The sequence below is a fragment of the Alteromonas genovensis genome, from assembly GCF_010500895.1.
Lineage (GTDB): Bacteria > Pseudomonadota > Gammaproteobacteria > Enterobacterales > Alteromonadaceae > Alteromonas > Alteromonas genovensis.
The window spans coordinates 230,685-346,027 of record NZ_JAAAWO010000004.1 but is presented as its reverse complement, the minus strand read 5'-3'; the positions used below and the strand labels follow the sequence as shown (position 1 = coordinate 346,027).

At 44.5% G+C, this 115,343-nt stretch carries 100 protein-coding genes (1 of these 100 only partly in view); 47 read left to right on the top strand and 53 right to left on the bottom strand.

The genetic code is table 11. The annotated features are described in order from the left end of the window. Nucleotides 1-266: 266 nt before the first annotated feature. Together GTQ48_RS08095 and GTQ48_RS08090 are read right to left on the bottom strand one after the other, a co-directional pair. Nucleotides 267-428: a hypothetical protein gene (locus tag GTQ48_RS08095; protein WP_163106141.1), complete on the bottom strand. Its 162-nt coding sequence runs from the start codon at nucleotides 426-428 to the stop codon at nucleotides 267-269. 653 nt (nucleotides 429-1,081) lie between these two features. Continuing rightward, nucleotides 1,082-1,591: a hypothetical protein gene (locus GTQ48_RS08090; RefSeq protein WP_163106139.1), complete on the bottom strand. Its 510-nt coding sequence runs from the start codon at nucleotides 1,589-1,591 to the stop codon at nucleotides 1,082-1,084. 630 nt (nucleotides 1,592-2,221) lie between these two features. Here GTQ48_RS08090 and GTQ48_RS08085 point away from each other — a divergent pair. After that, a complete protein-coding gene (locus tag GTQ48_RS08085) occupies nucleotides 2,222-2,977 on the top strand; it encodes a hypothetical protein (RefSeq protein ID WP_163106137.1) in 756 nt (251 codons plus the stop codon). Between the two features lie 189 nt (nucleotides 2,978-3,166). Here the strand turns inward: GTQ48_RS08085 and GTQ48_RS08080 are convergent, their stop codons facing one another. The 3 genes from GTQ48_RS08080 to GTQ48_RS08070 form a co-directional block, all read right to left on the bottom strand. Further along, nucleotides 3,167-3,607, bottom strand: a complete 441-nt coding sequence (locus GTQ48_RS08080; protein WP_163106135.1) for a hypothetical protein — start codon at nucleotides 3,605-3,607, stop codon at nucleotides 3,167-3,169. Nucleotides 3,608-3,702: 95 nt separating this feature from the next. After that, the gene (locus GTQ48_RS08075) at nucleotides 3,703-4,542 is read right to left on the bottom strand and encodes a DUF4062 domain-containing protein (RefSeq protein ID WP_163106134.1); all 840 of its coding nucleotides are present in this window, start codon (nucleotides 4,540-4,542) and stop codon (nucleotides 3,703-3,705) included. A 140-nt stretch (nucleotides 4,543-4,682) separates the two neighbouring features. Further along, entirely contained in the window at nucleotides 4,683-5,090 is a 408-nt protein-coding gene (locus GTQ48_RS08070; protein WP_163106132.1) for a hypothetical protein, read from the bottom strand. A 577-nt stretch (nucleotides 5,091-5,667) separates the two neighbouring features. On the opposite strand from GTQ48_RS08070, the gene GTQ48_RS08065 reads away from it, so the two are divergent. The 3 genes from GTQ48_RS08065 (at nucleotide 5,668) to GTQ48_RS08055 (ending at nucleotide 7,767) form a co-directional block, all read left to right on the top strand. Then, nucleotides 5,668-6,168 (top strand): hypothetical protein, encoded by a 501-nt coding sequence (locus tag GTQ48_RS08065; RefSeq protein ID WP_163106130.1) that lies wholly within the window; start codon nucleotides 5,668-5,670, stop codon nucleotides 6,166-6,168. Nucleotides 6,169-6,181: 13 nt separating this feature from the next. Then, the gene (locus GTQ48_RS08060) at nucleotides 6,182-6,742 is read left to right on the top strand and encodes a YfbU family protein (protein ID WP_163106128.1); all 561 of its coding nucleotides are present in this window, start codon (nucleotides 6,182-6,184) and stop codon (nucleotides 6,740-6,742) included. 365 nt (nucleotides 6,743-7,107) lie between these two features. Continuing rightward, the gene (locus tag GTQ48_RS08055) at nucleotides 7,108-7,767 is read left to right on the top strand and encodes a lysozyme inhibitor LprI family protein (protein ID WP_163106127.1); all 660 of its coding nucleotides are present in this window, start codon (nucleotides 7,108-7,110) and stop codon (nucleotides 7,765-7,767) included. A 1,054-nt stretch (nucleotides 7,768-8,821) separates the two neighbouring features. Here GTQ48_RS08055 and GTQ48_RS08050 read toward each other — a convergent pair. From GTQ48_RS08050 to GTQ48_RS08035, 4 genes are read right to left on the bottom strand one after another with little or no spacing between them, the layout of a single operon-like run. Then, nucleotides 8,822-10,534 (bottom strand): TniQ family protein, encoded by a 1,713-nt coding sequence (locus GTQ48_RS08050; protein WP_163106125.1) that lies wholly within the window; start codon nucleotides 10,532-10,534, stop codon nucleotides 8,822-8,824. After that, nucleotides 10,527-11,504, bottom strand: coding sequence for a TniB family NTP-binding protein (locus GTQ48_RS08045; protein ID WP_163106124.1), 978 nt, complete (start codon nucleotides 11,502-11,504; stop codon nucleotides 10,527-10,529). The genes GTQ48_RS08050 and GTQ48_RS08045 overlap by 8 nt, the downstream gene beginning before the upstream one ends. A gap of 2 nt (nucleotides 11,505-11,506) precedes the next feature. Next, nucleotides 11,507-13,528 carry an integrase core domain-containing protein gene (locus tag GTQ48_RS08040; protein WP_163106123.1) on the bottom strand — a complete coding sequence of 674 codons (2,022 nt, stop codon included), beginning with the start codon at nucleotides 13,526-13,528 and terminating at the stop codon, nucleotides 11,507-11,509. Between the two features lie 6 nt (nucleotides 13,529-13,534). Then, a complete protein-coding gene (locus GTQ48_RS08035) occupies nucleotides 13,535-14,143 on the bottom strand; it encodes a TnsA endonuclease N-terminal domain-containing protein (RefSeq protein WP_163106122.1) in 609 nt (202 codons plus the stop codon). Nucleotides 14,144-14,788: 645 nt separating this feature from the next. Between GTQ48_RS08035 and GTQ48_RS08030 the strand changes: the two genes are divergently transcribed. Together GTQ48_RS08030 and GTQ48_RS08025 are read left to right on the top strand one after the other, a co-directional pair. Next, the gene (locus GTQ48_RS08030; RefSeq protein ID WP_163106121.1) at nucleotides 14,789-15,310 is read left to right on the top strand and encodes a hypothetical protein; all 522 of its coding nucleotides are present in this window, start codon (nucleotides 14,789-14,791) and stop codon (nucleotides 15,308-15,310) included. A gap of 408 nt (nucleotides 15,311-15,718) precedes the next feature. Further along, nucleotides 15,719-16,357, top strand: a complete 639-nt coding sequence (locus GTQ48_RS08025; protein WP_163106120.1) for a hypothetical protein — start codon at nucleotides 15,719-15,721, stop codon at nucleotides 16,355-16,357. 317 nt (nucleotides 16,358-16,674) lie between these two features. Here the strand turns inward: GTQ48_RS08025 and GTQ48_RS17920 are convergent, their stop codons facing one another. The 7 genes from GTQ48_RS17920 to GTQ48_RS07990 form a co-directional block, all read right to left on the bottom strand. Beyond that, nucleotides 16,675-16,905, bottom strand: a complete 231-nt coding sequence (locus GTQ48_RS17920) for a DUF4282 domain-containing protein (protein ID WP_420837599.1) — start codon at nucleotides 16,903-16,905, stop codon at nucleotides 16,675-16,677. 326 nt (nucleotides 16,906-17,231) lie between these two features. Further along, nucleotides 17,232-17,480 carry a hypothetical protein gene (locus GTQ48_RS08015; RefSeq protein ID WP_163106117.1) on the bottom strand — a complete coding sequence of 83 codons (249 nt, stop codon included), beginning with the start codon at nucleotides 17,478-17,480 and terminating at the stop codon, nucleotides 17,232-17,234. Between the two features lies 1 nt (nucleotide 17,481). Beyond that, nucleotides 17,482-18,426, bottom strand: a complete 945-nt coding sequence (locus GTQ48_RS08010; protein ID WP_163106115.1) for a hypothetical protein — start codon at nucleotides 18,424-18,426, stop codon at nucleotides 17,482-17,484. Further along, entirely contained in the window at nucleotides 18,423-19,790 is a 1,368-nt protein-coding gene (locus GTQ48_RS08005) for a hypothetical protein (RefSeq protein WP_163106114.1), read from the bottom strand. The genes GTQ48_RS08010 and GTQ48_RS08005 overlap by 4 nt, the downstream gene beginning before the upstream one ends. Next, nucleotides 19,790-20,578 carry a hypothetical protein gene (locus GTQ48_RS08000; protein WP_163106112.1) on the bottom strand — a complete coding sequence of 263 codons (789 nt, stop codon included), beginning with the start codon at nucleotides 20,576-20,578 and terminating at the stop codon, nucleotides 19,790-19,792. The genes GTQ48_RS08005 and GTQ48_RS08000 overlap by 1 nt, the downstream gene beginning before the upstream one ends. After that, entirely contained in the window at nucleotides 20,578-21,912 is a 1,335-nt protein-coding gene (locus GTQ48_RS07995; RefSeq protein ID WP_163106111.1) for a hypothetical protein, read from the bottom strand. The genes GTQ48_RS08000 and GTQ48_RS07995 overlap by 1 nt, the downstream gene beginning before the upstream one ends. Nucleotides 21,913-21,937: 25 nt before the next feature. Further along, nucleotides 21,938-22,954, bottom strand: a complete 1,017-nt coding sequence (locus GTQ48_RS07990; RefSeq protein ID WP_163106110.1) for a ComEC/Rec2 family competence protein — start codon at nucleotides 22,952-22,954, stop codon at nucleotides 21,938-21,940. Between the two features lie 566 nt (nucleotides 22,955-23,520). On the opposite strand from GTQ48_RS07990, the gene GTQ48_RS07985 reads away from it, so the two are divergent. Beyond that, a complete protein-coding gene (locus GTQ48_RS07985; protein WP_163106109.1) occupies nucleotides 23,521-24,462 on the top strand; it encodes an HrgA protein in 942 nt (313 codons plus the stop codon). Between the two features lie 305 nt (nucleotides 24,463-24,767). Here GTQ48_RS07985 and GTQ48_RS07980 read toward each other — a convergent pair whose 3' ends face one another. Then, nucleotides 24,768-25,466 (bottom strand): hypothetical protein, encoded by a 699-nt coding sequence (locus GTQ48_RS07980; protein ID WP_163106108.1) that lies wholly within the window; start codon nucleotides 25,464-25,466, stop codon nucleotides 24,768-24,770. A 100-nt stretch (nucleotides 25,467-25,566) separates the two neighbouring features. Here GTQ48_RS07980 and istA point away from each other — a divergent pair, with 100 nt between their 5' ends. Next, the gene (istA, locus tag GTQ48_RS07975; RefSeq protein WP_163106107.1) at nucleotides 25,567-27,060 is read left to right on the top strand and encodes an IS21 family transposase; all 1,494 of its coding nucleotides are present in this window, start codon (nucleotides 25,567-25,569) and stop codon (nucleotides 27,058-27,060) included. Then, complete coding sequence (gene istB / locus GTQ48_RS07970) at nucleotides 27,053-27,802, top strand: IS21-like element helper ATPase IstB (protein WP_008301732.1); 750 nt, start codon at nucleotides 27,053-27,055, stop codon at nucleotides 27,800-27,802. Before istA ends, istB begins: the two co-directional genes overlap by 8 nt. 115 nt (nucleotides 27,803-27,917) lie before the next feature. Here istB and GTQ48_RS17810 read toward each other — a convergent pair whose 3' ends face one another. The 3 genes from GTQ48_RS17810 to GTQ48_RS07960 all read right to left on the bottom strand — a co-directional run bounded on the left by GTQ48_RS17810 (nucleotide 27,918) and on the right by GTQ48_RS07960 (nucleotide 28,750). Continuing rightward, the gene (locus GTQ48_RS17810; protein WP_275405619.1) at nucleotides 27,918-28,052 is read right to left on the bottom strand and encodes a hypothetical protein; all 135 of its coding nucleotides are present in this window, start codon (nucleotides 28,050-28,052) and stop codon (nucleotides 27,918-27,920) included. Between the two features lie 11 nt (nucleotides 28,053-28,063). Beyond that, nucleotides 28,064-28,210: an alpha-amylase gene (locus GTQ48_RS07965; protein WP_163106106.1), complete on the bottom strand. Its 147-nt coding sequence runs from the start codon at nucleotides 28,208-28,210 to the stop codon at nucleotides 28,064-28,066. A 336-nt stretch (nucleotides 28,211-28,546) separates the two neighbouring features. After that, entirely contained in the window at nucleotides 28,547-28,750 is a 204-nt protein-coding gene (locus GTQ48_RS07960) for a hypothetical protein (protein ID WP_163106105.1), read from the bottom strand. Between the two features lie 210 nt (nucleotides 28,751-28,960). Between GTQ48_RS07960 and GTQ48_RS07955 the strand changes: the two genes are divergently transcribed. Continuing rightward, entirely contained in the window at nucleotides 28,961-29,776 is an 816-nt protein-coding gene (locus GTQ48_RS07955; protein WP_163106104.1) for a hypothetical protein, read from the top strand. 286 nt (nucleotides 29,777-30,062) lie between these two features. Continuing rightward, nucleotides 30,063-32,873: a TrlF family AAA-like ATPase gene (locus GTQ48_RS07950; protein ID WP_163106102.1), complete on the top strand. Its 2,811-nt coding sequence runs from the start codon at nucleotides 30,063-30,065 to the stop codon at nucleotides 32,871-32,873. Between the two features lie 199 nt (nucleotides 32,874-33,072). On the opposite strand, the gene GTQ48_RS07945 is transcribed toward GTQ48_RS07950, so the two are convergent. Beyond that, a complete protein-coding gene (locus tag GTQ48_RS07945; protein WP_163106100.1) occupies nucleotides 33,073-33,270 on the bottom strand; it encodes a hypothetical protein in 198 nt (65 codons plus the stop codon). A gap of 140 nt (nucleotides 33,271-33,410) precedes the next feature. Between GTQ48_RS07945 and GTQ48_RS17530 the strand changes: the two genes are divergently transcribed. Both GTQ48_RS17530 and GTQ48_RS07935 read left to right on the top strand, forming a co-directional pair. After that, nucleotides 33,411-33,719, top strand: a complete 309-nt coding sequence (locus GTQ48_RS17530; protein ID WP_203565132.1) for a hypothetical protein — start codon at nucleotides 33,411-33,413, stop codon at nucleotides 33,717-33,719. Between the two features lie 372 nt (nucleotides 33,720-34,091). Next, nucleotides 34,092-34,496 (top strand): MAPEG family protein, encoded by a 405-nt coding sequence (locus tag GTQ48_RS07935; protein WP_103685576.1) that lies wholly within the window; start codon nucleotides 34,092-34,094, stop codon nucleotides 34,494-34,496. A 218-nt stretch (nucleotides 34,497-34,714) separates the two neighbouring features. On the opposite strand, the gene GTQ48_RS07930 is transcribed toward GTQ48_RS07935, so the two are convergent. Continuing rightward, nucleotides 34,715-35,101: a hypothetical protein gene (locus tag GTQ48_RS07930; RefSeq protein WP_103685575.1), complete on the bottom strand. Its 387-nt coding sequence runs from the start codon at nucleotides 35,099-35,101 to the stop codon at nucleotides 34,715-34,717. Between the two features lie 349 nt (nucleotides 35,102-35,450). Between GTQ48_RS07930 and GTQ48_RS17665 the strand changes: the two genes are divergently transcribed. The 6 genes from GTQ48_RS17665 to GTQ48_RS07900 all read left to right on the top strand — a co-directional run bounded on the left by GTQ48_RS17665 (nucleotide 35,451) and on the right by GTQ48_RS07900 (nucleotide 41,833). Continuing rightward, entirely contained in the window at nucleotides 35,451-35,804 is a 354-nt protein-coding gene (locus GTQ48_RS17665; RefSeq protein WP_338023299.1) for an HNH endonuclease family protein, read from the top strand. A gap of 441 nt (nucleotides 35,805-36,245) precedes the next feature. Further along, a complete protein-coding gene (gene lexA / locus GTQ48_RS07920; protein WP_032095287.1) occupies nucleotides 36,246-36,872 on the top strand; it encodes a transcriptional repressor LexA in 627 nt (208 codons plus the stop codon). A 587-nt stretch (nucleotides 36,873-37,459) separates the two neighbouring features. Continuing rightward, complete coding sequence (gene coxB / locus GTQ48_RS07915) at nucleotides 37,460-38,623, top strand: cytochrome c oxidase subunit II (RefSeq protein ID WP_163106099.1); 1,164 nt, start codon at nucleotides 37,460-37,462, stop codon at nucleotides 38,621-38,623. Between the two features lie 9 nt (nucleotides 38,624-38,632). Then, a complete protein-coding gene (gene ctaD / locus GTQ48_RS07910; protein ID WP_032095289.1) occupies nucleotides 38,633-40,246 on the top strand; it encodes a cytochrome c oxidase subunit I in 1,614 nt (537 codons plus the stop codon). A gap of 96 nt (nucleotides 40,247-40,342) precedes the next feature. Further along, nucleotides 40,343-40,930 (top strand): cytochrome c oxidase assembly protein, encoded by a 588-nt coding sequence (locus tag GTQ48_RS07905; protein WP_163106097.1) that lies wholly within the window; start codon nucleotides 40,343-40,345, stop codon nucleotides 40,928-40,930. A gap of 21 nt (nucleotides 40,931-40,951) precedes the next feature. Then, the gene (locus GTQ48_RS07900; RefSeq protein WP_163106096.1) at nucleotides 40,952-41,833 is read left to right on the top strand and encodes a cytochrome c oxidase subunit 3; all 882 of its coding nucleotides are present in this window, start codon (nucleotides 40,952-40,954) and stop codon (nucleotides 41,831-41,833) included. An 82-nt stretch (nucleotides 41,834-41,915) separates the two neighbouring features. Here GTQ48_RS07900 and GTQ48_RS07895 read toward each other — a convergent pair whose 3' ends face one another. Continuing rightward, nucleotides 41,916-42,125 carry a DUF2909 domain-containing protein gene (locus GTQ48_RS07895; protein ID WP_163106094.1) on the bottom strand — a complete coding sequence of 70 codons (210 nt, stop codon included), beginning with the start codon at nucleotides 42,123-42,125 and terminating at the stop codon, nucleotides 41,916-41,918. A gap of 45 nt (nucleotides 42,126-42,170) precedes the next feature. On the opposite strand from GTQ48_RS07895, the gene GTQ48_RS07890 reads away from it, so the two are divergent. From GTQ48_RS07890 to GTQ48_RS07865, 6 genes are read left to right on the top strand one after another with little or no spacing between them, the layout of a single operon-like run. Further along, entirely contained in the window at nucleotides 42,171-42,875 is a 705-nt protein-coding gene (locus GTQ48_RS07890; RefSeq protein ID WP_163106092.1) for an SURF1 family protein, read from the top strand. Continuing rightward, nucleotides 42,868-43,407 (top strand): hypothetical protein, encoded by a 540-nt coding sequence (locus GTQ48_RS07885; protein WP_163106090.1) that lies wholly within the window; start codon nucleotides 42,868-42,870, stop codon nucleotides 43,405-43,407. Before GTQ48_RS07890 ends, GTQ48_RS07885 begins: the two co-directional genes overlap by 8 nt. 5 nt (nucleotides 43,408-43,412) lie before the next feature. Continuing rightward, complete coding sequence (locus tag GTQ48_RS07880; RefSeq protein WP_163106089.1) at nucleotides 43,413-44,573, top strand: COX15/CtaA family protein; 1,161 nt, start codon at nucleotides 43,413-43,415, stop codon at nucleotides 44,571-44,573. Further along, the gene (gene cyoE, locus GTQ48_RS07875; protein WP_163106087.1) at nucleotides 44,566-45,483 is read left to right on the top strand and encodes a heme o synthase; all 918 of its coding nucleotides are present in this window, start codon (nucleotides 44,566-44,568) and stop codon (nucleotides 45,481-45,483) included. The genes GTQ48_RS07880 and cyoE overlap by 8 nt, the downstream gene beginning before the upstream one ends. After that, the gene (locus tag GTQ48_RS07870) at nucleotides 45,480-46,127 is read left to right on the top strand and encodes an SCO family protein (protein ID WP_163106085.1); all 648 of its coding nucleotides are present in this window, start codon (nucleotides 45,480-45,482) and stop codon (nucleotides 46,125-46,127) included. The genes cyoE and GTQ48_RS07870 overlap by 4 nt, the downstream gene beginning before the upstream one ends. A 4-nt stretch (nucleotides 46,128-46,131) precedes the next feature. Beyond that, complete coding sequence (locus GTQ48_RS07865; protein WP_163106083.1) at nucleotides 46,132-46,719, top strand: GNAT family N-acetyltransferase; 588 nt, start codon at nucleotides 46,132-46,134, stop codon at nucleotides 46,717-46,719. Nucleotides 46,720-46,743: 24 nt separating this feature from the next. Here the strand turns inward: GTQ48_RS07865 and GTQ48_RS07860 are convergent, their stop codons facing one another. Beyond that, nucleotides 46,744-47,859 carry a polysaccharide deacetylase family protein gene (locus GTQ48_RS07860; protein ID WP_163106081.1) on the bottom strand — a complete coding sequence of 372 codons (1,116 nt, stop codon included), beginning with the start codon at nucleotides 47,857-47,859 and terminating at the stop codon, nucleotides 46,744-46,746. Nucleotides 47,860-47,910: 51 nt separating this feature from the next. On the opposite strand from GTQ48_RS07860, the gene GTQ48_RS07855 reads away from it, so the two are divergent. Then, the gene (locus GTQ48_RS07855) at nucleotides 47,911-49,260 is read left to right on the top strand and encodes an MATE family efflux transporter (RefSeq protein ID WP_163106080.1); all 1,350 of its coding nucleotides are present in this window, start codon (nucleotides 47,911-47,913) and stop codon (nucleotides 49,258-49,260) included. A 77-nt stretch (nucleotides 49,261-49,337) separates the two neighbouring features. On the opposite strand, the gene GTQ48_RS07850 is transcribed toward GTQ48_RS07855, so the two are convergent. From GTQ48_RS07850 to nfuA, 3 genes are all read right to left on the bottom strand, one after another. Continuing rightward, nucleotides 49,338-49,721: a VOC family protein gene (locus tag GTQ48_RS07850; RefSeq protein WP_163106079.1), complete on the bottom strand. Its 384-nt coding sequence runs from the start codon at nucleotides 49,719-49,721 to the stop codon at nucleotides 49,338-49,340. Nucleotides 49,722-49,782: 61 nt separating this feature from the next. Further along, nucleotides 49,783-50,478 carry an aspartate/glutamate racemase family protein gene (locus GTQ48_RS07845; protein WP_163106078.1) on the bottom strand — a complete coding sequence of 232 codons (696 nt, stop codon included), beginning with the start codon at nucleotides 50,476-50,478 and terminating at the stop codon, nucleotides 49,783-49,785. 445 nt (nucleotides 50,479-50,923) lie between these two features. Next, complete coding sequence (gene nfuA / locus GTQ48_RS07840; RefSeq protein ID WP_163106077.1) at nucleotides 50,924-51,502, bottom strand: Fe-S biogenesis protein NfuA; 579 nt, start codon at nucleotides 51,500-51,502, stop codon at nucleotides 50,924-50,926. Between the two features lie 242 nt (nucleotides 51,503-51,744). On the opposite strand from nfuA, the gene GTQ48_RS07835 reads away from it, so the two are divergent. Continuing rightward, nucleotides 51,745-54,303: a M14 family zinc carboxypeptidase gene (locus tag GTQ48_RS07835; RefSeq protein WP_476726925.1), complete on the top strand. Its 2,559-nt coding sequence runs from the start codon at nucleotides 51,745-51,747 to the stop codon at nucleotides 54,301-54,303. Between the two features lie 66 nt (nucleotides 54,304-54,369). On the opposite strand, the gene GTQ48_RS07830 is transcribed toward GTQ48_RS07835, so the two are convergent. Continuing rightward, nucleotides 54,370-54,879, bottom strand: a complete 510-nt coding sequence (locus tag GTQ48_RS07830; protein WP_239060042.1) for a ComF family protein — start codon at nucleotides 54,877-54,879, stop codon at nucleotides 54,370-54,372. Between the two features lie 340 nt (nucleotides 54,880-55,219). On the opposite strand from GTQ48_RS07830, the gene bioH reads away from it, so the two are divergent. The 3 genes from bioH to GTQ48_RS07815 all read left to right on the top strand — a co-directional run bounded on the left by bioH (nucleotide 55,220) and on the right by GTQ48_RS07815 (nucleotide 57,605). Beyond that, on the top strand, nucleotides 55,220-56,044 hold the full coding sequence (bioH, locus tag GTQ48_RS07825; protein WP_163106074.1) for a pimeloyl-ACP methyl ester esterase BioH: 825 nt from the start codon (nucleotides 55,220-55,222) through the stop codon (nucleotides 56,042-56,044). A 153-nt stretch (nucleotides 56,045-56,197) separates the two neighbouring features. After that, nucleotides 56,198-56,503: a hypothetical protein gene (locus GTQ48_RS07820; protein ID WP_163106073.1), complete on the top strand. Its 306-nt coding sequence runs from the start codon at nucleotides 56,198-56,200 to the stop codon at nucleotides 56,501-56,503. Nucleotides 56,504-56,513: 10 nt separating this feature from the next. Then, nucleotides 56,514-57,605 (top strand): putative metalloprotease CJM1_0395 family protein, encoded by a 1,092-nt coding sequence (locus GTQ48_RS07815; protein ID WP_163106071.1) that lies wholly within the window; start codon nucleotides 56,514-56,516, stop codon nucleotides 57,603-57,605. An 82-nt stretch (nucleotides 57,606-57,687) separates the two neighbouring features. Here GTQ48_RS07815 and GTQ48_RS07810 read toward each other — a convergent pair whose 3' ends face one another. Continuing rightward, nucleotides 57,688-60,054 carry a Tex family protein gene (locus GTQ48_RS07810; RefSeq protein WP_163106069.1) on the bottom strand — a complete coding sequence of 789 codons (2,367 nt, stop codon included), beginning with the start codon at nucleotides 60,052-60,054 and terminating at the stop codon, nucleotides 57,688-57,690. A 2-nt stretch (nucleotides 60,055-60,056) separates the two neighbouring features. On the opposite strand from GTQ48_RS07810, the gene GTQ48_RS07805 reads away from it, so the two are divergent. Continuing rightward, a complete protein-coding gene (locus tag GTQ48_RS07805; RefSeq protein WP_163106067.1) occupies nucleotides 60,057-60,200 on the top strand; it encodes a hypothetical protein in 144 nt (47 codons plus the stop codon). 25 nt (nucleotides 60,201-60,225) lie between these two features. Here GTQ48_RS07805 and greB read toward each other — a convergent pair whose 3' ends face one another. Beyond that, complete coding sequence (greB, locus tag GTQ48_RS07800) at nucleotides 60,226-60,711, bottom strand: transcription elongation factor GreB (RefSeq protein ID WP_032095307.1); 486 nt, start codon at nucleotides 60,709-60,711, stop codon at nucleotides 60,226-60,228. Between the two features lie 329 nt (nucleotides 60,712-61,040). Between greB and GTQ48_RS07795 the strand changes: the two genes are divergently transcribed. Then, complete coding sequence (locus GTQ48_RS07795) at nucleotides 61,041-61,310, top strand: hypothetical protein (protein ID WP_163106065.1); 270 nt, start codon at nucleotides 61,041-61,043, stop codon at nucleotides 61,308-61,310. A 411-nt stretch (nucleotides 61,311-61,721) separates the two neighbouring features. Here GTQ48_RS07795 and fkpA read toward each other — a convergent pair whose 3' ends face one another. Continuing rightward, a complete protein-coding gene (fkpA, locus tag GTQ48_RS07790) occupies nucleotides 61,722-62,507 on the bottom strand; it encodes an FKBP-type peptidyl-prolyl cis-trans isomerase (protein ID WP_163106063.1) in 786 nt (261 codons plus the stop codon). 152 nt (nucleotides 62,508-62,659) lie between these two features. Between fkpA and GTQ48_RS07785 the strand changes: the two genes are divergently transcribed. From GTQ48_RS07785 to GTQ48_RS17525, 3 genes are all read left to right on the top strand, one after another. Beyond that, a complete protein-coding gene (locus GTQ48_RS07785; RefSeq protein WP_163106062.1) occupies nucleotides 62,660-63,637 on the top strand; it encodes a WD40 repeat domain-containing protein in 978 nt (325 codons plus the stop codon). A 75-nt stretch (nucleotides 63,638-63,712) separates the two neighbouring features. After that, nucleotides 63,713-63,979, top strand: coding sequence for a SlyX family protein (locus tag GTQ48_RS07780; protein WP_420837597.1), 267 nt, complete (start codon nucleotides 63,713-63,715; stop codon nucleotides 63,977-63,979). Between the two features lie 52 nt (nucleotides 63,980-64,031). Continuing rightward, nucleotides 64,032-64,205, top strand: a complete 174-nt coding sequence (locus GTQ48_RS17525; RefSeq protein WP_200883155.1) for a hypothetical protein — start codon at nucleotides 64,032-64,034, stop codon at nucleotides 64,203-64,205. A gap of 91 nt (nucleotides 64,206-64,296) precedes the next feature. Here the strand turns inward: GTQ48_RS17525 and GTQ48_RS07775 are convergent, their stop codons facing one another. Next, on the bottom strand, nucleotides 64,297-64,503 hold the full coding sequence (locus GTQ48_RS07775) for a YheV family putative zinc ribbon protein (protein WP_032095312.1): 207 nt from the start codon (nucleotides 64,501-64,503) through the stop codon (nucleotides 64,297-64,299). 117 nt (nucleotides 64,504-64,620) lie between these two features. Between GTQ48_RS07775 and GTQ48_RS07770 the strand changes: the two genes are divergently transcribed. The 4 genes from GTQ48_RS07770 to GTQ48_RS07755 all read left to right on the top strand — a co-directional run bounded on the left by GTQ48_RS07770 (nucleotide 64,621) and on the right by GTQ48_RS07755 (nucleotide 68,536). Next, nucleotides 64,621-66,567 (top strand): ATP-binding cassette domain-containing protein, encoded by a 1,947-nt coding sequence (locus GTQ48_RS07770; RefSeq protein WP_163106060.1) that lies wholly within the window; start codon nucleotides 64,621-64,623, stop codon nucleotides 66,565-66,567. Next, nucleotides 66,548-67,114 carry a TIGR02444 family protein gene (locus GTQ48_RS07765; protein ID WP_203565131.1) on the top strand — a complete coding sequence of 189 codons (567 nt, stop codon included), beginning with the start codon at nucleotides 66,548-66,550 and terminating at the stop codon, nucleotides 67,112-67,114. Before GTQ48_RS07770 ends, GTQ48_RS07765 begins: the two co-directional genes overlap by 20 nt. A 99-nt stretch (nucleotides 67,115-67,213) precedes the next feature. Then, complete coding sequence (locus GTQ48_RS07760; protein WP_163106058.1) at nucleotides 67,214-68,254, top strand: hydrolase; 1,041 nt, start codon at nucleotides 67,214-67,216, stop codon at nucleotides 68,252-68,254. Nucleotides 68,255-68,299: 45 nt separating this feature from the next. Continuing rightward, entirely contained in the window at nucleotides 68,300-68,536 is a 237-nt protein-coding gene (locus tag GTQ48_RS07755; protein ID WP_163106056.1) for a YheU family protein, read from the top strand. A 61-nt stretch (nucleotides 68,537-68,597) separates the two neighbouring features. Here the strand turns inward: GTQ48_RS07755 and GTQ48_RS07750 are convergent, their stop codons facing one another. Then, nucleotides 68,598-69,167: a porin family protein gene (locus GTQ48_RS07750; RefSeq protein WP_163106054.1), complete on the bottom strand. Its 570-nt coding sequence runs from the start codon at nucleotides 69,165-69,167 to the stop codon at nucleotides 68,598-68,600. 710 nt (nucleotides 69,168-69,877) lie between these two features. Between GTQ48_RS07750 and GTQ48_RS07745 the strand changes: the two genes are divergently transcribed. Beyond that, nucleotides 69,878-71,524 carry an OpgD/OpgG family glucan biosynthesis protein gene (locus GTQ48_RS07745; protein ID WP_163106052.1) on the top strand — a complete coding sequence of 549 codons (1,647 nt, stop codon included), beginning with the start codon at nucleotides 69,878-69,880 and terminating at the stop codon, nucleotides 71,522-71,524. Then, nucleotides 71,505-73,502 carry a glucans biosynthesis glucosyltransferase MdoH gene (gene mdoH / locus GTQ48_RS07740; RefSeq protein ID WP_163106050.1) on the top strand — a complete coding sequence of 666 codons (1,998 nt, stop codon included), beginning with the start codon at nucleotides 71,505-71,507 and terminating at the stop codon, nucleotides 73,500-73,502. The genes GTQ48_RS07745 and mdoH overlap by 20 nt, the downstream gene beginning before the upstream one ends. Nucleotides 73,503-73,614: 112 nt before the next feature. Here the strand turns inward: mdoH and GTQ48_RS07735 are convergent, their stop codons facing one another. The 3 genes from GTQ48_RS07735 to nudE all read right to left on the bottom strand — a co-directional run bounded on the left by GTQ48_RS07735 (nucleotide 73,615) and on the right by nudE (nucleotide 75,763). Further along, on the bottom strand, nucleotides 73,615-74,196 hold the full coding sequence (locus GTQ48_RS07735; RefSeq protein ID WP_163106048.1) for a YceI family protein: 582 nt from the start codon (nucleotides 74,194-74,196) through the stop codon (nucleotides 73,615-73,617). 154 nt (nucleotides 74,197-74,350) lie between these two features. Next, nucleotides 74,351-75,196, bottom strand: coding sequence for a 3'(2'),5'-bisphosphate nucleotidase CysQ (gene cysQ / locus GTQ48_RS07730; protein ID WP_163106047.1), 846 nt, complete (start codon nucleotides 75,194-75,196; stop codon nucleotides 74,351-74,353). A gap of 3 nt (nucleotides 75,197-75,199) precedes the next feature. Beyond that, nucleotides 75,200-75,763, bottom strand: coding sequence for an ADP compounds hydrolase NudE (gene nudE, locus GTQ48_RS07725; RefSeq protein WP_163106046.1), 564 nt, complete (start codon nucleotides 75,761-75,763; stop codon nucleotides 75,200-75,202). Between the two features lie 76 nt (nucleotides 75,764-75,839). Here nudE and yrfG point away from each other — a divergent pair, with 76 nt between their 5' ends. The 5 genes from yrfG to GTQ48_RS07700 all read left to right on the top strand — a co-directional run bounded on the left by yrfG (nucleotide 75,840) and on the right by GTQ48_RS07700 (nucleotide 81,657). Beyond that, nucleotides 75,840-76,538 (top strand): GMP/IMP nucleotidase, encoded by a 699-nt coding sequence (yrfG, locus tag GTQ48_RS07720; RefSeq protein ID WP_032095322.1) that lies wholly within the window; start codon nucleotides 75,840-75,842, stop codon nucleotides 76,536-76,538. A 2-nt stretch (nucleotides 76,539-76,540) separates the two neighbouring features. Then, a complete protein-coding gene (gene yjjX / locus GTQ48_RS07715; protein WP_032095323.1) occupies nucleotides 76,541-77,086 on the top strand; it encodes an inosine/xanthosine triphosphatase in 546 nt (181 codons plus the stop codon). A gap of 346 nt (nucleotides 77,087-77,432) precedes the next feature. Beyond that, entirely contained in the window at nucleotides 77,433-78,812 is a 1,380-nt protein-coding gene (locus GTQ48_RS07710) for an NAD-dependent succinate-semialdehyde dehydrogenase (protein WP_163106045.1), read from the top strand. Between the two features lie 224 nt (nucleotides 78,813-79,036). Beyond that, on the top strand, nucleotides 79,037-79,717 hold the full coding sequence (locus GTQ48_RS07705; protein ID WP_239060040.1) for a transglutaminase-like cysteine peptidase: 681 nt from the start codon (nucleotides 79,037-79,039) through the stop codon (nucleotides 79,715-79,717). 5 nt (nucleotides 79,718-79,722) lie between these two features. Next, a complete protein-coding gene (locus tag GTQ48_RS07700; RefSeq protein WP_163106044.1) occupies nucleotides 79,723-81,657 on the top strand; it encodes a bifunctional diguanylate cyclase/phosphodiesterase in 1,935 nt (644 codons plus the stop codon). Here GTQ48_RS07700 and GTQ48_RS07695 read toward each other — a convergent pair. From GTQ48_RS07695 to GTQ48_RS07680, 4 genes are all read right to left on the bottom strand, one after another. Beyond that, a complete protein-coding gene (locus tag GTQ48_RS07695) occupies nucleotides 81,632-82,228 on the bottom strand; it encodes a helix-turn-helix transcriptional regulator (RefSeq protein ID WP_163106043.1) in 597 nt (198 codons plus the stop codon). The genes GTQ48_RS07700 and GTQ48_RS07695 overlap by 26 nt on opposite strands. Next, nucleotides 82,229-83,596: an HlyD family type I secretion periplasmic adaptor subunit gene (locus tag GTQ48_RS07690; RefSeq protein WP_163106042.1), complete on the bottom strand. Its 1,368-nt coding sequence runs from the start codon at nucleotides 83,594-83,596 to the stop codon at nucleotides 82,229-82,231. It lies immediately after the preceding gene. Next, nucleotides 83,593-85,692: a type I secretion system permease/ATPase gene (locus GTQ48_RS07685; protein WP_163106177.1), complete on the bottom strand. Its 2,100-nt coding sequence runs from the start codon at nucleotides 85,690-85,692 to the stop codon at nucleotides 83,593-83,595. Before GTQ48_RS07685 ends, GTQ48_RS07690 begins: the two co-directional genes overlap by 4 nt. Before the next feature lie 79 nt (nucleotides 85,693-85,771). Then, nucleotides 85,772-87,703 carry a TolC family outer membrane protein gene (locus GTQ48_RS07680; protein ID WP_163106041.1) on the bottom strand — a complete coding sequence of 644 codons (1,932 nt, stop codon included), beginning with the start codon at nucleotides 87,701-87,703 and terminating at the stop codon, nucleotides 85,772-85,774. A 260-nt stretch (nucleotides 87,704-87,963) separates the two neighbouring features. Between GTQ48_RS07680 and GTQ48_RS07675 the strand changes: the two genes are divergently transcribed. Next, nucleotides 87,964-103,626, top strand: coding sequence for a BapA/Bap/LapF family large adhesin (locus GTQ48_RS07675; RefSeq protein ID WP_163106039.1), 15,663 nt, complete (start codon nucleotides 87,964-87,966; stop codon nucleotides 103,624-103,626). 25 nt (nucleotides 103,627-103,651) lie between these two features. Here the strand turns inward: GTQ48_RS07675 and GTQ48_RS07670 are convergent, their stop codons facing one another. The 13 genes in view from GTQ48_RS07670 to gspD are tightly spaced (at most 54 nt apart) and all read right to left on the bottom strand, a layout consistent with a single transcriptional unit that may run on beyond the window. Then, entirely contained in the window at nucleotides 103,652-104,521 is an 870-nt protein-coding gene (locus GTQ48_RS07670) for an alpha/beta fold hydrolase (RefSeq protein WP_163106037.1), read from the bottom strand. Nucleotides 104,522-104,575: 54 nt separating this feature from the next. Next, the gene (locus GTQ48_RS07665; protein ID WP_163106035.1) at nucleotides 104,576-106,003 is read right to left on the bottom strand and encodes a YdgA family protein; all 1,428 of its coding nucleotides are present in this window, start codon (nucleotides 106,001-106,003) and stop codon (nucleotides 104,576-104,578) included. A gap of 51 nt (nucleotides 106,004-106,054) precedes the next feature. Then, nucleotides 106,055-106,810, bottom strand: coding sequence for a type II secretion system protein N (locus GTQ48_RS07660; protein WP_163106033.1), 756 nt, complete (start codon nucleotides 106,808-106,810; stop codon nucleotides 106,055-106,057). Further along, on the bottom strand, nucleotides 106,807-107,286 hold the full coding sequence (gene gspM / locus GTQ48_RS07655; protein ID WP_163106031.1) for a type II secretion system protein GspM: 480 nt from the start codon (nucleotides 107,284-107,286) through the stop codon (nucleotides 106,807-106,809). The genes GTQ48_RS07660 and gspM overlap by 4 nt, the downstream gene beginning before the upstream one ends. Next, nucleotides 107,283-108,482 carry a type II secretion system protein GspL gene (gene gspL / locus GTQ48_RS07650; protein ID WP_163106029.1) on the bottom strand — a complete coding sequence of 400 codons (1,200 nt, stop codon included), beginning with the start codon at nucleotides 108,480-108,482 and terminating at the stop codon, nucleotides 107,283-107,285. The genes gspM and gspL overlap by 4 nt, the downstream gene beginning before the upstream one ends. Next, nucleotides 108,482-109,585, bottom strand: coding sequence for a type II secretion system minor pseudopilin GspK (gene gspK / locus GTQ48_RS07645; RefSeq protein ID WP_163106027.1), 1,104 nt, complete (start codon nucleotides 109,583-109,585; stop codon nucleotides 108,482-108,484). The genes gspL and gspK overlap by 1 nt, the downstream gene beginning before the upstream one ends. After that, on the bottom strand, nucleotides 109,585-110,211 hold the full coding sequence (gene gspJ, locus GTQ48_RS07640) for a type II secretion system minor pseudopilin GspJ (protein ID WP_163106175.1): 627 nt from the start codon (nucleotides 110,209-110,211) through the stop codon (nucleotides 109,585-109,587). Before gspJ ends, gspK begins: the two co-directional genes overlap by 1 nt. Nucleotides 110,212-110,215: 4 nt before the next feature. After that, entirely contained in the window at nucleotides 110,216-110,620 is a 405-nt protein-coding gene (gspI, locus tag GTQ48_RS07635) for a type II secretion system minor pseudopilin GspI (protein WP_163106025.1), read from the bottom strand. Continuing rightward, complete coding sequence (gene gspH, locus GTQ48_RS07630; RefSeq protein ID WP_163106023.1) at nucleotides 110,617-111,243, bottom strand: type II secretion system minor pseudopilin GspH; 627 nt, start codon at nucleotides 111,241-111,243, stop codon at nucleotides 110,617-110,619. The genes gspI and gspH overlap by 4 nt, the downstream gene beginning before the upstream one ends. 18 nt (nucleotides 111,244-111,261) lie before the next feature. Continuing rightward, the gene (gene gspG / locus GTQ48_RS07625; protein ID WP_032095339.1) at nucleotides 111,262-111,699 is read right to left on the bottom strand and encodes a type II secretion system major pseudopilin GspG; all 438 of its coding nucleotides are present in this window, start codon (nucleotides 111,697-111,699) and stop codon (nucleotides 111,262-111,264) included. Further along, nucleotides 111,699-112,925, bottom strand: a complete 1,227-nt coding sequence (gspF, locus tag GTQ48_RS07620) for a type II secretion system inner membrane protein GspF (protein ID WP_163106022.1) — start codon at nucleotides 112,923-112,925, stop codon at nucleotides 111,699-111,701. Before gspF ends, gspG begins: the two co-directional genes overlap by 1 nt. A gap of 1 nt (nucleotide 112,926) precedes the next feature. Beyond that, complete coding sequence (gspE, locus tag GTQ48_RS07615) at nucleotides 112,927-114,489, bottom strand: type II secretion system ATPase GspE (protein ID WP_163106173.1); 1,563 nt, start codon at nucleotides 114,487-114,489, stop codon at nucleotides 112,927-112,929. A 1-nt stretch (nucleotide 114,490) separates the two neighbouring features. Further along, nucleotides 114,491-115,343: the 3' end of a type II secretion system secretin GspD gene (gene gspD, locus GTQ48_RS07610; RefSeq protein WP_163106021.1), read on the bottom strand. It continues 1,193 nt past the right edge of the window; the window shows 853 of its 2,046 coding nt (coding positions 1,194-2,046); the start codon falls outside the window, past its right edge; it ends in the stop codon at nucleotides 114,491-114,493.

Below are 115,343 nucleotides of genomic sequence, written 5' to 3'. Positions count from 1 at the left end.
TATGGTCATTAGTCAGATATTTATTCAGAGGCGTCATTTAATGCGTCGATGAGCATACTTTTAATTAAAAACGTTTATTCTTCGCAGTTATATTTTTCTTCACAATGCACTAATAGAGCCTTTTTTGTGCTTCTCGCTTCATAAATCAAAATTTAACAATGCTTAAGCATTGGTATTTGTAGTGCGCGACAGTTCATGAACTTTAAACTTTTTTAAATTAGCTCACCGCTTTTTGTTGAGCTTTCTAATACGTGACTGCCGACTTGCTAACTCTTCGTCAGAAAGTGGCGGTTTTCAATAGTTACCCCGTCAACCTCGGAGACGACTGTCGTGCCATATTTTCGTGCTTGTCGATGCACTTCAAACATAGCGTCGAAGCACGCGTCTTCTGCTGCTTTCTCTATTTTTTCAATATCTACCTTGTTCATACACATACTCAGTCCTCTGTCTGCAATTCATAAAAGCTCGGGGTTCTTAATGAGCCAGATGAAAGCTAAAATCAGGCCGGACATGCAACAGACAATGGGCGATATCATCAGCAGTGCACGCGCTGTATCGTTATTTACTAACATAATATCGAAAACGTTCGTCAGAACGTGCATTAAAAAAATGGGCACAAATCCAAACATCACGAATGCGAACGTAAACACGATAATGTGCTTGAGCTTCGTTTTGTCTATCATCACTCATCTCGCTGAAAGTGTGCAATTAAGTATAGCTTAATGAAAATGAGGCGTTTGAAAAGGTCTAATTGTGATTTGTCCAACAAGCTGTTGGACAATGCTGAATCGATATTTTGAGGCTGAATAATTATGCAGTAGTGTTTTAGCAGTTTCACTTTGTTTACACGGCAAATGTCTCAAAAATGCATGCAAACATGCAATATTGAGACAAAAAAGCGAGGGGGTAACTGAGTGCGCGTAACATCGTTAATGTTAAATACTTTCCTTCTTCGAATCTCAACAGCACTGAGTCCGCTAAGTACAAGCCTCTGACGCTGTGGGGCTGAAAAGACGATCAGCAGACATTAAACGCCGCAAATCAGCCGCACGCCTTTTGCGCGTCGGCTAAATTTGCCTTGTTAGCTTTGCTCTTTCATTTGTTTGAGAATATTTAAGTACGTACTTCTTAGAACTTTATACTCTCCGTCATTTACTTTTTGCTCAGACTGATATATTGGCTTACTTTCTCGAAGTGAGCGTCGCCACCTATGGTATTTATTATGCAGTAAATCTATTTCTCCACTTTTTATATTAAAGTTTACATGAATTAAAGGCTTGATTGCCTGATATCTCCCAAGTAAATCGCATGATTCATTGTAACTATCAATTATTAATCTTTTTAACTCTTGAGCCGTCATCATGCAGTAATGTGGCTCATTATCATCATGTTTATATAGATGCACATTCACTTTGAATCGAAGAGCTATAAATTGACCAAATATCTCTGAAAATTCATGAATGAGCCTTTGCTTTGCTTCTTTTTCTTTTTGAAGGCTTGAGTAGTATTTTGAGACATACCCGCCTGCCACCACAATTACAACGAATTGCATTAAAAACTTTACCAAATCATAAGGCAATGTATCGAACAATGCTGAGACTCCTTTGCAAAGCTAACATTTAAATGATGCGGATCCTTTGAACCGCATATTAATTTCTATCAAACCGAACCTCCTCTTATCATTCATTTCTGCGACAGCGCTGGCAACAAACTTAATATTTTGCGGATCTATTTATATGCGAACTATAGTTCGTATATAAATAAATCACTATTGGTATAGTAAAGCTTTACAGTGCCAAGCCATATACTTGGGCGTTCGCAAAACAGGAAAGTGAAATAAAAAGCGAATTCGTTGAACGATTGTAGCTCCGAACGTCGGCAATACGTACTTTTTTGCCCCATAGCCAGCTTTAGCGGACTCAAAAAGAAAAAGAGCGGACATTTAACGGTGCACTAAGGTATGAACAACGCGATCACAAAACCTAACCATACCACCGTAAACACTTAATTCAACGATGGAATAAAAATGCCATGCGTTGAGAATCACTTTTAAATGCTTTGTTATATTCAACAAACCTAAACTTTTGACTTTAAAGCTTTTCATTGTAGAATGCTTAGCATACACGGGGGTAAGTATAATACGGTTCAATACTACACATCCATGATGTGGTGATGCAGGTTCGAGTCCTGTCCCCCCCACCAAATCCGCGGGTGTGACTTTATGGCAAGAACTCCTCTCAAAACTCCAGAACAAATTTTTAACGTCTACGTTCTACAGAGTGAAAATGTTCGATACTTATCTCAAGTAAAAGCCAACCAGCTTCGCGAACTGAATAATTGTATTAGAGACAAGGATACATTTGCTTTAAAAGCTAAAACCACAATGTTTGCTCTCCTGTATTCTGCTTGGTCAGAATCACAATTTGTACAAATACAAAATACTCCTAATGCTTTCCATCCTCGTGAAATAGAGGATATCCAAGCAGAAACTAGAGCACATGGAATTGTTGCTGGTTGGAAACTCTTAGTTGATATTGCATTTAGCAAGGTTGGTGATATTAATAAGAACAGTGACTTACAAAAAAGACACGAATCTATTTTAAATAAAGTAAAAGAAATCATCGAAAAGGAGAGCATAATTCGTAATAAAATTGCGCATGGTCAGTGGATAAACGCTTTAAATCGTAAACAGTCGGATGAGAGTCCTGTTACAGAGAAAATGGAAGACCTTGACTATGTTCAAATAAACAGGTCATTCAACATACACAAACTACTCGCCGTAATCATTAGGGATTTGGTTCAATCACCTAAAAATGGTTTCCATCGAAACTACTGGAAAGATACTCAGAAACTAATCGACTACTCTGAACAAACTAAAGACTATAGCGTCGAGACTAAACTATCGTTGCTTGAGAATAGACCAAACAATTGGTTCAGCAAAAAAACACGAGAAGTATTCAAGCCCGATTTCGCTTAACGGATATGCTACTTGCATATAACAGCTTATTACTGATACTTCACAGTATCAGTTTTCTCCCATGATAAACCATATTCTGTATTTCATGGGAAAAGTAAAATATCTGCTACACGTACACAAGAGTCTGCCAGGCTTTGTTCCACTTTATCACCTAACAGTTTCAGAGCAGGTTGTAATCAATACACTGCCTTACTGCCAGCCGTTATTCTCTTCGCACCAATCATAAAGTATTATGATTTTTTCAAGTTCATAAATTGCTCGAAATAGATCACCATAAAGCTTACGTTCGCTGAAATTTGCCATTGATTGTGTTATTGCATTGTTAAGAAGAAACTCATGCGCCATATCATTGCGATAATTAACAACACTCTCTAGAAAGGTAATAAAATCTGGCCTTAAGCCTCTATCTCGTAGCTCGTTTTTAGTTTTTCCAAGCGTCCACTTTTTCATATTCTCAGATGGAACGCCGTACATCCTTGTGAGCAATCCCTTCAAACCAAACTCAAGAATTTGAGCTTTACCAATGAACATGGCAAATTGTTCAAGGATATTTAGATTTTTGTAAGCTTCCAACTTAGCATGAACTGATTCTTTTATCGCTTCGGAAGATAATGCCGCGAGTTTTGTCATTTTGAGATCCTTGTCTTTTCTTGCGCCAACGGCGCGCAATATCGGCGAAAGTACAGTGCAGAAGAATTGTTCCCATGTAACTGGTCTCGTTACAGTTAGAGTTCTATCATATCCGCGATTTGGTAGCCCAAATTACTTACTTCGAATACCTCGCCTTTATACCCTCGTTCAACCAACAAATCTTTCTGTGTAAGCTCTTTAAGAGCGGACTCCCATTTAGCGACTTCTCTTCTTTCGTTTGATGAAATCAAGTTCTTACCATTAGTTTGCATGTCTGTTCCACCCGAGTAACGAACATGCAAAATATGACCGTGAGGATCTAGGCTAGCTTCTTTAAGCAGAATACGTGCTTCATGACTCAACTCGGGTAATTGGGCCGAAGACTCGACTAATGGAGAAATACTCTCCGAATTAATGCCTTTAAATAAAAGGTTTTCGTTTATTTTAAGTTGTAAATGGCGATAAAACTTCTCTTTAAAGTCGGAATGGCTATCATAACCTTCGTATAGGCCACGACTTTGACAAGAGCTTTTAAACTTTTTAAGCTCTTCGACCTGGTTTAGGTCTACTGTATCCATTGCCACAGGTTGGCTAGAAAAATAAAGCATGGCTGGCTTATTAGAAGATATGTGTTTTTCGATTTCTTCGACTGTTCCACTTGTATAGTCAGACGTAGCGGTTCCAATACGAGTCCAAAAAACACCAACTAGGATGTCACACTTATCTAAAACTTGTTTATTTATTATCTCTTGGGGACTCGCCCCCATTTCTGGAGAGGAATGTGATTCCCATCCAATGGGCATTAAAACTATATTCCTGGATTCGGAATGCACAGCGTTCCATTCATAAATAACATCACGAATGATAGTTCGCTCTGAAGCCACATCACCTGGAGACGCAATCATTACATTAAAAACTTTGGAAATATAACTCATACTGAAAAACTATCCATATAAGATTGTCACACACATAACGTATAATATTACGTAAGCTAAAACTGGAGAAAGGCGACTAAGTCGATGTGATAGTGTTTTAGCAAGATTACGGGCGAGTCCATGCGATTGTTAGCATAGCGCTACTCGATTTTATAGATCTCTACACTACCTACTTTTTTACCTTCCGACTTTCCACCATGATGGTGGTATGGACGCCTAAAAAAGAACTCTACGTTTGTATTTTTTGTGATAACGGCATATTCGATTTTTGCGCGCTTAAAAGTAGAAATCGCAACCTTGATAGCAGCATCAGATGAATCAAAAACTTGATCATCTTTTTGTAAATTTCCGCTTTGCCGTACAATTCTGAGAAGGTATTTACCACCATTTTGGAGTGTAGATGTTGCAGTTAATTGCTCTAGGTAGACGACACTATCGTCATCAGGCTCATCAAGTTGCTGTTCGCGTTTGGAAATTGTTATCCACGTAACTATTATCATAATTACGCCAAATATTAATCCTACAATTGTATTGGTTTGTTCATCCATGTTTCACCTTTAGCTAATGTCCCACCGAAGGACGATAATATTTGGGCTAAAATTTGAAGCTAAGCGGCGCAGCCCATGTGTTTGCATCCCAATGCCAATAATATTATGTAAACTACTCAAAAAAAAGCCTCCCAGCAAGAGCATTTACATCGTTATGTATGACTAAAGGCCCGATGGCAAGTTCTGCAAAGAAATCTAAAGCGTCGCCTATAGAACGCATTCGGAATAAAGATGCAACTACAGTGAGAAATCCACCCGAAAACAGGTAGGCAAATTACAGCAACCAAAATTCCACTCACGGGTTTAACTAACAAAATGTTTCTGAAGCTTCATATTAACACCCGTTTCCCTAGAAAAATCTTACTCTGTGTTTGCATTGAAAGAAAATGAAATGCCTGTTTCACTTAACCAGTTTCCGATTAATTAAAAACTGACGAGTGGCCGCTATAGGTGAAGCGGACGTCTGACATTCTTTCCTATGAAAACACAGATTATGGTTTTTCAGGGCAAACGGGTGCTACTATGAAGTCTCAGTAATAAGCTGTTAGGCAATCCTAAAGAACAACCTGAGGAATAAATGGAAAGTATATTGTCAATATTAGGATCGGTTGCATCTATTGGGGCTGCGATATGGGCATTTATTGAGGCTGGTAAGGCTGCTGATTCCGCGTCTCAGGCAGTACAAGTTAGAGACGAGATGATCGATCGTAGGCGTTTAGTTGAGGTTTCAAAAGTTCATGCCCAAACAGATAGAATTTTATCCGTTGTATCGAAGATAGGGCCGTCATGTAATATCAAAAAGCTAAAAGGCGTCGATTTTCATGGTATTGCAAAGGAAGTGGAGGAGTATGCAAGGTTTCTGAATGAGCAAAGCTCAAACTTCTCTGAACTCTTTGTAAATAAAGCTAGCTCACTGTGTCGTGAGTTAAATGAGGATATTGAAGCATTATCAGATGCTTCTGACCCCGAATCCATTAAAGACGTTGGGAAGAGGATTTATTACAAGATTAATAGCTTCATGCCCTTTGTGAAAGATCTCGCTGACGAGCGTCAGGAACGTCCTGTCTCAGCTAAATAATTTGGAAGGTAATATGAAAATATCAGATGGTGAAAAGCTAATACTCCTTATGCTAAGTGAGCTGTATGACAATTTAGAAATAGAAGGTGAAATTGAGCCAAAATTCATACAGTCTGCAATCTTTAGTAATAACTTATGGGCAATACCTTGGAAATATTCTGGGATACCTTTTGAGGATCAAGATGATCCAGAAATTGTTAAAGAGGTCCTTGATATACTGGATATGTGGAGCTTTATTGAGCATAGTTATGAGCAGCTGTCAGCAGAAGAAAAAGCACATGTAGAAGAGGCGGCGAAACCGTTTGGAAAAGACCCTAAGTTTCCTGGGTTTGATGGAAACAATGAATCTTCCTATATGGGAATTGCATCTTTTATTGTTAATGATTTAGAGCGATTTGAAGAATTCAAAGGTAGAAATTTTAATTCTCATTGCCCATCTTTAGATGGGCATGGAAGAATGCTTTCAGTTTTTGAAGAAATTCGAAAAAACATGAACTTTGGCCCATTATCTGTAGATGATCTAACCCGCATTCTTAAAGAGCGAGTTCATCCAAGTAACAGAGAAAATGCCTAACAAGGCCAGCCAGAGGGATGCAAAAACCGCCTCTTCGCTCTGGTTTTTTCACCCTGCTGGCGGTGTTGAACGTCTACTGTTTGTCTGAAGCCGCAAGTCAGATGATGTCTAATCCTACAACTCATAAAGGCTTTTTACGTTACCGTAATAATGAATATTTACACTATTGCGGCAATATACTCCTGTTATAATGCAAATAAGCACTATTAGATTTCAGGCTTGGTCTGGAATTACGCATCAAAACACTGCGGCCACTAACTTATGAAAAGCTAGAAGAATTCAAACGAAAATCTGTCTAGTAAAGCCTGGTCGATTCAATGCTTAACAAAGCACGGCGTTACAAGTCAATAGTTTGGTAGGTTTCTATGAAATTTATAATTACATTTTCTTTACTTCTAGTTTCATCAAGTTCGCTTTTTGCCAATGAGTTTCCGAGTAGCATTGATTATTTTACGAGCAAAGGTATTAAAGGAAAGTTTATTGAGATCCATGATCCCGGCTACATTGTTATAAAACTTGATACTGGAGATGTAATCGACACAACTTACAGTGATATCGATTTTGACAAGCTCTATGAGTGGGAAAAAAATGATCAGAGAACTAATAGCTCTAGAGAAATGAGTGTTATATACAACAATACAGACGGGATCTTGGTAGAAGACTTAAAAACAGGGATTAAATTCAAATTGAACGGTGTGTTAACAACGCATCCAATAGATTTAGCAGCAGATGAATGCGAAGGCACATTTAGTGATACTGTTGGTATTAAACAGTGCAGGCAGCTTGTGCTGGAAGCTTGGGATGCAGAACTAAACCGAGCATATAAGAATTTAGGCGGTAGTAAAAACACAAAACTTAAATCATCCCAATTAGCCTGGATTAAGTTCAGGGATGCTCAATTGGAATATTTACGTTCTGAGTACGGGTCTCGCAGTGGTACTATCTGGGGAATAGTATATATGGGTCATGTAATAAACCTTACAAAAGAGCAAGCGAAACGTTTAAAATTAATCAAAGAGTGGTAGTAAGTAAACCTAACTAATCACTGCACTCGTACAATTTTTCCGCTACGCTACAAAATTGTCGGTGAGTATGGCGTTAATGTCCGCTTTAGAGTAAATGATTCAAACAAAACTAAATGTCGGATATGTTTGGTTATCGTTAATTGTCATCATAGAACCTAATGCTCCAACGGCGGCAATACGTACTTTTCAGCCCCACAGCGTCAAAGGCATGTACTTAGCAGACTCAGTGCTGTTGAGATTCGAAGAAGGAAAGTATTTAACATTAACGATGTTACGCGCACTCAGTTAGCCCCCTCGATTTTGTCACAAAATTGCATGTTTGCATGCGTTTTTGAGCCTTTTGCCATGTAAACGAAGTGAGCTTAGCAAAAGGCTACTGCATAATTATTCAGCCGCAGAATTTTGATTGAGCACTAGTGCAACAGCTTGTTGCACACTTTCAGCGAGATGAGTGAAGATAGACAAAACGAGACTCAAGCACATTGCCGCTGTCAGTCATGATTTTCGGCTCATGGTATATTGCGAAGAATCACGCAACGAAAAATAAGTGATGAATATCGAACTCGTGAGCTTTGTGCCGTACGTGATTGTTTTAGCTTTCGTGGCCTTTGTGCTGGGCGCTTTTTACTTTGTTTACAAATTTCCTGACGTTTTTTGATAATATCTGGCTGTAACTCTGGTACTTAAACTGGTCGAATTCGACCAGTTTGAATCGAGGACTTCTTGTCATGCAAAAAGAAGAAGCTGAAAGAATACAGAAAGCAGCATAAGATGCGTGCTTCGACGCGACGTGTGAAGTGCACAAACGAGCCTAAAGGCATGGCACATCCATCATATGTGAGTATGATGGCGTTCCGGTAGTAAAATGGCCCCTTAATGACGACGAGCTGAAAATTCTAATACGACAGGCTTATAAAGAAAGTCAGAGAGCCAATCTATAGATCTAAAACGTTTCTCTATAAAGTTCATAGCTAAGGAGTTTGAGATAGTTTTTCTACAGACCTAAATTTCTCATCAAATATGCTCGCTACATAGTTATTTTGACTCAAATATTTCATACTGTGCAGCGTCCTTGAAACTGCTGACTAGCAGAATCGGATAGCACAGTAGGCTTTTGAATTTGAAACTGTTGCTTCAATATTCGAGGAGGTTGTGCTTTGTGCCAGTGCGTTTCGAATTGAGCAATTGCATCTAAGAGTGCGTCCGATTTCCTATATATGAATAGCTTACATTTTTCTTCATAAGGATTTGCGAGAGGTTTGAAACCTTCGCTTAAAAGATATTTGTTAAGCGGAACTTTGCCATAGAGCTGAAAATCACACCACTTTTCCAATACTACAAAATCTTTTATAAAAGCTTTTATCGCATTTGGAGAGAATTGATAGCTAGTTCGATTGACTTGAACTTTCTCCCATCGCAGAAGCTCAGCCATTGTTCTGAGTTTTAATATGTTGACGTTGAAGTATATTGCTAGCTCCGAAGGCGAAAGTAGTCGTTCAAATTGTCTTTCTTCGCTCTCCTTGAGTAATTTCATCAATTCATACTTGTCGACTCGTATATCTTTGAAAAGAGCTGATTCTTTTTCTCTGTAGAGAGAAACGTTGTTATTCCAAATAAGCTCGAGTGCTTCACCGTAGTTAAACAAAAATTTATGAGACAAGCTGGAAAGTGAGGTAATTGGGATAGTGTCTTGTTTACCTTCGACGAAGACGGCTCTCGCCATAAGAGAGTTTGCAAATGCATCTAGATCTTTTAGCTGATAAACAGCAATTCTTGATACTTTACCGACAGATAATGAGAGATGCTTTGTTATTTCAGTTAGTTCCGTCCCTGAAATACCCAGCAGTGAGGCAGCTTGAGTAAGCGATAGAGCGCTGGTGTAACAGTTACTTCCATCTAAAAGTTTAAATTGAAAGTGGTCATCCCTAGCTAGGGATATTGGGAGCTTCGGTAGTGCCCTTAAATTATGTGGTAGTTTCTGTAGTGATGATTTGTCTGTGAAGCAGTAACTTTTATCCAAGTAGGATACAACGGAACGATGAAACTGAGTCAAATAAAAAGAATTTTGAATTAATCCGTACGCTTGAAAAAGTATTGAGCTGACTTCAACCGTATCCATCTTAAAGTATTTGGCCTGAAAAGGTATAAAGACGCATGGGTTGGCAATATACTCAACAGCTGCAAAGAGTGCTATCAAATATACTTTCAGAGCATCGTGCTCTAGAGTAGAGTGTATGGCCTGATACATCGGTATTTTCTGAACGAGCGCTGTATTTGGTAATTCCCATCTATAGCCGCACGAGGAGCAACCATTCAGTAAATCAGCATCCCATCGCAATTTATTACCGCAACCTCGACACGTGTCAATCAATGTCGTCAGATGCTGCTCACAATGTGTGAAGTGGACCATTTGCCAGCTAGCTTTTATGTATGGCTCTTGTTCTGATAAGCAACCCATACATATTTTGGGGCTTTTGGATGTGATGTCTATCACTATTCGGCTTGCATCTCGGAGATACTCCGTATTTTTCATAAGCGGGTTAAACAGCTCCTCGGACGAGCAACGTAACGTGGGTGCTAGCTGTTCGATGAATTCGTAAAACCGCTCATGAGTAACGTCTAATGATGAAGGATAATATTTTAATCCAAGCACTTTGAAGATATCCTTTATGGAAAAAAAGCCATTCTTCTTCGCAAGACGAATAAGAAAGCCATCAATGCTTTCGTCAGCTTTTGGCCGAGGTCGAACGGGGAAATGATTACGCATATAACCCCCAGATTTTAAGATGCTCAATCACTTTCGATTTAGGCAACTTGAAAGGGTTTACCCACCCGTGATTAATTGACTCGATATCATTTCGATATTTTTTTTCGTAAGTTTTTGCTAGAACACTTGCAGTGATTTTTTCATGAGAGCAAGTGTCGTCGATACAATCTGAGAGTAGCCTAGCAATGCGGCGCGCTCTTCCTTTGGTCGCGAGAAGGAATCGAAACAAATTTTCATAGTCGACATCATCTTTGTACTCAAAATCACTGCCGGTTTCGTTCATCGAGTCGAGCAGACATTGAAAAAACGGCACTTTACGTGGCAGTTTCACAAGTAATCCAATGATAAACTCCATCAGCTCTTCAGTGTTCTCATTGCCTCTACAGTCGAATGCTTTTAGTGTCAAAATTCGAGTGAAACGTTCACTCATTTGCTCATCAATATCTGCAATGCTCTTTACTTTCTCAGGCCCCAAAAGTATCCAGCTGGCGTTTGTCTTGTTAGTAAATTCTTTTAGCAGCTTGATATAACCTGAACTGGGCAACACGGCTCCAGGCAATCCTTCCTGCGCTTCATCAATAAACACAACTTTGACATCGAGGGCATTAATTAACTCAATAACACGTCGTTTTTTAGATGCGACACTTCCAAGCTTAGGATTTTTACAGTGCAGTTGTTCGAGCATGTCTTCGTATAGTGCTTCAAACCCACTCCCACAAATTTCGACATAGATACCAAAAACACCGTCTTTTTCTTTCGAATCTTTTTCACAGTTGTCTTGTAAGAAGCGCTTTGAGAGTGCCGTTTTACCGGTGCCTGACTCTCCAGCTACTATAATTCCGCAGTCTTCACCAAACCGATATCGAATATTGTCAGCTATGGCAGTCATAATGCTGTCGAATTTATCAACATAAGAGTAATGTTGTTTAAACTTGTAACCGTCGCTAAGACCGTTGTTGCAAATTTTCAATGTTAAACCTCGAATTTTTTGATGACGGCTTTTTTGCTTCGTTTGCGCGATGACTTTTGTATACTATTAGCTTCATCGTTTTTTTCTGTCATGGGAGGTGGTTCGTTAATTCCTGCATAATTCTGTTCGATGATATTATTCAACTGCTCAGATGATTTTTTATTCATATCCTTCGTATCTGTGCGAGCAGCAATAGCATTCTTACTTCTTCGAGCCTTTTTCTTCTGTACTTTTTGCTTCTCTTTAGATTGTTTATATTTTTGAACATCACCCAATATTGATGTCATCGACTCAGGCAACTTTTTTAAACGAGAGGCCTTACTGTTAAACAATGACTTCTGAGCCTTGTATTCAGAAATAGATGTTTTTGTTTTGATTGATGTGCATGGAACTGAAAACCTTGTTTTTGTGAACGGATCTACGACGTGGATTACAGATATATCTAGCCCTGAGCTGTAAAACTGAACTTCAGGGTTTCTTCCATTTTTTCTACCGCCCAACTTTTCCCACAGCCGATGAAGTTGACCTTGAGTGTCCATATAAAACAAGTTATCTCGCTGGATACCTTTGTGGGCTTGAATTTTTGCTTTTTGGAGAACCCCGCCGAATGAGTCGAGTTGTTGAATTACGGACAGAGCTGGTAGTTGTATATGCCCTTTTAGCTGCTCACAGGCTTGTTGAGGAGTTTTACCACCTAAGCCCTTGTGACTGTTTTGATGATAGAAGTCTAAAATGTACGCTTCGATAATTTGCTGTAATTGTTCTTTTGTCGAAAACGGCGTTGCTTTAATATTCACTGAGTCTTTTTTTTCATCATTGCGACGCCCAACGTAACCTGGAATTCTTTTGCAGCACTGTTCGCGGAAGGTGCGGTGAAAACGCTCAATTAATGCGTTAAACCACGAGCGCCCGGCAGGGTTCTGATATGTATGAATGCCGGCCTCTTGGAGAAATGCTTTGAAATGATGGCTTGCGAATATCCCAGAATCGTGCTGAATTTTTTCAGGTACTCCGAATAACGGCCACTCATTAGTTGTGTGTTTAGGTTTTTCCTTAGGGCAAATCACACTTTTAATCAGTTCAATCGCGCAAGACAGCTCTTCTCTGCGTTGTTCGGCAACGGATATGACGTATCCTAGTATTGCTCTTGTACATACATCGATAGCAAAATACACGACAACGAGACCGAGGTATTGACCAACGTCGTTACGTAGCGCAAGGTTTAAATGCACAGCATCAATCTGAACTAACTCAAGCGGACGTTCAGCGACAAAATGCTCAGTGGAGCTTCGGTAACGTTTTATTGCGTTTGCATAGCCATGCCGTGCTATATAGATGTCGACAGGGTTGTATTCTTCCAGCATTTCATAGCAAGTTGAATTGCAAATTCCTCTGACTTTTTGTTGCTCATTTTCACAGAGTTTTGCTAACTGGTCATGGAACGCCCGATCAAATTCGTCAAACGTTTCTTTTCGATTTAAGGCCCCATCTGTTTCCGGTTTTAAGTAATGTCTATCAACGATGTCGTGAAAAAGATCTTGTACCCATGGCGTGGCTCTCCTCCCTCTCTTTTTTCGATGTGGGTTCACCATTGCAGCAAAGTTACGATTCACTTTGGCACTTATAAATTTTTTATACCAGTTGTATAGCGTCGCGGGAGATGGCTTGTTCTTATCTTTGTCACCTCTTTTTGTCGCAACGCTCTCGATGACTCTTTGACGTGTCTCATGGCTGCATGGGCTGGTTTCACTGAGTAGCGGCATGATGTAGTCTTCGTATTTTTGTGCAAGATAGCGGTCTTGAGGCGTTGTAAGCTGGCAATGTTTAACGAGAATTTGTTGTGGCTCTGCTGCCCTTACTAGGCCGTCTTGCATATCCTTGTAGAACTCTTCGATACGTAGAGTTAGAGGAGAGTTGTTGTCTTCAATTTCAAGGACTACATACTTTGGCCCACATGACTCTAATGTCGCTTGCTTGTTGCGGTAAATAAATGATGAACCAGTTTCAATATTCGGTGAATACATGTGGGCTTACTTCTTCTTAAGTATTGATTCTGAGTTCAACGGGCTGAATACATCCCAACTGAGGCTACTGTGTGCAACTAGGCGCATAGCAGTTATAAACGAAGACCCTCTGAAATCTGATAGCTGCTTAAATGTCAGTATCGATGGAATTGATAAGAAAACTCTATTCTCATCCTTAGTCAGTGGGTGACGGCGGTATGGATAGAGCGCCTGATAATTATTGAATTGCTCCCCTATATAAATATCTCGATCGGAAAGTAACGTCAGCTCGTGACCGATCTCTTTAGGAAAAAGTGATTGGAGTATCTGAAACTTATGTTGATTCTTTTCGCTTTGGAGCTTATCGAACGGTTTCACTTCAACGCTTTTGTAAGCGCCGCTTCTCAGCTTTATCAAAATGTCGGGTGTGTAGCGCCTTTTGCGATTAAAAAGTGTGTAGTTAATGGTGAAAGGTTGTGTAGTGTATCGAAGAACAGTGTCATCAAACTCACACAGTAGAAGCGCATGCCCTTCCATCATACTTTCGCAATACATATGAGCGTGGTTTTTAACCGAGCTAAAACCGGAAAGGCGAAGAATTCTGCTCGTACGAGGCAGCTTTCGAAGTCGTTGCATGATCTGTTTCTCCGTGGATAGTCTTACTATTGTCACGCAAAAAAATATCATGCTGCTCTTACTTACGACTTTACTGCTACGTCCAAGATATTTTTTTGCACAAAAAATGCACTGTTTTCTTGAACTATAGACGTATTTTGCTAAGTTTAAAGGTTGGGTTGCATGAAAAAGCACCCTAGAAAATGTTGAAACATTCCCAAGTCTTATAAAGAACTCATTTATTGAAGTTTTCGGGTGTATTCTCATCAAAAAGCCTTAAAGTTGGTTGTTTTTTAGTCTCCCTGACGCATTGTTGTTAGTTTAAAAGTATTTATTCTTGATTATCAAACGTATAGTATTAAGGTCTTTTTTGATTGTTTTTTGTTCAGTAATTTTTTTTATAACATTGATTATTGTAATTTTTTATTTAACGTTTACCGTGGTCCGATGTGTTTTTTTTGAAGCGTTATAAGTGGTTATTTGCCATATTTGGAGGAAAGTGAAGAGAAGTGCATATATTTATATGTTAATAAAACTCTCATGGCGGCTTTTTGAGTGCTTTAATTGAAAGTGATGTAACTTTTTTTTATTTTTTTTAAATTTTAATTTTTTGTGAGAATTATCACAGATAGTATGTCTACACAGCGATTTTACATATCCACACCAGTGGTAAATGACTTTGGCAAAGTAGTAACAAGCTTGGGGCTTGTGAAGAAATTCTGGTATACAGCTTTTTTCTTTCACGAAATGGCGTATTTGGAATGGGCGTATGCGAAAAAAGCTCCATGGAGTTTTCCTCCGCCAAACTCAGATGTTGCGAGAGCTTTTCTTGAGCGAAAACAAATTGGAAAGATTTCTTCGTTTCCAAAAGTAGTAGAGACTATCTATTGCGATATGCCAACTAAAGATGTGGAGTCATATAAGAAATTTTGTAACTACTTTAATATAAGCCACAACGCACTGATGGAGTTTGCACTCAAAGAAGCAGTGAACAGGGTTACAAGTGTGAAGTTTAATAAAAGGGGCCTGCCAGACAGTCACAGTTTGTTTTTTCTGAGGCATGCTATTACTGATAAACCACGCTTTGACGATAAGTTGTTTCGCATCAAAGAGGCCTTATTCTGTGATGATGGAGTTATACCTAATTCTTTCAAAAGTGCATTTCGCAAAAAAAATGCTAACCGTTAATTCATGTTGTCATTCCTAACTCATCCAGAGAATCTTTGAATCGCCCAATTTTTGCTAGACAAATTCCTTTTACCTGACCTCGCACATACCCCTATACTTACAATCAGGCAAGTCAAACTTAAGACAAAAGACAGTGTACAATTTCAGTCTTAATTACAAATCGAGCCATTATTGAACTGCTACAAAGTTATATCTACGTAGCGTGCTGTTGAGTCATTACACCATCTACAATGCCAATTCTGTTGACCATATAAACATGGTCATAAAACTTCACGCCATGCATGTAGGCAAGGCTAAGTTTGGAATTGACGTTTGAATAAATGCGAACTTAAAAATGTTGTATATCAGTTCTAAAAATATGGAATTATAAGAAGTTAAAAACAAAGCTGTAAGAGAGAAAGGAGATTTATGGGGCCAGGAACGCAAGTAAAAAATATAGTAGGGGAATTTCACTTCAAACGCATAACTAATCCAGCATTTATAGGGATTTTTGATTGTCAAAGAAATAACTTTCCACCACGGCTCAATGCATCACGCAAAAAAGTCGAGATTCGGCGCTCTATATTGACTACTTCATTTCTTGGGGACTGCACCGGTTATCCTAAGAACGGCATTGCTGAAGCCATCATTGGTGAGCAGCACTTAGAGTTTCTCGAAAGTTACGTTAAAAGCATTCCACAAGACGTTCTATGGTTTGCCGCAGATTGTGGACTTTATTCTCACATAACTTTGAAGTTTCTTGCGATGCTCGCGAAGCAAAGCGGAAAGTCTGTAAACTCGATAGCAATACCGCCTTTGAAGTTATATGGCCCTCGGGTAAGCTCGAATTTCGAAGCTTCTTGGGGGGAAATTACTGAATATTGTGACTCTTCAGTATTGATAGAAGCTTCGCTAGACAAGGAGACAGCATCAATGGCAAAACAAGAAGGCTTTAATAATCTTTTAGAACAAGTAAAGTTTGTAGAGCAAAAAGCTTTTAATAGTCTGTTAGAAAAAGTGGAGTTTTTAGAGCAACTAGCTTCAAACTTTGTACATTACCCCACTTAAAACAGTCGCTATTTTTTATATCGCGCGTTACTTTATTAAAAGAAGGTACTAGGCAGATATCATTGACTGACTAACCGTCAATGAAGCCGCATCGGCGATTTACTGCTTTTTTGCTGATAACATATTCTCAATGCCTACCGAAGAAGTCTCATACACATCTTAAGCATTCATTTTTTGACGATAGTCTAATGCATGAGATGATTAAGAGGCTTTTTCAAGTTCGGCATAAGCCCATGGAACGTAGTGCAAGGCTCCAGTCTTTGCGGTGCGCCAAAACTAAGGTAGACATTCAAGGGAATAGACTTTTTTGCAAACGGCTAATTTTTATCAGCTATTTTTTGTAAATTATCATTGATATTGAATAATATTAAGATGATTTCACAAGTTATCCTGAGAACAATAAGTGCAGGCACAATAAATACTAACGCCCCGACTAGCTTCTCAAAACCCAAACGGCTGGGGTAATTGGATAAGATTATTACTCCATAAACTAGTATATAAACAGTCGATGCCCAGTATATAGGCGTGAGTAACCTTGGAGTAATCATCTGTCTTAAGTTAAGTAATTCCTTCATGCTTTTCCTTAGCTATTATCATTGTTTTGCTTTAGTTTGTTGTCTTTGACAGACTTCAACCAAAATTAATTGTTATATCAAGGCCATAAAAATTAACCGCCAATATATTTATTGATGCAAGATAACACTTCATTAGTATCTCAGGCCCATTATCAACAACAGTTGATTAGCCAACCAAATGTGAAATATATATCAGTCAATCTCAGCGTTATCGTCTTTGTTCGCATAAGGTGGCAAGATATCGAACGAATTCTCCTCGCTTATACAAATTACAAAGATAAGTGACCACTGATTTTTTTCTAAGCTCTCGCTCGCTTGAGCCAGAGAATAAAACGGTCAAATTTAGTCAGTTTATGATTCAAGCGACCATTAGGCTTATGATCATTCAGGCTCTTCCTGGTCTTAACTGCAAGTGTTGCCACTCTCATAGGGTCATGTTGACTCAGTTGTTTTTCAAAAAGTGCCTCAGGTATTGGACGGTCCAGAATACGATTAACTTGTCTAGCGAAAGCTAGATTTTGTTGCTCAATCGCTTGTTTTATGTCCATATTATTTTACCAAGTATTTATAAAAAATTGATTCCACGATTTGCAGTCCTTGCTTATATTCGCGCTTTGCTGCTGCGGACGTCTTATCTTCCACTTTTACAAAATAGCGGCATTCAGGTTTGCGGTTAACCGCGTCTTTATAAAATATACTGAATTGCTGATTGAAGCCTTTCAGAGAAAACTCCGTTTGAGAATAGTCGGTAGCCATTAATTTGAAATAGGCATCTTTTCTTTCTTCAGGGTATATAGAAGTTACGACCAGCGAGTTATCTCTTACTTCAACAAAGTACGTGTATTGTGCACGGCCATCAGAGTTTGCCCAACATGGTGGAAATTCAAGACCATTTGATAGATTCTCGACTTGACCAATTAAGTTGGAATTTTTCTCTTCAAGCTCTTTCTTTATTTCTTGTTGTTTAGCGATTTCTGCTCTTAATTCTTCATTCTCACGCTCTGAGTCTTGTACTTCATTCTTAATCTCAGCGAGCATAGTTTTCGCTTCCTCAAGTTCTTGAAGACACTTTTCGAGCGCTTCATTTGCTTGTTTTACGGCGGCAAGAAGTTCTGGTATGTCTATGTTTTCGCTATTTGCTTTTGTAAGTGTTGACCAGACGTCATCTAGCTTCATTTTTGCTAAAACTTGGGCTGCTTCATCTGACTTTACGGAGCTTTCTAAAGCCTTAACGAGTGCCTGCATTTGAGCTACTGCCTCTGTAAGTTCCATGGATGCAGGCTCTTCTGGTGAAGTCGATAGTCCGAGAGCGTTAGTTATTTCCTCTAAGGTTGATGTCATCTCTTGGTATTGCGCTTCTATTTTTTCACTATTATCGAGTTGCTCTTGCATCGTTACATTCAATAAAACCATCACAATCAGTAATGCAAACATAATGATGAGCAGTAATTCTGTGACTGAAATACTGAAAATGTCGTCTTTACTTTGACTCACCCGCTCACGACCTCGTTGCTTCTAGACAAAGAGTCCATTTCATGTGTAATGAATTTTGCTGTTTTAACGAGGTTTTCGCTGAAGTCTTTAGAGTGTTCCGACATCGCCTTAGCTTCAACACCCCATTGTTGGGATAGCTGCTCAATACTACTGATTCTTTTCTTAAGAGCCGAAAGCAAAGCTTCCTCTTCTTCTATAAGCTTACCTGCGGAAGAGGAGGATATTAGTTGTTTATAGGTATCAATGACCTCTTTATAGTCTTTGGCTACTCCCTTCATATGAGTTTCAATCTCAAATTCTGAGTTCAACATTGATTTTGTTCTAGTCGATACCTCATCCGACAACGTCCTGAGATTTTCAATGTAGGCTGCTTGACTTTCACCTAGTGCGCTGACATCTGGAGCAAGGTGTTTTATTGCTGCAATTTTTTCTGAAGTATCTTTTGCTGTGGAGCCTAACTTTCTTACGCTTGCACGTGCTTCTCCTACACTAGAGCCAAATTCTCTTGAAGAATCTCTTGCGACTTCAAATGTCTCAGCAAGCTCTTTGCGAAGGTTGGCGAATTGGGTTTGGAGCGAGTCCACAATATCTTTATTTATTCTAGAAAATTGACCCCTGCTTTCATCGATAAGTTTATCAGACGATTGACGGAGGTTTTCAGAAACCTGTTGACCCAAAGTATCTAATTTAGTTAAAGATTCTGACAATACTTTCTCGGTTGATTTAGCAAAATTGGTAAGTGATGATTCACCAAGAGATATTAATTTCTTTTGGGTTTCTTCGAACATTTCAATCGATTTATTATTGCGTTCTTCAGTGTCCTGAATATTCTTATTCATCGTGTTTGATAGCTTAGAAAGGGCATCGTTCGTTCTTCGCATTTGAACGTTAAATCCTTTAACCGTTTCATCAAGAGATTCTCTTGCTGATAGCTGGGCAGTTTCTACAGAAGTATCAAAGTTTTGTAGGTAAATTCGAGTTCCCATTCCCAACAAAGTGGTGATCATTGCCGCTCCGAATTGGGAAATTACTACGGATGCAGAGCTTGCACCTTCCTCTATGTTAAAAAAGAGCATTGAACAAACGAGAGAGATTAAAGTGAGAAGGAAACCTAAGTAATAAATGCTGTCCGAAAACATCCCAAGTAGGGCGATTGGCTTACCGCCCTTGTGGTATTGAAAGTAATAAGATCCCATTACAGCACTACTCAATATGACAGCGACCAAAATGGGAATATTGAATCCTGCAATCGCTAAACAAAGTATGAGGCCCACTAACGAGTGTATAATAAACGCCTTGCGAAGCGTGTCGGCGTCAATTTTATATTTTTCCGTCGATAGCGTGCCAGTTTGATTGTCTTCCATTATCGTACCTTCATTACTTTAAGATTTGATACCCCAGCTTCTTCGAGGATGCGTTCCCACCATGGGATGAGGTCTGCGCTTTGAATCTCGCCTTCTTTTCCTTTTCTTAGCAACCAGTACAACTGAATATCTGTTCCAAAAAGGTCAGGCACCATTGGCAATGCTTTGTCGAAATCTGCGTCTTTGAGGTAATTATTGTAAAAACTGATGCTATCTGAGTGTTGTAACAGGTCACTCAGCAATACAATTTTATTAAGCTTCACCTCACCATTTAGTGATGATAACGCGGCTAAATCTTGAAGACTCTCCAACAGTGGAGAGCTTGGTGCATTTTCAGCGGTAATAAGAGTGTCAGTCACTTCAGTAACTATTGACGAAAATTGTTTTTCAAATTTTTTCGTCATCAGCCTGTTGTTTTCGTAAAAAGAGTTCGCGTCGGAGCCATCACGAGGTTTGCATTTATCAAAAATTGGTGCAGATAGACCTTCCATCGTTTGGGCATCGATTTCGTATACTGCCAACCTGGCACCTGTTTTGAGGTCGGTTATCTCTTTATCGATCGCTTTCTTTATCAACCTTTTCTGATTTTCACTAAACCCTCCAGTCTTATCGAACAAGACCACAGTAAGAGGGCTTTTAGTATTTATTTCACACAATGTAACTTCATCGTAGCTTTTTGCTGTCAGCATAATCCATCCGACAGCCGCAATAACGGCTATCAGCGCTATTATCGCACCGGCTAACGTCCAATTGATCGGACTTTTGGTATCTTCGTCAAGTAAGCTCATTACGCGGTTTCCTTAAAAAGGTCGATATCATTAACTGCATTTTGATATTCCGTTCTAAGCGTCTCTAATTCGCTAAATTGAAACTCATTGATTGCTTCTCGTTTTATTTTAAAAAGGGCTGCATCTTCAGAAGATATAAGACTCTTTAATTCAGAAAACTCTAATGGAGGCATGGGCTTAGACAAGTCAGCTTTCTTATCAAGGATTTGGGTACATTCATGAGAAAAGCGTTGGCGACATATTTCACAAAAGGTTTCGAATTCGGACTTTTGTAACGATAAGTAGCTTTGGTAGTCTTGATAGAGTAAGTCTAGCGCCTCAGAATCTTCTTCGAGCGTCTTTGCTAAAATATTTAGTTCTTCATGTGCAGTTTCGAACTGTTGGTTTAGCTCCTGCTTAATTTGAGAAACCTTCTTCATTGCTTGAGATTTTTTCGATGTATATGCTTTTCTCGCTGCTTTTGTTTCTCTAGTGATTTTTCCATAGCCAGGATACAGCTCATCTTTGAAAATAAGCTTGATGACAAAGAAAACAAAAATACCAATCGTAACAGCCGTAAGCAGCCAGCTTTCAAAGGTCGCTATTCCAAATGGTTCGGCCATCAAACTGTTAACTGCCATACTGCTAGCTGAGTCAACATCTTCGTCCAGAGCTGCTCTATAATGACCAACCAGCAATGCTACACCGCACATAATAAGAAACGATACAATGAGTCCAACTGCTCCAGCTAAGCTAGTACCTGACTTAACATGACGAAAATATTGCAGGCCAATGACAAACCCTAATGCCATCGCTAAGTTAACAAAAGAGATTGCGAAAGCTAGCGCAAAGCCCCCAACTAGACCGAACTCACTTGCTTTCGACAGAAAAAAGGAGTTAATAATTCCTTCGAGGATCATTGCTAGAATAAGGTATCCCCACACCTTTCCTGGGTTCTCGCTATAAGAGGCTGAGTGAGTCAGTTTATTATCTTCTCTGAATTTACTGAGGCTTGCTTCTTTTTCATTTTTCGCTCGAAGTTCTTCTTTTACCTCTTTTGATATCGCATCAACATAATTTCTCCCTTCAGGTAGTGCTCTGTGTTTTACCTGTTTCACCTTTGAAATAGCAGATTCTATCTTTCCGCTTTTCAAAAGCTCCTTGTGTGATGCAGCTCGAGATAGGAGAACTCTTCTACTGTTTCCTTCATTATCTTGAACGGTGTTTCTTCCCTTACTTTCAATTACACCATCATAGATTTCACTATTCTGATTTTGCAATGTAGTGGTAATCACTCTATTTGCATCAGTGTTAGTCAAAATACTTTCAGACTTTAAAACGTCAAAAATTTTCATTATTAGACTCCGCGAAGTGATTCTTCTATAGCGTGCAACTATCTATTTCAGGAGTTAAATACTCCACGTTAGATATGCCTTGGTTTGTTATTGTTACAGCGATATCGTCGTCGCCAGGTGAGTCCTTGCAACCGGTATACCTTTCGTCTTCCCAGTCATGCGGATTATCTTCTGTATCTTTTAAGTCAGTTCGAAACAAGTTTTCTATTGCAACGCCATGCCGTAAATATCTATCCTTTACAGCGCGAGAAGGGTGTCCATATTTGTGACCTGATTGGAAAACGACATATTTAGGAGAAACCGCTGTTATGAAGCATTCGCTACTTGATGAGTCAGAGCCATGATGTGGAGCAATTAGAATATCTGCGTCAATTGACCTAGATGAGCTGCTTTCTACCATAGCTTTTTCAGTATATGCACAGCTACTAAAAGGCGAACCAATTTCTCTGCCAATGGCGTCCCCAGGAAATAGTATTGATTGACCTGCATATTCTAGTCTTACAACGATGCTAACAGCGTTTCGCGCTTTAGAAAGCGGAAGTGGTCTACCCTTCCAGCGATGTTGGCCGTAAATGACAGTAGCGGTGACATCGCCGTAGCTAAACTCCATGCCAGGCAGTACATCGCGTGACGCATCGTATACCTTCATCCCTTTATTCTCAGCAATAATTACAGCTTGATTAAAGCGTTGCCATGTCTTTGATGAGCGAGATACTCCCGTTCGTAGAAGGGTGTTTACTTTATAATTTGATAATATTGAAGCTGCGTCGCCTATATGGTCGGCATCACTGTGGGATAAGACCATCAATTGAACAGTCTTATTCTTGCCTATAGTTTTGAGAGCATTTAAGCAGCGAGAGCCTCGCCAATGGCCGGCGTCTAAAATTAATATTCCGTCGTCATTAGGCAGTTCCACGATTGAACAGCTGCCGGAGCCAACATCGACAACTCTGACTGATAGCGAGCTTTCAGATAATGCCTGACTAGAGACTACAGTTGCAGTTAAAAGTATAGATAAGACAATTACTTGGAGAGAAGACAACAATAAATCCTTTTATGGCGCATTTACCCACTCAATCATCCAAGATGAGTGTTAGGGTCGTATCATACAGCCATCAATGGGTAGTGTTCAAGAAGTCTTAAAAATGGTTATATGGGACTAATATTAAGACTAGGTACATAGGTTTTTTATAATATAAGGTAAGTTATCGACAGCCGATAACTTGTTTTGAAACCAAATCTTAAAGCTTTAACTGCGGATATTAGTTCAAATTGAAAATCTGCTATAGCAAACTAATCTAGAGTAGACTTAAGAGACGCCTTGAGTTGTAGGTAGTAACACCTCATTAAAATGAACGAACCAATACCCCTATTTAACATTATATACTAAGCCGTTCAGGCTATGACTTTCAAAACTCTACTCATTCAGACCTACTTAAAAAATGAAAATTGCGATTACTTTGTATCGATTTTGCGGACCGCTCAGAAATTAGATAATTAGGTCAAGTCATGCTAATTTCACACTAATTGTTGGTGTCATTTTTGCGCAATAAGCTATTACTTTTCATCAGTAATTCAAGCCAAGGTGATTATATAAGGAAATTGTAGGTGTCCAGACTGTCACAATCTCAGAAAATAGTTGAATTGTTGAAGGCAAATCCAAATCAAAAGTTCAATGCTCGACAAATAGCGCAGCAAATAGTTGACTGCTATCCAGAGGATTACAAAGATAAAAGACAAAACCCTAGATTTGTTGATGATAAGGCTTTTATATCCCAAGTTGTTGCAGAAATAGGTTCACAGAAAGATCAGATAGTAAAAAGTGATGCGCATGTATTTTGGCAGGACAAACCAAGGCCACGAGTCTATTGGTATAATCCCGCGAAAACGGTGGGGCAAATAGAGACTGAAAAAGACGAAATTGAAGAGGACAGCGATGAAGTTGCAACAATACCTGAGTCTACAACTTTCTCTGAGCACGACCTCTATCCAATACTTATAGATTACTTGAAGACAGAATTAAATTTGTACTGTCAAAGAATAGATGAAAAGCGTTCAAAAAACTCTCGTGGTAATGGAGGGAATCAATGGCTGCATCCAGATATTGTAGCTATGCAACCGGTCGATAAAGAATGGAATGAACTCATACGAAGTTGCGTGAAGCAGGGGGCTGGACAAAGTGTTCGCCTGTGGTCTTTTGAAGTAAAAAAAGAGCTTACTGGTTCTAATGTTAGGAAAAGCTTCTTTCAAGCAGTAAGCAACTCAAGCTGGGCCAATGAAGGCTATTTAGTAGCAACTTCCATTTCAGATGGCAGTGTTGAACAAGAATTAAGGATGCTTTCTGCGCTGCATGGAATTGGAGTTATTCTTCTAAATCATGAAAACCCAAGCGAGAGCGAAATGATGCTTCCTTCAAAATCAAGAGCAGATGTAGACTGGCAGTCAGTGAACCGGATATTAGTCGAAAATTCTGACTTTAAAGATTATATCGAACTAGTTTCTACGTATTACCAGACTGGAAGAGTACGAGCTAGAGATTGGAATAGATAGGTTACTTAAAAGATAAGATAGCAATGTAAGATTACGCGCCATTCGTGAAAAAATGCACCCGAACAATCATACACTATAGATGATGGTTCGGGTGCGCCCACCCCTAGCCCTTTTTACTTTGAACTGCTTCAGTTACTCGGCCTCGGCTGTTTCACCTAGTCTTTGACAAGTTACAAAGCGCCATAAAAATGAATCACGACCCCAAAAGGGGTGGTGTGGCAAATGCCTCACTTTTTTAATATGAGCTGACGAACAGCTCTAGTGATTGAGATTAGCTCTCAATTTGCTATTGGGTTTGGTTAAGTTTAAAAGGGAAATAGTTCACTGTGCAAGTTCAACTTCAACATACATTGATAAAACGAATACTCTAGTGCCTTTATATCTTGAAATGGAAAGCTATTAATCGAGCGTATAACTAAATACGGTTCGCCATTTTGAAGTTTTTCACAATATCTATTAACTGCCTGAATAAGCCCATCGAGACTTAAGTCAGCCTCTATATCTGCTGCTAGGACCCAATTAGCTTCTTCATTGTTAGAGCGAACCATTCCATCTAATTTAGAATGAAAATGAGCATTTGCTGGAGATTTCAATCCCGCTCTAATTTGTTCAACAAAAAAATATTGGCCGTTATGTGCAATAATGATTACTCGACAAATAGATAGCCTGCTTTTTTTATCTATTGGAATAGATAGTTGATGTTTGAAGATCACTTCGCCAATGAGCTTTCTATATGTAGGGCAAGCTTGAACAGATGAGTCCAAAGCATTTTCATAGGTATAAAATAAATGTTCAATTTTAGGTTTTAACAAATACTCGTAGTTATTGATGAAATAAGCCATCTGACGCTCTGTTGCATTAGCTTTGCCATTCCTCCATTTTGATACCAAAGCGACAGATTTTTCACTTAAACCCGCTTTTATGGCAATGTCCTTATTACGATATTTATTTTCTTCAATTGCTAATCTCAACAGCTTTTTTGTGTATTTGTATTCTTTTTCCAACTGAAAACTATAAAGCGACAATTAACTTGAACGGTTGAGCGACAACTATCTTGACCGGTTGTTCTGTTAAGGTTCGACACGATAATTCGAGGAGAATGGCGTGTCGGGAAATCACATCACAGAAAAACAAGTCAGGTTATATATGAAGTTCAGAAAGGATTTCACGCAGGAAGTGGCCGCCAGTAAAGCGGATATCTCTGTTAGCTCCGCCAGACGAATCGAGAATGGTCGTCACCAACCTAATCAAGCAAAACGCCAATGGCGTACCAGACCCGATCCTCTTGAAGCGGTGTGGGAGAGTGTCGTTGTTCCCATCTTACAACAAGATGAATTGATTACGCCGGTAGGCGTATTTGATCATCTATGTGAATCACATAGTGACGACTTCCCAACTACAGCACGACGTACGCTTGAGCGCAGAATTAAGAAGTGGCGACAATTACACGGTGGCGCTAAAGATGTGATGTTCTTGCAGCATCACGAATCAGGACTACTGGGAATATGTGACTTTACCCACGTCAAATCTCCTATCACCATAGGACGAGAGCCGTGTAAGCACATGCTGTTTAACTATCGCCTAGCGGCCAGCGGCTGGCAGTATTGCCAAGTAGTTTATGGCGGTGAGAGCTTTGCTGCATTCTCCGATAGCCTTCAGAAAGCGTTTAGAGAAAGTGGTGGCGTGCCCAAAGAAGTCCGCACTGACAGCTTAAGTGCGGCGTACCGAAACCATGACAATGCCGAGGCATTTACCGAACGCTATAAGTCGTTGATGGCGCATTACGGTTTTACGGCCACACGTAATAATACCGGTGTAGCGCATGAAAATGGTGTTATCGAGTCTAGCAATCGACATGTCAAAGCGCAGTTAGAACAAGCGCTGCGTATACGCGGCTCGTTCGATTTTAACTGTCGCGATGACTATGAAGGCTTTATTCAGCAGTTAGTTGGGCGGCGTAACAAGCGTATCAACACCGCCTTTATCAAAGAGCAGCGACAATTACAGCCATTGCCGCCTGTAGGTAGCGCCAATTACTCAATAGAATATGTGCGCGTCTCGCGCACCAGCACTATCAATGTTAAACGCGTGACCTACACAGTGCCTTCCCGCCTGATAGGCAGTCGCTTGCGGGTACAAGTGTATGATAACAGGTTAGCCTTATATCTCGGTCATGAACTGACTTACACCCTAGAGCGCGTTTATGCGCAAGGCAGTTCGCGTAAACGCAGCGTCAATTACAAACACGTCATAGATGCTCTGGTTAAAAAGCCACAAGCCTTCCGGTGTTCACAGTGGCGCGACGAGCTATTACCTAACGAGGATTACCGATGCATCTGGCAATATGTTAACGGCAATATGAAAGCAGATGATGCCTGTCGTTATATCGTCAGAGTGCTTCACCTTGCCAGCAAAAAAGATAACGAAATACGGCTGGGGCGCTTTATCATGCAGCAACTGAATACGGGGAGACTGCCCAGCCTGTTTGACTGCCAAGAGCGCTTCCAGCAACAAACACGTGATATACCCCAACTCCAAGTGGGGCAGCATTCGTTAAAACAGTATGGCCTACTGTTGCAAGGAGGTCGAAATGACTAATACAGCTTCACTACCATTGATGCTAAAAAGCTTGCGCTTAAGTGAGTTCAGAAACCACTGGGAGAGCCTTGCTGAAAAAGCACTGCACGAACAATGGCGACCCGAACACTACTTAAGTGAGTTGTGCCATATGGAGCTAGCAAGTCGGACAGACAAGCGACAATTACGTTACCTAAAAGAGTCAAACTTGCCCTCAGGCAAACACGTTGGCGGCTTCGACTTCAATGCCATAGAAGGCATTAGTAAAGCGCGCCTGCATGACCTGGCCGATAACCACGAATGGGTTAAACAAGCCACAAACCTACTACTGTTCGGTGCTAGCGGTGTAGGCAAAACCCACCTCGCCAGCGCATTAGGTTACAGCCTGATAGAAGCTGGAACCCGCGTAAAGTTCTATCCGGCCACCGCCTTGGTGCAACACCTACAAGACGCCAAACAGCAACTAAAACTCCAGGATGCGCTGAATAAACTGGATAAATACCAAGTGCTAATCGTGGACGACATCGGCTATATCAGAAAGACAGAACAAGAAACCAGTGTGCTGTTCGAACTCATTGCGCACCGTTATGAGAGGTTCAGCCTTATCATTACATCCAATCAATCGTTCGAAGACTGGGATGCATTGTTCACCGATACTACCATGACAGTTGCAGCTATAGACCGGCTCGTTCATCACTCACATATCATTCAATTACAGGGAGAAAGCTATCGAAGAAAAACAGCAATAAAACAGGAAGAATAACTCAGCGACAACCGGTCAAGATAATTGACGCCGGACCGGTCAAGACAGTTGACGTTCTATAGAAAACCTTTTACTCATAAAATAGAGGGGAAGTAACCTTCCCCTACTAATATACTCAATTACCAATGTAGCTATCATTATTTGGATTATGAGTATCTGCCCAGTCATCCATATCAGCATCATTATTCGGGTTATTTATGTCTGACCAAACGTCTAATTCTTCATTAGACATATCATCTGTGTCAATCATTACTGGTCTCCTTACTTCTTACTTTTGAAGCGCTGGTTGTTAGGGTTAAGTTGCTTTGAACGGTTATCCTGCGTTTTTTGATATTCGTTACTCGTGCCGCTACTGCCCTTATTGGCGTTAGCTTGGTTCGATTTATGATTTTGCTGTTTAGTATTCATTATTTCCTCCTGTTAAATGAACGGAAGTAAATATAAATGAAGGCGTTAGCTGGTAACGATGATTGAAAGGTGATTGTTTAATGATTATGGAAGAATGTTAGTGATTTTTTTCAACAACTTCAGTTTGCCGTTAGTTTTGTTTAACTCTTTTATCTAAATCAACTCAGTTCTAACGAACAATAGAAATAGGTTAGCAAGAGGATGGTTTACACGGACTATTTACAAATAGTGGTTTAGAGTTCTAATTAATTTACAGCCTATAGCAATCCGTTGCAGATGAGTTAACTGACGCCTACGCCAATCTGCTTGTTATCAGCATACAAAGTAATCACATTGTCATGAGTTTTGACAAAGCAATTTGATAGCGGCCTCTATACTTACGACAACATCATCATGCGGAATAATGAACCGATCTTCGTCGGAGTGCCTCAATGCCAACAAGTTGCTGAGTATAACCTCTGCCTGCTCCATTTGCTTATTCGCAATCAGAATGGCTCGCTGAGTATCAGTCTGTAAGAACGGTATTGAAAGACGATTCATTATTCACATTTGCCGTTTATGTTTCGATAATTATCTTACATCTGAAGAAAAGTTATAACTGTCTTGACGGCTAGTTTCGTTAAATAGAATGAGCAAAATCATAGGCGGGTGACCTCTGTCACACTTGAAACATGAATGATATTAGTAGAGATTTTCAAATCGAATTAAAGTAGATTCAAATATAACCTACTGAAATAGCTTTAGTGTGTAATGAAAAAACATAAATATATCTCGAATATTGAGCTGATTAATCTTTTAAATAAAGCTACAGGTTCTGAACTCAAATCATTAACCAATATTATAAAAGGTGAAGGCGCGCCGAATATGTCGCCAGAGGATATTTGCCGAGAACTTTTCGAAAAGGGCGGGTACTTGAGAGCTGTAAACCAGGTCAAAGAAAAGCTTAAGGTTAGTTATGCTTTAACTGGGAAGAGAACAATAGAAGAAATAGATGCATTTGAAAAACTGACGCTGGAAGAGCATGAAGCTGCAAGCATTGGGCGTCGATATATCAAAGAATGTGAAGAAAAGGTAATTGTTAAACTTCTTGAATTGACTTACAAAAATATGTCAGATGAAGATAGAGCATTATTTGACAAATCAGTACAAAAAGTGGCATCTCAATATGGAAAATCCTCAAAAGGCCTTATAGGGACAGCGGGGTTAATGGCCGTTGCTAATATGGGGGGGTTCGCAACGTATACGCTAATGTCTTCCGTACTAAGCGCCCTATCTTTTGGAACTCTTGGATTTGGCGCCTACACTACAGCTTCATCTCTGCTTAGTACGGTCATTGGCCCTGTAGGATGGGTCGGATTAGGAGCATATGCATTATACAAGCTGGGACAACCAAACTATAAAAAATTGATACCCGCAGTAGCGACGATTGGCTCAATTAGGCAAAGAGTAATATTTGAATCTCAAAATGATAATGGGTCTTTAGACAAGGAAGAAAAAAAACATACATTACCCTTTATCATAATTGGTCTAGTGATATTAGTTTTTGTGGTAATGGCGAGTTTTTAAATAGGCCTAAAACTGGAATAGTCATTATCTAGTCTGACATTTTTAATAACAGAATGCGACCAAAGCTGACAGTCTCAAGACGTTTAGCAGACGGTCGCTCTATGAACACATATTGTAACTTGTCATCAAATAGAAATTCCTCTGGTGGGGACGTGTAACAATCCTATAATTGCCACACCTAAAGTTAACCACGTTAGTTTTCAGCGTGTGGAAATGCTTTAGCCTTCATAAACATGATATCTTATCAGATAGAGATTCTTAAAATTATAAGCTTAGGTGGAATGGAATGCGCTTGTACGAACACGGTTCAGAATGGAGACGATGGGATCTTCACGTTCACACCCCTGATTCAGTATTAGAAACACAATTTAAAGGCGACTGGGACGGTTACATTTCAGCTATCGAACAGTCAGATTCTGGTGTTGCTGTAATTGGTTTCACTGATTACTACTCTATATCAGGTTATGAAAAGGTTCTTGCTTACCGACAAGATGGACGACTCGGAAACATCGAAACAGTCATCCCAAATATTGAGTTTAGGATTACTCCTAATACTGGAAAACACAAAGGGATTAACATCCATCTTCTAATAAATCCGGAAGACCCTAATCACGTTGATGAAATCAAGATCGCATTGAGCCGATTGAATATCAACTATCTTGGTCAGAACTATGCTTGCACTGAAGACCAGCTTAGAGCCTATGGTAGAGCATTAGCTCCACAAACAGAAAACTGTCGAGTGGCATCATTGAAGGAAGGTATTAATAACTTCAAGCCATCTTATGACACTTTCAAGAAGTGGTATAACGGCGAGAAGTGGTTGAGGGAAAACTCAATAGTTATTGCTGCGAATGGTTCTAATGATGGCGTATCTGGTATTAGAGACGGTGGTTTTACTGGCATAAAGAAAGATATCTATCAGTTTATCGACATGGTATTTTCTGCCACACCAAGCGACATCAACTACTTCACTGGTCAAGGCACTAAGAATAGAAAAGAAATTGTAGCTGAGCTTGGTCGTCTGGTACCTTGTGTACATGGTTCAGATGCACATGCAATCGACAAGCTGTTTGAACCAGACCAAAAGAGATACTGCTGGATTAAAGCTGACCCTACATTCAACGGACTAAAACAGGTTGTCTTTGAGCCTGACCGTGCATTCATTGGTGAACTTTCTCCTGAAATGAAAGCTGAATATCAGACCATCAAACAAGTGAGATACATTGATAATTCAGGTGCGAATAAGTTTTCTACGAAGTGGATACCGCTTAACAAAGACCTGAACACAATCATTGGTGGTAAGTCGTCCGGTAAATCAATGCTTCTATACCACATTGCGAAGACTATAAATCCTAACGAAGTATTAACCAGAGTAGAGCTATCCAAGTCATCAACCTACAGCGATATTCCTAATTTAGACTTCGAGGTTGAATGGTCGAACAATGAAGTGTCTAAGCTGTCAGATGCCGACGACCAAGCAAAGGCTATCACTTATATACCTCAGCTTTACATCAACCAACTGGCTGATAAAGATGGTCGAGAAGATTTAAACGAGTTGATATCTAAAACTCTTCTTCAAAATGAGCAATACAAAGACTTCGTTAATGCACTTGAGAGTAGAGTACGCACAGTCAACTCATCCATTAATGACAAGATTGATACTCGATTCTTACTGATTAGTGAATACCAAAAGCTGTTCAATGAGCTGAACGAAATTGGTAACGACAAGTCTGTTAAGAATGAGATTGCAGCACTTGAAGCTAGAGCAAAAGAGATTCGAGAAAATTCTAAATGGACAGACGAACAAGAGAAGCATTATGCCTACCTAGTTCATAGAAGACAGTGCGTTATCAGAGCAAAAAATAGGCTCACGTATATTCAGTCGGGCTTACAAAGATTCACTGAGAGTATTGATAACCGGCAAGACCAATGGATTGATACGATTCGAGGTCAACTACAGCAAGATTCAGGGCTAATTGCACAATCAAATGTCCTCAAAGGCTTACTAGATTCGATGCAAAAAGACTTGGTAGCAGGGTTTAGTACAACCAAGGATACGGCGAATAAAAAGCTAGAGTCGATCCCCGATAGATTAGCAGCTTTAAAAGAGAAGCTAGAGGGAATAGAGCGTGAGCTGAACCCCCTTGAAGAAGACGTGAAAGACAAAGCTGCACTTGAGCAACTGAACAAGCAACTCAAGGCTGAGCGAGAGAAGCTAGCAAGAATCAATGTCAAAATAAAAGAGCTTGAGGCTATCACTAAGAAAGGTGAAGAGTGTATCAAGGAGCTAAATGAGCAGTTTATTTCACTAATCAATCTATACAAGTCTCACTGCGCCATAGTCAGCGATCATCAAATGGATGACGACATAAAGATTGAGGCAAGGGTTGTTGTCGATGCTCCCAAGTTTGATTCGTTTGTTAGTTGCTACCACAAATCAGGGGCAATTCGCACGGTCGTTAACGATGTTCAGGACGATAACGGTGATTACCATTTTGACGTGGATACTCACGCAGCCTTTGTAGAGAAGACCGCCAATACAATTAGAGGCAGTCAATCGCCTACCTTGCGTAAGAATCACAGCCTGAAAGATGCATACAAACTACTTTACGCTGACTACTTTGGGATCGACTTCCTTGTTACCTACAAGAACGACAGCATTGTACATATGTCGCCGGGCAAGCGTGGCTTGGTCTTACTCAGTTTGATGCTTGAGCTTAGTAACTCAACGCACCCAATATTGATTGACCAGCCAGAAGATAACTTGGATAACAGAACGATCTACTCAGAGCTTAAAGATTTTGTTCGGAAGTGTAAGAGTAAGCGCCAGATTATCATGGTGACACACAACGCTAACTTAGTGGTGGCAGCCGATGCAGAGTGTGTTGTTGTGGCAGACCAGCGAGGGCAACCACGTACTGCTGGAGCACACCAATTTGAATATCTTAGCGGTAGCCTAGAGCATAGCTTGAAGTGTGATAACAACTACGACTACCAATCACTTGATGAGTTAGGCATTCGACAGCATGTTTGTCATATCCTTGAGGGTGGTATCAGTGCCTTCAAAGAGCGGGAGCAGAAATATAACCTTCTTTGATTCAAAGAATTTATCTTTACTAGAAGTGTAATCGGACGCTCTAAATCTCAACACCGACTGTCCGCTGTTTGTCTGAAGCCGCCTGTCAGGTTGTGTCTAAACCTACAAATGAAAGTGTAAGAAAAAGTATAACTACTACACCTAAACTTAAAAAAAAGAATATCAATAGGTGTTTTAGTACGTCGTCTACTTGAATTAGCTAGCATTTACTAAATAACTTTAATTCCACAATATCCATGTCTTGGGCGTTAAACCGAGCGCCATTTATAAACTCTATTGACGCTTCAATGTCTGTCGATATCATAATGATTTCAGTATCACCATATACCCAATACATTTGCTCAGGTAAAAGTGCATTCATCCTACACAAAGCAACCAGAAACTGTCTCGTAATCATTTAGTATCTCCTATGGTTTGTGGTTATCCTATACTTAAAAAATCAAAGAACTGACTTGTGGTATAGATTGCTGAGATATAGGCAAACAGTTGCTCGCTTTTAGCATGAGTGAAAATAATTAAATTGGAATGTAGATGATTATGAGAAATTTCCACAAAGCAGTATTTGCGGCGACATGTTTACTACTGACATCATGCTTTGATACCACTCCCACCACATCTGTCCCAGAAGCAACTGTTAAGCAGTCCTCATCTGGTATATGTCATGACCATACAAGTAGTTCGTACAAAAGGACGAAAAATTTCAAAGCATTTGACTCGCTTCAGGCCTGTTTAGATGATGGTGGGCGACTACCTAAGTCCAAAACAAAACAATACGACGCTGCTGAGCAAGAAGCGCTTCAAGAAGATAGAAATTTTGGCTATTTGCATTCTAAGGTTGGATATTGAAATTTCATCCAGATAGCGACATTTCCGATTTGTGCAAAACTTGGTAGAAACTGGTTTGATAGTCAAGGTCGCCTAAAGACAATCAGCAGACGTTCAACGCTGTGTTCAGGGGGCAACGCCCTGAGTGAGACGGGATTCGAACAGCGCAAACAACGATAACGCAAGTGTACCGCTGAAAAAAGCGAACGACCCAGTGAGTCACTTGCATTACGTTGTTGGGGGAGAGCACCACAAATTGGACTAACCCCGATTGTTCCGCTTCCAACACAAGCGCATTTTATGATAGATTGGCAGCTGTAGTCGCGATTCCCGCATCTGTTAGCGGGCTTAGTGTTCAAGGATTGTCTCAATCCAACCTATGGAGAATGCCCAATGACCGGTTTTATCGCTGTGCTGTTTTACGTAGTGTGGATGCAACTGCTGATGCTGGCTTACGCGTTTCCCCGCGTGCCGATGGCGCTGTTCGGGGATCGCAACTTCGCGGACTGGGAGCGCGCTGAAGTCAACCGCGACCCACCCTTTATGGTCCGCGTCAAAGGCGCACATCTCAACTGCGTGGAAAACTTTCCGCTCTTCGCTGCCGTCGTGGTGATCGCTGCGCTAATGGGTAAGAGTCCCGTTGTGGATGGCCTTGCGGCCTTTATCCTGGCCGCGCGTGTGGGGCAGAGCCTAGTACACCTCATCAGCACCGCGCCAGCGTTTGTGCTGTTACGTGCCACGTTTTTCCTCGCTCAGGTAGGCATGATTTTCTGGGTTTGCTACCAACTCATCGTCTGACCGAGCCAACGTGCCCCTGAAACCATGGGGTATCAAGCGCCAGTCAGATCCACAACGCTAATGAAAGAAGTCTGCGGGTATGTCGTCATGCTTATTGACAGCGGGAATCATATCAACACCCAAATATGGGGCGCGGACGCGCTGGCGAAAATGGCGAAGCCGCCTGCGTGTTAGCGTCCCAGCCCGCCTCGGCGGGCGCCATAATTTGTTTGTATGTTTCATTCACTCCGGCCGTATACAGTGAACTTGTCAGAAGTTGCGTCTTTGAAAAATGTAACGCTACTACTGCCCGTTGAGCGTAAAAGCTGAACATTTTCAGCTAGGTTCTCTACAGTAACGTTTTCTATGTAACTGTCAAAATAACAACCAGATACTTCTTTACTGAAAGAGGTATTGGAGTTGAGGTTAAGGTCTAGTGCTAAATATCCGGAAAGAAAGTTAGGGCCAATAACATTTGTCTCACTAGACGACGAGCGTAATTGTTTAATGCATTCCGCTTGTGACGAATTGGCTATGACTAAGTTCGCAGCTTTTGGGATGAACGTAAGCTGATATACATTAATTGCTAGTGATAGCGCCAGCGCGGCTACTAAGAATACCTTCACTCAACTTTCCTTGAAACATAATAGCTTATTGGATTGAATTCATAGTAACACCCGTTTCCCTTGAAGAAACATACTCCGTATTTTCATGGGAAAGGTAAAATGTCTGCTTTACGTACAATGCCGCCCCTCATATTTTAGATTCCAACCAGCAGCGCTTCCTCATTACTTTGGCAGAAAAACTGATTTCCAACCTTAGAATGCAAATAGGCGAAATTTTGTTGCTTTATATAACAGAAACGATTGGCCCCATTGGATAGATGGCGATGGTGATTGTCAGAACACGCGACATGAATTATTAATATCTACATCTAGAACAAGTGTATCTTTTAAAACGCAGAAGACTTGCAATGTGAAAGAGGGGGAGTGGTTAGACCCATACTCTGGAGAGGTTTTTCATGATTCTATTGCACTCGACCTAGACCATATCGTGCCATTGAAATTCGCACACGGCCATGGCGGTGATAAATGGTCGAGAGAAAAGCGACAAGCCTTTGCTAACGATAGAGAAAACTTACTATTAGTAAAAGCTTCTTTGAATCGACAGAAAGGGGCTAAGGGGCCTGATGAATGGCTACCGGCGAATCATCTTTTTCGATGTGATTACATCGCAAAGTTCATGTACGTTATGGATAAGTATGATTTAAAACTCGTATCGAGCGAGAAACGGCAGATTGATAAAATGCTATCGGCATGCAACGGCTAAAAGTGGTCAGCTGAATAGCATTGATACAGCTATAAACTAAGTTCGCAAGACCAGTAAAAGATTACTATGACACATGAAGCTGATAGTCAACGCCTAAATCAGGTGCGCAGTAGGCGTCTTCTGAATTTGCTTAATATTTGCAAATTATACGCAGATCTTGGCTATACGATTTTCACCAGTAGAGAGAGTTTCCGATTTAATGTGACCTTTTTTTCCATATCTTTGATTCATGATGTGTAAATGTGACTGAAAAAGCTTCCATGGTAGAGCCTATATAGAGTGGAAGGACAATGTACTTACTTCCTGAAAATTTAACTGCTCTGGAATTTTACTGAATTAAACTGGAACCCACATTTTTTTGTCTATGACAGCGTGTCTGCGCTTGTCATTTATGTTTAGGTGTATATACTTACAGGAACTGTATAGACAGACAGGTCTTTTATGCGCCCACTCACAGCTCGACAAACTGAAGTTTTAGAACTTATAAAATCAAACATGCAAGAAACGGGAATGCCGCCTACGCGTGCAGAAATAGCCCGTCACCTAGGTTTTAGGTCTGCTAACGCTGCTGAAGAACATCTAAAGGCACTTGCGCGTAAAGGCGTTATTGAAATTTTGCCAGGAACGTCTCGCGGTATCAAACTGACTGTTCCTATTGAAGAAGAAGTGGTTGAAGAGGAAGGATTACCGTTAATTGGTAGAGTCGCCGCTGGTGAGCCTATTCTTGCTCAAGAGCACGTAGAGTCGCACTATAAAGTGGATCCTGCCCTATTCCAGCCTCACGCAGACTTTTTGCTTCGCGTAAACGGCATGAGTATGAAAGACATTGGTATACTCGATGGCGACTTGCTAGCAGTACATCGCACGACCGACGTCCACAACGGCCAAGTAGTAGTAGCAAGAGTTGACGAAGACGTGACGGTGAAGCGACTAGAAAGACGTGGTAGAGAAGTATTACTTCATGCTGAAAACGATGAGTTTTCGCCTATTAAAGTCGACTTGGCAAACGAGCCGTTTGCTATTGAAGGTATTGCCGTTGGCGTTATTCGAAACGCCGACTGGATGTAGCCTTTTATGACGTTATTGTGAAAGCGGCTCTATAGCCGCTTTTTTTAGCACTTAAGTTTGTTTATATGCTTAATAAAACCACTCTTAGCTAAGACTTTCAGTGGTTATAAATGCCATTGATATATTTCTATATCTGATAAAAATTCTCACACGCTTTATATCTAATATTAGCAAGGCATTACATACTATATGGCCTTGGTCTTGTGTGAAATTTGTTCAATTTTTCGCGGTTAACGGTTGATTTTTAGAAACTAAATAGTGTTTTCCGTTACAAGAGAATCGGTGTAGTTTTCACTACAAATAAACTGACTACCCCCTGATTTACCTCGCTTCACACTGCATCATAAAACCCACTGCTCAAACAGCGTTAGATTAAATTTTAACCGTCTCATTAAATTTTTAACAGAAAAGACTAGACGGAACGCCATTATTGCGCAATTCTTATACAAGCTTTAACAAAATAATAACAATGACTTTGAATTCAATTTACAAATCGATGTATTGAGTTAATCGTTCACAAACCACTTGGTAGAGACTGCGCATAACAACATTTGGCGTTAATGGTTCTACCATTACGGAGGTGCTGAGTGAAATCACTAAAGACCGCGACTGCAAAATGGTGTGCAAGTGTACCATTTTTGTTTTTTTCTCAATTCCTTTCTGCGCAAGAGGCGGCTGAAGAATTGTCTTCGCTCAACCTTAGACGGGGCGCTACCGATATAAGTGGCCAGGTGTACGACCTGCACATGCTTATGTTCTTTATTTGTGTAGCCATCGCTGTAGTTGTGTTTGGCGTCATGTTTGCCTCCATGTACCTGCACAGAAAATCCCGTGGCGCAAAGCCTGCGAATTTCCACGAAAATGTGAAAGTGGAAATTGCATGGACAGTGGTTCCATTCCTCATCCTAATTTTTATGGCCGTACCCGCAGCTAATACGCTTATTGCCATGGAAGATACATCTGAAGCTGACATGACCGTGCTAGTCACGGGGTCGCAGTGGAAATGGCACTACAAGTATATGGACAGCGATGTTGAGTATTACTCCTTACTGGCTACTCAGCGCGAACAAATTCAAAACAAATTCACAAAAACCGACAATTATTTATTAGAAGTCGATCGTCCTTTGGTTATACCAACAGGGCAGAAGGTACGGTTTTTGATCACGTCAGATGATGTTATCCACTCGTGGTGGGTACCTGATTTTGCCGTTAAAAAAGATGCTAACCCTGGTTTCATCAACGAAGCATGGGCAAAGGTGAATGAGCCTGGTGTATATCGAGGCCAGTGTGCAGAGCTGTGTGGTAAAGATCACGGGTATATGCCGGTGGTGGTCATTGCGAAAGAACCTTCAGAGTTTAACGCATGGATGGGCGAGCAAGAAGAGCGCGTTCGCCAAACTAAAGAAGAAGAGCAACGCCTACTATCAATGAATATGTCTATGGATGAACTGATGACAGAGGGCGAGCGTGTATACAACGCAACATGCGCGGCGTGTCATATGCCAAATGGCGAAGGTTTACCGGGCGTTTTCCCTGCGCTTAAAGGCAGCAAGATGGCATTGGAAGATCAGCAAGGGCACATTGAAATAGTGCTTCACGGTAAGGCCGGAACGGCAATGCAGTCGTTCAGCAAAATGCTAAGCCTAAAAGAAATTGCAGCGGTTGTTACTTATGAGCGAAACGCATGGGGTAATAACACCGGCGACATGGTTCAGGCTAAAGATGTCAACGCCGCAGCGTCAGGAAACTAGGAGCGAGTTATGAGTAAAGCAACTGAAGTAATTTCGCCAGATACCTCTGTGCATCACGATGAGCATGAGCACCACGACCACATACCTAAGGGCATTACGCGGTGGCTGTTTACAACGAATCACAAAGATATAGGTACTCTGTACCTCTGGTTTGCCTTCATCATGTTTTTGGTGGGCGGCGCCATGGCAATGGTTATCCGTGCGGAGCTTTTCCAACCCGGGTTGCAAATTGTCGAACCAAACTTCTTTAACCAGATGACCACCGTTCACGGGCTAATTATGGTATTTGGCGCCGTAATGCCGGCGTTTACAGGTTTGGCAAACTGGCTAATTCCAATGATGATAGGCGCGCCAGACATGGCGCTTCCCAGAATGAACAACTGGAGCTTTTGGATTTTGCCAGGGGCGTTCTTAATTCTACTTAGCTCGTTATTTATGGAGGGTGGCGGTCCGGCATTTGGTTGGACTTTCTATGCTCCGCTATCAACAACGTACAGTGGTGATTCTACCGCGCTATTTGTGTTCTCTGTTCATATCATGGGTATCTCTTCAATAATGGGAGCGATAAACGTTATCGTCACCATATTTAATATGCGTGCCCCAGGTATGACGTGGATGAAAATGCCTTTGTTCGTATGGACATGGTTGATTACTGCGTTCTTGCTTATCGCCGTTATGCCTGTACTCGCCGGTGCGGTGACAATGGTTCTGACGGACAAGTTTTTTGGTACGAGCTTCTTCGATGCGGCCGGTGGCGGAGACCCGGTCATGTTCCAGCATATTTTCTGGTTTTTCGGTCATCCGGAAGTGTACATAATGATATTGCCCGCATTTGGTATTATTTCTCAAATTGTGCCAACGTTCTCACGAAAACCGCTGTTTGGTTACGCCTCTATGGTATACGCAACCGCTTCGATTGCACTGCTGTCCTTCGTAGTGTGGGCTCACCATATGTTTACCACGGGTATGCCGGTGTACATGGAAATGTTCTTTATGTTCGCCACCATGCTTATCTCTGTGCCGACGGGGGTGAAAGTATTCAACTGGGTAGCCACAATGTGGCGAGGCTCACTGACATTTGAAATGCCAATGATGTTCGCCATTGCGTTTATTGTGCTATTCACTATTGGCGGCTTATCAGGACTCATGCTGGCGATAACACCTGTTGATTTCCAATACCATGACACTTACTTCGTGGTTGCGCACTTCCATTATGTCTTGGTTACTGGCGCGGTCTTTTCCATTATGGCGGCGGTGTATTACTGGCTGCCTAAGTGGACGGGCAAGATGTACAACACCACGTTGGCAAAATGGCATTTCTGGTGCTCGTTAGTATCGGTAAATGTGCTGTTTTTCCCCATGCACTTTGTTGGATTGGCAGGTATGCCACGCCGAATCCCAGACTATGCACTTCAGTTTGCCGACTTTAATAAGTGGATAAGCCTAGGCGGTTTTGCCTTCGGTTTATCACAACTTATTTTCTTAGCACTATTGATTAAAGCGTGTAAGAAGCAAGGTGAACCAGTATCGGCTCAGGTGTGGGACGGTGCAGAAGGACTCGAGTGGGAAATACCTTCTCCAGCCCCTTACCACACTTTCGAAACGCCGCCACTAGTAAAGTAAGTGTGAAGTGAGTATTGGGCTTAGTGGTGCAAGGGGACGACAAGTTTTATTCTCTTGCCCACCAAGTGATTCAGGTCTCAACCGGAGGCGAAGTGTATGACGCAAGCAAGTGCAAACAATAAGATGGTTGTGAAATTAATCGCCATTGTTATTGGTATGTTTGGATTCGGCTTTGCTCTAGTACCACTTTACGATGTGTTTTGTGATATTGCAGGTATCAACGGGAAAACAGAGGGAATCGCAGCGGTTTATCAATCCGTAGAGATTGATGAAAGCAGAGAAGTGACCGTTGAGTTCATCACTCGCACGAACACCGGAATGCCGTGGGAGTTTCGAGCAGAAACCAAGCGAATCAAAGTACACCCAGGCGAATTGAACACAGTGTCCTTTTACGTTCGCAATCCAGCTTCAAGCAATATCATTGCTCAGGCAATACCGTCGGTATCCCCTGGCACTGCCGCTATTTACCTTAACAAAACAGAATGCTTTTGCTTTAACCAACAGCCTTTGCAGGCTGGAGCAGAAGCCTATATGCCTATGCAGTTTTACGTAGATCCACAGCTTCCAGAAGAAATAACGTTTTTTACATTGCAGTACACACTCTATGACGTCACCGCGAGAGCAAGTGACCTAACAACTAAACCGAATCCTTTTATGGAATCGTCAGCACAAAGCGGCGAATAGCCCAATAAGGATAAGGAGATAATGATGCAGCAAGAATATCAAAAATATTATGTACCCGCGCAAAGTCCGTGGCCCATTGTGGGTGCGATTGCCCTGTTTTTAATTGCAGTCGGGGCCGGTAACTTTGTGGTTGAAGCAACGAAGGGCGAAAGCGGTTACGGCAGCTATATATTGCTTGCCGGTATTGTCGTTTTACTTGTCATGCTGGTGGGATGGTTTAAGAATCAAATTGACGAATCGATGGCGGGCCTGTACAGCGACCAGTTAGGTCGTTCATATCGACAGGGAATGAGTTGGTTCATCTTCTCTGAGGTGATGTTTTTCGGCGCATTTTTTGGTGCCTTGTATTACGCCCGATTTATCGCAGTACCCTGGCTTGGCGGCGATTCTAACAACGCTATGACCAATGAAGTACTGTGGCCTGGGTTTGAAGCTATGTGGCCATTGGTAAGCACACCTGGCGGCATATCTACCCAAGAAATGAGCCCAGGTGGTCTGCCTACCATTAATACCATTATTCTGCTTATCTCATCGGTAACGCTGCACTTTGCACACGTGGGACTAGAGCAGAACAAGCGCAAGCAACTTACCATTATGCTGGGTATTACCATTTTGCTTGGCTGCGGGTTCTTGTTCCTACAGGTTGAAGAGTATATCCATGCCTACCGCGACCTAGGGTTAACGCTGCAATCAGGTATTTACGGCAACACCTTCTTTATGCTCACCGGGTTTCACGGCATGCACGTTACCCTTGGCACCATTATTCTTATTGTGATGTTTTTTAGAGTATTGAAAGGTCATTTTACGCCTAAAGAGCACTTTGCCTTCCAAGCGGGAAGTTGGTATTGGCACTTCGTTGATGTGGTGTGGGTAATGTTGTTTATTTTCGTTTACGTGCTTTAGGTAGGGTTAAGCGCTACTGCGTCTTAATGTGTATACCTAGGGAAATGGCAACGCTAATGAAAGCGAGAAAAAGCGCCAAACCTCAGTAAGGTCGGGGGTTTGGCGAAATAACTCCGGTACTAATGGCAATTAGTATTAGCGCAACAATGATGACTGAGGTGAAAACCCGTCGACCTATATATTTGCTCATTGGCCCGTCTTTCGGATCGTTTTTCATCATCACGCGCATGGCCATGAAAAGATTAACAATCATAAACAGTACCAGAGCGACAAGAATTATTTTTATTAACATAACCATCTCTTCTTTTATTATTTGTTTTGGTTGGAGCTGTTAAACATGCCACAACGTTCACAGTTTTTAATTCCCTGGTTACTCACCGCGCTTAGTGTTGCGGCGATGTGCGGCCTTGGGTTTTGGCAACTGGAACGCATGGTAGAAAAACAGCAACGTTTAGCTAGCATAGCGCAAAAGCAAAGCAATGAAAGCCTCTCGTTAATTGATGCCCTGTCACAAAAAGACCCTAGAGATATCTCCATTAACTTTGTGGGAACGCCAGACAGTACTCGCCCCCTATTGCTTGATAATCAAATTCACGAACAGCAGGTTGGCTTTGATGTATTCGCCCCTGTGTCAACGAATGCGGGTTGGATTTTGGTGAATTATGGTTGGATAGCTGCCCCTGACCTTCAGCGCACTATTCCTGAAGTAAACCTGCCTAACGGCAACAAAGAATTTGAGGGAGTTATCACTGTACCTGGCAGTAACCCCCTTATCACAGAAACGAATGTTAATTTTTCTCAGTTTCCCGCACTTATTCAACAGGTAGCCTTTGCGTCGTTAAATCAGAGTTTAAACATCAAACTTCTTCCTTACGTTGTAGAGCTTACTTCACCAGACTCGGCTTTTGTTCGCGATTATAAGCCGGTAGTTATGCCTCCAGAAAAACACTTAGGGTATGCGGTGCAATGGTTCGGTTTAGCCATTGCAGCAGCTGCAATAGGTGGGTTTGCAATCAGTAAAAAAGGACGTATTCATGAGTAATACTACATCCAAAAAAACACTAATAATTATGGTCGCCGTATTTGTGCTCCCCGTGGTGTTAGCAAAGCTCGCCCTAGAAAACGATTGGTTTAACAAAGCCTCAACGAATAAGGGCGCACTGCTTGAACCCACTATCAATTTAACGACCTTGCTAGAAGGCAGTTCACCCACGTGGCGCCTTTTGTACGTCATGCCCGCACAGTGCGATTCGCGCTGTGAAAATGCACTTTTCAGTATTAATCAAGTGTGGTTAGCGCTCGGCAAAGAGTCTGACCGCGCCCAAGCATTAGTGTTGGCTACACCAACGAGTGACGCTAACGCACTGGCTTCTCTTGTGGATTATCCAAACGTTGCCACGCTGCCGGTAGATGATACTGCGCCACTCGCGTCTCAAAGTGTGTACGTGGTAGATACGCTTAATAACGCCATGCTTTTTTATCAAATCAGCGACGATAAAGAAGAAGCGGTGATGGAAAGTCGCAATATGTTAGCCGATATCAAAAAACTGCTTAAATTGTCTCGCATAGGGTGATAGTTATGAAAAAGCTCACGTTATTCAGTCTCTTTTTAGCCGCAGTCGTCATTATTCTTGGGGCATATACTCGCCTTACCGACGCGGGCTTGGGCTGTCCAGATTGGCCCGGCTGCTACGGCAATTTGACGGTGCCCCTCAGTGATGAAAAGGTGAATGCGGCAAATGCCGCTTACCCAGAAAGGCCGGTAGAGGCCTTCAAGGCATGGAACGAAATGATACATCGTTATTTTGCCGGCACCTTAGGTTTGTGCATTGCAGCTATTGCGTTTATCGCTTTTAGGCAGCGCAAGCAAGGCACCCCTTTTAAACTGCCTTTACTGCTGCTGGGGCTTGTTACCTTTCAAGCTGCACTTGGTATGTGGACAGTCACTCTTAATTTGTTGCCAGTGGTTGTTATGGGCCACTTATTAGGCGGTTTCAGCGTTCTTTCCTGTTTGTTTCTTTTGTATTTACGACTGCGAGAAGCCGACACTAGCGCCAGCTCAGTTTCACAAAGCACAGTTTCAAAAAGCACAGTTTCAATGGACTCAGCTGAGCAAGTCACATCGCCTTCAGTGGCCGGCCTTTCACGGATGAAAACCTTCGCATTGTTTGGTGTGGGTGTGCTTGTGATTCAAATTGCACTTGGAGGGTGGACATCAGCGAACTACGCCGCGTTGGCGTGCACTGATATGCCTATTTGTGAAGAGGGATGGCAAAGTCGACTTGATTTTGCTGGCGCATTCAGTGTTCCAGAAGCAGAGAACTATGAGTTTGGCGCACATGATTACGGTGAGCGAGCAACAATGCACATAGTTCATCGAGCCGGAGCACTCGTTACCTTTTCATATCTACTGGCCTTAGGGCTCACACTCTTTTTCAAACACGGTGCTTCTCTGCAGCTAAAGCGCGTTAGCGCGATAATGATTGGCTGCCTGTTTGCGCAAGTTGCTTTAGGGGTTAGCAATGTGGTGTTCGCTTTGCCATTAGCCGTGGCGGTATTACACAACGCGTTTGCCGCTATATTGCTTTTATCCTTACTGTGGATAGTTTTTTCACTGCTTAAACACACGTCAGCTGCACCTACTTATGATTCGTCAGTGCATGCGGCACGTCATACAACCTTATCGTCTCACGCTTTACCACAAGCCCTATCTAAGGCCACAGGAGGTCTTCATGGCTAAATCAGCCTCTCTTCAATCTCGAGTCACCCGTTCACACAATGCTGTATCGTGGAAAGATTATTATGAAATGACAAAACCGAATGTGGTGATGTTACTGCTACTTACTGCGCTAGTGGGAATGTGTTTAGCAACGCCTACGTGGGTAGATGCGCTTACCCTAGTCACTGGTTTAGCCGGCATTGGAATGTTGTCTGCTTCGGCAGCGGTAATAAACCATGTAGTCGATCATAAAATAGATAGCGTAATGGCGCGTACCTTTAATCGGCCGGTGGCAAAAGGAAAGGTAAGTATCAACAATGCCCTGTGGTTTGCCGGTATATTAGGCGCGGTAGGCTTTGTGGTATTGGCGGTGTTTGTCAATATGCTGACGGCGTGGCTAACCCTCGCCAGTTTAGTGGGTTATGCCTTCGTGTATACCATGTACTTAAAGCGGGCAACACCACAAAATATTGTTATTGGTGGTCTGGCAGGGGCTGCACCTCCACTTCTTGGCTGGACCGCAGTAACGGGCGAAATTCATGCACACGCACTGCTCTTAGTGCTTATTATATTCACCTGGACACCGCCGCATTTTTGGGCGCTGGCTATTCATCGAGAAAAGGACTATGCCAAAGCAAAAGTGCCTATGCTACCCGTAACCCACGGCATAGATTTCACTAAAACGTCAGTGTTGCTGTATACCGTTTTACTAGGATTGGTGTGCCTACTGCCCTACTTAACCGGCATGAGCGACATGATTTATCTTGTTGGTTCTAGTGCATTAAATCTAGGCTTTTTGCTTTACGCTATTAAGTTAAAGTTTGCCGCTGATGATCAAACAGCGATGAAAACTTTTAGGTTCTCAATCATTCATCTCATGGTATTGTTTGTGGTATTGCTACTTGACCATTACATACCAGTGAGTTTATGAATCAAAAGTTTATTGTTGGTGTTGTTGCATTTGTTGCTCTTATAGGTGGTGTTATTGGTGCGCTTTATATAGCACCGCCTAGTACTGACAATGGTGAAACACCGTCTTATTTTAAGGCATATCCGCAACCTCGAGCGGTTGCACCTTTTACGCTTTTACATCACACCGGCGAGGCGTTCACCGAGCAATCATTGAAAGAGCAGTGGAGCTTAGTGTTTGTGGGCTATACCTTTTGCCCCGATATTTGCCCTACGACCATGGCTGAGTTAAACGGAATTTACCCACAGCTGCAGCAGATAGAAAGCACCTATCCTGTGCGTGTCGTGTTTATCTCAATTGACCCTAAAAGAGACTCTTTAGATAGACTTTCTGAGTATGTAGGCTATTTTAATAAAGAGTTCATTGCGGTGACAGGTGAGCATAAGTCGTTATTTCCGTTAGTCAGAAACCTTGGCATGATGTACGCCGTTTCTGAAAGTACAGATAACCCGAATTACCTCGTAGACCACAGCGCTTCAATTGTACTTATCGACCCTAAAGGACGTGCTGTAGGAAGATTTAAACCCACTAGAGAGCCGGGCAAACTATCGATAAGCGATCCTCAGCAAATACTGGCTGACATGCCAATAATTATTGCGAAGTAGTTCTATGGAAATCAATATAAGACAGGGCGTGGCATCTGATGCCCCATTCGCGACACCGTTAATTTTAAGTGCTGCAGAGCCACTGTTAAATGCTATTTTTGGACATGCTAAAGACAAAACGGCGTTGGGCTATTTAACCCATGCGTGGCAACTCGGTGGCGGGCAATACGGATTTGAGAATCATTGGGTGGCAGAAAAAGACAATCAAATTTTAGGCTTAGTCACTGCGTGGCATAGTAAGCTTGGCGTTGCATTTGATAGAGCCACCTTAGACAGCATAACGTCGTACTTTACCCTAGATGAAGCTATTGCTGTAGTAATGCGAAATCAAACAGTGGCAGTGAATCTAACCCCTCCTAGCAATACCGAATTAATGATTGGTCACTTGGCTGTGGCAGAAAGTGGCAAACGCCAAGGTACTGGCCGTTCATTAGTCAACGCTATGCAAGCAAAAGCCACTGAACTACAAAAACGCCACATTGTGTTAGATGTAGAAGTATCGAATACTACCGCCATCCGGTTTTATCAATCATTAGGCTTTAGCGAAGAAACTATCAATAAAGGCTTCATTCGGTTTAATCGAAACGTGTAACACGCGCTTTTTTTAAGTGAGATGTTAATCAGGGTAACGGCCATCGTCATTTGCTAAGAAAAATGGCATGGAATACCAATAGAAGCGACCTGCCATGCTTTTCGATGGTGCGGTACAGTTTATTCGTGAGCGGCCAACGGGCAGCGTACTTTCTATGGCAAAGCTTACCTTCTCTCCATCCACATGAGTTTTTATATTGTTACCAGAGTAGAAGCAGTTCACTTGGTTTAGGCTAACATCTTCTTCATCTACGGTGAGTGTTACCGTGTCAGATAGGGTATTACTGCGCACTCGTGGCTCAGCATGGGTAGTGTGTACCACCGGCATAGCAAGACTGTTTAACTTGGTTTTTAAGGTTTTGAGGTTTGCGTAAGGCCCCGCAGCTGGGAAGCGAGGTAATGCAAGGAGATTACTGGTTTCACCTACGGCACCAGAGTGTTGGCCAAAGCCCACATAGCCGTTTTCTTCAAGCTTTGCCGTTAGCGCTAAATTATATTCTCCAAATGGATAGGCAAGGTATTTAAGACTGACACCCAGCTCACTGTCTATTTTCTTCTCTGCAGCTTCAACATTCTCGAACACGCGCTCAAGCCAGTTCTCATCGGTAAATTCATCATTAAGCATGTGCAGGTGATCTAGGGTGTGATTTGCAAAAATAACGCCTTCACTCTGCATCCTCTTCACCTCTTCCCAAGTAAGCTGTTGCGGTGCTACGCCAATTTCATCTGGATTAATAAATACCGTATATGAGAAGTCCAATTTCTTCAGAATAGGGTGAGCGTTTTCTAAAATATTGGCATAACCGTCATCAAAGGTAATAGCCACAGCATCTTTTGGCAGAGGCTCACCTTCTACAATGGCATTAACAATGTCGGTAAGGGGTAACACCGTGTGATTGTTGGCTATATACTCCATGTGCGACGTGAAGGTATCCGGTGTCACACTGGTACTCGACGGCGTTTGCGTGGAAACGTGATGATAAAGCAATATGGCCACGTTGGTCATTTGAGTTGGCGAGGGTGCTTTCTCAGATGCAAAGACGCAGTGAAATGACAGCAGCGTGAAAAGTGCAATGCAGGCACGCAGGCCACCGAGTGCTGCGAATGAGGATTTACGCTCTCTGTTCAGCGTTATTAGCATGGTACACTTCTCCTTATTGAACCTAATTTCAGTCTATGTTTGAGAGCCTTGATGTCAATTGCCACCAAACAGCCAAAGCCGTTATGGTTTGATCATACACGTTTGCTTGCGCTTGCGCTGCCCATGATCTTGGCCAATATTACCACACCGCTTCTTGGTTTAGTCGATACCGCGGTACTCGGTCATATGCAGATACCTGCCATGCTAGCAGGGGCATCTATCGGTGCGCTTATTCTTACTCAAATTTACTGGGTTTGTGGCTTTTTACGTATGTCTTCCACAGGCTTAAGTGCACAAGCGAAAGGAAGCGAAGCCCCTAAAGTGGAGTCTGCCAAAGTACTTTGGCAGACCATTGCCTTTTCTTGCATCCTCGGTCTTATTATTTTGCTACTACAGCAGCCCATACTGCATGCTGGCCTAGCGTTAACTCAGCCAAATGACAGTGTGGCGAGCTACCTGAATGCGTATTTTAGTACTCGGGTTTGGGGCGCTCCAGCAGCCATGCTTAATTTAGTGTTAATAGGCTGGCTGGTGGGGCAGCAAAAAACCAAGCAGGTAATGATTATTCAAATAATAGGTAATTTGCTTAATGCTGGATTGGATATCGCTTTTGTCTACGGGCTTGGCTTTTCCGTGGCCGGTGTTGCCCTTGCAAGTGTCATTGCTGAGTACAGCATGACGGCGATGGCACTTTATCTTGCCCTCAATCAAGTGAAGGGCGTGCATGTCGCGCGAGTTTGGTTTAACCGCGCAGCGCGCAGAGTGTTAATGAAGCTCAATGGGGATATGTTAATTCGCAATTTGGCATTACAAGGTTGTTTAGCATTCTTAACTATTCAAGGGGCGCGATACGGCGAAACATCAGCCGCCGTTAACGCTATTTTAATGCAGTTCTTCGTACTGATTGCGTTAGGGCTAGATGGCATCGCCTATGGTGTTGAAGCACTTATCGGCGAGGCAAAAGGGGCGAAAGACGCCGATGAAATTAAGCGAAGAACCTATCAAGGGCTATTTTGGTCTTCATTGTTTGCTATTGCCTATAGCGTGGTTTTCTATGCTTTCGGCGACGGGATTATCCGTTTGCTTACGGAACATGGCGACATCGTCGACGCTGCGCTACCCTACCTTCCTCTAATGGTGCTACTGCCCATATTGGCGCACTGGTGCTTTTTATTTGACGGCGTATTTGTTGGGCTAACAAGAGCATCGTCCATGCGCAATACTATGGTTATCAGTGCACTTGGCGTGTATTTTCCAATATGGTTTTTTACTCAGCAAGCGGGCAATACAAGTTTGTGGTACGCACTTATTGCTTTTCTGTTTGCAAGGGGCATAACGTTAGGTGCAAGCTTTTATCGATTAGCAGCTAACGACACACTGTGTAAAAGTAGCATTGAATAGTATTTGCGCCGTAAGGATAAGCGCAGTAAGGACAGGCGCAGTAAGAGCATGCTCACTGCGCATAAGTCATTACAGCGCTACTTTTTAATGATATGGGTGGCGCAAAGTTTATTACCCGTTGGGTCACGTAAATAAGCAAGGTACAGCTGACGGTCGTCGTCTCCGCGAATGCCTGGTGGGTCTTCACACACTACGCCACCGTTTTTGCTACCTACCTTAAACCATTCATCAACCAATTCTGGCGAGCTCGCCGCTAAGCCTATTGTAGAGCCGTTGCCATGAGTCGCTTCTTCGCCATTAATGGGCTTTGTCAGTGCTAATATCCCTTTTGGCGTGAAATAGAATAAGCGACCGTGCTCATCATAAACGCCGGCGTCATAACCAAAAACGGCTAACGTGGCATCATAAAACTTTTTAGATGCGTCTAGGTCGTTTGCACCTATCATTAAATGGCTAAACATGGTGTATCCTTTTTTATTATCAAAAATTAAGCGATGAGAAGCGAAGCTATCTGAAAGCTGTCTATACATCAACGGCAAAATCGACGGCTGCGGCAGCGTGTATTGCCGTTGTATCGTAAAGGCGAATTGCGGTGTGACTTTGTTGCACTAGCAACGCAATTTCTGTGCAACCAAGAATTACGCCCTCTGCGCCTTTAGATGCAAGTCCATCGATAATATCAATATACGCTTTACGAGATTCAGCGCAAATCACGCCCTTGCATAATTGTTCATAAATGACGTTGTGAATAATTTCCCGCTCATGTTGCGGGGGAATAACCACATCAATATCAAAATTCGATATTAAGCGCTCGGTATAAAAGGTCTGTTCCATGGTAAATTTTGTGCCAAGCAAACCTACCTTTTTCACGCTATCGTTAACGAGCACTGCGCCCGTTGCGTCTGCAATATGTAATAGAGGAATTGGTAAATTGCTTGCCACCTCATCAGCGACTTTGTGCATTGTATTGGTACAAATGACAATGGCGTCTGCGCCGGCAGCAGTTAGCGCCTTTGCTTCAGCGTGCAGCAATGTCGCCATTTCAGGCCACGCCTGAGCGCGTTGCAAACGCTCTATCTCAGCAAAGTCTACACTGCTAAGCAGAATTTTAGCACTGTGAAAGCCGCCTAGTTTTTCGTTTACAGCGCGGTTTATCATCTGATAATAGCTCACTGTCGATTCCCAGCTCATGCCGCCAATAAGGCCTAACTTTTTCATTGTTTACTATTTAAATGTGAACGGGTAGTGACTTGGTACATTGCAACGTACTGCGCAGTAATGCAAGTGCCAAGAATGCAAGTGCCAAGAATGCGAGCGCGAGCCCCTTTGATAAGGAAAATAAGAGAGAAGAGGGAAATGAGCGAAACGAAAGAGATGAAGGAGAGTTAAATGCCTAAGCCTGCAAAGCCCTAATCCTCAGGTGGCCGTTTAGCATTCTTTAGAGAAGTAAAGCGCTGCAAAAAAATGCCCTTATAACCCCACATAGAATAAGCAAAGCCACATAGCAATACCGCTAGAGAAACATAGTGAAAGGCAATATGGATATCACTGATGGAAAAAAGAAGCACAACGCCAGCAACGAAAATAGTGAGGCCTATTTTAAATCGCTGCCAGCTTGTGTGAATATCTGGTGTGGGTATCAAGTGTTACACCTGTGCCAGATTTAGTAGTAAGAGTGCTCGCCAGCTTCGTGCTCTGTAGCATCCCGTACGCCGTTCAATTCACCAGCGAATTGCTCAAGCATTTGCTTTTCAATGCCGTCTTTCAAGGTAACATCTACCATTGAGCAACCGTTGCAACCACCGCCAAATTGAAGAATAGCGAAGCCATCATCAGTAATTTCTGTCAGTACAACCTGTCCGCCGTGATTGGCTAACTGAGGATTAATTTCTGACTCAATCATGTAATTAATACGCTCAACAAGAGGCGCGTCATCGGCCACTTTTCTCGCCTTGGCGTTAGGTGCTTTCAACGTAAGCTGCGAGCCCATTTGATCGGTTACATAATCAATTTCAGCTTCTTCGAGATACGGCGCGCTCTCTTCGTCAACAACGGCATCAAAACCGTTAAACTCTAGCTTAGTGTCAGTGTCCTCTACGGCATCTGGCGGGCAATAAGACACGCCACATTCAGCCGACGAGGTGCCTGGGTTTACGACGAATACACGAATATTCGTGCCAGACTCTTGTTTACTCAGCAGTTTTGCGAAGTGAGACTGGGCTTCTTCTGATATAGTTATCATCGGCAAGTCCTATAGTATTCAAAAAGTGTTGAAAATTTGGTGCATTGTACCAAATTTACCTGACTAAAACAGTCAAGTATTAATTAAAAATTTAGAACATGTTGATATTTAAAACCTTACTTTCAACATGCCATTATGAAACAACAAGACGGGGAAGCGCTATGCTAGCGAATCTGTATAACACCGCCAAAAAAACACACCTTCGACGAATAACCGCGCTATTGATAGGCTCGCTTGTGTGCATGACTGCAAGCGCATCAACAATTACCATTGAGCCTGATAAAGGCGGAATGCCTGTACAGGCCTATTTACCTAAAACGGTAACTTACGACCCCGCTATTCCTACACCTGAGTCGGTTTTAGGGGCACGTCTTGGCGAGTGGCATGTACGTCATGATCAGTTGGTCAATTACATGTACATGCTGGCACAAAAATCTGACCGTATAACCATTGAGGAAACCGGACGTACCCACGAAAACCGCCCTCTTTTGCTTCTCACCATTACTGCGCCGTCAAATCGCGATAACCTTGATGCCATGCGAGATGCGCACATCAAAGTGCTAGATAAAGGAAATTCTCCTTCAAGCGATGCCCCCCTTGTTTTCTACATGGGCTACAGCATTCATGGAAACGAGCCATCAGGGGCGAATGCATCCCTTGCCCTCGCTTATTATCTTGCAGCGGGTCAAGGTGAAGAAATCGACGAGTTGTTAAATAACAATATTGTGCTGCTCGACCCGTCTTTCAACCCCGACGGACTGTCTCGTTTTGCTCAGTGGGCAAATATGCATAAGGGCAAACAGCTAGTTGCCGACAGCAATCATAGAGAGCACGACGAGGGCTGGCCTTCAGGCAGAACAAATCACTATTGGTTCGACTTAAACCGCGATTGGCTGCTTTTAGCGCATCCGGAGTCTCAAGCGCGAATTAAGCAATTTCACAAGTGGCGTCCCCACGTATTAACCGACTTTCATGAAATGGGAACCGACAGTACCTATTTCTTCCAACCCGGTGTACGCTCGCGCAAAAATCCGCTTACCCCTGACGAAAACGTGACGCTTACTGAAGCCATTGCAGATCATCATGCGGCGGCATTTGATGCCAAAGGCCAGCTTTATTTTACCGAAGAAGCATTCGATGATTTTTATGCGGGGAAAGGTTCTACGTACCCAGACTTACATGGCAGTATTGGGATCCTTTTTGAGCAAGCGAGCTCGCGCGGCCACTTGCAGTCTTCTATAAATGGCGATCTGGCCTTCAGCGATACTATCGAAAATCAAATTACTACGTCGCTAAGTACGTTTAGAGGCGCAATCGCCAATAAAGCGGCCATACTTGATTACCAAGCGGGCTTTGTAAATAGCACAAAGGCGTTGGCAAAAGATGATGAAACCTTCGGCTTTGTTGTCAGTGCATCAAACGATAGCGCGCGCTTTTTAGCATTTACTAACTTACTAGACCAGCACGGTATCACCTATGATGTGATGACCAAAAACGCCACTATTAACGATGTGAGTTATAAAGCCAATAACGCTATTTTCGTACCGACGGCGCAGTCTCAATACCGCTTGGTAAAATCGATTTTTTCAACACAAACATCCTTTGAGAACAATACGTTTTACGATGTGTCTACATGGAACTTAGCGCTTGCGTTTAATCTTGATTACTCCCCTGTAGAAAAAAGCGATATGCGCGGGACAAAGCGCACCTCAGCTGCACAATACGGCGGAATCTTAGCGGCATTAGCGCTTCCTGAAATAAACGGCGACGCCTATGCTTACGCATTCTCATGGCAGCCGTATTTTTCCCCTGCGTTACTACAATCGCTTTTAGAAGCAGGCGTTCAGGTGAGAAGCTCAGAGAAGAGTTTTGCAGCCGTGAAATTTGACAACAGCGTGGTAGAGTTCCCGGCGGGCAGTATTGTTGTACCTACAGGCCTTGAGCAGCCTGCCAATATCGCAGCTATTATCGAGAGAGTATCGCAGCAAATGCAGGTGCCGGTGCATAGCTTAAAAAGCGGTTTAACCCCCACCGGTAGTGACTTAGGAAGCCGCAGTATGGCGCCCATTAAAGAGCCCCGGGTTATTATTGTGGGCGGTGAAGGCACTCGTGAATACGATGTGGGTGAAATTTGGCATTATTTCGACACCAAAATTGGACTGTCAGCGAGTATTGTAGAGCAACAAAACTTGCTAAACGCATTGCGCGATAACAGCGTTACCTACACGCATATTATCTTCCCTAACGGTCGCTACGACTTTTCTGAAACACAAGGTCTAGAATTGAAGCGTTGGGTAGAGGCCGGTGGTGTTGCCATAGGTCAAAAGTCTGCGTTACGTTACTTTGCTGAGAACAACTGGTTAGATATTGACGTTGTAAACCGCGATGTTGTAGATAATGCATATGATGAAAGCAGCCTTGCATACGGTGATGGTTCCACGCTTTATGCTAAAAAGCTGATTGCAGGTGCAATTTACGAGGCCGATATTGATACCACTCATCCACTGTTTTACGGCTACAGTAACGACACGCTGCCGCTATTTAAAACCAGCAACATGATAGTGAAAAATGAGTATTCACCGTTTACCACTCCGGCGCGTTACACCAAAGGCCCGCTGATGGCAGGGTTCAGTGATACAGCCATGGTCGCGCTATTAGCCGAAACGCCAGCGGTTATTGCAGAGAAGCTAGGGCGCGGTGTTGTCATAGGGTTTACCGATAACACTCAGTTTAGAGGCTATTGGTATGGCACTAACAAGATGTTAGCGAATGCCATTTATCAGTCTCACTTCATCCGCTAATAGCGTTTAAGTGAGCGGTTAGAAGAACCATCTTAGACGTGGCGAGGTTAGCGTTTGTTAACGTCGCTACGCGGTCTGGTATAAGGTGCTTTTGGGTGGTGGGGTAAATGTCATCGCCCACACCTGTATTTTTACTTTAGGGAAGTGCTTTAGCAATAATTTGCTAAGCACGTCTACCGTTACGCCAGTTGTCACCACGTCATCTACTATCGCAACAATAAACTCATCATTTCTGCTCGGTACGAGCGCATCAATAGCATATTGCGTTAGCGCAAAGGCGTGTTCAGCGTTCTTTTTTCTTTGTGATTTAGAGAGTTGGTGCTGAGTGCTTGAACCTGTTCTTATAGCCCACTGATGCAGGCACGGAATACCTAAACCCTTACCTATAAAATCGGCCATAACGCCGGCTTGATTATAATGGCGCTTAGCCAGTCGCCAAGCACTTATAGGTACTGGAAGGAGCAAATCAGGCACTGAAAATGTGCAGTGTTGCTTTTTATCGACAAACCACTGGCTTAACATCTTGCCTGCGACGAGAGAATGCATAAACTTAAACTGGTGAATTAAGGATGACATAGGCCACGTGTAAAGGCCGAGAATGGACAATGAGTGGTAGTGTCTATGGGTTACGTGGCGCCCCACGGGGCCAAACTCTAAAAGGTTGTTTCCGTGTATTTCCTCGTTGAAAAAAAAGAGATCAGATTCACACCATTGACACACTGGCGTAGGACTTGCCTGATAACATAGTAGGCATGAAAGGTTCATCGAAGACTCCGCCAGTTTTTAAAACGTATTTTGTTCAATGTGCTTTTTACTAAACCGCTAATTAGTAAAGTGCTATTCACCGTAAAAGGTTGGCCTTTTTCTATAATGTCTTTTTTCGCTAACGACACGACTCACGAACAAGAGGTGTAAAATGGAAAGTTTGCAGACAAACGACGCGCTTGTCACCCGTACTCATGGTACTGATCTCAACGATTCGAAAGTGGACCTAGTACTTCTTCACGGCTGGGGAATGAACAGCGGTGCTTTTTCTTCCTTTATTCCCTATTTGCAAGATTACTTTCGTGTTACCACCATCGACTTACCTGGCTTTGGTGAAAATGCACATCATCTTCCTAAGCCTTACACCGTAGAGGCCTTGGCAAACATGATTAGCGCACAGCTGCCTAAGCATTGCGTACTAGCAGGCTGGTCTTTAGGTGGTTTGGTCGCGCAAAAAATAGCCATTGATGTACCACAAAAATTAGCCGGCCTTATTACAATCGCGTCGACGCCCCGCTTCAGTGCTGGGCCTTGTTGGCCAGGCATTGCAGAAGACTTACTCACCATGTTTGAAGCCCAATTGGAAAAGAATTACAGGAAAACGTTAGAGCGTTTTCTTGCTATTCAGGCGATGGGCAGTGCGACGGCTAAAAATGATATTAAGACAATAAGGGAGCATGTTACCGAGTATCCTGAGCCAGCAGAAGAAGCATTGAAGCGCGGCCTTGGCATTCTTGCAAAAGAGGACTTGCGGCAGATTGTTGGTCGTATATCGGTTCCAACACTGCGACTATATGGCCGGTTAGATAGCCTTGTTCCCACTGCGGGAATAGACCGGATTTGTGAGCTGCATCCTCAGGCCGATACTGTGGTTTTGCCTCATGCCTCCCATGCGCCGTTTATCTCACATCCACAGCAAACTGCTGACATAGTAACGAGCTTCGCGGCTAATTTACAGCAGCAGCGGGCGTCGTAGTCGTCATCGTGTTCGCGCTTAAGCCGCTTTAGGTAAAAGCGGCCGTACAAAAATTCACTACAGGTACAGGGACTTAGTGCGAAAGCTCCCGTGAGTACTTTATCTTTTCCTCTTATTGGTTAATAATTGCGCATGAGAGGTTAGGAGAATTATATGTCTGATGTAAGTGGCGTTACACTCAATTCTGCGTTTTTTGCAGGACAATCCGGTTTGCAGCGTGCCAGTGATGGTATGACTCAGGCTGCGTCCAATATCGCCCAACAGACTGCAGGTCGCCAGCAAGAGCTTGGCGGTACATCACAGAGCGGCTCTTTAGCGAATTCATCACAAAAAGCGCCCGCTAATATTACCTCCGACCTGATCTCGCTCAACGTCAACAGTCTCAATGCACAGGCATCGGCAAAAGTACTTGATGTGGCAAATGATACTCTTGGCACCATTATCGACACATTAGCGTAAGGACACACCAGTGAATTTTGTAGCGCCTATTCTTACCGCTATAGCGTATCCCACTGCGAATACGAACACTGAGTCTGCCCGTCGAGATAACGTTCAGCGCGAAACCATTCCTAAAACTGGCGATGCAGAGCAGGGCGCGTCGCAAAAAGGCCTGGGTTCAGAGGCTGATAAGGCACGTAGCCCAGGTTTACCTCAACCTCCTGTCACCTACGACCGTCCACAAATTCAGACAGACCTTCAAGCTGCGTTTCAAAATGTGTTTGGTCAAGAAAAAGACAACGCGCAAGATGAAAGTGCGGGCAAAGAAGGCGCTGAGCAAGAACAAAGAAACCAGCAACAATCCGCACAGCCTGTACTAACAGAAGAAGACAAGCAGGAAATTGAGGATCTCAAGGCTAGAGAACAAGAAGTGCGTACCCACGAGCAAGCGCACGCAGCTACTGGCGGTCAATATGCGGGGTCACCTCAGTATGAATATACAACCGGCCCAGACAAAAAGCGTTATGTTACCGGCGGAGAGGTATCAATAGATATCTCAGAAGAGCAATCTGCCGAACAAACGTTGCGTAAAATGCAGCAAGTAAGAGCAGCAGCATTAGCGCCGGCACAGCCTTCTTCTCAAGACTTGAAAGTCGCGGCGGAAGCTGCGCAAAAAGCTTTTGATGCCCGCAATGACATAGCAAAAGAAAACCGAGACACGCTGCAGTCTAGTGGCGACGTTAGCGCTGCAGAAAGCGCTAATTCTGTCACAGGTGCTAATTCTGTCACAGGTGTCAGTGCCAATGGCGCTGTGAGTGAAGCAGAGCCTAGCGGTCAAGGTCCTAGCACTCAGGGTGTTGGCGCGCTAAACCCTAGCGAAATTACTATTCCCGCTATAGATGTGGCTCCACCGAGTATTGACGAAATTACTGATAGCGCAGGGGTAGACACCCCTACCAGACGTTTAGATGAAGCTAATTTTGCGTCTCAAGCACAGGCGTCAGAAGTTAAGTCGTTAGAGTCACAAGAGAGCAGCGCCATGCAGGCGCGCATAGGTCGCATTCAAAATCTCTATACTCAAGCTTACACACCATCCCGTGAAGGTCTTTCACTGCAAGCTTGATAGTTAGCATAAAAAAAGGGGCTTAGCGTTTTCGCTTAGCCCCTTTTTACGTTACCCTTTTTACGTTACAGAGTGCGCTTACTTACTTTTTCGCTTTCGCAAGTGCATCAGCAAAGGCGTTGCCCATTGCACTATTTTGCTGAGGCTTCGCATTGCGATGTTGTCCGCCTCGCTGATTGCCCTTATGCGCATTTTGATTTGAACGTGGCCCTCTATCCTGCTTTGAGCGGCTTTCTCTGGCGTTATTAGCATCGCCGCCGTTGGCATTGTCGCGCGACGGGGTAGGTGTATCTTCAAGACGCATGGTAAAGGAAATGCGTTTGCGCGCTACGTCCACTTCCATCACCTTCACTTTTACAATGTCACCTGCTTTAACCACTTCGCGAGGGTCTGAGATGAACTTGTTAGTCAGCGCCGAAATATGCACTAGGCCATCTTGATGAACACCCACATCCACAAAAGCGCCAAAATTGGCTACATTACTCACCACGCCTTCAAGGATCATTCCCGGCTCTAAGTCGGTAATTTTTTCTACGCCTTCTTTAAATGAAGCCGTTTTAAATTCTGGACGAGGGTCGCGGCCTGGTTTTTCAAGCTCTTTAAATATGTCTTTAACGGTAGGAATACCAAAATCGTCATTGGTGAACGTCTCGGGCGATAAGCTTTTCAGCAATTCAGTATTGCCAATAATATCGTTTACCGCCACTGCTGCCGTATCTACAATCTTGTCTACCACAGGATAAGCTTCAGGGTGCACTGAAGAAGCATCTAGCGGGTTGCTTCCGTTGACAATACGCAAAAAACCAGCGGCTTGTTCATAGGCTTTAGGTCCTAAGCGTTCAACGTCTAACAAGGCTTTACGGTTTGAAAATGCGCCCTTGCTGTCCCTAAGCTTCACAATATTGTGAGCCAGTGTCTTATTTAATCCAGACACATAGCTAAGCAAGGCGGGTGATGCTGTATTTAAATCAACACCAACTGCATTCACACAATCTTCTATAACGCGGTCTAATGACTTTCCAAGCTGACTTTGACTGACATCATGCTGATATTGGCCTACACCAATCGCTTTAGGCTCAATTTTTACCAGCTCGGCTAACGGGTCTTGTAACCGACGTGCAATAGAGACAGCACCGCGTATAGAAACATCGAGGGTAGGGAGTTCTTTTGAAGCCAGTTCTGATGCTGAGTACACAGATGCACCGGCTTCGCTAACCATGATTTTTTGTGCGCTAAGGTCTGGGTTGCTTTTCAACACCTCTCCAACCAGCTTGTCAGTCTCTCGCGAACCCGTTCCGTTGCCGATACTGATCAAGTCCACTTTGTACTGTTTGCACAAGGTGGTTAGTGTGCGGCTTGATTTATCCCACTGATTTTGCGGCGCATGAGGGAATATCGTATTCGACGCTAATACTTTTCCGGTGCTATCTACAATAGCTACCTTTACCCCAGTGCGTAAGCCTGGATCTAGCCCCATTGTGGTTTTAGCACCCGCTGGTGCGGCCATTAACAGGTCGTTGAGGTTTTTGGCAAATACATCAATCGCCTCTTTTTCAGCGCGCTCTCTAAGGGCACTGAAAAGTTCGGTTTCCATATGAAGACCAATTTTTATCTTCCACGTCCACTGCACCACTTGCGCAAGAAAATCGTCGGCGGAACGTCCGCGATGGGTAATGGCATAGTGTGAAGCAATAATATGCTCGCAATGAGACGGCCCTTTTTCATCTTGCTGAGGGTCTGCATCTATCTGAATGTGCAGTAAGCCTTCGTTACGGCCCCTGAACATAGCAAGCGCACGGTGTGAGGGCACCCCTTTGTATTTTTCGCTATGAGAAAAATAATCTTTATATTTTGCGGCATCTTTTTCTTTACCCGGCGCAAGAGTGCTTTTAAGGTGCGCGTTTTCGGTTAGGTAAAGACGGATTTTGCCAAGTAGCGCGGCGTCTTCAGCAAAGCGCTCCATCAGGATAAAGCGAGCGCCTTCTAAAGCCGCTTTGGTGTCGGCAACGCCTTTCTCAGCATCCACATACTGGTTTGCTGCTTCTTCGATGTTAGTGTCGGGCTTGTTAAATAACAAATCAGCTAATGGCGTTAAGCCTGCTTCAATCGCAATCTGTCCTTTGGTGCGACGGCGAGGTTTAAACGGCAGGTATAAGTCTTCAAGGGTGGTTTTGCTATCGGCATTGCCAATATTGGCTTTTAACTCGTCGGTAAGTTTACCTTGCTCATCTATCGAGCGAAGGATCACGTCGCGGCGCTCTTCAAGTTCGCGCAAATAGGTGAGTCGCTGTTCTAAATTTCTCAATTGCGTATCGTCGAGCCCTTCTGTGGCCTCTTTTCTGTAACGAGCAATAAAAGGAACAGTCGCCCCTCCATCGAGAAGTTTTACTGCTGCGTTGACTTGCGACGCTTGTACTGAAAGTTCTTCAGCAATTTTATTGATAATCATATATGGCCCAAAATACTATTGATGCGCTTTTGACAAAAGCGAGAAACCTGCACGAACCTGATGTTTCTGGTGCAGTGTTTGTACTGGAAATAATAACGGCGAGTATAGCATCGCCATTTGGCAAAAGTCGTCAGATCATCCGCTAGTTAACGGTGTGTGCTTGACGTTACACTATATTTTATCTGTGGGATCGTACCAAATTCTGTTTATCCACCATTCCTTTATATCGGTTTCGGTTTTTACGACGAACTCATCGTCCTCTTCTTTTCCTACAAGTGCTCTTGCCATAGGGGAATCAATAGAAATGTAGTCTTTACGACCGAAAATTTCGTCGTAACCAGCGAGTCTTAGCTCTAGTACCTCGCCTGCTTCGTTCTCTATCTCTACCCAGGCCCCAAAGAACACTTTACCTTCTTGCTGTGGGTCATAATCCACCACTTTTAGGTTTTCTAAGCATTTTCGTAAGTAACGAACGCGGCGATCTATTTCGCGCAGCTTCTTTTTGTTGTACTGATAATCAGCATTTTCACTGCGATCGCCAAGGCTTGCCGCCCACGTGACTTTGCGGGTTATTTCAGGCCTTTCCTCACGCCATAAAACCTCAAGCTCGTTCCTGAGTTTTGTGTAGCCTTTTCGAGTGATAAGTGGAGTCTTCACAATATCCTATAAATGAATGAACTGGTGTTTATCTACTGTATGTGGGTAATAACAAAAAACGCAATCCCTTATTCTTACGAAAGAGCCGTAACGAATAAGCCGTAGCAAAAGAGTCATACCAAAAGAGTCATACCGAAAGAAGCATTGCAAAGGTTGGCAGTAAAAATACAGCAATGGATACTCGGGCACGCCCCTAGGTCAACACGCCATAAACAGCGCTTAGAAAAAGAATCAACGGGACGAGGTGGATTAATTTACGGTGAATTAATGAACATAAACTTTTACCCGCTTGTCGCAGTATAAATAGTGAACAATTTAAGGATGGTGTTATGCAAAACAAATTATCCGTATTTTATCGTCAAAAGACCCACAATGACTCGCTCAATGTGAGCGGTACCATTCTGGGCTTTATGGTGCTGCTAACCGGCGGGTTATTACTATTTTACGCTTTTTTAGATGTGGTTGTTCGTTTACAGAGTATTCAAACCGTTCTCTTTATATTTGCAGGTATAACAATGTATAAAATAGGCCAGTCTCTGCTTAAACACTTTGCTAGTTTTAAGCTGCACACCGAACGCCGCCGCAGCCCTGAGCGTTAAAAGAGCCCTGAGCGTTAAAAGAGCCCTGAGCGGTAAACAGCCCTGAGCGGTAAACAGCCCTGAGCGTTAAAACAGCCTTGAGCGGTAAAACAGCCTTAAGCGTTAAATCAAAACAGTCTAACCACGGCAGTTTAAGTCGAAAATGTTACAAGAAAAGTCGGTTTCAAAGGTGAAAAATCAACGCACTGTACTATAGTTAAAGGGTGATTCGAGGCACCTAGCACATTGAAATATCCACTTTACTAATTGGATACAGACGTGGTTGAACGCCACTCGCTCATAGGGAAAGGTAGGCATGGAATTAGCTGACTCACTAAAACAACAAAGCCGACGTGATTAACGTCGGCTTTCTCTTTTTTGCACTCGTGCTATTTTGTGAGGCGAAGAAAACGCCACCATAAATAGCAGATGTTACTCAGTTGGTGCTTCTGTTGCTGGTGCTTTTACTTCAAGTAGCTCAACATCAAAAATAAGTGTTGAGTTTGGTGTAATCGCTCCAGTAGCACGCTCACCGTAGGCAAGTTCTGACGGGATATGGAAGCGGTATTTAGCGCCTTCCTTCATTAATTGAACACCCTCAGTCCAGCCAGGAATAACGCGATTTAGTGGAAATTCAGCTGGCTCGCCTCTGTCATATGATGAGTCGAAAACAGTACCATCTAGCAAGGTGCCACGGTAATGTACTTTAACCATGTCAGTAGCAGCAGGGCTGTTGCCTTCACCTTCTTCAAGCACTTCGTATTGTAGGCCTGATTCGGTAGTGGTTACGCCATCGCGCTCTGCATTTTCTGCAAGGTACGCAACACCGGCTTCAATATTCTTTTCTGCCGCTTGTGCCGCCATTTCTTGTTGCTTAGTACGCAACATTTCTTCACCCTGTTGAGCAATTTGTTGGATCTGCTCTGGCGTAAACTTAAGCGTGTCGTTTAATCCGTCAGTAAAGCCTTGCTTAAGTGCGTCTTGGTCTAGTGCTAAACCAAGCTGTTCTTGCTGCTCAGCGCGATTAGTCACAAATAAGCCCATGCTTGCACCCATTGCGTATGCCTGCTTTTGCGTATCTGTCATTTCTTCTGCTGCAACAGAAGATGCGTTGGCATTGTCTGCGCTGGTAGTTGTAGCCTCATCTGAAGTATTAGGCTGGCAAGCGAATAGTCCAAGCGCAGCTAGTGTTGATAAGGCAACGAGCGACTTCTGCATAAAAACGTCTCCATTAATTTTTATCATCATGCTTCAATGTCTATACTGCTGCATCTAAGGCAGTGTGCACGATAGTTAAAGATGCGATATCCGTGCTATGTTAAACGTAGCGTTCACAAAGCGAAACCCATTTGATTATGTTTAGGTCCAAAATGTTCCTGAGATTATTATTACTCATCACAGCTATTTGCGGATCCGTAGGGTGTACGGTTCCTGATACTACGCCATTAAAGCAGTGGCGTCATGTTGAAGAAGGTGCATATGCGGCAGACATTTCCGCAGACGGGACCATTGCCGTTGTTTCTGGCGTTGATAACGGCATCAACGTGTGGCGTATTGGAGAAAGCGAACCTTTGTACCGGTGGGGTCACCAAAGCGAAGGGAATAACCTTGTAGTGTCGGTGCATATTAGCGCGGACAAGCGATACGTTGTTACCGCAGACAGAGTTGCGTTTGCTTTGTGGGATATGGAGACTGGCGAGCCAGTAGGGTTCTGGCGAATAGATGAGTCGAACATAAGAGATGTAGCCGTTACCAATAATGGTAGAGGCATACTCGTGGCTCGCTCAAGCGGCAAAGTCATGTTTTTCGAACCCAGTACCCAGCGGCGTCTTGAGTTTTTGGGGCATCAGGAAAAAGTGAACTCTATTGATATCTCGCCAAATGGCAAGTATGCGCTTACCGGTGGTAATGACTACCTTGCCTATTTGTGGAGCACAGAAACTGGACAAATTTTGCATACCTTTACCCATCCCACTCGGGTCACAAAGGTAGCGTTGGACGATGAAGGGCGATTCGCCTTTACCGCCGATAGCCAAAGCAAGTCGCAAATTTGGAATGTGCAAACCGGGCAACCCGTGAGCAGCCTAAATTACATTGCGCGGCAAAAGATATTTACCGATGTGGAGTTTTCAAAAGACGGTAAGTATTTACTTACCGGTTCGCCATCACGAAAAGCGTATCTGTGGGATATTGAAACCGGCGATCAAATTCAGTCTATTCAAGTAGCGGTGCGTGAAACAATATCGCCACCTACGTCAGTTGTGTATGGCGTTGGGTTCTTGCCAAATGGTAACATAGTCACAGAAAGCAGCAGTGGCTTAGCCGAAGTGTGGCAGCGAGAGCGATAGCCAGTAGTAGCAACACTATTTGCGGCAACGCGTAATAAAACGTGTAACAAGCAGCAAAAAACCATAGAGAGCGCGATGACTCACAAAAACAATGACGAAGAAAAGCGAATGGCAACGCTACAGGCGCAGATAGACAGCGCCCATGAAAGTATTGAAGAACTGCAAACCAAAGTAGCTTTTCAAGAGTACACCATTGATTCATTAAACGACGCACTGTCCTCTCAGCAAAAGCAGCTGGATGACTTGTTGTTTAAGGTTCGTCATGTTGTGGACAGAGTAAAGTCTATCGAGCCATCAAATATGGCGAAAGAGTCTGAGGAAACACCGCCTCCTCACTTTTAATTTATAAGTAGCAAGCAGTGATGCGCTTGTGCAGCAATAGAAGGTTTAAGAAATGAGCGATTTTGATATGGATGCATTTGACATAGATGCACTTGATAATATTGACTTTGATTCAGTGGAAAAGTCGATGGCTGAAAATCAGGCCAAGAAAGATGAAAAAGACAATCAAGCTATTGAGGGCATGCGAGATGGTGCCAACGATTGCGGTGATAGCTGCACCATCTAACATTTGTAAGTAAATATATTGCAGCTATCAAAAAGGCGTAAAGGCCTATTTACGCCTTGTACTGATTTCAAGTGACATCTACGTTCAGTTGCTAGTGAGGCTTGAATATGCCGATAACGTTTTCGCTTTCTCTTGTTACCGCGCTCACCTTTTCGTCGGTTTGTGCTTCATTGTAACCACACGCCACACACTCTAACTTCTCCACATTATTTTCATAATATAAAGAAATCGTATCTAACTCTTTGCACTCTGGGCACGTTGCGCCAGCGACAAAGCGGCGTCTCACTGATTTTGACATATCTATACCTTTTGATGCGATGCCCTTATTATACCGCCAAACACGGTGCGTTGATCAGCTTTTACCTTAAGTTTTTGCTATTATACGCGCCCGAAGTTGTCCCAGCGTAGGTAAGTCATGATAAAGCTCTCAAATGTATCGCTATTGCGCGGCAGAAAAATGCTGCTAGAAGACGCATCTGCCCAGGTATTTCCTGGCCATAAAGTGGCGTTGATAGGAAGCAACGGGTGTGGAAAATCGACTTTATTTGCTCTGTTGCGCAGCGAGCTAACGGTTGATGCTGGTGATTGCAGTGTACCTGGCGACTGGCGAATAGTCAGCGTGGCTCAGGAAACGCCGGCAACAGACAGGCGAGCCATTGATTATGTGGTGGACGGCGATAAACACTTGCGCACCCTTCAGGCGCAGCTTGCGTTAGCCGAACAGCAAGAAGACGGCGTACAGATTGGCCAAATTCACGGTCAGTTAGAACAGGCAGGTGCCTATGATGTTGAGTCTCGTGCGGCCACTATTCTCTCAGGTTTAGGCTTTACCAACTCACAGCTTACCGCCCCCGTTACCGACTTCTCTGGTGGGTGGCGTATGCGTTTAAACCTAGCGCAGGCCTTGCTATGTCCTTCAGATTTACTATTACTTGATGAGCCAACCAACCACCTAGATTTAGATGCGGTTATTTGGCTTGAAAAATGGCTTCAGCGATTCGCTGGAACATTGCTACTTATTTCTCACGATAAGGCATTTATCGATAATACGGTTGCTCAAATCATCAGTGTAGAGCAACAAAAACTAGTGACTTATACGGGGAACTATTCTGCCTTTGAAACGCAGCGCGCCGAACGTATTCGCTTGCAAAATCTTGAGTATGACAAGCAGCAGCAAAAAGTCGCTCATTTGAATTCATTTATTACTCGCTTTAAAGCCAAAGCGAGTAAAGCTAAGCAAGCACAAAGCCGTATCAAACAGCTCGAGAAGATGGAAACTCTGCTACCTGCGCACATGGCCAGCCCTTTTAGTTTTTCATTTGCCCCTCCATCAGCGTTGCCAAACCCGTTAGTGCAAATGGAAAAAGTGCAGCTAGGCTATGGCGAGCGTACTGTGCTAGAGCAGGTGAAACTCAATTTGGTTCCGGGTAGCCGTATTGGCCTACTCGGTCGAAATGGCCAAGGTAAGTCAACGCTGATAAAGCTGCTGGCTGGCGTGCATCCGCCCAAACAAGGCATATTTAACACAGCGAAAGGGCTTAAAATTGGGTATTTCGCCCAGCATCAGCTAGAAACCTTAGACCCCAATGCCACCCCTATACTTCACTTACAGCGACTAGACGCAAAAGCCACCGAGCAGCAACTACGAGATTATTTGGGCGGATTTGGCTTTAATGGGGACGAAGCACTCGCGCCTGTTGCCCCCATGTCTGGTGGTGAAAAAGCTCGCCTAGTGCTCGCGTTAATTGTGTATCAAAAGCCAAATTTACTGCTTTTAGATGAACCGACTAACCACCTTGATTTAGAAATGCGTCATGCTCTTAATATTGCCCTGCAAGGCTTTGAAGGTGCCATGGTGCTGGTATCGCACGATAGGTTTCTACTGAGTTCGGTGTGCGAAGATTTCTATCTTGTGGACAGTGGTCATGTGGCCTCTTTCACCGGCGACTTAGACGATTATCGAGATTGGATCTTAAAACAGCAGGCTGCTGAAAAGGCAAAAGCGAATCAAGATGCAAAAGACGAAGCGCAAGGGGAGCAAACCAGTAAGCCGGAGCGAAAACTCGATCGCAAAGAAGAAAAGCGCAAAGAAGCTGAGTTTAGAAAACAGATCGCTCCTTTAAAGCGCGCCGTAGAAAAGCATGAAAAGAATATGGAAGCCCATTCAGCCTCCCTCGCTAATGTAGAGGAGTCATTGGCAGATACCAGCCTTTACGGTGAGGACAAGAAATCTGAGCTTATGGCGTTACTCGATAAGCAGACTTCACTGAAACAGCGTATTGAAGAAGAGGAAATGGCATGGCTGGATGCCCAAGAGCAAATAGAACAACACCGGGAAGCTTATGACATCGCAAATGGTTAGTATTGATGGTGAGATGTTTTGGCAATATAGCCTTAGCCGCTATGCCACAGGTGATGTAGCACCGCTAGCGTTACTGCTTCAAGATGGGCATGGGGTAAACGTGAACGTACTTTTACTGGTGTGCTGGTGTCTAGAAAACAATATCATTGTTAATTTGCCCCAGTTAAAAGATGTTATTGAGGCGGCAGCGAAAAGTGAAAGTGAGTTAAAAACACACAGAAATAAACGTAAGTTAGCCAAACCGAAGCACCGGTCAACGGTGCAAAGTTCGACTAACGCTAATGATGAAAGTAGTGCAAGCTGTGAAAGAAACGCTGAGACTTATGAGCTGCTAAAAACGCAAGAGCTAGCGCTTGAGAGGCAGCAGCAAGAAGCCATTATCGAAGCTTTTAATCAGTTAGACGTACACCGCATGTCTGCGCAGCCTTCAGGTGATGGTACACGCATTTTAAATGCGTCTATTGCAGCGTTTATCAATGTTTATTCGCTTAGGGAAAACAGCGAGGCCCGAAGCCTTGTGAGTCAGCTTGTTAGCCAGCTTCCCTAAGCCGCTTCTGTTGTGAAGAAATGATTAAGACGAAAATTGAAATAAGAATCACTAAAAAAAGAAGCATTTAAATAAGAAGTTATAAAATAAGAAGACATAATGAGTAAGCCAGCGAGAGCACACGGAAAAATAATTAAAAGTAGCTTCACCGTTCCTGGGTGGGCTAAAAATCGTCACGTGCAGACAATATGGCCACGGTTTATTCAAAAACGGTTGCCGTTAGCCTATCAAATGGAGAGATTAACCCTTCCTGATGATGACTTTGTTGATGTGGCGTGGGGCCCGAAACCACAGGAAACAGCAGGCATTGTTGTTCTTTTTCACGGGTTAGAGGGCAGTATTAAGTCTCACTATGCCAACGATATGATGGCACAGCTGTCGGTAAACGGCTGGCAGGTGGTGATGATGCACTATCGCGGTTGCAGTGGTGTACCTAACTTAAACGCCCGAGCCTATCACAGCGGTGAAACCGGCGATCCTAGCTTTTTCTTAGAGTGGCTTAGCGATAAGTTTCCGCGTATTCCCAAAGTGGCTATTGGCTTTTCTTTAGGCGGTAATATGCTGCTTAAGTTGTTAGGCGAAAATCCAGCACAGAAGTGGCTTCAAGCCGCTGTTGCCATTTCATCGCCACTGAAACTGGCTGAGTGTGCAAAGTCGATTAACCACGGTTTTTCTCGGGTGTATCAAAAGTACTTACTAAACAGCATGAAAAGCACGCTGCGCCAGAAAATGGAATATATCGACTATCGAAAGCTTATTCAGCTTACCAAGGAAGACGTTGACGGTATGACGAGTTTTACGCAGTTTGACGAAAAAATAACGGCGCCACTTCATGGTTTTGAAGATGCGCAAGATTACTATGAGAAGTGCAGTGCGTATCACTTTTTGAGCGCTATTCACTGTCGCACGCTAGTACTGCATAGCATTGACGATCCTTTCATGAATCATCTCATTGTGCCGAAAGAAGAAGAATTAGCTAGAAACGTAACCGTTGAACTAAGCGAACGGGGTGGGCATGTAGGTTTTATGCAAGGCTCAGTATTTAATCCCCGAGTATGGCTACATGAAAGAGTGAAGCAGTTTGTCAGCGAAGTGCTGCCAACAGACAGTACATGCAGCTATTCAAGCCGCAGCTACTGAGGTTTTTGAGGGTGAGTGCTGTGAAATTTATAAATTGGAGCAAATATGATAATTCCCATCGAAGCACTAGAGGCCGATACGGTTTATAGCTTGGCCGAATCGTTTGTGCTGCGGGAAGGTACAGATTACGGCGAGCAAGAAACTGAATTTAAAACTAAAGTACAGCAGGTACTCGATGGCTTAAAGTCGGGAGACGCGGTACTGGTGTATTCAGAATTACACGAAAGTGTGGATATAAAGCGCAAAGAAGATTTGTTGCCCGAAGACAAAGCGGGTGAATAGAAGCGCTGAATAAAAAAGCCGGGTCGAGCAACCCGGCTAACCTTCCTGAGGAGAGGGAGGCTTAAAACGCGTAACGAGCCGTTACTTGCATAATATCTAGCTCATCAATTAACTCATAGCTGGCGCCAACGGCCCACTGAGGCGTAATGTAGTAATTCGCTCCTACCTTAATCGTAGCTTCACCACCGTCTACATCGTAATAGCCAACTTCACCGGCTAATTCTATTTGCTCTGTCACCATAGAGCGAAGCCCAGCGTTCACGCTGTAGCCATTATCATCGTCTATGTCGCCGTCTACTCGCTCAAGGTTCGCGCCGAAGTAAGCATCTGTAGTGGCATTCACTGGAAGTCGATAGCCAGCACCAACAGTTATCATATCAAAATCGAAATTGCCCTCTTCAAAAAAGCTGTATTCACCGTTTAAGTACCAATTGCTATTAAGAAGGTATTTGCCACTAGCAGTAAACCCATCAGGCTCAAATGATTCGTTGTTATCAAAGTCTAGCTTTGTATAGCCTCCTTCTACATAACGCCAATCTGGCTTATCAGCTAAAGCAGTAGCAGGGGTAAAAGCGGCGGTAAGTGCGACAAGCGCAGAAGTTGAAGCGAGAAGTGAAATTGCTTTGTTCATGTAATAACTCCTTAGTATGTTCAGTACCTATTTCATAAAACAAGCGTGATTATGAAGGTGTGCTTAAGCTCGGTTTATCCTTATGGCTGCATCAGCTACAAGGGGGAACCGCCGATATACGACGCTTAAACAGAATGCCTAATAGTGAACTGAATAAAAAATGACGATGACATGCAAAATATGCAAATTTTACTTTTTACCGTGTCATCCCCGTCCTACTAGTGAAATTGCAAGGCCTTTGCCAACTCGCTCCTTAAACCCAAGTTAATACGTTTTTTATATTTAACGTGATGAAAAACAAAGGAAATATAAAAGTGTTTAATGTGGCTAATCGATATTTAGATAGAAAGAATGACGATGTGGTGTGAATGGTAGGCGTAAATACTGTCTCTAAAAAACAACAGTTTTTAAGGTAAATAGTAGATGGCTAAGGTTTCTCCATTGGAAAAAATGAGCACATTTAGTGTGGTGGTATCTTTTTTATCACTCTAATAGGTTGAAAATATTGATAATTATTTTATTTAGTTGTCTTTTTGAACGCGTTGGTCCGTGTCTTGCTCCCTCCCTGTGAGAGTTATTGCATTTGAGAGTAGACGCAGAGTTTTAGTTTTCCCTTTACTGCGTTAATCCAAAGGAAAGGAATAGAGCACCTTTCTACTGCTTAGATAAATAAAGCAGCTGTGATAGCCCATTACCCAAAGGAGAGGAAAATGGCCGTGCCACGTTTATCAATTATCATGCGAAATATAGTTAAGCAACACGTATCTATAAGCTGTGCAATGCCCCGTGCATTGGTTTACGTTTCAAGCATTTTAGCGTTTGTTGTTTTACCAAATGCAATGGCGACACCTGTGAACGATAATAATCAGCCGCAGAAAGCGTCACCGGTTCTACAATCGGTTATTAACGCAGCCAAAGCTTCTGCAAGTGAAAGCTATGAACAAGACGATCATAACTTAGACAGTAAGCTCAAGGAAATTGACTACCAAACATACCGTTCTATTCGTTTTCAACCTGAGCAAAGTCTTTGGCATGATGAAAACGACTACGAGCTTCAATTTTTTCACCCAGGCTTTCTTTACGAATATCCCGTTACTATTCATACCATCGGGAGCAGCAATACCCCCGAGCGTTTAGCCTTTGACAGCGAGATGTTCAGCTACGATGGACAATCATCAGCACTTAAAGGGTTAACTGATGAGAACTCAGGGTTTGCAGGTTTCCGTGTTCATTACCCTATCAAAAGTGACGAGTATAAAGATGAATTTGCCGTTTTTCTGGGCGCTTCTTATTTTCGCTTAGTGGGTAAAAACCAAGTATACGGAATTTCTGCAAGAGGCCTCGCCATTGATACGGCATTAACCAAGGGTGAAGAGTTTCCTCACTTTACCGAGTTTTGGATAGTTGAGCCTAGCAAAAAAGCGTCAGAGCCAGGCCAGCCAATTACCATTTATGCCCGTTTGGAAAGTCCATCTGTTGCTGGCGCTTATAAATTTGTTATCGAGCCAGGTGAAGATACGACCGTCGAGGTTGAGAGCTGGTTGTTTGCTCGCGAAGACGTGGAAAAGCTTGGCGTTGCTCCGTTTACTAGTATGTTTTTGTACGGCGAAAATACACAACAGCGTCATGACGACTACCGTCCTGAAGTGCACGATAGCGATGGTGTATTAATGGTAACTCATGCCGATGAAGAAATTTTCAGACCGCTAACAAATCCGTCTCGCTTGCAAATTACCTCACTAAGCGACAGTAAGCCTAAAGGCTTCGGTATGTTACAGCGCGATGGGCAATGGGATAACTACCTAGACGCAGAAGCAAACTACCATATTCGCCCTGGTCTATGGGTTACACCGAGAGAAGGTTTTAATAAAGGCCGTTTAGAGGTTGTTGAAATTCCGACTACCTCTGAAATCCACGACAATATTGTTGCGTTTTGGACACCAGAAGAGCCGTTTAACGAAGGCGATTCGATGTATTTCTCTTATGAACTTAAAACGGTAGAGCAACACCCCTTTGAAAGCGCATTAGCAACGGTAGAGCGTACCAGACAAGGTAGAGCAGTATTACCTGGTGATGAGTTTAAAGATGAGTCTTTGGCAACTACACGTCAGTTTACCGTCGATTTCTTAGCGCCAGAGGCAAAAACGTTTGATGATAAAACCACGAAGCTGGTAGTGCAAAGCGCAAACGGCACGGTTTCTCAACAGCGTTTATACCCTGTAGCAGATGGCGCAGAGTGGCGGGCTACCTTCTTTATGCAGCCAACGGAAAATCAAACCACTGATATGCGTGCTTATATTGAGCAAGACGGCGAGCGAGTGAGTGAGGTATGGAATTATGTCTACCAACCTAAATAAATCGATGGAAGCTGAACAGAAGCCAGGGCTGTCGTCAGAAAATAGATCGCCAGAAATCGGATCATGTAACCAAATCATCAAAGGAGCACATATGCGTTTATTTATAATGGCAATGCTCGTTATTCCGAGCACGGCGCTGGCCGGTTGGAGTTTGTATGAGATATTTTTACCCAATGGATTAACAAACTTAGAAATTGCTCAGCTAGGACTGGGGTTAACCCTTTTCGCTTGGCTGTGCATGGCATTTTGGACAGGAATAATTGGATTCGTTTTACAGCTGTTCAATATCGACCCGCTGAGTTTGAAAAAGAAATTGGCGGCACCCGAAGCAAGCGTTGCTTTAACGCAGCGCCACGCCGTGGTTATGCCAGTTTATAACGAAGATACCAAGCGCATTATGGTTGGTTTCGAGACGTGTATCCGCGAGCTTATGGACGGCGACAGCAAAGAAAACTTTGACTTTTACATGCTAAGTGACACGCGAGATAGCGATAAAGCCGAAGCAGAGCTGCATGCATTTGCTCGTTTGCAAAAACGGCTAGGTAATTACGCTGGGCAGGTTTTCTATCGCCGCCGTGAGAATAACACCCATAGAAAAGTGGGTAATCTTAAAGAGTTCTGTGAGCGCTGGGGCGGTAACTACGAATCTATGATTGTGCTAGATGCCGATAGTGTAATGACTGGCGAACGCATGGAAGATTTAGCAAAGCGTATTGAGCAAGCACCTGATACCGCGTTAATTCAAACCATTCCTATGCCGGTGCGCCAAGATACGTTTTTTGGGCGTTTCGTGCAATTTGCAGCACACCTGTATAGCCCTATGCTGGCCACAGGTCTCTCTTTTTGGCAAACCGACAGCGCCAATTATTGGGGCCACAACGCTATTATCCGTATAGCGCCGTTTATGCAGCACTGTGGTCTTCCTACCCTGGAAGGACGTGCACCGTTTGGCGGTGAAGTATTGAGTCATGACTTCGTTGAAGCGGCTTTACTGTCACGTGCAGGATGGCAGGCGTATTTGCTAACCGACACAGCGGGAAGTTATGAAGAAGTACCTAGCAATATCGTCGATTACGCCATACGCGATCGTCGTTGGGTTCAAGGCAACATTCAACATCTTGGTCTGCTTAACGTGAAAGGCCTTAAAACGGCTAACCGTTTGCATTTCCTATTTGGCGCGTTTGCCTATATTTCATCGCTTATTCTGTTTTGCATGCTGGCACTAGGCACAGCCGATGCGTTAATTCGCGCAACAACAGTGCCTGACTTCTTTATGTCTGAATATCAGTTATTTCCAAGTTGGCAGGTGGCTAGACAAGATATGATGATGGTGACGATGTGGGGCACGGCAGCACTGTTGTTTTTACCTAAGTTACTCGGTATTACTCTTGCCCTAATTAAGCGCAGAAGTGAGTTTGGTGGCGCGTGGGCGTTGCTTAAAGGTGCATCCCTTGAACTTGTTATGGCTGTGCTTATTGCACCACTTATGATGTTTTACCATAGTTACTTTGTTATCAGTGTGTTCGTCGGGTTTTCAGTGAAATGGGAAGCTCAGGAGCGTGAAGGTCGCAAAGTACCCTGGTCTGTCGCCATTAAGCACACGCAAATTATGAGTTCACTAGCCATAGCATGGGGTGTAACAACGTTTTATTTCACGCCGTCACTGTTTATGTGGTTGCTTCCTGTGCTAACAGGCATGGTGCTAGCGGCCCCTGTTATTCGCCTTACAAGTAGTGACGTGCTGGGTAAAACAATGCGTAAGTGGGGTGTGTTTGTTATTGGTGAAGAGGTGAACGAGTGTAAAGCGCTTAAACGTCTGGATGTAGCAATGAAGCATTTTACTATTTCTCACTTCGCTACCCCTAAGCATAATGTTTCTGCACCTGCTTTACCTGAGAGCTTATGGCTAACCATGCCTGAGCAAGCGTTAAATCAACAACCGACACCTAGAAAGCCTGTGCTTATTGCACAAGGTTAGAGTTTTAAACGTTGATTCCCCTAATGGGTTCTAAAGAGCGCTAGCTCTACAAAGAAGCCGCTTTTCTAAGCGGCTTCTTTTATTTGTGCTGTGAGCTTTCAGTCTATGGGAGCTAGCGGTTTAGCGTCACTGAAAACGTAACCGGTACCGTGGTGGTTATGCTCTTCAAACCAGCAATTTTTTGCAGTGCAGCAACGCCCTGAGCTAGTCCAAACGACTCAGCTTTAATGAGCGTAGGTGCGTTGGTTGAAACAGTCAGCGTATCAGCATCAACTTGGCTAACAGTTACTGCAAATGCAGTAGGTACTGCCTTACCGTGCAGCGTTAGTATGCCGTCTACTTTGCCGTTCATCACTTCACCCGCTTTTAGCTGCATCATGGGTTTGGTTAAGGTTGCTTCAAAGTTTGCTGTTGCGAACTCACTCACGTTAAACAGCATTTCTTGCATGCGTTTGTTGCGAATGTCTATTGCCGTATTAACCGATGAAAGGTCTACCTCAACGTTAAGCTTACCCTTGTCTGATAAAGTGCCTTTAAAGCTATCGAATTGATGCACTTCAGTGACTTGCGCGTTTTTAGTGGATATGAAATGTAATGCGCTAGTATCTTTGTTAATTGTCCAATCTGCAGACGCGTTAAACGAGAGTCCACATGCCAGTAAAGCGGTTGATAATGTGCGAACGTACTTTGCCATCGTTTGATTACTCCTGTTGATGCATTAATTTCGTTTGGCATTGAATACATGAAAAAGCCAACGAAACCTATTGGGTAGCAATACGGCTAAATTGCACGGTCTACTGTGGGTAAACCGTGAGGATATTTATGCAATATTCAAAAACTCATACGTCTTATTTTGTGTATGGGTTTTCAAAGTCATCATACTTCACAATGTCCTGCCATGGCACGCGTTGATCGCCCATTACCACAAAATCTGGGTTCTCTAGCGAATGTCGCTTGTTATACGTCAGCGGTTCAAAGTTTGCCGTGGTAATACTGCCTCCAGCTTCAGATACAATGCACTGAGAAGCGCCTGTATCCCATTCGCCAGTAATACCAATGCGCATAAATACATCTGCTTTACCTTCAGCGATAAAGCACGCTTTCAGCGAGCAGCTTCCAAGAGGCAGCATGTTGTATATACGTTTAGCACACATTCGGTTGAGCACTTTTTCACGGGACTGACGTCGGCTAATTGCAATCATAACAACGCTACTTTTAGGGTCGGTCAACTTGCGTACCGATATAGGCTTATCGCCTTCTGGGGTAGACTTAAATGCCCCTTTACCCTTTTGCGCGTAATAAATTGATTGCCCTGGGGGCCAAAAAATAACGCCAATAGTGGGTTCGTTGTTTTCAATTAATGCAATGTTCACGGCAAAATCACCGCTGCGAGCAATAAATTCTTGCGTCCCGTCTATGGGATCAATAAGCCAGTAGCGAGTCCAGTGTTTTCGCTCGTCTAAACTCGCGTGCTTATTTTCTTCAGAAAGAATAGGAATGTCTGGGGTCGCTTCTGACAATCGTTTATTAATGATGTCGTTCGCAAGGTAGTCGGCACTGGTTACCGGTGAGTCATCGTCTTTTTGATACGCGTCAAAGTCGCGATTTTCATATACTTCTAAGACTGCTTTGCCGGCTTCTATTGCAACTTCTTTTGCCAATTCTAGTAGGTCGGGGTGGGCATCGTCGGGCATAGTTTATTGTTCCTTTAACCACTTCTGAGCTAAAAATAGAGCAGCAATACAACGGGCTTCAACAAAATCTTCTCGTGCAAGTAAAGCATCTGACTCAGCAATCGGCCACTTTATTACCTCTAAAGGTTCTGGCTCGTCGCCTTCAAGTGTTTTCGGATAAAGATCTCGTGCCATCACAATTGTCATGCTGGCATTAAAGAAGGTAGGCGCCATGCTGACTTGATGTAGCTCGGTAAGCTCCCTTGCTGCAAAACCTGCTTCCTCTTGAAGCTCTCTGTTCGCGGCTTCAAGGGCAGTTTCACCAGGGTCAATAAGGCCTTTTGGAAAACCGAGTTGGTAGGAATGAGTGCCGGCCGCATACTCTCTGATAAGTACCATGGTATCGGCATCTAGCATCGGGACAATCATGACGGCACCGCGATTTCCGCCAGCCATACGCTCAAATTGACGGGTTTCACCGTTAGAAAATTCTAAATCTAAACTTTCTACCCGGAAGAGATTGCTTTGTGCCACAATCTTACGAGAATGAATTTGTGGTAATGCTTTATTTGGGTCAATTTTTCGCATGTCTCTCGCTACATCTTTGTTATCATGTTCATTGAATTGCTCATATTCTAGCTTACTTCATTATAAGGAAAATCGCTTGCCCTTTCTGCCCTGGAATGAAATAGACACCGTACTGCTTGATATGGACGGTACACTACTGGATTTACATTACGATAATCAGTTCTGGTTGTATCACCTTCCCAAACGATTAGCTGAAATTCGCGGTATTTCAGAAGCGCAAAGCCAAGCCGAAATGAAAAAGCGCTACGACAGCGTTTTTGGTCAAATTCAATGGTATTGCCTTGATTATTGGGCTGAGTCTCTATCCCTAGATTTAGATTCTGAGTTTATGCCGCTAAAACGCGAGCTGTCTCACTTGCTCTCTATTCGCGAAGACACGGTCCCATTTTTAAACGCACTGCACACTTCTGGTCGCCAAGTGGTACTTGTGACTAATGCCCATCCGAATAGCTTGGCCTTAAAGTTAGAGCATACCCAGTTAGACGAGCATATAGATAATCTCATCTCCACTCATGAGTTTGGGGTAACGAAAGAATCCCAATTGCTATGGCAACGTTTACAGGAGCGGGTTCAGTTTACTAATGAGCGAACGCTGTTTGTCGATGATTCTTTGCCTATACTGAACGCGGCTAAAACGTTTGGTATTAAACATTTACTGGCGGTGGACAATCCTGACCGCACCTTGCCAGACAGAAATATAACCGAGTTTCCCGCGGTGCGTGACTATCGTTTGATGGTTGATGACATTGTCAATAACCCGGTTACAAGGAGCTAGGCATGATTCCTGACACCATTTACGTAGGGTCTAAAAACCCGGTAAAGATCAACGCCGCGCTTAATACCTTATCTGACACGTTAGAGCATGATTTTGATGCCGAGGGTATATCGGTAGAAAGTGGCGTAGCTGAGCAGCCTATGTCTGAAGCAGAAACCCGTGAGGGTGCTATTAACAGAGTGAAAGCCATGCTGAGCCTGCATGAAGGTGGCTTTCCAGATTCATGGTATGTCGCCATAGAGGGCGGTGTGGATGTGTTTGAAGATGGCCCCGCAACCTTTGCGTATGTGGCTATTTACCACGAAGGGCATTGGTCGGTTACGCGAAGTGCAAGTTTGCCCCTTCCTGTCGCGGTGTTTCAAGCACTACAGCGCGGGGAAGAGCTCGGCCCGGTAATGGATGCCTTGTTTGATACTGTAAATGTAAAGCAAAAAGGCGGTGCCATTGGTCTGCTTACGCTGAATCACGCTACTCGCCAAAGTGTTTATGAAGTGGCGCTTACGCTGGCAATGGCAAAATTTCACTTTCCTGACCTCTACACCGATTAGCCTTAGTCGTTTCTTTTTCCTCTACGTACAAAAAAACGTGTGCACCCCTAATTTTCACTTTGCTGTAAAAGGCCTTTGCGAAAATACAGCGCAAAGGACAATACGCTAAGGTAACTCAAAGTCAGTTCTCACCTTTTTTATGCTCAATCGTAAGCGTTTTCACATCAATTTTCTGAAATCTTTACCATTACTCGTAATCTTTTCCCAATACCCACTATTATCGCCATATAAGTTTGTGCGTTAGTTATGTTTTTAAGTTGTTGAATTTAATTGCTTATATTTATTTCATACTTGTTGGCGTTGTAGTTGCACTACCTAGTGCATCAACAGAACAAGGAGTTTGACAATGAGCGAGACAATTAAGACGTATAACCCGACAACTGGTGAGCAACTTGATCATTATCAATTGATATCAGCGGAAGATGCCGAGCAAGCGGTAACGCGCTCTCACGAAGCCTATCTGAATTGGAAGAAAACTTCCTTTGGAGCTCGGGCCGAAATTTTTAATAACTTAGCGGACTTGATGGAAGAGCGCATCGATGATCTTGCTAACTTAATGACCCTCGAAATGGGTAAAGTGGCAGAGCAGGGCAAACAGGAAGTCCAGCTTTGTGCGGAGATTTGTCGATATACCGCCGAACATGGCGCATCATTTTTAGAAGATGAAGCGCGTGTATATGAGGGCGGCAAAGCCATTATTACCTATCAACCCACTGGCGTTATCTTAGGCATTCAGCCTTGGAACTTCCCGCTATATCAAGTGATACGTTATAGCGCATCGAATATCATGGCCGGTAACACAACCGTGCTTAAACATGCGCAAAACGTGTTTGGTATGGCACAAGCTATTCAGCAGCTTTACGAAGACGCAGGCTTTCCAAAAAATGTGTATCAATCGCTAATGATTGACGGTAGCACGGCAAGTGGTCTTATCAAACACAAGCACGTTCGTGGTGTGACCTTTACCGGAAGTGACAGCGTTGGTAAGCAGGTGGCTAAAGAAGCGGCCGGCGAATCGAAAAAGACAGTTATGGAATTAGGCAGTAATGACGCCTTCATTGTATTGGCTGATGCTGATATCGACAATGCAGTAGAGATGTGCATTAAAGGCCGAGTGATTAATAACGGCGAAACCTGCGTTGCAGCCAAACGTTTTGTCATTTCAGATAGTGTATACGATGAATTTAGAGATAAATTTGTTTCACAGTGTAAAAAGCTAACGGTAGGTGACCCTTCGAAAGAAGGGACGGATTTAGGGCCCATGGCTCGTGAAGACTTACGTGACGAACTACATGACCAAGTAAAAGAATCAGTAAATGCAGGTGCAACCATATCACTAGGTGGCGAAGTGCCTGATGGAGCTGGCTACTTTTACCCAGTGACGGTATTAGAAAACGTGTCGCCTGGTATGCCAGCTTACGATGACGAATTGTTTGGCCCCGTAGCCTCACTCATTCGTGCTCGTGACGATAAGCAGGCCATGGAAATTGCGAACGATTCACGCTATGGACTTGGCGGCGGTATTTTTAGTACCGATACAGACAACGCCATTGCACTTGCTAAAAATGAGTTTGATACCGGTATGGTAAATATCAACGGTTATTCACTCGCTCAGCCTAACCTACCCTTCGGTGGTGTAAAAGACAGCGGTTATGGTCGAGAGCACGGCGGTTATGGTATTCGCGAGTTTGTGAATATCAAAACGATAATGGTTGCGAGTAACTAGCGTGTATCGATTATGCAGTGACTGATTAATTTGTTTTTTATAAATTAAAGCATCCCAAAAGGCAGAGTGGTCACTTCACATCTCTGCCTTTTTTTTGCGTATGGCGCTAGGCAGCATATATTGGTTTCTGACTAGACTCATGCTATATCTATATACTATTAAAAGTAGTACTAGGCGACCCAGCTTGTTTAAAATGAATGCTGTATTTTGAAAAGCGAATACGTATGAAGTTTACTAGACTCGCGCTGTTTTGCTCGCTTGTTGCTGCACTGCTAGTCGCAGCTCAGCAAATGACGGGCCGCCTGAGTATCGAGTTTCTGACACTTGAGACTGAAGTCAAAAGTAAATTTGGGGAAGAGCGAGCTTCTGTCGTCAATGAGTTAGCCGAAACGCTAGCATCGCTAAGAAATGAAAGCGACGAAAAGAAGCTTATTGGCGTCAATGCATTTTTCGATAAGCATATTGACTATGCGCTTGACGCTGAAGTGTTCAATGAAAAAGACTACTGGGCTACTCCCTCAGAGCTTTTGGGGCATTCCAGAGGCGATTGTGAGGATTTTGCAATTGCTAAATACGTTGCTCTGCTACACTTAGGCGTAGCGAGTGAAAAGTTGCGACTTATTTATGTGAAAGCTAGGATTGGACGAAGCCGAATTACTCAAGCACATATGGTTCTAGGCTACTACGATATGCCATCTTCCGACCCGTTGGTGTTAGACAGTCTTGTCTCAAATGTACTACCGGGGTCTCAACGGACAGACCTTATTCCCGTTTTTAGTTTTAATGATTCTGGAATTTGGCAGCCTGGGCAGGTGAACCAAGCGTCAAACTCGATCAGTCGTTTATCAAAGTGGCGAAATGTAATCGAGCGAATGAAGCAAGAAGGCATTAGTAGGAGGTCTTAAAGTGTATGTCGATTATCAAAGAGTTGTGGCTAGCAATCGTTGTGGTTTTGGTCGTAGCAATCATTGGTAGTGTTAGTATCTATGGTGTGACAACCAAACATTATGTTGAAGAGCAGCTTTACGCTAAAAACATAGACAATGCGACTATGCTTGCGTTGACATTGAGTAAGTTAGAAAAAGACCCCGTAACTCTCGATTTATTCATTATGTCGCAGTTTGATATTGGTCACTATTCAGCGATCACACTAAAAGATGCTAACGGCGCTGTCATATCTGACCATCATCAGTCTTTTCAACTTAACCAAAACTCACCTCGTTGGTTCGCAAAGTATTTTTCCCCTGATGTCGCCCCCGGTGTTGCGCAAGTAAGCAATGGCTGGAGTCAGTATGGAACTATTTATGTCGAAGCTGACACCGGTTTTATCGTTGCCTCAATGTGGCGTGCAGCCTATCGATTAGTGGTTGGACTTCTGTTAATTGCTGTTGTTGCCGGTATCATTGGTGGATGGTTTCTTCGCAAGATTTTACGTCCGCTTGATGATGTTGTGGATCAAGCGGAGGCGTTTCAAGATATGCGATTTATTAAATCGAAGGTGCCTAGAACGCTTGAACTCAAACGTGTCGTAAACGCTATGAATTTTTTGGCACAAAAGTCTAAAAAGGTGATGGAAGAGGAAAATAGCCGGCTAGATTTAATGCGTCATAAAACTCAGTTCGACGATGAGAGTGGTCTGGCGAATAGAGACTATTTCATCCTTATGCTTAAGGGACAGATAGCGTTCAGAGACACTCAAGGCATAAATTGTATTTTTCTTATTCGGTTTACGACAGAACAGGGCTTTTTACGGATACCTGCCCCAGAAAGAAAAAAGCGACTGAGAGATCTGGTCAGTGCGATTAATAGCGCTCTACAGCTTAACCACCAGAGTTTTACCGACAGCCGTATTGCGAGACTTCAAAAGAACGAGTTTGTAGTGTTATTAACTGAAACTCATAACGCGAGTGTCATTGCTTATGCCCTTCATAATGTTTGCACCGAGGTATTTTGTCATGCAAACGACCCTGAAATATTTGAGTCTGTGGTAAAGATTCGCCCTGGCGATAGTGTTTCAAGTGTGTTGATGCGGGCAGATACTATGCTAAACGAAGCACAATCTTCAGATGCTGCAATTCCTTCCATTGAAGGTGAACTTTTGCACAACGAGTCGACTGAAAAAGAAAATGCATGGACAGAGGTGCTGAACTCGGCAATAACTCATTCAAAGGTTGAGACATTTAATTACCCAGTTTTAGACAGTAGACGACGAGTCATTCACTATCAAAGCTGGGCTGGTGTCGAAATAAATGGAGAGCTGCGCCAGAGTGGATACTACACTCATTGGGCTCGATATCTTGGCCTACTTCCACAGCTTGAGTTAACGACAATTAGTTATTTGATTAAATACATTAACGCTATTGAAACCCAGTCGAAATTCGCTTTTTTGTGTTCAGAGCAGTTCTTATTAGATAATGAAATTTTAGCGCAGCTGTATTATCAGCTGAATAACAGCCAAAACGCGGCGAGGCAGCTGTGTTTTGAGGTAAGAGAGTCTACTGCTAACCGTTTCCCCGAAGCGTTCAAACAGTTTTGCAATACTTTAAAAGCAATAGGATGTGAAGTGGGATTAAAGCGCGTTGGTGAATCTTTTTCTCAGCTCATTAACATCCAAGAATTGGGGTTAGACTACGTAAAAATCGACTCTGGCTTTATGGCTGATATAGACAGCAACCTCGCTAATCATTCTTTTTTACGGGGGTTTTGCTCATTAGCACACACATTTGGTATTAAAGTGTATGCAGATGGAGTGAAACGGTCAGATCATGATGAGCTGTTTTCAGAGCTGGGCATCGATGGAATAGTGTCTCACATAGAAGTTATAGAACATCTTTTAGATGACTGAATTCACCTAAGTGAAGCAGCAGATTAATTCTGTCTTTAGCGCGAAACTTGTTCAGCAGCGTACCGACATATTCTTTTACGGTACGCTCAGTGATACCGAGTACTCTCGCTATTTCTTTATTGCTAAGCCCATCTAGGATACAGCCTAATACATCTCTTTCTCTATTCGTAAGGCTTTTGAGTGTAGGTAGAACTCGCTTCGCTTGGAGGTTTGTAGCAATGTTTGATGTCGTGACAGACAGTAACTCGTTAGGTAGCCACATGCCTCCGGCTTCTATAACGCGAGCAACCGATGCAAGTAAGGATTCAGTGCCAAGGGCGTGACAATATGCTCTAGCCCCTAGCATGAGCGCTGCCTGCATTTCTACACGATCATAATTGAAGGTGAGTAAGACCGCATGCGACACTTTCTGCTTTGCTTCAATAAGCTGGCGCCGCCAATCATCGTTGGTGGCTACTATCCAGATGCTGTCACTTTCTTTACACTCAATACTGGTAACGGTACTGTATTTTGTCCATGAGTACTGAGTTAGCGCGCCTTGTAAATCTTTTTCCGCAATAAAATGTCTCATTTAACGCTCCCTCAGCGCAGAAGCTGTCACGTTGAACAATGGCGATAATATATAGTTGAGCACGGTTTTTTTCCCCGTCAATATATCTACCTGCACTATCATCCCTGGCAAAATGGCGAGGGATTCATCTGCTATGCTCCTTTTGGTTTCCAATCTTACTAAGTAGTAAGTTTCATCTTTATCATTAGTAATAGCATCGGCACTAATATGTTGTACTTCTGCTGCCATGCCACCATAAATAGTGAAATCGTAAGCACTGAACTTAAGAATAGCTGGCTGACCCTGTCGAATAAAAGCGATGTCTTTTGGCGAAACTTTGGCCTCTACAATAAGCTGATCATCTCGGGGTATAAGTTCAACTACGGCACTACCGGGGGTTATAACACCTCCGATTGTATTGATAAGTAACCGCTGAACCGTTCCGTTAATAGGTGATTTGATATCAGCTTGTGACACCACATCCTCTAAACTGGTCTGAGATTGCTGTAAAGTAGCCATTTCGCCGGTAGCATCGGTCAGTTCTTGATTCCAACGGTTTATCAATTTTAAACGACTTTCTTCTTTTCTTATGATTTCTTCTTCAATAGCATTAAGCCCGCGTTCAATGGCTACTTTAGACCTTGCAATATTGCCTTCAAGTTCTACCACCTCTCGATCTAACCTAAGAATTTCAATTTCGGAAACGGCTCCTGAAGCTAGCAGTGGTTTTGTGACGGATAACTCTTTCTTCGTTAAAGACAGTACATTTTGATATTGGGAAAGGTTTGCACGTTCTTCTTCCACATCTTGGCGTCGCTGCACAACGCGAGAGTCTGAGCCAGCCGCAACTTCATCAAGCTCCGCTAAATTCGAGTTGTACAACTTACGTTCGTTTTCGACAATGCTGGGTGCTGCATCTTGTAACTCTTCGTTAAACCTCAATGCTTTGTCCTGAGTGAGTGCAGATAGCCTTTGCACCTTTGCTGCCAACGCTGCAAATTGTGTGGTGTTCTCTTCAAGACTGGATAGAAATCGCGTCGGGTCAACCCTAAGCAGGACTTGCCCTTTTTTAACGGTTTGCCCCTCTGTCACTAAAATGTCTTGAACGATTCCGCCGTCGTACGATTGCAGCACCTGCAGCTGTTGAGATGGTATGACCTTACCGTCGCCTTTTGCAACCTCGTCGATTTCGGCAAAATATGACCAAACCACTAAGAGAAAAAGTACTATTGATACGAGGTACAGTAGCCCCTTAGCCTTTACTGGCGTTTGCATGATCCGTGACCACTCGGCTTCTAACACCCAATCTTGCCCAGGAGGTGGCGCAAGCCACCCGCGCATTAACCGTTGAAGCCAGTCTCTTTTCTCACCACTACTTTTTAAAATCATGGTGCCCTCTTACGTGTTTGACTTGGCTTTTTAAATTGCACAAGTACGTCTTCCTTTTTACCATCTGCAATGACTTTTCCGTTTTCAACCACAATCACCCGTTCTACAAGGTCAAGTAAGGTCGTACGATGAGTGTTTATAATGAGTGTTTTACCCTCGGTCGCGGCTTTTATGGTTTCTTTCATTTGCGCTTCGTTAGTCGAGTCCATCGCTGAGGTAGGTTCGTCCATAATGTATATAGCTGGATCGCGAACAAGGGCCCTTGCCATAGCGACCGCTTGTCGCTGACCGCCCGAGAGTAGAGAGCCTCGCTCGCCAACTATTTGCTCTACCCCATTCGCGCTACTATTGACCAATTTTGCTAAACCACATTGGCTTAATATTTCCCAGAAATCACTGTCATCCATGTTCAAGTTTTCTGGCATGATATTGTCTTTAAGCGTTCCATAAAAAAGGCTCAATTCTTGGGGAACATAACCAATCTGCTTGCGCAACAGCGTGGGATCGTATTGTTGTAAATCGATACCATCCATCAAGAGCTGCCCCGATTCAGGCCGATAAAAGCCCATAATAAGTTTATTGAGTGTAGATTTACCGCAGCCATTTTTTCCTAAAATGGCAACATGCTCTCCTTGTTTAATCGAGAAGTTGATGTCTTTAAGCGCGAGGACATTTTCATCGGGATATTTAAAGCAGAGTTGGTTTGCCTCTATATTTCCTCTCAGAACTACATTGCTCTTAATTTGTTTATTACTGCCTGACTCACTAGGCATTGCCATAATTTCATCAAGAGCATTTTTGGCAGTTTCTGCATGATGGAACTGGGCTAACAACGATGCGGCTTGCGAAACAGGCCCCATCGCTCGGCTAGATAGAAGATAAGCGGCAATCAAACTACCTTGCGTAATTACGCCTTCGATAATTAAATAGACGCCAGTTAAAATAATGACCACGCCTACCGACTGTTGAATCCAAAGTGCGGCGTTATTTACCGACATGGAAACTAAGCGAAGCTTTGCATTAACTTTGGCAAGAAATATGGTCTGTTTTTCCCACGCGCTCTGGTTTCGACTTTGATAACCAAATGCTTTTATGTCTTCTAACGATGTTACGCTCTCAGTAACAAGCGAGCTCTTACGAGAGCTTATTTCCATCGATTCTTCAGACAAAGAGCGCATGACTCGCTGCGCTTTCATTGCGTATAGAAATAATAGAGTAGCGCCAATAAGCATTGGGATAATCAAGTAGATATCGATCATTGCAATGATAACGACAAATAAAAGTCCGAAGGGTAGGTCCACTAAAGCAACCAGCGTTACCGAGCCAAAAAACTGCCTGATACTTTCAAAAGACTGCAAGCTATTGATAAACGCACCGCTCTTAACAGGTTTATTCGCTAAGTTTATCGAAAGCACTTTTTCCATAATTTTTGCGGAGAGTGTTACATCTAGTCGGCTCGCAGCTAGCTCCACAAAATACTGACGCAGCATACGCAGGAGGAAGTCGGCTGCTAATACCAGCAAAACGCCAATGGCCAATGCCCACAGGGTTTCCAACGCTGCGTTAGGCACAACCCTGTCGTACACGTTCATCACGAATAAAGGCAGGGCAATAGAAAGAAGGCTGATAAAAACCGACGCTAACAGCACGTCTCGGTATAGACCTTTCGCTGTCTTTATAGACGACCATAACCAGTGCCCTACCGACGATTTATCAATGTTTGCATTTGTGTCTTGCGCCCGCATTTCAGGGCGAGCAAATATAACGTAGCCAGTATAGTTAACGCTTAGCTCTTCCAGTGGCACTTCAACAACTGCATCATCCAGCTCAGGGTAAGACACCCTTGCATGGGTTCCAGATAAACCGTGTAACACACACGCTTGCTTTTCGTTTAACACTAAAACAGCGGGCAATAGAGCCGTGTTAATGTGATCAATATCACGCTTAACTGTCCGGCTAGCAAGCCCAGCTCTTTTAGCGGCCCGTTCAAACCCCGTAGGAGATAACTCACCGCTATCTAACGGTAGCCCACTAAGTAAGCTCACCGGCGATACACTTAAACAATGCGCACGACAGATTGTTATTAAGCAATCCATCAATACTCCGCCCTGCTGTTGTAAATAAGATATGTCGTTTTTGACCTGTTGATCCTTCATATGGTCTGCCGTATTACGATTAACTAGAGGGAAGCTGAATAATAGCAGCCTCAATTCTACGGTTGCGTGCATTGGCTGCTTCAGACTCTTCATCAACAAGCGGACGGCTCTCGCCATAGCCAACTGCGGTAATTCTACGAGGCGCTATATTAGCTTTTGTCATAAGAAGAGACGCTACAGCCTTTGCCCTTCGCTCTGACAAGCGCTGATTGTAAGCTGCATCGCCATCAAGTGAGGCGTGACCATGAATGATCACCCCTGAATTCGGATTAGCATTGAGTGCTTCAATAACGCTTTGCAAATTGTTTTCGTATTCTGGCAACACGTCTGAGGAGTTAGATGCAAACTCTATGTTCATCTTAAAAGAATCGATTATTTGAGCGTCGTCAAGGGTGAAGTCGGCAGCGCTGGGCTCTGGCTCTTTTGCCTCACAGCCAAAATCATTAACCATAGCCCCTGGTGTTGAGTCTACGCAGTCGTCCCACAAATCCACAATGCCATCACCATCAGAGTCCCGCTTAAGAATGTTTCGTTCATCTTCAAAGTTAGTGCGTACGACAGGGCAAACATAGTTAGGATCATAGCTGATTTTTTCTTCTGCCATGTCAAGTACGTCAGGTACGCCTTCTTTTGTAATACCTAAGGTTTGCGCCAAACTGCCCGAAGCAGCCAAAAGCCTAACTCTTGCTTTTTCAAGAGTATATTGGGCCTCTAAATAAGCTCGACTCGACTCGTAGTATTCGTTTTCAGAATCAAGTAAATCTAATAGCGAACGCTCACCGATAGTAAACTGGTCCATGTAAGCTGACTTCACTCTATCTGATGACAGTCTATGCGCGTTTAGCGAAGGAAGCTGCTCGGTGATATTGATAATGTCGTTGTAAGCAATTTGCACCGTTTGTCGCATATCGATACACGCTTTATCTCGTAAATCTTTTGCAAGGTCCACCTGAGACAAGGCTTGCCTAATTGCAGCGCGGTCAGAGCCTCCGTTATACAGATTGTAAGAAAAATTAACCCCTACGCTGGCCTCAGTTATTGTATTATTCAGTGCCGCTTGATCTCGCGTTTGTGCACCGTAGCTCGCCGTCAAATTAACTTGCGGGTGATACAGACTTTTCGCACTGTCTACTCCATAACGTTGTGCATCTATATTGTAAATTGCCGCGTTAAATTGTGGGTTAGTGCCATAGGCATTGGTCAATAACGTATTAATACCTGTCACACTGGTGTCCACATAAGCAGAATTTAACGTTACGGGTGTTAACCTATCTGCGGGCTTCACTCCTACTAAACGAAGAAAGCGTGCGGTCACATCGTGAAGGTTAGATAGCTCGGTCAATACATTGGATTCAGCAAGAGAAAGCCGCCCGCTGATTTGCTCCAGGTCGGCCCGTCGCCCAACCCCCGCTTCAACACTATCTTCAATCTGTTTAAAAACATCTACGTGAGTAATGAGGTTTTCTTCTGCAAGCTTTAATAATTCTCTAAACAGCTGTACATCCATATAAGCAAGCGCAGTTTCAAGAGATTTTTGCTCAACCTCGCCAAGCAATTCAAAATACCTTACTACTTGCGCTTGTTTGAACTGCTTAACTTCGCTACTTGTTAAAAACCCATCATAAAGCATTTGGGTCAGCGCTATTTCTGCTGTGTGCCCCATGTACTCTCGGTCTAAACCATAATTTCTATCTGTGTAAGCACTTGTTGCCAATACATCTACTTGGGGCCTAAAGCCTCCGCGAGCGATATCAACATCTGACATTGCAACTTGAAGCTGACGCCAGCTGGCTTGCACTTCAGGGTTTTCATTAACGACCTTTCGAACGTAATTCTCGAGACTCACTGAGGTGCTTTCTCCACCGTTAGTTTGAGCATAAGCCCCGTGAGCGAGTGCAGTGCCAGCCACGCCTATTGCAACTTTGCGAAGTACTTTTTTTGTCAACTTCATATACTTAACTCGATGTTTAAAACTTAGGCGACATTAATGTCGTTTCTTACTTCTAAAACGTAGACGCAAATAAGTTTTCTGCAAACCTAACGGCCCATTATTAGTCTAAAAGGTAATAAAATAGGGGGAGTTACCTAGTTTTTCTCACGCCTTTATACCAATGGCTAAAGCCTATCCGTACTACGGTCCGGTAACGAGATTGAAAAGCCCTGCTACGCTTTTTATATAGCGTGAATATCTATTTTCATTGAGAGGGACTTATGGCCGAGGTAAGCATTGTAGAAGTAAATGGTGAAGCTTCTTTAGTACGTAGTGAAACAGGCGACCGAGTTAACGCAGCGTCAGGTATGACGATTAACGAGGGCGATGTTTTAAATATTGCACCAGATGCCACCGTTACCGTTAGCGTAAACGGTGAACTTCGCACATTGCCAGCGGGGCAGACCGTTTCGTTCCCTCTACAGTTAGACTTTACGGACAGCAATACCGACGACGAGTTTGCAGTTTTTGATGAAAGCGTGGATGAACTTGCAGCACTGCTCGACGGCGTTGAAGGCTCTGAGAGCGCATCCCAAGAGAACGGTGATTTTTTAGACTTATTAGCTGGTGAAGGCGACATCTTAGAATCATTAGAAGCGACTGCGGCAGGTCTTGATGGCGGCGCAGGTACCGGTGGTGGTAGTAACTTTGTACGCGTAGATCGTATTAATGAAGACGTTGACCCAGTAGGTTTCCAATTTGAACAAAGTAACAACAATAACGATGACATAACCCCAACTGAATTCTCAGGGACCGGAGAGCAAGCTCAAGATATTTCGCTAACCTTAGACCCTATTGGATTAACCAACGATACAACGCCTACCATTACAGGTATCACCTCTGCCATTCCCGGTAGCACGGTAACCTTTACAGTGACAGACAGTGAAGGAAACACTCAAACACTTACGGCGATTGTTCAAGGTGATGGTACGTTTAGCGCAGATGTTCCTAACGCCTTAGCAAACGGTGATTTTACTGTTGACGCTACTGTGCTCGAGCCAACTGGCAATACCGCTGATGGCTCAACAACAGGCCAAATAGACGCTGCCGCACCAACAATCACTATTAATGCGCCAGCTTTGGATAACGACACAACGCCAACGTTGTCAGGAACTACTGATGCGACGCCTGGCAGTACCGTTACCCTTACTATTGTTGACAGCGCGGGTAACACGCAAACCGTGACCGCGATTGTGCAGGCCGATGGTACCTATAGCGCAGATGTACCGGCTGAACTGGTCGAAGGCGAGTTCACCGTTAACGCCAGTGTGACTGATGAAGCGGGCAATACGGCTACTGCCGATACCACGGGTATTATTGATACCACCGCACCAACGATCACTATCAATGCGCCGGCTTTGGACAACGACACCACGCCGACTCTTTCAGGTACCACAGATGCCGCCCCTGGCAGTACGGTTACGCTAACTATCACTGACAGCGCGGGTAACACGCAAACCGTGACCGCGATTGTGCAGGCCGATGGTACCTATAGCGCAGATGTACCGGCTGAACTGGTCGAAGGCGAGTTCACCGTTAACGCCAGTGTGACTGATGAAGCGGGCAATACGGCTACTGCCGATACCACGGGTATTATTGATACCACCGCACCCACAATCACTATCAATGCGCCGGCTTTGGACAACGACACCACGCCGACTCTTTCAGGTACCACAGATGCCGCCCCTGGCAGTACGGTTACGCTAACTATCACCGACAGCGCGGGCAACACGCAAACCGTGACGGCTATTGTGCAGGCCGATGGCACCTATAATGTGGAAGTGCCCGTAGAACTGGCCGAGGGCGAATTTTCGGTTAATGCCAGTGTGACTGACGAGGCTGGTAATACGGCTACCGCCGATACCACGGGTATTATTGATACCACCGCACCAACACTCACTATCAATGCGCCGGCTTTGGATAACGACACCACGCCAACGTTGTCAGGGACCACCGATGCTGCCCCTGGCAGCACGGTTACGCTAACTATCACCGACAGCGCGGGCAACACGCAAACTGTGACCGCCATTGTGCAGGCCGATGGTACTTACAGTGTGGATGTACCAGCAGAACTGGCCGAAGGCGAGTTCACCATTAACGCCAGTTTGACTGACGATGCGGGCAATACCGCCACCGCCGATACCACAGGTGAAATTGATACTACTGCGCCGTCGATCACTATCGACACCGTTGCGACAGGTAACGACACCACGCCGACTCTTTCAGGGACCACCGATGCTGCCCCTGGCAGCACGGTTACGCTAACTATCACCGACAGCGCGGGCAACACGCAAACTGTGACCGCCATTGTGCAGGCCGATGGCACCTATAATGTGGAAGTGCCCGTAGAACTGGCCGAGGGCGAATTTTCGGTTAATGCCAGTGTGACTGACGAGGCTGGTAATACGGCTACCGCCGATACCACGGGTATTATTGATATCACCGCACCAACAATCACTATCAATGCGCCGGCTTTGGACAACGACACCACGCCGACTCTTTCAGGTACCACCGATGCCGCCCCTGGCAGTGCGGTTACGCTAACTATCACTGACAGCGCGGGCAACACGCAAACCATCACGGCTATTGTGCAGGCAGATGGCACCTATAATGTGGATGTGCCCGCAGAACTGGCCGAAGGCGAGTTCACCATCAACGCCAGTGTGACTGACGACGCGGGCAATACCGCCACCGCCGATACCACAGGTGAAATTGATACTACTGCGCCGTCGATCACTATCGACACCATTGCGACAGGTAACGACACCACGCCGACGCTTTCAGGCACTACTGACCTTCCTGAGGGAAGCACAGTAACGCTTGAGGTTACAGATAGCGCTGGAAACACACAACTTATCAATGCCTTGGTCGATGCAAATGGTAGCTTTAGCGTAGATGTGCCAAACGCACTAGCTGACGGCGACTTTACGGTTACCGCTAGTGCAACTGACAGTGCAGGCAATACCGCAAATGCCAATACAACAGGCAATGTAGATAGCCAAGCGCCACTGTTAACCCTTGATACACAAGGCGCTGCCAGTGATGTTACTCCAACTATCACAGGTACTACCGATGTAGCACCTGGCACACTGGTTACCATTACTGTGGTAGATGCCAACGGTAATTCGCAAAGTTTCCAAGCAGCCGTGCAAGGCGACGGAACATTCAGTGCCGATGTGCCTAGCGCTCTGGCTGACGGCGACTTCACCGTTACGGCCACAGTAAGCGATGCGCAAGGCAACACCGCGACGGCGAACGAAACAAATGGAAGTATTGATACACAAGCGCCTGTTGTTACCGTTAACCCGTTAGATTCAGGTAATGACACTACGCCGATTATTTCAGGTAATACAGATTTACCTGAAGGCGCTGTTGTTGTGATCACCGTAACTGACAGCAATGGAGACACGCAAACCATTAACGCATTGGTTGATGCAGACGGCAACTTCGCAACAGAGGTATTGTCACCACTGCCTGAAGGCGACTACAGCGTCGAAGTTACTGCAACAGATGATGCTGGTAATTCAACAACAGTATCTGAAGGCAGTGGCAATATTGACACCAGCGCCCCTGTTCTAACCCTAAATCCCCAAGGTACAGGCAACGATGAAACGCCTAACATATCGGGCAGCACTGATTTAGCAACGGGAAGCACAGTAACGTTAACCGTCACAGATAGCGCAGGCAACACGCAAACCTTTGACGCCATTGTGGACGCGAATGGTGACTTCAGCGCGGACGTACCAAATGCTATGCCAGATGGCAGCTATACAGTAATCGCAAGCGCTACAGATGAAGCAGGAAATACAACAACCTCTTCCGATACTGGAATCCTAGATACTAGCGCCCCAGCGCTGACACTAGATGCGCAAGTCACGGTTAGCGATACTACACCAACTATATCGGGTACGACTGACCTACCCGCGGGTTCAACCGTGACGCTTTCCGTTACTGACAGTGCAGGAAACACCCAAACCTTTACTGCATTTGTTGATGCAAGCGGTAACTTTAGTGTTGATGTCCCCGCGCCTCTTGCCGAGGGTGATTACTCAGTAACCGCTACCGCTACTGACAGCAACGGAAATAGTGCATCTGTTACCGACAATAACGGTATAGTCGATACCGTCGCGCCGGTTATTTCGCTAGATGCGCTGGGTTCAAATAACGATACTACGCCTACCATTTCAGGCACTACCGACTTAGCAGCAGGTGAGAGTGTAACGCTGTTGATCACCGATAACGCTGGCAATACCCAAACCGTTACGGCAACGGTTGATGCAAACGGCAACTTCAGTGTGGATGTGCCAGTTGCACTGGCCGAAGGTGACTATACGGTTACTGCTACGGCCACCGACGATGCTGGCAACAGTGCGTCAGCCAATACAACAGGCACCATCGACACCACATCGCCTACCCTAACCTTAGACCCTCAAGGATTAGGCAATGACACAACGCCAACCATTTCGGGTAGTACAGATCTAGCCGAAGGTAGCGTGGTCTCTTTGGTTATCACAGATAGTGCAGGCAACATTCAAACAGTTACAGCAACGGTTGATGCTGCAGGAATCTTTACGGTTGATGTACCCGCGGCACTTGCCGAAGGCTCGTACACTGTTGAAGCCACCGCCACTGATGAAGCTGGCAACAGCACATCGATACTCGATAATGCAGGCGTTATCGACATCACGCCGCCTGAGCTAAATCTTGACGAATTAGCGCCTGAGAATAACCTAACGCCATCTATTTCTGGCACCACAAACCTTCCTGCTGGCACCATTGTCACATTAACGGTGGTCGACAGTGCCGGTAACACGCAAACCTTTGCCGCAACGGTACAAACTGACGGCAGCTTTGCAGCGAATGTACCTTCACCGCTGGCTGAGGGTGACTATACGGTTACCGCTACGGCTCAAGACGGGGCAGGCAATCAAGGTTCAGATTCTGAAACCGGTGGTAGCGTAGATACCACAGCGCCTGTTATCACTCTGGATCCGCTTGGTACAGGTAACGATAACACGCCTACCATTAGCGGAAGTACCGACCTAGCCGCAGGAAGCACAGTAACGATTACAGTGACTGATAGCGCTGGCACTGTGCAGTCGTTTACAGCAACTGTAGATGCTAATGGCGACTTCAGTGCAGATGTGCCTAATTCTATGGCTGACGGAAACTTCGACGTTACTGCAACGGCCACCGATGCTGCAGGCAATACTGCTACAGATACAGTGAGTGGCGACATAAACTCTGCCGCGCCTACCTTATCCCTTGATCCTCTTGGGTCGGGCAACGACACGACGCCGACTATTTCAGGTGACACCGACTTAGCACCAGGTAGTACCGTAACGCTAACTGTGAACGACAGTGCTGGAAACACGCAAACATTCAGTGCCATAGTGCAAGGCGATGGAAGCTTTACGGCTGATGTTCCTGCGAGCTTACCTGAAGGTGACTATTCTGTTACTGCGACCGCCACAGACGGCGCTGGCAACAGTGCATCGGTAACCGAAACTGGCGGTAACATCGATACAACAGCCCCATCAATAACCATCGATACACAAGGGCTTGGCAATGATGCAACGCCATCTATCTCTGGCACCACAGACCTCAACGCTGGCGATACGGTTAGCATAAGCGTGACAGACAACGCTGGAAATACCCAAACATTTACAGCAACCGTTCAAAACGATGGCACTTACAGTGCTGATGTTCCTGCCGATTTAGCTGAAGGCAGTTTCAGCGTAACCGTCACTGCAACTGACGATGCGGGTAATTCAGCAACGGCTATCGATAATAACGGTGTTATCGATACAGCAGCCCCCACCGTAACGTTAGACGCGCAAGGCCTAACCAACGACGCTACACCGACTATATCGGGAACCACCGACTTGGCTGAGGGCAATACTGTAAGCATAAGCGTGACTGACAGCCAGGGCGATACGCAAACCTTCACTGCCACCGTTCAAGGGAACGGTAGCTTTAGCGCTGATGTGCCCCTTGACCTTGCACAAGGTGATTACACAGTAGAAGTGACGGCGACTGATGATGCAGGTAATCAAAACACAGCGGTTGATAACAACGGTACAGTTGACAGCATTCCACCTGTTATCAACTTAGATCCAGTGGCCAGCGGCAATGACGCAACGCCAATTTTGAGCGGTACTAGCGACTTACCAGAGGGAGCAACAATTACACTGGTTGTCACCGATGCAGGCGGTAATGTACAGAACCTTACCGCTACGGTAAACGCGGATGGCACTTTCTCAGTCGAGGTACCTAGCGCGCTTGTTGATGGCGATTACGAGGTAACAGCCAGTGCGAGCGATGCTGCGGGCAATAGCACGACAGTAACGGATAACGGCAATATTAATGCAAGCGCCCCGGACATTACGCTAGATGCCCTTGGCCAGACAAACGACGCCACGCCTCTTATTTCGGGCACAACTAACGCGCCGGTTGGTGCCATTGTCACCTTAACAGTGACAGATAGTGCTGGAGCAGTTCAAACCTTTACTGCAACAGTACAAGGAGATGGCACCTTCAGCGCAAGCGTACCGTCAGACTTGGCCGAGGGTAGCTACACCGTCGAAGCAGAGGTGACTGATGGCGCGGGCAATACAGGCTCAGACGCTGAAACTGGCGGTGTAGTAGATACCACATCACCGGCTATTGATGTGGCAGAGCAAGGCATTGGCAATGATTCAACACCAACCATTAGCGGAACGACAGACCAGCCAGTCGGAAGCACGGTTTCAATTACTGTCACCGATAACGCTGGCAATATACAAACCTTATCAGCAACTGTACAAAGCGACGGCTCTTTTAGCGTAGACGTTCCGACCACTTTGGCTGAGGGTAACTACACAGTTCAGGCTACCGTTGTTGATGAAGCTGGCAATACAGCGTCCGACGCTGAAACCGGCCTAATCGACACAATTTCACCTGTTATTACGCTGGACGAGCCGGGCACAGTTAGCGACTCAACCCCAACCATTAGCGGTACTGTAGACTTACCGCAAGGTTCTACAGTGCAAATAACCGTTGTGGATAGTGCGGGTAATACCCAGGTGTTCTCTGCATTGGTTGCTGCGGGTGGCGTATTCTCTGCCGACGTACCAGCGGCGATGGCTGAAGGAAACTTCACTGTTTCAACAACCGCCACCGATGAAGCAGGCAATAGTACAACCGATAATGAAGCAGGCGTAGTTGATACGCTTGCACCTACATTGACTATAGACGTTGCAGATACCACTAACGACGCGACGCCACTCATTGCCGGTACAACCGATGAACCAGCAGGCTCTGTGGTCACTATTTTGGTAACGGATAGTGCTGGTGCAACCCAGACCTTAAGTGCAGTGGTACAAGCCGATGGGTCTTTCTCTATCTCCCCGGGTACCGATTTAGCGGAAGGCGACTTCACGGTAAGCGCTACCATCAGTGATGAGGCAGATAATACAGCGACAGCGAGTGATACAGGAAACGTAGACACTACAGCACCATCACTAACCTTAACGCCACTTGAGGAAGGCAATGACACAACGCCTACCTTATCTGGTAACACAAACCTAGCGCAGGGTAGTGAGGTTACTCTTGTGGTCACTGACAGCGCAGGAAATGCTCAAACCCTCACAGCTACGGTTGATGCAAATGGAAACTTTACAGTGGACGTGCCTGCGCCTTTGGCAGAAGGTACATACAGTGTTGAAGCCACAGCAAGTGATGAAGCGGGTAATAGCACTACCGTTGTAGACAACACGGGCATTATTGATACAACAGCCCCTACTGTATCGTTAGATACACTGGCCTCAGACAGTGACACAACACCGACTATATCGGGCAATACTGACCTGCCTGCAGGTGCTACGGTAATCATCACGGTTACCGATAACGCAGGTGTAAGCCAGACCTTCGATGCCACTGTTCAGATAGATGGCAGTTTCTCGGCCGATGTGCCAAACGCTATGGCTGAAGGCGGCTACACAGTCACGGCGATTGCCCAAGACTCAGCAGGCAATGAGACAACTGCCACTGAAACAAACGGAAGCGTAGACACTACCGCACCAACTATTATCCTAGATGCACAAGGCACAAGTAACGACACCACGCCAACGATCACTGGCAGCACCGATTTAAGCCCTGGAAGTTCAGTGACCATAACCGTCACCGACAGCGCAGGAGCAGAGCAGACATTTACGGCTATTGTCGACAGCGTTGGTAATTTCAGCGCAGACGTTCCCAATGCCATGGCTGACGGTAACTTCGATGTTACCGCTAATGCCACCGATGCAGCAGGAAACTCAGCGTCTGATACCACCAGCGGTACTATTAATACGGCGGTGCCAAACCTTACCTTGGACGCGCTTGGAACAGGAAATGACACAACACCCACGATTTCTGGGACGACGGATATTGCACCAGGTAGTACGGTATCCATCAGCGTTACGGACAATGCGGGCAACACGCAAACCTTCGATGCAACCGTTCAAGCCAACGGAACCTTCACTGTTGATGTGCCAGCAGCCTTGTCTGAAGGTAATTATTCCGTTACCGCTACCGCGACTGATGGTGCCGGCAATACCGCAACCGCAAACGAAAATGGCGGCATTATTGATACTACAGCACCAACAGCCCCCACTGTTGATGCAGGTAACGGCACTGAGATCACAGGCACCGCAGAGGCTGGCGCAACCGTAAATGTAGATGTGGACGGCGACGGCACGCCTGATTTCACCATTGTTGCTGATGGCGATGGTAACTGGAGCATTACGCCAGATTCCCCGCTTGCTGATGGCGTTGTAGTTTCAGCCACAGCCACAGATGATGCTGGCAATACCAGCGCACCTGCGTCTGATACGGTAGACGCTGTTGCGCCAGTAGTTGCCTTTGATGATTTAACCACCAACGACACAACACCTGCACTGACAGGTACGGTTGATGATGCGACAGCCACCGTTGTTGTCACCATCGATGGGAATGACTACACCGCCACAAATAATGGTAACGGCACGTGGACGCTGGCGGACGATGCAGTAGCCGCACTTGCTGAAGGTAGCTATACCGCTACGGTTACTGCCACTGATGCCGATGGTAACACCGGAACTAACTCTGGTACTGTGGTGATTGACACCACTGCTCCAACAGCGCCTACCGTCGATGCAGGTAATGGCACTGAAATTACCGGTACCGCCGAAGCAGGCAGCGAGGTCAATGTTGATGTGGATGGAGACGGCACGCCAGATTTCACCGTTGTCGCTGATGGCGATGGCAACTGGAGCGTTACGCCAGATACCCCGCTTGCCGATGGTATTGTGGTTACCGCAACGGCAACCGATGAAGCTGGCAATGTCAGTGCACCAGCGTTAGATACAGTAGACGCTGTTGCGCCAGTCGTTGCAATCAACGACTTAACTACTAATGACGCTACACCAGAGCTAACGGGTACGGTTGACGATCCAAGCGCTATTGTAATCGTGACTATTGATGGTGTGGACTACACCGCAACTAACAATGGTGATGGAAGCTGGACGCTGGCTGACGATGCAGTGGCAGCACTTGCAGATGGTAGCTATACCGCTACCGTTACTGCCACTGATGCCGATGGTAATGTGGGTTCAAATTCAGGAACAGTAGTTATTGATACTACACCACCTGCAATCCCTACTGTGGATGCAGGCAACGGCACCGAAATTACCGGTACCGCCGAGGCGGGTAGCGAGGTTAATGTTGATGTAAACGGTGATGGTATCTCTGATTTCACCGTTGTCGCTGACGGCGACGGCAATTGGAGTATTACGCCAGATACACCGCTTGCCAATGGCGTAATCGTGACCGTAACGGCAACTGACGCAGCAGGTAATATTAGCAACCCAGCCACTGACACGGTTGATGCGGTCGCGCCAGTGGTTGACTTCAACGATTTAACAACCAATGACACCACACCAGCGCTTACTGGTTCGGTTAACGACCCAACAGCCACGGTGGTCGTTAACATTAATGGCATTGACTACCCCGCCACCAATAATGGTAACGGCACGTGGACACTGGCTGATGATGCTGTTGCGGCTCTTGCTGAAGGTAGCTATACAGCAACCGTTACTGCAACCGACCCAGAAGGTAATGTGGGTACAAATACAGGTACAGTGGTTATTGATACCACAGCACCAGCAGCACCTACTGTGGATGCAGGCAACGGCACTGAAATTACCGGCACAGCCGAAGCAGGCGCAACCGTGAATGTAGATGTTGATGGCGACGGCACGCCAGATTTCATCGTTGTCGCTGATGGCGACGGCAACTGGAGCGTAACGCCAGGTACACCATTGGCAGATGGCGTTGTAGTAACGGCAACGGCTACTGATGAAGCGGGCAATACCAGCGGATCTGCGTCTGATACGGTAGATGCCGTGGCACCTGTAGTGGCAATTAATGACTTAACCACCAACGACACAACACCAGCGCTGACAGGTACGGTTGATGATGCGACAGCGACCGTTGTGGTTACCATTGACGGGAATGACTACACCGCCACTAATAACGGTAACGGCACGTGGACGCTGGCTGATGACGCAATAGCCACGCTCGCTGAAGGCAGCTATACCGCAACGGTTACCGCAACCGATCCTGACGGTAACGTAAGCACCAATACAGGCACGGTGGTCATCGATACCACTGCGCCTACGGTAGCCATTAACGATCTAACCACCAACGACACCACACCAGAGCTTACCGGTACAGTGAACGACCCCAATGCGATTGTAGTGGTGACCATTGACGGCAACGACTACACCGCTACTAATAACGGTAACGGTACTTGGACACTAGCCGATGACGTAGTCGCCACGCTTGCAGAAGGTAGCTACTCCACTTCGGTAAGCGCGACAGATGCCGCAGGCAACACGGTTACCAACTTAGGTACAGTGGTAATTGATACTACCGCGCCTACGGTTGCAATAAACGATCTAACCACCAACGACACCACGCCAGAGCTTACCGGTACGGTGAACGACCCGAATGCGGTTGTGGTGGTAACTATTGACGGCAATGATTACACCGCTACTAACAACGGTAACGGTACATGGACACTGGCTGATGACGTAGTCGCCACACTTGCTGAAGGTAGCTACCCAACTTCGGTAAGCGCGACAGACGCCGCGGGCAACACGGTCATCAATTCAGGTACTGTAGTAATTGATACCACTGCACCTACGGTAGCCATTAACGATCTTACTACTAACGACACCACCCCGGAACTTACCGGTACAGTGAACGACCCGAACGCGGTTGTGGTGGTGACTATTGACGGGAATGACTACACCGCTACCAATAATGGTAACGGTACCTGGACATTAGCTGACAATATTGTCGCATTACTCGCTGAAGGTAATTATACGGCAACGGTTACCGCTACGGACGCTGTGGGTAATTCTGACTCAGCTACAGGTTCGATTGTTATCGATACCAGTATTGATGAAAACAATAATGGCCAGACGGTAACGTTCGATAGTATTTCAAACGACTCTGGCGTGGCTGGAGACTTTATAACGAGCGACAGCACGCTTATCTTTAATGGAACGGTTGACCTTGGTGACAATACTACCCTAACTGTTACCGTTGATGGCACGTCCTATACCTTTGGCACTGACCCTGAACTTACTATTGATGGCAGCGGCAACTGGAGCCTGGATTTAACTGGCACACCGTTACCTGCGGGTACCTATGCCGTAGTGGCAACCGTCACTGATGAGGCAGGGAATACTGCGAGTACCGCTAGCCAAAATGTGGTTATACAAGCGCTTGATGCCATAAACGACGGCAACGCCGTTGATATGGGTGAGCCTGTGGTCACGGTGAACCCGCCAGAGACCACCAGCAACGTAGATGTTATCGGCTTGGCTGAGTCTACAGGCGGTGTCGATGCAAGTGCTTCCTTTACCGTTTCCCCTAACCATGTAGGTGAAGTATTAGTAGAGGTTGACCAAATAGCACTGGTTGCTGTTGCCGATGCCTACATTGTTGAGGTGTATGACGAGAGTGGTCAACTTGTTTACCAAGGAGTTAGCGCAGATTCACAACTTGCAGATGTCGGTGGACTAGACATTTTTGATGTTACCGGCGACGAGAGCATTTCGTTCACGTTGGCAGGCCTTGATGCTGGCAACTACAGTGTGGTGGTTCGCAATGATGAGAACTTACTTGAAGACTTGCTAGACAATGACAATAGTAACGATGTTGACCTTGATGAACTTGGTTCAGCTGGCGTTGTACTTGGGCCAGACAATCAAGCTGTCGTTCTTGATACTATTGAAACCACGTTAAATACCGGCGTTTTAGGTATTCCAATTGGTACGGTTGGCACTCAAGTAAGGGGCGTATTAGAAGTACTTCTAGATACAACCACAGTAATTGGCGCAGGACAGCTTGTTAATTTACTTACCGCGCCTCTTGATGCAATTGGTTTAACTGGCTTCCTTGATGACATTCTAAGTGTCATTGCCGATGCATTGCTCAGCAATACATTAACCCTATTGCAAGACACTGATATCACCACCACATTAACCGAATACACCTATACGGGTGATTTGGTGGCCCAAGGCAACCTAATCGACGGTGATATTAGCGGCGTAGGTGCCGACACTATCTTAGACGGTGCCCAAGTAACACTGGTTACCAACGCCTCTGGTGATAGTGTGGCTGTACCTGGTACCGGTACCGTTACTATTCAAGGTAACTATGGCGTACTGGAAATTGCCGCAGACGGCACATACACCTATACCGCCGATGGTGACCGCAGTTCAATTGGCCAAGACGAAGTGTTTAACTACACCCTATCAGATGGTGAAACTTCCGATATTGCGGCGCTTACCATCACCATTTCTGGCAGTGACTTCCCGCCAGTAGTAGCCCAAACCGATAACAATGATATGGAGCTGGGCGCACAAACCGCCATTGTGAACGCCCCAGTAACCGATAGTGACTTCCAAGTCATTGGCTTAGCCGAAGGTTCACCAGCGGCGGGGTCGCCGGAGGCTAGCACAACGCTTACCGTTGATGCTGGTTTCTTTGGCGAAGTGGTTGTAGAAGTTAGCCAAACAGCGTTAGTCGCAGTCGCTGATGCGTATCGTGTTGATATTATTGATGCAGATGGCAACGTGGTCGCCACAGCGATGACGCCAGACAACCCGTTAATAGGTGACGTGGCAGGTGTAAACCTTATCGGAGTAACCGGGGATGACACCCTTGTAGCGAAATTCTCAGGGCTACCTGCGGGTGATTACACCGTAGTGGTTCGCAACGACGACAGCGCCCTTGAAACCTTATTTGATCAAGATAGCGACGGCTCCATTACGTTAACTGAATTAGGTGATGGCGGCGTCGTTCTTGGCGAGGAGAATCAAGACGTTGTTTTGACTGCTGTAGAAGATGCACTAAACGGCACTAATGCCAGCGTATTAAGCGGGCTTGGTTTAGGTACGGTTGTACGTAACTTCATTCTAGAACCCGCTTTAGGCGCAGCTGATACCATAGGCGCAGGCGACTTGGTAAGCACTATAACTAACGGACTAAACGCTCTTGGATTGGGCCTTCTAGCTGATAGTGTGTTAGATGCTGTCGCAGCTGCACTGCTAAGTAATACACTCACATTGCTACAGTCTACGGATGTGACTTCAACGCTTACTGAATACGCTTTTGAGGGAAGCACTACTACCTCTGGTAATGTTATTGATGCAGCCAACAGTGGTGACGTAGCAGATAGCATTGCTGAGGGCGGCGTAGTTACGCAAGTTACTCACTCCAATGGTGAGTCTGTTACCGTATTAGGTACTGGTTTATCTGGCATTACCATTGAGGGTGACTATGGCGACTTAACTATCTTTGAAGACGGCAGCTACACCTATATAGCCAACGGCGTGCGCGACGGCTTGGGTAGTACGGATAGCTTCAGCTACACCATTTCAGATGGCACTAACACCTCTACCGCAAACTTAAACTTTAATCTATCAGGGCAAGGGATATCTGCGGACTCAGCGCGGGCAGAGCTAACCTATGATTTTGCCAGTAGCGCAGGTTACGCTGAAGCCGAAGCACTTGAATACACTTGGCTGATTGGCGCCCTTGGTATTGTTATTCCTACCACTGATGATACCCAAAGTAACTCGTTTACAGTAGCAACTGATACCACTATGGATCTTACCTTAACAGTGGATGGCGGCGATCTATTATCATTGGGCTCAGGACTGGACCTATTCATAGAGAGAAACAATAACGGCACGTGGGAAGTTGTTGAAACCTTCTCCAGTGACCAGTTGATAGGCCTGCTTGGCCTTGATGGAAATGGTAGCTTTACTTCATTTGGTCTTACAGCAGGTGAATACCGAGTTACCATGGACGTGGATACAGGCTTAGCCAGTGCTTTTGGCGGCGTCAGTGTTGATTTGAGCTCTACTATTCATTTCCTAGACCAATTTGTGGTTGACGAAGTACAAACTGCCACTGGCAATCTTTTCGAAAACGATGTGCTGTTTGGTCCAACGTACGACGTAACCGTCTCTACTGATGGAACAACCTTCCAAGATGCTACAGGCGGCATTACGTTAGTGGGTGATTACGGCACGCTGCAGATTAACGAAACTGGCGCGTACACTTATACCCCAGACAACACGCAGGCCGTATTTAGCGGCACCTTAACGGATACCTTTACTTACCGTATTGAATATCCAGACGGTACTGTCGAGCAAGCAGAATTTAATGTATTTGTGACAGCATCCGGAGAAGGTGTATCAACAGTACAAGCTATTAATACGTCCGAGTCTGTAAGTACTTCGGGAATTGTGGAGGCTGCGGTGATGGAGACTGCGTGGGTGGAAGACACAGTGACTACCGAGCCTTTCCCCCTCAATGAGATGGCTTTCATTGCAATAACGCCTGAGATGCTCATACCGGAAGATACAATTACGCTTCCAAAAGATGAGCAGTTAACAACAGTGGGGCGTGTAACAGAAGTCAATGACGAGGTGGTAACCATCGATTTGCCGCGGGATACAGCAGTTTCACTATCGACTATTCCTACGATGGAAGATAAGGCTGATATTTTAGCTAATGTAGACGAGCCCTTATCCCCGCTTAGTTCAAAAGCATTAAGCCCAGAGATACTTATACCGGAGGATACAATTACGCTTCCGGAGGATGAGCAGCTAACAGCAGTGGGGCCTGTTACAGAAGTCAAAGACGACGTGGTCAATATTGATTTGCCCAAGGATACTGTCGTTTCACTATCGACTATCCCTACGTTGGAAGATAAGGCTGATATTTTAGCTAATGTAAACGAGCCCTTATCTCCGCTTAGTTCAAAAGCATTAAGTCCTGAGATACTTATACCGGAAGATACAATTACGCTTCCGGAGGAAGAGCAGCTAATGGAGGTGGGACGTGAACCAGAAATGACTGACGAACCGGTATACATTGATTTGCCAGAGGATAACTCAGTAGCAATGTCGACTATTCCTGCATCGGAGAATAATGCTGATGCGTTAGCTGAGCTTAATGAGACCATAATTCCGCTTAGCTCAAAGGCATTATCCCCCGAGATACTTATACCGGAAGATACAATTACTCTACCGGACGAGGAGCAGCTAACAGCAGCGGGGCCTGTTACAGAAGTTGAAAGCGACGTGGTAAACATTGATTTGCCGCAGGATGACTTAATTTTACCGTCAACGTCGTTTGAAGCAGCAGAAATGGACGGCAATAGTGAATCGAACGCTATATCAGGTGAGCCTGTTCATACTGTGCCTAATGAGAGTACTAGCGATATTGGAGTCGCCTCTCAAGTAGAGTCTGAAATATTAAGGACGGCAATTGATAAACTTCCGCCTACCGATATTTAGAGAAGAAGTCATAAAAAGGCGATTACTAACAACCAGTAGTATTGCTCTCAATATGTTCAAGCACTGACGCTAAAACCTGTTGAGGGCTTTCTATTTGAGGGTAATGACCAATGTTTTCTAATTCAACAATACTGGGGGGCGGCATCAGCTCCCTATATCGGGCGGCCATATGAGCACCTGAAATAGGATCTGCTGCTCCAATCGTTAAACGAATAGGAACGGTGGCATTTTGAAGTGCCGTTACCCAGCGCTCTCTGTGCTTTTTGCGTTGATTCATGTAATCCAGCAGTAGGTGCATATATTTATGACCGTTGTTGGTGCTGATCAACGTCCAAAAATCATCAATGTCTTGTTCAGTTGGCGGTGTGTTTTCGCCAAATATACCCCGCATACTTTTTCTCACCGCGTTTTTATTTAAGAGGTGAATTAGCACCCCACCTAAAGGTGACAGAAGAAGCTTTTGAATAGGCAGTGCCCGATGCGTTTCGGGAAAGAGGCCACCATTTAAAAGGTGTAGAGTGTTAATGTAAAATGGCAAAATACCGTCTGTCTGCTGGGCCATAAGTTCTTGGGCAACAGTGTCGCCATAGTCGTGTGAAAGTACATGGGCATTGGATACCTCTAGGTGTTTCAGTAGTGCGCAAATAGCACTTACTTGTTCAGTGATTTGATATTTAGTGGGTGCCTTACTACTGAATCCAAACCCCAACATGTCCAAGGTGATACAGCGAAAGTGTTGAGTTAGCGTGGGCCATAGCTTAACCCAATCGTAACTTGCTGTTGGGTAACCGTGGATAAGCAGCAAAACAGGGCCTTCGCCATCAGTTCGGTAAAATAGCGCTTGTTGGTCATAAGTAAAATACTCGCCGTCGCTCTGCCATTTTGCTAACTGCATGTTCGAATGCCCTGTTCAGTTATTGGTTTGCTTCCCTGTTGCTTTATTACCTTGCTACTGAGCAAATGGTAACGGAATTTCGGCGCCGTTAAGGTTAGCCTTGCCGTCTTTTAATACAAATTCTGCGTCGTAGCCATTTTCAGTTTGCTTGATAAAACCTTGTTCTACAAAGGTGTTTAACACCATGGGAACCTGTTGCGATGCAAGGCTTTGCAGCTCTTCAGCTGTCATGCCTTGAGTTTGCGGGTTAGCAGCAAGTTCAGCAACCATATACCCTGAAGCCATGCTTTCAACGAATGCTTTGTCGGCTTTAATTTGTGCATTAGCGAGTAAGTGCGACACCCAGTAGCTTGGATCTTCAAGGGTGTCTGGAAGCGCAGTAACACCCACTAGCTTTGAGTTAGCCTTACCGGTAAAACTGCCTTCAGGTAAGGTCATGGCCAGCTTGGTAATGTTAATTTCAGGCTCAGTTTGTAGCTGTTGTAGTAAATTATCTTTGATAAATGCCTGAAGCTTTTCTGGCAATTCGTCGGCAGGCGTTGATAGTGTAGAGTTGCTGAAATCCTGATAGGCTTTGATGAAGTCTACATCAAGGTTGTTGATGGCAATGCCGATCACCATGTCAGAGGCATTTTGTGCAGCCCCTTCAATTTTATCAACCGCATACTCAACATATACATTGGCCGTATTGGTGTCTTCATCAATATCCGTGTTGGTAATAATACGTAGTGCTTCAACGAGAATGTTTGTTCCCGTTTCATCTGAAAATACCATTTCTTCAATGGCGATAGCCGCATCACCCTCAAACAGTTCACCGTTCATAGCCGCAAGCATATCAACGTCGTCGCTGTAGGTAATATCAGCGGTGGTGTTCAACATTTCAAATGAGAAAGCACCATCGTTCATAGTAAGTGACTCAGCCTGTCCCTGATAGCGAATGCCATCACCTTCATGTTTCGCTTCACCATTAAAGCCTGAAAAGTTTAGGGTTAGCTCGTCATCTACACCTTGTAGTGCTGGAATCGCGTCAGAGTAATTTAGGCCATTGAAAAGGCCTAGCGTACCTTCGTTAAAATACAGCGGCTCGTCGTCGGGCCAGGCTACATACTCGCGAAGCGCTTCACCTTGAACGGCGATGTTGTATTTTACTTTTGCAATACCCACACCGTCACCAAAATAGATGGGGCCATGATAGGCGTTTACGTTAGCGATTATCGTCGGGTTCTCCATGCTAACGTCTTGAGTATTGTCAACTTGCTGCGCGGCTAATATACCGTTGATATCTAGCGCGATTTCTATTTGTGCGCTGCTGCTAAACCAGCCTTTGTCGTAAGACACTATTGATGCAGAATACAGCGGCTGTTCGTTTAACGCAGCAAGGGTGCTGCGTGCTTTTGTTTCAATGCTATTGCCGATAAAAGTGGGGGCAATTAAAAGCGCAGCAAGGGTAACGCCGCCGCCTAAAATGAATGCTTTATTCAAAATACAGTCCTTTGTTTGTGTAATTAAAAATCAAAATTTAATGCTTACTATTTAAAGCTTAATTTGCGTGTAGCCATTGGCGTCAGGCGTGCCGAAAAGCCGTGCCGCTTGGTGCACCTCATTGGGCAAACTGTCGTCGGGCTTAAATTTTCCAGCGACTTGGAATTTTTGCATGTCTGCTTGAACGGTTGCATCGATAGACAGCCCGAGCATGTTTGGCTCGTTTACGGTAATGCCAATATCGTCGCCTTCGCAGCGAAGCTTAGCCGAATAGGTACCAAAATCGATAGGGCCTTGGGTTCCAGCCACTGTCGCGTTTAGCCAGTCTCCGGTGCCAGAGAGTGCGCGGCATGTTGGCCCGTAGTGCAACTCGTCTAATTTTACTTTAAAGCGGCCGCCTGCGTTAACTGGCAGCGGTAGCTGAACTTGTGCTAGCACCCTATCTACAGGCAAATACAGTGTGAATGCCTCTGTGCTTACCGATGTTTGACGAAATAGCCCTGTTGAAATAGGGCCTTCAAAAGCAATGTCGTTTTTATCGCGAATATTGCCTGCTTTTACATCAAGGTTAATGCTGCCAATGAGCATATAAAGTGGGTTTAATTCCCATTTTACATTGTTAATAGGAAGACCGTTTACTACCACAGTTTGTGCTTTTCCGCTAAACAGCGTTCCGCTCACGCCTTCAATAGAGACATTTTGCGGCAGTGTTATGCGGCCAATCACTTGCACCGCGGGCATGTAAGCAATGGCAAATAATAAAAACGCGATTATTCCGCCTACAATCCAGCTTATTTTTGACTTCATGCTTTACCTAATCGTAATCGACGAATTTTGATAAACCCTTCGGCATCGGCCGATGTTATATCTGCTTGTAAAATCACCACGCCCATACTTTCCATGGTTTTAAGCCACTCTAGTACATTGTTAAACGGCGCTTGATCAACCCAAATTTGAAGCTCATCGTTTTGTGGCTGCATGCGCGAAATAGCAATGTCGTGTTTTGCTACCGTGCGATTGACTGCCTGCGGCAGCGAACCAGAAAAGCCTTGGCTAGTGCCAGAGACACGGCGCAGTTGCTTAGCTCTTGCGGCACTGTCTTTTACCCATACCAACAGTGACTGCTGATTATCGAGTAACTTTTGCTGCTGCGAAAGCGCATTGTTAAGGGGAGACCAAATGGCAAAATAAAATATGGCGATCACAACGACTACGCCAGATATCAACACAAGCTTTTGCTCGCGCTCAGTCAGTGCTTTATATTTTTCTAATAGCGCGTTCATGACGTACTCCTAATAGACACTGTGCCAACAACACCGCTATCGCGATTATTTATCGCACCTTGCTCAACTAAAAAGCCAGCCTGCTCGGCGGTTTTTTTAAACTGCTCAAGTGCTTCAAAGCTTTTGCCTTCGGCCTGAATGCGTATTTCAGTGCGACTGGCGTCAAAGCGAAGGGTTTGCGGTTTAACGTCGGTGGCTGCAAAAGCAGGAGAGAGCTGGTCTAGCATAATTAGCATGGACGCATTGCCGCCACCTTGTTCTAATTTGGCCATTTCACTTTGCAGCTTGCGGCGCACGTCTCGGTAGGTGCCAATATTAGGAAAGCCGCTTTTCACGGTGTTGCTAATTTGACTGCGCAATGCGTCGTTTTGCGACTGTAATTGATACAGGGTGGCCGTTTTGTCAATTAAGGCTGTGCACAGTACCAGCACGGCTAACACAGCCGCTACGCGCCATTGCGACAGGGCACTGCTGCGTTTGCGTTTAACTTTGTATTCGCCTTGGCATAAGTTGAAGCTTGTTGCCGTTGCCTCTTTAGCGAGCACCTGCATGGGAAGCTCTAAAGGCGTTTCGGTTTCTTCTATATTGGGTAAACTAGAGAGGTCGATACCGGCATAGTTGGTCACGCTCACAGGCGTTGAATGCTGTGACGTAAAGTGAGCAAGTGTTGGCAGTAGCCACTGCTGCTCGCCTTGAATGCCTTTGAAATTATCTTGGCGAACTAATAGCTGATCACCGAGAGTCAAAATTGACCAACCGTTTGCCGTGTGAGGCACTGCGAGTACATCTGGAATAATGGTGTCACACACCAAATTAGCGTCTTGCAGCCATTGTTGCCATTGCTGCATTTTTTCATGACTCACAATAGCGACTGCTTGCTCGTTACCCACTTTAGGGCCTAAGGCAAAAAACTGCTTGCTAATATCTGTGGCAAGCTCTTCTTCAAGCATATAGGGCAGTGCGGCAATTACTTTTCTGCCAGCTCGCGGTGGCAGCGTTACCCACTTGAGTAAAATATCGCTGCTTGGCGCTAATGCGATTACACTTCGCTGGGCAGTGCGCTCTGTAAGCGTTGCTAACGCGTCGGCATTCTCTAATTCGCCCGATGCCATTATTTCATCATCGGCAGTTGAGTAAACCAACCAGCTGACGGCGTCGCTTTTATTCGCGCCCAGCCTTACCAGTAGTTGTTCCATTATTGTGTTCCTCCGAACTCGCGCCTCAGTATGTTCACGCCGTTGTCTGTGCTTACTTGAAACACGGTGGAAAGCTTAAACGTTGCTTTATTATATTTAGTTTTTGTGTGCAAAATAAAATACTCGGTTTTAACCGTAAACCAGTCTCTGCGCGAATTAGATAGGGTAAGAGCTTGTATAGCCGGCTCGTTTAAAAAGTCGTCCACCTCATCCCAACCTTCTTGCGGTCTATTGGCTAAAAGGCTGGTGGCTTGCTGCAAATCTAACCCGGTGATCCCAGCTAAAAGCGGCGCTTCTTCTTCGTCTAATGTATTGACGTTTATTTTTAATTCGTCGTTATCTGGAATAACGCACACTAATGGCAGAACGTTGCCCAGCCACTGTGGTGATGCGCCGTTTATAATACGCAATTCACTGGTAGAAGCCAGTGGGCCGTTTGCCGCTAAATACGGAAACTCTCGAGATTCATATTCACTGTCTTCAGCGCCCAAGGAGCGTTGGTTATCGTCGTCATCCACCCAATCGGCTAAACCGTCTCTAAACGTATCTGCGGTGTAGCTATCAAGGCCGTCTATCCCAAGTGCCAACAGCATACTGCTAAATGCGTCCATGGCTTCAGTGGTGTCTCTTGAGCTGTTAGGGATTGAGCCAACGTCACCAGAGTTGATTGCATTAAGATTAAAGCAGGCTCGCAAGTCTTTTAAGTTGGCGGTAAGTCCACCACCTTCTAAGGGATAAGCAAATTCTTGTGCCCAAGGTTGATCAAGGGATATCTTGTCTGGCGTCTCTTCAATCAGCGTTTTAATCGATTTCCTAGCAAAAGCTTCTGCGCCCAAGGCGTACCAATACGCCTGATTATTATCTTTTAAGTTCATAGTGCGCTGCACTTGTAGCTGCAGCCGAGTGCCCATTTCAGTGGCTAAAACCGCCACTAGGGCAACGATCATAAGCACTATCATCAGTGCCACACCTTTCTGCTTTGCTGGCGACTGAAAGCGAGGCGCTTTTCTTTGAGAGGACTTTGCTCGAGTTGATCCTAGACGAGCCGATTTTACACACGTCGAATTTTCAACACTCGTTTTTAAATAAGAGCTATGCTTCATTACGAGTCACCGCTAACAAGGGTGAATTCGCGGCGAAGCATACCAAAGTCTTTGCTTACAAACTCAATAGCGACGGCGCGTGGAAGCACCGTGTCTTGGTATTTTTCGCTCCACTTAATATCGTCATCGTCTTTTATCGTCGACGAGGCATTGTTGCCAGACAAAAACTCAACCTTAAAGCTCTCAATATTTTCAAGCAGTACACGAACCTTGGGCTCGTAGCCAATCACGTTATCGACGTAATTGCTGTATAGGCGTTCTAACTTATTATCACGTAATCGATAGGCCACGTATTGCAGAGTACTTCTGGGCAGCATGAGTTGAGGGTTATGCCAGCCGCCGCGAACAAAGCCGATGCCGTCGTCATCACTGCCGTCTACTTCGCCGCCGGCCATCACAATTTCTTGTTTTTCACCGTTCGCGCGAACTGGCCTTGATACTGCCTGCTGTATATCGCGTTCTATGGTCACCATGGCCCGCTGTAAAAGCTGCAGTTTTTCAAAACGCTCTTGTGACAAGCTGTTGCTGTCTATCACCGTGGTGAGTAAGCCCGTGGACGCTAAGCCAATAAGTGTAAAAATGGCCATGGCCACTAAAATTTCAATGAGTGTAAAACCGCGCTGCATCACTCTAGCTCTTTGTTGGCTTGGCGACGAACGTAGTCACTGAGGTTACAGTACTCACGTAATTTTTATCTTCACCAACAGAAATGGTCACCGCGCGTAAGTCACCGTCGTTGGTCTTGGTGACTTTTTGTTGCCAAAACCACGTTCTGTCTGCCATTTCCATGCTGCCTTTTAAGTTATTTTTTGGCGGCCATGTGGTTTCAAGCTGAAGCTGGTTTAATCGATTGCTCGCCACCCAATTGGCAAAGGTCACAGATTCAATTTGCCCAACGCTGGATAAGTGATCGCCAGCGGCTTTTAAAATAGCGGTACCTGTTAATGCAAAAATGAGCAGCGCCACCATCACTTCAAGTAGCGTAAGCCCTTTTTGTTTATCTTTGAGAGAGCTTGCGTGCTGGTGCATACTCATAGCGGACTCTCCAGCGGCCCTTCAAGGGCAAGAGGAGGAAGGTCTTTATTTTGTAGGCTGAAATAAACGGGCTCGTCGCCCTCATCGCCATTGTAATTGAACGACAAGGTAAACGGGGTCACATCGCCGCTCGACATTATAAGTATTTGGGGTGGAGGCAGCTTTTTATCTTCGTCGCTGCCTATTTCAACACCGTCTTCTGACACGCTAAGGTTTTCATCGAACAACTCTCGGTCGAAAAGCTGATCTTCAACTACCCAAGGCAAGTCATCTAAATTTAGAGTAAGTGTAAAAGGCTCGGGCAGGGTGTGCACTGCGTATACGTCCTCACCCTCAATGCGCTGCCACTCGTCGTCATCATTAAGATAAACAAAGTAATACTCGTTATCTTTTTGCTCAACGCGCACGCCAAGCTGCTGCTGATTAAGCACCGCAAAATCGCTGGCCATATCCACAATAACCTGCAGCCGCTGAGCTTGGCTTTTGAGCAGGTCTGCTTTGCTGGCACCAAAGGCATTAAACATGACATAGCCAGCAGCCAAACCCATAAGTAGCAGCACTAACATGACTTCTAATAAGGTGAAGCCGTTTGATGTTGTTGGGGTACTGCCACGCTTGTACATAGTGTGCTTGAGTTACGCCTAGTTGAGGTATTCGTTAATATTCCAGTTGCCGATATCGTCATCGGTACCGGGTTCGCGGTCTGGGCCATTAGAAAAAATATCAACTACGCTAAGCTCTCCAGGGCTGATAAGCGCGTAAGGATTTCCCCATGGATCTTCTGGTAGGCGCTTAATAAAACCGCCTTCTGGGTAGTTGCGCGGAATAGGGTCTAAGGTTGGCGCTGTCACTAAGGCATCAAGGCCTTGCTCGGTAGTAGGAAAGCGATTGTTGCGCAGCTTATACATTTCAAGAGCACTTTCCAGCTGCTGAATATCTACCGCCGCTTTTTTAAGCTGGGCTTCTTCTTGGTTTCCCAAAATTTGAGGTGCTACCATTGACGCCATAATGCCGATGATTAACAGCACCACCATTACTTCAATCAAACTAAATCCAGAACTACGTTTTAAAGATTTCATTACATATTCACCATGTTATTCAATGCTAAAATTGGCTGCAGAATTGCCATTACGATAAACAATACAATCCCTGCCATTGTGACTATCAATAAAGGTTCAAACACTTTTAGTGAGACACCAATAAGCGACTCGAATTCCCTATCTTGATTATCTGCGGCCCGGGCGAGCATTTGTTGCAATTCACCCGACTTCTCACCCGATGCAATCATATGCATCATCATAGGTGGAAATATTTTCGTATTATCCAATGCTGCTCTCAGGCTGCTACCTTCTTTAACGTTTATAGCGGCATCGGCAACTTGGTTCTTAATATGCTGATTCTCAAGCACATCACCTGAAATGCGCATTGCTTCTAATAGCGGCACTGCACTGGCACTAAGAATACTCAGAGTTCGGGCGAAGCGCGCCGTATTGAGGCCGCGGGTTACCTTTCCAATGAGCGGTACTTTTAAAAGCGCCTTGTGATAGCGCAGCTTCATTGCCTTTTGCTGCAACACTCGCTGCATAATGACAACGAGTATTGCGATCGCTATCAATAAAAACAGGCCATAGTCTTGTAGCCATGTACTCAATGAAATAAGAAACTGGGTAATGCCGGGAAGATCCTGACCCATGTGGTCGAATTGACCCACAATTTTGGGTACTACAACGGTAAGCAATAGCAACACAATGCCCATGGCAAAAAACAGCATGAGTGAAGGATATACTAGCGCTTGGGTTATTTGACTGCGGGTTTGTTGACGTCGTTCGGTGTAATCAGCCAACCGATTTAATACGGTGTCTAAGTGACCAGATTTTTCACCTGCCGCCACCATAGAGCGATAAAGATCGTCAAAAACACTGGGGAATTCACCTAGCGCGTCGGCAAGGCCGTGGCCTTCAACTACCTTACTGCGCACCGCCATCATCATATTTTTCTGACGTGGTTTTTCACACTGCTCGGCAACGGCCAGTAGCGCCTCTTCAACGGGTAAGGCAGATTCTACTAACGTAGCCATTTGGCGAGTAAGCAGCGCTAGGTCAGAGGCAGATATGCGCGGCTTAAACAGCGAAAAGCTGAACCCCGAGCCATTATTTTGCACACGCTCAGCCACTTGTTCTACATCGAGTGGAATTAAGCCTTTCTCACGAAGCTGCTGGCGCACTTGCCGAGCATTATCGCCCTCAAGTACACCACTTTCATTTTTACCGCGGGCATTGACCGCTTTATAAGCGAACGCTGCCATATTAGTCTTCCCTCGTTACTCGTAATACTTCTTCAAGTGAGGTTACCCCAGACAGCACTTTTCGACAGCCATCTTCTCGTATGCTTGGCGTAGTGGCTCTTATGTAACGCTCGATTGCCTGTTCGCCAACGCCTTCATGCATCATTTCTCTCACGCGCTCATCAACTAGTAGCAATTCATGAATACCGGTTCTACCGCGATATCCGGTTTGATTACATGCGGCGCACCCACGCGGGGTGTAAATAATGGTGCTAGCATTAGCATCAGAGCCTAATACTTCACGTTGTGATGCATCGGGTGTATGAGGCTGTTTGCACTCTTTACACAAGGTTCTCACCAAGCGCTGGGAGAGCACAGCCAGTAAACTCGACGATAACAAGAACGGCTCAATACCCATATCTTCTAATCGTGTTATTGCACCGGCGGCCGTGTTGGTATGCAGCGTGGAAAGTACCAAGTGACCGGTTAAACTGGCCTGAACCGCTATTTGGGCAGTTTCAATGTCTCGAATCTCACCAACCATTACCACGTCTGGATCTTGACGTAATATGGCCCGCAAGCCTCTTGCAAAGGTCATATCTACACGAGGGTTAACTTGAGTTTGTCCAATGCCGGGTAAATCAAATTCGATAGGGTCTTCAACGGTAAGAATATTTCTATCGCGAGAATTAATCTCACTTAGCCCTGCATACAAGGTGGTACTTTTACCTGAGCCGGTAGGGCCTGTAACCAAAATAATGCCGTGAGGCTTTCTGATAAGCGTAGAGAAGAAGTCTCTATTTCCCTGAGTCATGCCTAAATCTTCAAGATTAAGGCGTGCATTATTTTTATCAAGTAAACGCAACACCACCCGCTCGCCGTGACTTGAAGGCATGGTAGATACACGTACGTCTACCGCTCTGCCTGCTATGCGTAAGGTGATACGACCGTCTTGGGGTACTCGTTTTTCAGCAATGTCTAACTTGGCCATTACTTTGATTCGCGACACTAACATAGAGGATAGCTTGCGATTAGGGCGCAGTATTTCACGCAAAACGCCGTCTACACGAAAGCGCACAACCAGTTGATTCTCGAAGGTCTCGATATGAATATCAGAAGCCCCTTCTTTAATTGCCTCACCAAGCATCGCATTGATGAGCTTGATGATAGGCGCATCGTCTTCACTGTCTAGCAAGTCTTCTGTATCGGGTAAATCTTCGGCAAGAGCAAACAAGTCACTCTCATTACCTAAATCTTCCATGAGCTGTTTAGCAGCCGAACTATCCCGCTGGAAAGCCGTCGTTAGGAAGCTTTCAAACTCATCTGCCGGAATGGATTTAGGAACAAAAGGCTCACCGTAAAAACGACGCACTTCAGCGAACACATCAAAAGGCGTGTTCTCAGTAAAATACAAAACAGCCGGTGTTTCATTCACTTCTAACAGCACTTGATTGCGCTTCGCGAAACTAAATGAAAGCTGTTTGGGGCCACCTTCTTGTTCAGGAAGACCCTCTTCGGCCATGGCTTCAAGCACTTCTTCTTGTGCTTCAAGTGCCTGAGTAAGTTGTTCGTCTTGCCCTGACATACTAGTCATTATCCTCTAGCGCTTCTTTTTCCGTTAAGTACTCTTCAAAAGAAGGCGGTAGCGACAGCTCATCGTCCCAATTAGGCATGGTGGGTGTGCGAGAGTTAGGCATCAACGATACGCCGTCTTGCTGGCGTTTAAGCTGTAGCGCGCGGATGTAATTGTACTTTCTATGGCTGATAGAATTCATGGTTGCGGCATCACGCACAATAGTAGGCTTCAAAAATACCATGAGGTTGCGCTTACGTTTACTGGTAGAGGTTGATTTAAACAAGTTACCAAGGATAGGAATATCGCCAAGTAGAGGTACTTTTGACACACTTTCTTGAATGTCTTCATCAATCAATCCACCAAGTACGATAGTGCCGCCATCATCTACAATAACGGTGGTTTTAATCTCACGCTTGTTAATAGAGATGTCCACCGAGGTTGCACCGCTAACACTTGATACTTCTTGCTCAATAAGAAGTTGAACCGCATCACCTTCATTTATTTGTGGCGTTACTTTTAACTTTATACCCACTTCTTGGCGCTCTACCGTTGTGAAAGGGTTTGAATTATTAGCGCCCGTTGTTGTTCCCGTAATAATAGGAACTTCCTGACCTACGATGAAAAACGCTTCTTCGTTGTCCATAGTAGTTAGGTGCGGAGTGGCAAGAATATTTGAATTGGTGTCTGTGCTAACTGCCTGCACAACTGCGCCCCAACCATCCTCTATAATTCCTGCAATCATGCCGTTGGCGCCGCCAAGTAGGTTTGCAAGAGGCTGGAAGTCGCCCTCTATGGTATCTGTTGTTTCAACAATTTCACCATTTGCTGACGTTTGAGAACGGGGTACCTGGCGGTCTTCCGCT

Coding starts and splice junctions, on each gene's coding strand:
- GTQ48_RS08095 (WP_163106141.1), bottom strand. CDS start 428: ATGAACAAGGTAGATATTGAAAAAATAGAGAAAGCAGCAGAAGACGCG.
- GTQ48_RS08085 (WP_163106137.1), top strand. CDS start 2,222: ATGGCAAGAACTCCTCTCAAAACTCCAGAACAAATTTTTAACGTCTAC.
- GTQ48_RS08080 (WP_163106135.1), bottom strand. CDS start 3,607: ATGACAAAACTCGCGGCATTATCTTCCGAAGCGATAAAAGAATCAGTT.
- GTQ48_RS08075 (WP_163106134.1), bottom strand. CDS start 4,542: ATGAGTTATATTTCCAAAGTTTTTAATGTAATGATTGCGTCTCCAGGT.
- GTQ48_RS08070 (WP_163106132.1), bottom strand. CDS start 5,090: ATGGATGAACAAACCAATACAATTGTAGGATTAATATTTGGCGTAATT.
- GTQ48_RS08065 (WP_163106130.1), top strand. CDS start 5,668: ATGGAAAGTATATTGTCAATATTAGGATCGGTTGCATCTATTGGGGCT.
- GTQ48_RS08060 (WP_163106128.1), top strand. CDS start 6,182: ATGAAAATATCAGATGGTGAAAAGCTAATACTCCTTATGCTAAGTGAG.
- GTQ48_RS08055 (WP_163106127.1), top strand. CDS start 7,108: ATGAAATTTATAATTACATTTTCTTTACTTCTAGTTTCATCAAGTTCG.
- GTQ48_RS08050 (WP_163106125.1), bottom strand. CDS start 10,534: ATGCGTAATCATTTCCCCGTTCGACCTCGGCCAAAAGCTGACGAAAGC.
- GTQ48_RS08040 (WP_163106123.1), bottom strand. CDS start 13,528: ATGTATTCACCGAATATTGAAACTGGTTCATCATTTATTTACCGCAAC.
- GTQ48_RS08035 (WP_163106122.1), bottom strand. CDS start 14,143: ATGCAACGACTTCGAAAGCTGCCTCGTACGAGCAGAATTCTTCGCCTT.
- GTQ48_RS08025 (WP_163106120.1), top strand. CDS start 15,719: ATGGGGCCAGGAACGCAAGTAAAAAATATAGTAGGGGAATTTCACTTC.
- GTQ48_RS17920 (WP_420837599.1), bottom strand. CDS start 16,905: ATGATTACTCCAAGGTTACTCACGCCTATATACTGGGCATCGACTGTT.
- GTQ48_RS08015 (WP_163106117.1), bottom strand. CDS start 17,480: ATGGACATAAAACAAGCGATTGAGCAACAAAATCTAGCTTTCGCTAGA.
- GTQ48_RS08005 (WP_163106114.1), bottom strand. CDS start 19,790: ATGGAAGACAATCAAACTGGCACGCTATCGACGGAAAAATATAAAATT.
- GTQ48_RS08000 (WP_163106112.1), bottom strand. CDS start 20,578: ATGAGCTTACTTGACGAAGATACCAAAAGTCCGATCAATTGGACGTTA.
- GTQ48_RS07995 (WP_163106111.1), bottom strand. CDS start 21,912: ATGAAAATTTTTGACGTTTTAAAGTCTGAAAGTATTTTGACTAACACT.
- istB (WP_008301732.1), top strand. CDS start 27,053: ATGACTAATACAGCTTCACTACCATTGATGCTAAAAAGCTTGCGCTTA.
- GTQ48_RS17810 (WP_275405619.1), bottom strand. CDS start 28,052: ATGATTGACACAGATGATATGTCTAATGAAGAATTAGACGTTTGGTCA.
- GTQ48_RS07965 (WP_163106106.1), bottom strand. CDS start 28,210: ATGAATACTAAACAGCAAAATCATAAATCGAACCAAGCTAACGCCAAT.
- GTQ48_RS07960 (WP_163106105.1), bottom strand. CDS start 28,750: ATGAATCGTCTTTCAATACCGTTCTTACAGACTGATACTCAGCGAGCC.
- GTQ48_RS07955 (WP_163106104.1), top strand. CDS start 28,961: ATGAAAAAACATAAATATATCTCGAATATTGAGCTGATTAATCTTTTA.
- GTQ48_RS07950 (WP_163106102.1), top strand. CDS start 30,063: ATGCGCTTGTACGAACACGGTTCAGAATGGAGACGATGGGATCTTCAC.
- GTQ48_RS07945 (WP_163106100.1), bottom strand. CDS start 33,270: ATGATTACGAGACAGTTTCTGGTTGCTTTGTGTAGGATGAATGCACTT.
- GTQ48_RS17530 (WP_203565132.1), top strand. CDS start 33,411: ATGAGAAATTTCCACAAAGCAGTATTTGCGGCGACATGTTTACTACTG.
- GTQ48_RS07935 (WP_103685576.1), top strand. CDS start 34,092: ATGACCGGTTTTATCGCTGTGCTGTTTTACGTAGTGTGGATGCAACTG.
- lexA (WP_032095287.1), top strand. CDS start 36,246: ATGCGCCCACTCACAGCTCGACAAACTGAAGTTTTAGAACTTATAAAA.
- ctaD (WP_032095289.1), top strand. CDS start 38,633: ATGAGTAAAGCAACTGAAGTAATTTCGCCAGATACCTCTGTGCATCAC.
- GTQ48_RS07905 (WP_163106097.1), top strand. CDS start 40,343: ATGACGCAAGCAAGTGCAAACAATAAGATGGTTGTGAAATTAATCGCC.
- GTQ48_RS07900 (WP_163106096.1), top strand. CDS start 40,952: ATGATGCAGCAAGAATATCAAAAATATTATGTACCCGCGCAAAGTCCG.
- GTQ48_RS07895 (WP_163106094.1), bottom strand. CDS start 42,125: ATGTTAATAAAAATAATTCTTGTCGCTCTGGTACTGTTTATGATTGTT.
- GTQ48_RS07890 (WP_163106092.1), top strand. CDS start 42,171: ATGCCACAACGTTCACAGTTTTTAATTCCCTGGTTACTCACCGCGCTT.
- GTQ48_RS07885 (WP_163106090.1), top strand. CDS start 42,868: ATGAGTAATACTACATCCAAAAAAACACTAATAATTATGGTCGCCGTA.
- GTQ48_RS07880 (WP_163106089.1), top strand. CDS start 43,413: ATGAAAAAGCTCACGTTATTCAGTCTCTTTTTAGCCGCAGTCGTCATT.
- cyoE (WP_163106087.1), top strand. CDS start 44,566: ATGGCTAAATCAGCCTCTCTTCAATCTCGAGTCACCCGTTCACACAAT.
- GTQ48_RS07870 (WP_163106085.1), top strand. CDS start 45,480: ATGAATCAAAAGTTTATTGTTGGTGTTGTTGCATTTGTTGCTCTTATA.
- GTQ48_RS07865 (WP_163106083.1), top strand. CDS start 46,132: ATGGAAATCAATATAAGACAGGGCGTGGCATCTGATGCCCCATTCGCG.
- GTQ48_RS07860 (WP_163106081.1), bottom strand. CDS start 47,859: ATGCTAATAACGCTGAACAGAGAGCGTAAATCCTCATTCGCAGCACTC.
- GTQ48_RS07855 (WP_163106080.1), top strand. CDS start 47,911: ATGTCAATTGCCACCAAACAGCCAAAGCCGTTATGGTTTGATCATACA.
- GTQ48_RS07850 (WP_163106079.1), bottom strand. CDS start 49,721: ATGTTTAGCCATTTAATGATAGGTGCAAACGACCTAGACGCATCTAAA.
- GTQ48_RS07845 (WP_163106078.1), bottom strand. CDS start 50,478: ATGAAAAAGTTAGGCCTTATTGGCGGCATGAGCTGGGAATCGACAGTG.
- nfuA (WP_163106077.1), bottom strand. CDS start 51,502: ATGATAACTATATCAGAAGAAGCCCAGTCTCACTTCGCAAAACTGCTG.
- GTQ48_RS07835 (WP_476726925.1), top strand. CDS start 51,745: ATGACTGCAAGCGCATCAACAATTACCATTGAGCCTGATAAAGGCGGA.
- GTQ48_RS07830 (WP_239060042.1), bottom strand. CDS start 54,879: ATGTCATCCTTAATTCACCAGTTTAAGTTTATGCATTCTCTCGTCGCA.
- bioH (WP_163106074.1), top strand. CDS start 55,220: ATGGAAAGTTTGCAGACAAACGACGCGCTTGTCACCCGTACTCATGGT.
- GTQ48_RS07820 (WP_163106073.1), top strand. CDS start 56,198: ATGTCTGATGTAAGTGGCGTTACACTCAATTCTGCGTTTTTTGCAGGA.
- GTQ48_RS07810 (WP_163106069.1), bottom strand. CDS start 60,054: ATGATTATCAATAAAATTGCTGAAGAACTTTCAGTACAAGCGTCGCAA.
- GTQ48_RS07805 (WP_163106067.1), top strand. CDS start 60,057: ATGGCCCAAAATACTATTGATGCGCTTTTGACAAAAGCGAGAAACCTG.
- GTQ48_RS07795 (WP_163106065.1), top strand. CDS start 61,041: ATGCAAAACAAATTATCCGTATTTTATCGTCAAAAGACCCACAATGAC.
- fkpA (WP_163106063.1), bottom strand. CDS start 62,507: ATGCAGAAGTCGCTCGTTGCCTTATCAACACTAGCTGCGCTTGGACTA.
- GTQ48_RS07785 (WP_163106062.1), top strand. CDS start 62,660: ATGTTCCTGAGATTATTATTACTCATCACAGCTATTTGCGGATCCGTA.
- GTQ48_RS07780 (WP_420837597.1), top strand. CDS start 63,713: ATGACTCACAAAAACAATGACGAAGAAAAGCGAATGGCAACGCTACAG.
- GTQ48_RS17525 (WP_200883155.1), top strand. CDS start 64,032: ATGAGCGATTTTGATATGGATGCATTTGACATAGATGCACTTGATAAT.
- GTQ48_RS07775 (WP_032095312.1), bottom strand. CDS start 64,503: ATGTCAAAATCAGTGAGACGCCGCTTTGTCGCTGGCGCAACGTGCCCA.
- GTQ48_RS07770 (WP_163106060.1), top strand. CDS start 64,621: ATGATAAAGCTCTCAAATGTATCGCTATTGCGCGGCAGAAAAATGCTG.
- GTQ48_RS07765 (WP_203565131.1), top strand. CDS start 66,548: ATGACATCGCAAATGGTTAGTATTGATGGTGAGATGTTTTGGCAATAT.
- GTQ48_RS07760 (WP_163106058.1), top strand. CDS start 67,214: ATGAGTAAGCCAGCGAGAGCACACGGAAAAATAATTAAAAGTAGCTTC.
- GTQ48_RS07755 (WP_163106056.1), top strand. CDS start 68,300: ATGATAATTCCCATCGAAGCACTAGAGGCCGATACGGTTTATAGCTTG.
- GTQ48_RS07750 (WP_163106054.1), bottom strand. CDS start 69,167: ATGAACAAAGCAATTTCACTTCTCGCTTCAACTTCTGCGCTTGTCGCA.
- GTQ48_RS07745 (WP_163106052.1), top strand. CDS start 69,878: ATGGCCGTGCCACGTTTATCAATTATCATGCGAAATATAGTTAAGCAA.
- mdoH (WP_163106050.1), top strand. CDS start 71,505: ATGTCTACCAACCTAAATAAATCGATGGAAGCTGAACAGAAGCCAGGG.
- GTQ48_RS07735 (WP_163106048.1), bottom strand. CDS start 74,196: ATGGCAAAGTACGTTCGCACATTATCAACCGCTTTACTGGCATGTGGA.
- cysQ (WP_163106047.1), bottom strand. CDS start 75,196: ATGCCCGACGATGCCCACCCCGACCTACTAGAATTGGCAAAAGAAGTT.
- nudE (WP_163106046.1), bottom strand. CDS start 75,763: ATGCGAAAAATTGACCCAAATAAAGCATTACCACAAATTCATTCTCGT.
- yjjX (WP_032095323.1), top strand. CDS start 76,541: ATGATTCCTGACACCATTTACGTAGGGTCTAAAAACCCGGTAAAGATC.
- GTQ48_RS07710 (WP_163106045.1), top strand. CDS start 77,433: ATGAGCGAGACAATTAAGACGTATAACCCGACAACTGGTGAGCAACTT.
- GTQ48_RS07705 (WP_239060040.1), top strand. CDS start 79,037: ATGAAGTTTACTAGACTCGCGCTGTTTTGCTCGCTTGTTGCTGCACTG.
- GTQ48_RS07700 (WP_163106044.1), top strand. CDS start 79,723: ATGTCGATTATCAAAGAGTTGTGGCTAGCAATCGTTGTGGTTTTGGTC.
- GTQ48_RS07695 (WP_163106043.1), bottom strand. CDS start 82,228: ATGAGACATTTTATTGCGGAAAAAGATTTACAAGGCGCGCTAACTCAG.
- GTQ48_RS07690 (WP_163106042.1), bottom strand. CDS start 83,596: ATGATTTTAAAAAGTAGTGGTGAGAAAAGAGACTGGCTTCAACGGTTA.
- GTQ48_RS07685 (WP_163106177.1), bottom strand. CDS start 85,692: ATGGATTGCTTAATAACAATCTGTCGTGCGCATTGTTTAAGTGTATCG.
- GTQ48_RS07680 (WP_163106041.1), bottom strand. CDS start 87,703: ATGAAGTTGACAAAAAAAGTACTTCGCAAAGTTGCAATAGGCGTGGCT.
- GTQ48_RS07675 (WP_163106039.1), top strand. CDS start 87,964: ATGGCCGAGGTAAGCATTGTAGAAGTAAATGGTGAAGCTTCTTTAGTA.
- GTQ48_RS07670 (WP_163106037.1), bottom strand. CDS start 104,521: ATGCAGTTAGCAAAATGGCAGAGCGACGGCGAGTATTTTACTTATGAC.
- GTQ48_RS07660 (WP_163106033.1), bottom strand. CDS start 106,810: ATGAAGTCAAAAATAAGCTGGATTGTAGGCGGAATAATCGCGTTTTTA.
- gspM (WP_163106031.1), bottom strand. CDS start 107,286: ATGAACGCGCTATTAGAAAAATATAAAGCACTGACTGAGCGCGAGCAA.
- gspL (WP_163106029.1), bottom strand. CDS start 108,482: ATGGAACAACTACTGGTAAGGCTGGGCGCGAATAAAAGCGACGCCGTC.
- gspK (WP_163106027.1), bottom strand. CDS start 109,585: ATGAAGCATAGCTCTTATTTAAAAACGAGTGTTGAAAATTCGACGTGT.
- gspJ (WP_163106175.1), bottom strand. CDS start 110,211: ATGCAGCGCGGTTTTACACTCATTGAAATTTTAGTGGCCATGGCCATT.
- gspI (WP_163106025.1), bottom strand. CDS start 110,620: ATGAGTATGCACCAGCACGCAAGCTCTCTCAAAGATAAACAAAAAGGG.
- gspH (WP_163106023.1), bottom strand. CDS start 111,243: ATGTACAAGCGTGGCAGTACCCCAACAACATCAAACGGCTTCACCTTA.
- gspG (WP_032095339.1), bottom strand. CDS start 111,699: ATGAAATCTTTAAAACGTAGTTCTGGATTTAGTTTGATTGAAGTAATG.
- gspF (WP_163106022.1), bottom strand. CDS start 112,925: ATGGCAGCGTTCGCTTATAAAGCGGTCAATGCCCGCGGTAAAAATGAA.
- gspE (WP_163106173.1), bottom strand. CDS start 114,489: ATGTCAGGGCAAGACGAACAACTTACTCAGGCACTTGAAGCACAAGAA.